We start from the raw sequence: 115343 nt of genomic DNA, 5'->3' as shown, positions 1-115343 counted from the left end.
CTTTCATGTCATCTTTAGATGATGTTGGCAAACCAAGTGCAACAACTTCATCGTACATTTTGTTAACTGTACCTGTACCAAAGATGATTTGGTATTGACCTGAGTTAAAGAAAGCACCTTGAACTTTTTCCAAGTTCTCAATCACTTCTTTATTGATTTTTCCTTCATCTTTGACCATGACACGAAGACGAGTCGCACAGTGGGCAACACTGTTGACATTTTCACGTCCGCCCAAGGCATCGATGACTTTTTTTGCAATTTCCTGATTGTTCATTTGCAAAAATCTCCTTATATAACATTTTGTTCTTGTTTGAAAGCGATTTTATCCGCCCTTACGACTATTATTTTATCATGTTTTAGAAATATGTCAAGCGTTTTGCAGAAAAATATTCTATCCACTTAGTGGACACGCTTTAGATTGATTGTTTTTGACTATTTTATCAGGAATTTCTTGAAAAAATAAGTTTAAAATCTTTGTTATCAGGATTTTATTTCATTATCTTTCATCTTTTCTTGAAAAGTTGATTGATTTTCTGGTTTTGATTTGTGATAAACGTTTGACAGTTTTTTCTCTTTTTTAACATAAAAGACTTGCTTTTTCAACCGAAAACGGTTACTATTAAAAGTGATAAGATTTTTGGAGGAATGAATGAATGGAATGGACAACTGAGCGTCGTTACAGACTCTATCAAGATTGGACGCAAGAAGAAATTCAAAATATTAAGAAAAATATGGCACAATCTCCATGGCATACTCATTACCATGTTGAGCCAAAAACAGGACTTCTCAACGATCCAAATGGCTTTTCCTACTTTGATGGGAAGTGGGTTGTTTTTTATCAAAACTTTCCTTTTGGTGCAGCCCACGGTTTGAAATCTTGGGTTCAATTGGAAAGCGAGGACTTAGTTCACTTTAGAGAAACTGGAGTCAAAGTTTTGCCTGATACTCCATTAGATAGCCACGGTGCCTACTCTGGTTCTGCCATGCAGTTTGGCGATGGCTTGTTCCTATTCTATACAGGAAATGTCCGTGATGAAAACTGGATCCGTCACCCATATCAGATTGGGGCCTTGATGGACAAGGATGGTAAGATTACGAAGATTGACAAGATCTTGATTGACCAGCCTGCTGACTCAACTGACCACTTCCGTGACCCACAAATTTTTAACTTCAAGGGTCAATATTATGCCATCGTCGGTGGACAGGACTTGGAGAAAAAAGGCTTCGTCCGTCTCTACAAAGCTATTGACAACGACTACACAAACTGGCAAGCCGTTGGTAACCTTGACTTTGCTAACGACCGCACCGCCTACATGATGGAATGTCCAAATCTGGTCTTTGTAGGCGAGCAACCTGTCCTTCTATACTGCCCACAGGGATTGGATAAGAAAGTTCTAGACTACGATAATATCTTTCCAAATATGTATAAGATTGGGGCTTCCTTTGACCCTGAAAATGCTAAAATGGTAGATGTGTCTCAACTTCAAAACATGGACTATGGTTTCGAAGCCTATGCAACTCAAGCCTTCAACGCTCCTGATGGACGTGCTCTAGCTGTTAGCTGGCTTGGCTTGCCTGATGTTTCATATCCATCTGACCGTTTTGACCACCAAGGAACCTTCTCTTTGGTCAAAGAACTGACTATCAAAGACGGTAAACTCTACCAATTCCCAGTCGCAGCTGTCAAGGACCTTCGTGCCTCTGAAGAAGCCTTCTCAAATCGTGCCCAAACTAAGAACACTTACGAACTTGAACTCAGCTTGGAAGCTAATAGCCAGAGCGAGATTGTCTTACTTGCTGATCAAGAGGGCAAGGGACTTTCCATCAACTTTGACCTTGTAAATGGTCGAGTGACAGTGGATCGTAGCCAGGCTGGTGAACAGTATGCCCAAGAATTTGGAACAACTCGCTCTTGCCCTATCGACAATCAAGCTACTACTGCTACGATTTTCATCGATAACTCTGTCTTTGAAATTTTCATCAATAAAGGAGAAAAAGTATTTTCCGGTCGTGTCTTCCCACATGCGGACCAAAATGGTATCCTGATTAAATCTGGAAACCCAACTGGAACTTACTATGAATTAGATTATGGTCGCAAAACTAACTGATGTCGCCAAACTTGCAGGCGTCAGCCCTACTACCGTTTCTCGGGTTATCAATAAAAAAGGCTATCTATCTGAAAAAACCATTCAAAAGGTAAATGAAGCCATGCGAGAATTGGGCTATAAACCCAACAATCTAGCTCGTAGTCTGCAAGGAAAATCAGCCAAGTTAATCGGTTTGATTTTCCCCAATATTTCCAATGTTTTCTATGCAGAATTGATTGATAAGCTGGAACACCAACTCTTCAAAAATGGGTACAAGACCATCATCTGCAACAGTAAGCACGATTCTGAAAAAGAACGTGAGTACATCGAAATGTTGGAAGCCAATCAGGTGGACGGCATCATTTCTGGTAGTCACAACTTGGGAATCGAAGACTACAATCGTGTGACAGCACCGATTATTTCCTTTGACCGAAACCTGTCTCCAGACATTCCTGTCGTTTCCTCTGACAACTACGCTGGTGGAGTTCTTGCTGCCCAGACCTTGGTCAAGACAGGCGCCCAATCTATCATCATGATTACAGGGAATGACAATTCTAATTCGCCAACTGGACTACGCCACGCTGGTTTTGCATCTGTACTCCCAAAAGCTCCTATTATCAATGTTTCCAGTGACTTTTCTCCCGTCAGAAAAGAAATGGAAATCAAGAATATCTTGACCCGGCAAAAGCCAGATGCCATTTTTGCTTCGGATGATTTGACAGCTATTCTGGTCATTAAAATTGCCCAAGAATTGGGCATTTCTGTCCCAGAAGAGCTCAAGGTCATCGGCTATGATGGGACCTACTTTATCGAAAATTACTACCCTCAACTGGCTGCTATCAAGCAACCCTTGGAAGAGATTGCCTGCCTCACTGTTGATCTTCTCTTGCAAAAGATCGAAGGCAAGGAAGTCGCCACAACTGGTTACTTCTTACCAGTTACACTATTACCAGGAAAAAGTATTTAATACTCTTCGAAAANNAGCAACCTGCGGCTAGCTTCCTAATTTGCTCTTTGATTTTCATTGAGTATAAGCACAAGAAAACTCAGACCAATTCGTCTGAGTTTTTATGATCTTAAATTTTCGAGATAGCGCTGGGCAGTCTCTAAGTTAAAGGTTTTATCTGCGATGAGGCGCTCGACCAGGGGAGCTACCTCGGATTCACTAGCACCTGCCAAAAGCGCTAGAGATTTTGCTTGAAGTTTCATGTGCCCCTGCTGAATCCCTGTACTCACCAAGGCTTTGAGGGCCGCAAAGTTTTGAGCAAGCCCGATAGACACGATAAGCTGGGCTAATTCTTTAGCAGAAGGATTTCCCAGTAGTTCATGACTGAGGGCTACACGAGGGTTGAGACCGATAGAGCCACCCTTGGTCGCCACAGGCATGGGCAGGGTCATCTCACCGACCAATTCTTCTCTTTCAAGGTCCAGCGTCCATTGACTAAGACCTTGGTAATGTCCATTTCGACTGGCAAAGGCATGAGCCCCGGCTTCGATGGCACGCCAGTCATTACCAGTGGCAATCAAAATGGCATCAATACCATTAAAAATCCCTTTATTGTGGGTAGTAGCTCGATAAGGATCAGCTTGTGCAAATTGACTAGCCAAAGCTATTTTCTCCGCAATCTCTCGCCCTTGATCCTTTTGGCGACTCAAGTAACGAAAGGCGATACGACAGCTTGCAGTCACTAGAGAATCGGTCGCGTAGTTGGACAGGATTCCCATGAGACTTTGTCCCTGACTGAGTTCTTCTAAGACTGGTTTCAAGGCTTCCAACATGGTGTTGAGCATATTGGCTCCCATGGCTTCCTGGGTATCGACATGAAGATAAACGACTAGAAAGTCTGTTTCGCTTTTGATCTGCTCTACATGCAAATCACGCGCTCCACCACCGCGTTTAACGATGGAAGGATAGGCTTGATTGGCAAATTCCAAGAGTTCTGCTTTCTTGCTGGCAATTTTCTCTTGCGCTTGTTCAGGATTAGCAACTTGATAAAGGGCTACCTGCCCAATCATCTGACGCTCATGAACCTGAGCAGTAAAACCACCTGCTCGCTTGATGATTTTACTGGCATAGCTGGCCGCAGCAACCACGGACGGTTCTTCTGTCACATAGGGAACTGTGTATTCCTGACCATTGACGAGGATCTCTGGAACCATCGAATAAGGTAAAGAAAAAGTTCCCACCACATTCTCACTCAGCTGGTCTGCCACAGTCACACTCATCTGTTCATCCTGCTCCAAACTCGCTTGTCTCTCAGGACTAAGGAGCGCCTGAGCTTTTAACAGCTCGAGGCGCTCTTGGTATGATTTTTTAGAAAATCCATTCCAACTTATCTTCATTATTTTTCAACCTTGCTATAACGGCGTTGGTGGTCAACAATTTCAATCAAGGCAAAATCTTGATTTTCATAGCCAGCAAACTGGGCAGAATTTGTCTCATCTAAGTCTACTTCCTCAAAGAAGACTTTTTCATAGTCAACAACAGACAGGGCAGTTCGTTGGTTGAGCTTATTCAAACGGTCTTTATCCAGATAAGCTTCGTATCCTTCAACCAATTCACCACTAAAGAACTCAGCTACAGCCCCGCTTCCATAACTATAAAGGGCGATTTTATCCCCAGCCTTCAAGCTATCTGTATTTTCCAAGAGAGACAAAAGTCCAAGGAAAAGTGAACCTGTGTAGATATTCCCCACTTTTTGACTGTAGAGAATAGACTGGTCAAAGTGCTTTTGCAAGAGGTCCTTTTTCTCTTGAGGCAGGCTCTTATCCATGATTTTTTTCAAGCCTTTGAGTGCTAATTTAGGATAAGGCAAGTGGAAGCAAACCGCCGCAAAATCATCCAAAGTAAGCTGGTAGCGTTTTTGATATTCAAGCCAAGTCGTTTTCAAACTATCCAAGTATTGCTGGGTAGAATAAACACCATTTACATAAGGAGTTGTCGAGTAATTTGGACGCCAGAAATCCATGATGTCACGAGTCTGAGCCACATTGTCATTATTAAAAGCCATCATGCGTGGATTTTGTGTAATCAACATGGCCACACTGCCAGCACCCTGAGTGGGTTCTCCTGGAGTTTCAATACCATACTTGGCAATATCACTGGCAATGACCAAGACCTTGGACTGTGGAGAATTTTCCACATGCAATTTGGCATAATGAAGGGCAGCTGTCGCTCCATAGCAGGCTTCTTTAATTTCGAAACTACGAGCAAAGGGCTGAATACCCAGCAAGCCATGCACAAAGACGGCCGCAGCCTTACTCTGATCAATTCCTGACTCGGTCGCCACAATGACCATGTCAATTTCTGATCTTTCTTGCTCAGTTAAAATAGAGTCACTTGCGCTGGCCGCCAAGGTCACAATGTCCTCAGTTAGGGGCGCAATACTCAATTCCTCGAGTAAGAGGCCTTTACTTAATTTTTCAGGGTCAATTCCCCTCGCTTCTGCTAAGTCTTGTAACTTCAAGACATATTGACTGGTCGCAAAACCAATCTTATCAATACCGATTGTCATATTTACCTCTGTTTTATCATTCATGTAAAAAATCGTTCAGTACTATTTTATCACAAATGGCAGTAAAAGAGAGAAAAAAGACTTGATTCACCAAATCAAGCCTCTTATTGGTCATAATTTTAAAGAATGATTAGTTGCTATAGAGTTCACCGATATAAGTAGCTTTATAAGCCCCATTCTCAGTTATCAGTTCCTGGAGGATTAAATCTCCTGAGTAAGTCCTTCCCATCTCATCTACAAATTCTTGATAAAACTGACTGGTCGGAATTTCTCTGACATCCTTATCAAATGTCTTGTCAAGTGTTTTACTAACCTTTTCGGCAATCAACTGATGCTCTTGCCATCCACTTTGAAATTCTGAGCCTGAACTAGACACCATGACTGGGATAACCAACAAGGTCAGTAGACTTACAGACAATAAGGAAAATAGTGATTTTTTCATGATTTTTCCTCCTTTCTATATATAGAATAGCATACATAGAAAGCCTTGTCACTATATTTATCTCATTTTTCAGAAAATTCTTTTATTTCTGCAAAGTTGTAAAGTCTACGATACTCGATGTGTTTTTATATAATGATACAGTCTGAGAATCACTGTTCCGCTAGCCATTCCAATGGAAATGACCAAAGCCAGCATGACAACCAAGGTCGCACTTGCCAGCGCTTTATTATAGTCCCCTGTCACAAAAAAGGCAGTTGTCCGATAAGAAAGGTATCCCGGAACCAGTGGTGCCAAGATGGCCAAGATAAAGACCACAGCAGGAGTCTTATAAAGAATACTTAAAATCTGGCTGACACATGAACCGATAATGGCCGCAATGAAGGTGGCTACAATGACATTGGTCGGTTCCTTGAGCAAGAGATAAATTAGCCAGACAGCCATGCCCAAAATCCCTCCAGGTAAGAGCATAGAGCGTTGCACATTGAGTACGATTAAAAAAGTGATAATGGCAAGAAGACTTGCTACTGCTTGTAATAAAAAGGTTGTTAGTGTCATATTAGTTCATCAATACCAAGGCGACAGAAGTTCCTGCCCCTAAAGCAAGGGTAATGAGCAGGGATTCAAACATCTTGCTCATACCAGAGTTTATGTGGTTGGTCATAATATCACGGACCGCATTGGTCAAGGCAATACCTGGTACAAAAGGCATGACTGCACCAGCTATAATCAAATCTGCTGTTGAAGGAAAACCTGTGTAGCGAGCCCAAAACTGGGCTATCATCCCAAAGACAAAGGCCCCAGCAAAGGCTGTTACAAAAGGAATTCGGATAAACTTCTCCACATAGAGGGAAAAGGCAAAACCAAATAAGGTAGCCACTCCTGCCCCAAGTGCGTCGTAGATATTTCCACTAAACATAATTGAAAAGAAAGGAGCACTAAAGGTCGCAGCCAAAGTTACCTGCAACTTAGTATAAGGAAGGGGCTGGGCTTGCAAAGCCGTCAATTGCTTGAAGGCTGTCTCTAAATCAATTTGCCCCCCAACCAGTTGACGAGAAATCTGGTTGACATCGCAGACTTTTTCGATGTTATAAGAAGAGGAGGTCACGCGCTTCATACGCGAAATATTGGTGTTTTCAATGGAGAAAAAGATAGCAGCAGGCATGGCAAGAACATTGCAATCCACAATCCCCTGCGAATGCGCGATCCGAATCATGGTATCTTCTACACGATGAATCTCTGAGCCACTTTTGAGAAGAATGGTTCCAGCTAACATAATCACATCGATGACGGCATTTAATTCTCTTGATTCTTCCATGCGTTCCTCCTTTTATCAACTCCTTCTATTCTATCACAAATCCGGACTCAAAAAAAATCTTTGCCATGAAAACATGACAAAGATTGATTACTCATTTTGATTATCCATCTGATTTTAAGGAGTAGCTGAACTTGTTTTAGGTTTGTAGATTGAAATCTTGACTCTAGTCTTATTGAGGTCTACCTTTTCACCTGCTCTAGGACTCTGTTCAACGACTGTACCTTCAGCAGTTCCAGCGGGAGCTGTCGACACTTCTACAACTTCAATATTGGCTTCCTTAATCCCAACAATTTGAATCAAATTATTCTTAGTAAACTCCAAGCTGGAACCAATGTAGCTCGGCATGGCAACACTTGTAACTTTTTTAGCTACTGTCAAGACGATTTGGGTAGGTTTATTCACATCATAAGTCGTTCCGGCACCTGGACTTTGTTTCATAATCGTTCCTGGTTCGCTTTCGCTGGACTCTTCTTCCTCTATCTTAATCAAATTATCTGGAACTTTTTTCTCTTTTAATTCCGCAATGACATCAGAGGATTTCCGTCCAATATAGTTCCCTAATTGAATCTTCGTAGCTTTTTTAGCTACTGTCAAGACAATTTGAGTTGCCTTGCTTAAGTCATAGGTCGTACCTTCTGGTAGACTTTGCTTCATGACCGTTCCAGCCTCACTCTCATTCGACTCTTCTTCCTCAATTTTAATCAAATTATCTGGAACTTTTTTCTCTTTTAATTCCGCAATGACATCAGAGGATTTCCGACCGACATAATTACTAATTTGGAAGGATTGTTTGCCTGATGAGACAACCAAATTGATTTTCGTTCCTTCTTTTCGACCAGTTCCAGCGCCAGGATCTGTACGGATAATCCGCCCTTCTTCCACCTTTTCACTAGCCTCTGACTTCTCCTCGCCAATCTCAAAATTGGCTTTTTTGAGGGTTTCCTTGGCTTCCGCCACTGTCTGACCTGCCACATTTGGAATGGCAATGGTTGCAGGAGTTCTGGATAGTATCCAAATAAGAGAAGCTGCCACCAATACAATGCTGGCCAAAAAAATCAGGTAACGCATCTTAAATCTACGTTTTTTCGGTGCCTGTGGGTGGTAAGTTTCCTCTGTCACAGCCTGGCTTGGTTTTTTGATTGGTTTGTGTTCTGTCTGCGCTTGAACCTTAGGAATCGAAGTCAAGGTGCTCTGGGATACTTTTGGTAGAGTCTTGGTGTCCGCCTTAGTCGCATCGTCAAAGACCAGCTTTGGTTCATTACGACGATTATAAGACAAACTACTAGACAAATCCACATACATTTCAGCAACTGATTTATAGCGATCTGTCAATTTCTTAGCAGTTGCCTTGATAACAACATTCTCCAAAGCCTGGGGCACAGATGGATTCTCAGCAATAACGGACGGCAGGGGCTTTTGGAAATGCTGGAGGGCGATGGTCACTGCACTATCCCCATCATAAGGGATATGACCTGTCAGCATCTCATAGAAAATAATCCCCATGGCATAGATATCACTTTGTACAGTCGCCTTCGAACCACGCGCCTGCTCTGGTGACAAGTAATGAACTGAACCCAGCATCGAGTTAGTCTGAGTCAGACTCGTCTCAGCAAAGGCTACGGCAATCCCAAAGTCTGTAACCTTGACAGTCCCATCTGGTGTCAAGAGGATATTTTGAGGTTTCAAGTCCCTATGGACAATTCCTCTGGTATGGGCCAAACGCATAGCCAATAGGATTTGTCCCATGATACGGACGGCTTCTTCATTAGAGAGAGGATAGTGTTCCTTGATATAGCGTTTGAGGTCAAGCCCAGCCACATACTCCATAGCTAGGTACTGTTGACCGTCTTCCTCGCCAATATCTGTTATCCGAACGATATGAGGATGGTCTAAATCTGCCATAGCTCTCGCTTCACGCTGAAAACGAGCTACAGCTATCGGGTCTGTCTGGTAGTTGGTTCTCAGAACCTTCACTGCCACTTCTTCCCCATCTAAGATTAAGTCTTTGGCTAGGTAGACATCCGCCATGCCTCCTCGACCAATCTGTTTGACAATCCGATAGCGTCCGGCAAAAATCTTGCCGATTTGGATCATTCTGCATCCTCCTCGTTCATAGAAACAAGGGCAACCGTAATGTTATCTAAACCTCCTGCATTGTTAGCAAAACGAACAAGTGTCTCCGTCTTATCTGCTAAAGGAATATCGCTGGTTACAATATCACGAATCTCACTGCCTGAAATCATGTTAGTCAAGCCGTCACTATTGAGCAAGAGATAGTCGCCTGACTCAAGGATAACTGTCCCAAAATCAGGCTGAATTTCATCTTTTTGACCAATAGACTGGGTGATAATATTTTTTTGCGGATGAGCTTCTGCCTCTTCTGGTGTCAATTGACCTGCCTTGAGCAATTCATTGACCAAGGAATGATCGCTCGTTAACTGGTGGTATTCTTCTCCACGAATCAAACCGATACGAGAATCTCCAATATGAGCATAGATAGCCTGATTGCCAATAATAGCAACAGCTTCTAGAGTTGTTCCCATTCCTTTATAGGCATCATCTTGTCCAAGTTGATGAATCTTTTGATTTTCAATTTCTAGGTAATTGGCGAACCATTCACGCACTTCATTGACTGTATCGATTTGGGTATCAACCCAAGCTATACCTAGGTCTGTTACCGCCATTTCACTAGCGATATTCCCTGCGCGATGACCTCCCATCCCATCAGCTAAAATAATCATAGTACGTCCAGCTCTATTGACATAGTGGTTGACATAGTCTTGGTTATTTGTTCGTTTCTGACCAACATCTGTTAATAATGAAATTTCCATGTGTCAGTTCCTTCCTAATCCGATATCTTGCGAAATTGACTGATGAAGAATCCATCACTTCCATACAATTCAGGTGTAATGAGGATACAGCCGTCTTTCATGATATCCTTACATTCATGTTCTAGTTTTACCTGCTCGAACTCAGGATGACTTTCTAAAAACGCCTCAACGACTTGAAAATTCTCCTCCGAAACAATGGTACAGGTACTATAAGTTATTATACCACCTTTGCCTAGTGTTTGACAAACACTACCTAATATTTCTAGCTGAATTTCCTGTAAGGACGCGAAATCTGCCGTTTCTTTATTGTATTTGATGTCTGGTTTTCGGCGCAAAAGACCGATTCCTGAACAGGGAGCATCCACCAAAATCTTATCAAATGAATCCTGCCCAAAAAACTCATGCACCTTTCTGGAATCTAATTTTTGCATTTGAACCCGATCTGCAACTCCCAGACGTTGAGCATTTTCTTGAATCAATTCCAACTTGTGGTCATACAAATCCAGAGCCGTAACCTGACCTGTCGTAAGATAAGAGGCTATATGGGCTGTTTTCCCACCTGGAGCCGCACAGGCATCAAGAACCTGCTCATCACCTTGTAAATCAAGCGTCGGAGCAACAAGCTGACTGGACTCGTCTTGGATGGTAATCGCTCCATCTGCAAACAAATCATGGCCTGCAAAATGCCCCTGCTCCTTAACCAGACCAGAAACGGACAAAGGTGAAGCATTAGCCTCCAACAAAGCTTGGATTTCCTCTTTTCGTCTTAGATCTGTTACACGAATGCTGGCCTTGTTACGCACCAAGAGACTTTCAAAAATAGCCTGCGCTCGCTCTTCGCCGTATTCTTCTTTGAGCTTGGAAACCAACCAAACTGGAAGAGAATAGGCAATGGAATCACGCTTGTTTTTTCGCTTGATGCTGGCAATATCTGGCCAGCCTTCACGTAGAATACGACGAAGGACGGCGTTGACCAATTTTTCACTGCCCTTTTTACGGACTTTGGCTAATTCCACCGCTTCATTAACCACAGCATGGTCTGGAATCTTGTTCAAATAGCGGAGCTGGTAGGCACTCATGAGAAGAAGGACATAAAGCCAACTGTCTAACCGGTCTCTGTCTTCGATAAAGTGGGATAGGTACCATTCTAGAGTCAGTTTACGGGCTACCGTTCCATAGACCAGCTCGGTCACCAAGCCCTTGTCTGCTGCCAAAAGTTGACTTCCCTTGAGATGCTTATTTAAGGCAATATTTGAGTATGCTTGATTGATAAAGACATCTTCTAATACTGCTAGGGCTAAACTTCTAGCCGTTTCTACTTTAGTCACCAAATCGTTCTCCTACAGTCAATGTACGTCCAACACCGTTGAGGAAGGAAGCAATATCCATCTTAGGTTTACCAGCTGGCTGCACTTGTTTGAGGGATAGAGCCCCTTCTGCCGTTGCGACAATCAATTCTTTCTTGCCCATAGAGAGAATTTCACCTGGATTTCCCTGACCTTCTACAGCTAGAGCTTCATAAATCTTAAAGCGGTCGCCCTTAAGGAAAGTATGGGCAACAGGCCACGGGTTCATGCCACGGATCTGGTTGAAAAGTTGACGATTGGTCTTAGTCCAATCTAGTTTTTCTTCCTCTGGCTTGATATTTGGCGAGAAAGTGACCTGACTTGGATCCTGCGGTTCAGGTTTGATGTCACCAGCAATATAGGCAGGTAAAGTGTCCAAAAGCAAATCACGACCAACTAGCGCCAATTTTTCAAACAAGGTACCAACATTGTCCTCATCAGTGATAGGAATACTGCGACGAGAAATCATATCTCCTGCATCCATTTCCTTAACCATTTCCATAATGGTCACACCAGCTTCCTCATCCCCTTGAATCAAGGCATAATGGATAGGCGCTCCACCACGGTGTTTTGGAAGGAGGGAAGCGTGAACATTGACCGCAAAATTCATGCTATCAAGGAGTCTACTTGGGAGAAACTGCCCAAAAGCAGCAGTCACAATTCCATCCGCTCCTAGCTTCATAAGATCTTCCATCTCTGGACTTCCAGATAATTTTTCAGGTTGGTAGATTGGAAGGCCCGCTTCCTTGGCAGCCTGCTTGACTGGGGTTTCTTGGATCACTTTTTTACGACCAACAGCACGGTCTGGCTGGGTCACAACGGCTAGAATTTCGTAACGGTCATCTGTCAAAAGTCCTTTTAAGACTGTTGCTGAAAAGTCGGGTGTCCCCATAAAGATTAGTTTTGTCATATCTTCTCCTTCTTATAAAAATTGCTGTGGCTCATGGTCAATGCTGAGACGGAGCTCACTATTTTCCCGTTCTTGAGTCAGAGCCAAGACCTGGTTGAGGGTCGGCCCCATCTCATCTTCTAAACGGTATTTAATTAAAATCTGGTAATGATAAAGGTTGTGGGTACGAGCAATGGGTTTGGGCGTTGGACCAAGAATGTGACTAGTTTCAGACAAACCTGACCGCAAAATGTTCATGACTTCATAGGCACGTTTGACTACCTCTTCTTCTTTCTTGTGAGAAAGGGTAATGCCAATGGTGAAATAGTAAGGCGGATAACCTAGTTGTCGTCTAATGCCCATTTCATAGGCATAAAAGCCTTCGTAGTCCTGATCCTTGGCAAATCGAATAGCATAGTGCTGCGGATTGTAGGACTGTATCAAGACCTGACCTGCTTTTTCAGCCCGACCTGCTCGACCTGCCACCTGAGTCAAGAGCTGGAAGGTTCTCTCAGAAGAACGGAAATCTGGTAGATTCAAGGCCGTATCCGCATTGAGCACTCCGACTAGGGTCACATTGGGAAAATCCAATCCCTTGGCAATCATCTGTGTACCAAGCAATATGTCCGCTTCACCTCGTCCAAACTGGTCAAGCAGGGCTTGGTGACTACCTTTCTTACGAGTCGTATCCACATCCATCCGCAGAATACGGGCCTGGGGGAAGAGTTCTGCCAGCTCGTCAAAAGCCTTCTGAGTCCCTGTCCCATAGTAACGAATACTGCGACTCTTACAGTTAGGGCAGTCCTGAGGAATGTCTTTCGAGAAACCACAATAATGGCAGTTCATGGTCTTGGTATCCATGTGCAAGGTCAGGGAAATGTCACAGTTAGGACAAGTATCCACCGTCCCACACTCCCGACACATGACAAAGCTAGAATAACCACGGCGATTGAGCATGAGAACCACCTGCTCTTTTTTAGCCAGACGGTCTTGAATGGCTTCTAGCAAAGGAGGCGTAAAGTTTGACGTCTCGTTTTGTCCGATATAGTCCCGAAAGTCAATCATTTGAACCTCAGGAATCGTTGCCAAAGGATTGGCACGCTGGGTTAGACGTAAGTGTTGATAGACGCCTTTGCCAGCACGCGCCCGGCTTTCCAGACTAGGAGTTGCTGAACCAAGTACCAGGGCTGCTTGATTATACTGAGCCCGTAAAATAGCTACCTCTCTGGCATGGTAACGGGGATTGCTGTCCTGCTTATAAGTCGCTTCATGCTCCTCATCGATAATCATAACACCTAGATTTTTCAGCGGAGCAAAGATGGCAGATCTAGCACCAACCACAACTTGGGCATCGCCGCGTTCCACCTTGCGCCATTCATCATACTTTTCACCATTAGACAAGCCTGAGTGAAGAATGGCCACTTTCTCACCAAATCGAGCAATAAAACGCTCCGTCATTTGTGGAGTCAAGGAAATCTCAGGCACTAGCAAAATAGCTGTCTTACCCTTGTCCAAGGCCCCTTGGATAATCTGCAAGTAAACCTCCGTCTTCCCACTTCCCGTAATCCCTTGAAGGAGGAAGGGAGGCCTATGACTGCCAATCGCACTCACAACCGCATCACGCGCCTGTCTTTGCTCTGGATTCAACTCCAAAGGTCGACTTGTCTCAATGCCTTCAAAATAAGCAGCTGAGCGTTGCACTTCTTTTTGGACTATGGTCACAGCACCTTGTTCCACAAAGAAGTTGACTTGCTCTCGCGAGTAGGACTCTAACAAACTAGCCAAGGAAGCACTCTCAGGATGAGACAGCAAGTAATATCTCAATTCCAACTTTTTCTTAGCACGTGTAGAAATCTCTACATCTTCTAATTGAGCAAGATTTACCTCATACCAAGACTGGGTCTTGACCTTCTTTTGATCAATCGCCTGATATTCTAGACCAAGCAAGCCTTTTCTAGTCAAACGCATCATTTCAGCTTGCTTAGCTAAATCTAGAGAAGAAAAGGCTAGCGAATCTTCTGAACCAAACAAGCGCTCTCGGTCTTCCTGACTTAGGCCTGCCAGAGGATAGAGAATCTTGTCATAGCTGGAGTTCAGAAATCCTGGTAACATAGCCTTTAGGATAGAGATTTTGTAGGAGAAGACAGATTTGCGTAACTCCTCAGCCAGCCAGAGTTGTTCTTGCGTGAGAACAGGAGAAAAATCCAGAACCTCCGCAATATCTTTTAAATCTTGATTAACCTCTTCTTCATCTGGTTGGGACTCCAAACCAAGCACAATCCCTTGAATCAGGCGATTGCCCTTACCAAAAGGCACATGAACCCGCATCCCAACTTCTAGCATTCCCTCAAATTCCTCAGGAATCCTATAACTATAGGGCTGGTCCGTCTGCATCAAGGGCACATCTACAATAATCTTGGCTATAGCCATCTTCTCACCTCCTCCTTGTCAGTACATTCTTGCAATAGAAAAAATAAGATTGAGTCCCCCCAACCTTAAATTTTTTCACCATCTTCTTTTTCTTTAGCAATTTGCTCTTTGATTTTCTTCTCTTCTTCTTCTTTGCGGCGTTTTTCTTCTTCGATACGGCGACGCACCGCTTCACGTTTTCCTTCTGGATCTGGGTGAATTGTAACGTTTCCTGATTCGATTTCTTCTAAAGCGCGAAGAGTTGATTTTTCAGATTTGAAACCTTGAGTAGCTGGCGCACCTGCTTCCAATTCGTGGGCACGTTTTGCTTCCAAGATTACGAGTGAATATTTTGAAGGAACCTTGTCGAGCAAGGTATCAATAGAGGGTTTTAACATCATTTGCTTGTACCTATTTTCTAAATTTTATCGGGTAGTTGGAGATTTCGGTAACATCTCCTGATAGTGACCAATGACACGATCCACACGGAAATGCTCTGCTTCGATCACACGTTTGACACGCTCAGCAGCTAGGGGCACCTGATCGTTGACAATCGCATAATCATACTCACGCATAAGCGCAATTTCTTCCTTGGCTTTTTCGATTCGTTGGGCAATCACTTCTGCACTATCTGTTCCACGACCTACCAAACGATCTTGCAATTCATCCAAATCGGGTGGTGTCAGGAAGATAAAGACAGCATCTGGAACCTTTTTCTTGACCTGAAGAGCGCCCTGAACTTCAATTTCAAGGAAAACATCGATTCCCTTGTCCAAGGTTTCATTGACATAGGTCAGAGGAGTTCCATAGTAGTTGCCGACATATTCTGCGTATTCCAACATCTGTCCTTGACGAATCAGCTCTTCAAACTCTTCGCGAGTACGGAAGAAATAGTCAACACCGTCCACTTCTCCAGGACGTTGTGCGCGTGTCGTCATCGATACAGAGTATTGAAATTGGTTTTCAGAACTCTCAAAAATCTCTCTTCTAACCGTTCCTTTTCCAACCCCTGAAGGACCAGAAAAAACGATTAGTAAGCCTCGGTCTGCCATTGTGTCTCCTTTTAGTCAGTCTGTAAAAATAAAATAAAATTTTCCTTCAGATAGTAGCATTTTACACAAACTATCCTTCTACAGTCTTTCTATCTAGTGTAACAAAAAAGCAGTAATTTTTCAACTGCTCTTTCTTATTTATTTAGCATAATCTACTGCACGCAGCTCGCGAATCACGGTTACCTTGATATTTCCTGGGTAATCGAGATTGTTTTCAATTTTCTCACGAACTTTGTGAGCCAAGATTGTGACTTTGTCGTCTTTGATTTTTCCTGGATTGACCATGATACGAATTTCACGTCCTGCTTGAAGGGCAAAGCTATTTTGTACCCCTTCAAAGCCGTTAGCAATTTCTTCCAAATCATGAAGACGCTTGATGTAGCTCTCAAGAGACTCACTACGAGCACCTGGACGGGCTGCGCTCAAGGCATCTGCTGCAGCAACGATCACTGCAATGACGCTTTCAGGTTCTACATCGCCGTGGTGACTAGCAATCGTATTCACTACAACTGGATGTTCCTTGTACTTACGTGCCAATTCCATACCGATTTCAACGTGGCTACCTTCAACCTCACGGTCAATGGCTTTCCCAATATCGTGAAGGAATCCAGCACGACGGGCAAGAGCCGCATTTTCACCAAGTTCGCTGGCCATGATACCAGCCAACTTAGCAACTTCAATCGAATGGCGCAAAACATTTTGTCCATAAGAAGTACGGAATTGCAAACGTCCCATAATCTTCATCAAGTCTGGATGAAGGTTTGGCGCACCAATCTCATAGGCAGCGGCCTCACCGTATTCACGGATCTTATTGTCAATCTCTTGACGGTTTTTCTCAACCAACTCTTCGATACGAGCTGGGTGGATACGACCATCCTTGAGCAACATTTCCATAGTCATACGGGCAATCTCACGACGAATCGGATCAAATCCTGACAAGGTCACCACTTCTGGTGTATCGTCGATAATCACATCAACCCCTGTCAAACTTTCAAAGGTACGAATGTTACGACCTTCACGACCAATAATGCGTCCCTTCATAGTATCGTCTGTAAGATGAACTGTTGAGTTTGTTGACTCCGCTACATATTCACCAGCGATACGTTGCATAGCTTGAACCAAGATATCCTTGGCCATTTTGTCAGAACGTTCCTTGACCTCTTGCTCAGCTTCGCGAATACGGCTGGCAATCTCCTTGGTCAAGTTTTCCTCTGTCTGAGCCAAGATAATATCTCGTGCTTCTGCCTGAGACAGGGCACCAATACGCTCTAGTTCTGCTTCTTTTTGTCTTTCGACTTCCTCTAATTGCTCTTCACGCGCATCAAGGTTTTTCGCTCTATCAGAAATACTTTGTTCTTTTTGTTCAAGTGTTTGTTCTTTACTCGTCAAATTGTCGTCCTTACGGTCAAGGCTAGCAGCTCTCTCTGTCAAACGACTTTCGATTTGTTTGAGTTCTTGACGTTCTGATTTGAATTCAGCGTCCACTTCTTCACGGTATTTTCTGGCTTCTTCTTTGGCCTCCAATAGTGCTTCTTTTTTAAGAGACTTGCTTTCACGCTTGGCTTCATTAACAAGTAAATCCGCTTCACGCTCAGCTTGTCCACGTAAATTAGTTGCTTCTTGTTCAGCATTTAAAAGCATCAACTCCGCAGCTTCCTGAGATGATTTCATCTTAGCTGAGATGCTGACATATCCAATGACTAAACCAATGATGACGGCAAAAACAGCAATCGCAAGCGACATGATTTCCATGTTTTTACCTCATTTTATTGTTATTCTGAATGACATACATTCTTTTACATTCTACCATAAAAAAGTGATTTTCACAAACCTAAAATAGAATATGTTTTGGGGAAATTGGAACACATTTGCTAAAATAAACTTGTTATTTAGAAATAGTAGTTTAGTAGAGACTTGAGAAAAAGCCTACTTTTCAGTAGACTTCCTAATAATCGTTAGAATGCAAGAAATTTGTTTCTAACAACAGCAAGATTTCACTCAGTATTCTCTGTAAATTAGACTAGTGTCCTGCGCGAATTTTATCCATTCCTCGCAAAACCTTGTCAGATAACTCCTTATTTTGGGCGATTCTCAGAGTTTCTTGAATACTATTCCACTCGCTCTTTGAAAGGACTACAATGTCCTCGTCTGGATTTTTATTGACCACCGTCAAAGGATCAAATTCATCATTTACCTTCTTCATATATTCCTTTATACCCACTCACCATTGGCATTGACCGTATAGCCATCTGGTGTAGTAGTATTCACTGCTAAAGCTCCTGAGTATAGGCATAGTACCATTTACCAGAAACTGTAAACCAGCCTGTTTTCATAGCTCCAGCGCTATCAAGATAATACCATGTATCATTATCTTTTACCCAACCAGTAGCCATTTTACCATTTTCTTTAAGATAGTACCATGTGCCATTGTCTTTGACCCAGCCAGTTTGCATCCAGCCTGTATTGTCAAAGTAATACCATGTACCCTCGATTTGTTCCCAACCGTTAGTAGTGTATGAACCATCTTCATGCTGATACCACCAGCGACCAGATGACTCAATCCAGTTACCAGCTTGAGAATCTTTTGTATTCTTAGTTTCCGTTTTTTGTTTGGCAACTACATCTACTTTGACTTTATCTTGGCCAGAAACCCCACCATTGTTATTCACAACAGGAACTTCAACACGTGGAGTTGTTGGAACAACAGGAGCTACAGGAACTACAGGTGTGCTAGGAACGCTAGGAGCAGATGGAGTTGTTGGAAGTACAAACTCTGGAAGAGCTGGACGAACTTCAGGGATACCCTTTTCTGTTACAGGATATTTCTTCAGTTCTTCTGCTTCATAACTTGCTTTTGCTGTCGCATAAGCCTTATTCGCTTCTTTGGCTACTTTTTCTTTTGCTTCAAGTGCTTCTTGCGCAGTTGCTTGGTTTGCTTTTGCTTCTTTCAACTCTGCCTTGCGAGTTTCAAGCTCTTTTACAGCAACTTTCAAATCTTGAACCAACTCTTTTGAAGAAACAACTTGTGCTTTGGCTTGGTTAAGTGCTTCTTTGGCAACTGATACCGCTTGGGTAGCTTCTTCTGCTTTCTCTTTAAGAGAAGAAAGAGTTTCTTTTTCTGCTTTTGTTTCTGCTTTCGCTTGGTTAAACTCTTTCTCTGCTTGTTTAGCAGTTTCCTTCAACTCTGCCAATTTCGCTTCTTTATCTGCCTTTGTAGCAGACAAGGTAGCAACCAAGGCATTGGCATTTGACAAGGCAACAACAGCTTGATTATGAGTTGTTGTAACAGATTGAAGAGTTTCTTTCAAGGCTACTGTATCTTTAAGTTGAGCTTCTTGAGATTTCAAGTTTGAGTTTGCAGTTTGCAATGCAGTTTCTGCTTCAGCTACAGTTTGGTTAGCAGTTTTAAGAGTTTCTTCTGCTTGTGCTTTTTCTGCTTTTTTAGCTTCTAGTTTAGCAGTAGCTGAGCTATCTTTGCGAGCTACTGTGTAAGGATTTGTGATTTCTGTTGTGTTGAACTTAGACCCTTTTGCTCGGCTTCCTGTGATACCTGTGATAAAATGATTATTGTAAAGATCATTAGTAACACTTTGTGCAAAACCACCAAAATATGAGATTTCTGTAGGATTATCAAACTTCAAAATACCGACTAGATGTGCATAATCTTGCTCATTACTTACTAAATCAGATAAAGAGGTAAATAATTCCTTACGCATCTCAGTTTTAGTCAATTTAACAGAACCTGATACAGTATGAGATTCTGAATTTTCATAGCCTTGAATACCTTTATTCATTTCAGCTTCAGTAGGATGGAAACCGTTCAAACCATAAGCATCTGCAACCGCATGGATACCCTTAGCATAGTGACCGAAACCACCACGCGCAATGAACTCTTCGCGACGTGCGATAGACCAACCACCTTTGATGTACTCTTTTGCGACTTTTTCTGCGAACTCAAAGGAGTCTTTTGCTACAACAACGTCTGTAAGACCCAACTGCTCACGCAAGTTTGAAATCAAGTCGGCAGCGAATAGTGTCAAATCATCACGGACTTCTTTTGGAAGATTATTGATATCATACTGTGTCTTATCTGCCTTATCCGCTTCGCTCAAGACAAGGTTTTTAGATTGGATGCTATCTCCAACCATGTCAGTGATCTCTTTTTTCAACTCTTTATTACGAGCTTCAAATTTATCAATATCCGCTTGAGTAAGTTTATTATCTGGAATTGCCCAATAATCCTTATTCAACTGGATTTTTTCTTTGATTTTAGAAACAAAGGCTTCTTTGAATTGGATAGACCCTTTTGCAAGTGGTTTTGATGACTCGATAAGAGCGTTAACTTCAGCAGTGACCGCTTTAAGAGCTTGTTCTGCTTGTTCTTTACGTGCCTTAGCATCCGATACCGCTTGAGTTTTTGTAGCAATATCTGCTTTTGCACCTTCAATTTGCGCTTGAGTAGCTTGATTTGCTGTCTCTGCATTTTTTAAGGCAGTTTCTGCATCTGTTTGCGCTTGTTTGCTTGTTTTTTCGGCTTCTGTCGCTTCTTTTTGTGCTTCCTTGGCATTTTCCAAGCCTTTGCCATTAACCGCGTCTGTGGCGATTTGAACCGCTTCTGTGGCACTTGTAAGTGCTTTTTCTTTTGTAGCTTGAGTAGCTTCTTTTTCTGCTACAACTGCTTCTTGTACAGATACCGCTTGGCTTGCTTTCTCAGCATTTGCTTCTGCATTTCTAAGAGCTTCTGCTTTTGCAGGAACAGCAGACTCAGCCTTAACAACTTCGTTTTCTGCTTCTGCAATAACTGCTGGGCTTGCCTTTTTCGCAAAATCCTCTGCTTTTTTTACAGCTTCTGTTTTCTCATTGACAAGAGAATCTGCTTCATTTGTAGCACGCTTGGCATCTTTTACCGCCTGTTTTGCTTCTACTACTTCTTGATCCGCTTTCTTAGCTTCTGCTTCTTTTGTAGCAACCTCTTCTTTTGTTGCCACCGCAGGAGCAGTTGTTTCCACAACCTCCGCCTTTGGCGCTTCCACATTCACTGGTTTTGGAGCGACTTCTTCTGCGCCTACTGTGTTAAATAGAGAAACTGTAGCAGCTGCGACTGCTGTCATTGCGATTGTTGATTTTTTCATATTGTTTCCTCTTTTTTCTTTATAAACTTATTATATCACAAAATAACTTTTAAAGGTTGTTTATGTGTAAAATAACTTTAAAAAGTCTAAAATTTGTACCATTTTGACTGTATCATGTAAGTAGCGAGGTACTACATGACAAATAACAAAAGCAATCTTCAAGATTACATCTCTAAAAGAATCCGTCTATTACGTTTAGAAAGAGGATATACTCAAGAACAACTAGAAGAGATGGCTGATTTGGGTACTAATTATATCTACAAATTAGAAAATCTTTCAACTAACTTAAAAATTCAAACGCTAGAGAAAGTAATGGAAGCATTAGAAGTAGATTTAGATACATTCTTTGACATACAGTTAAAAGAAGAAGACCCCAAAATTTCTCTACTTGTTGATGAATTAAAAACTCTTCCAACAGAACAACGTTCCCGAGTCTTAGATGCCTTGATACTCATTCTCAAAGAAGTCAAATAACAGATGTTCTGATTTGCTTCTTTATCATTTGCAATCATTAGATTTCCCATAATTTTTTAAGAAGGCGCAAAGCTTTCTTTTTTACTTTTATATAGAAAACTAGACGCAAATAGTTCAAAATGCTATTTGCGAGTGTCAATCAGACTAACAAATCCCTTACTTATAGCTGAATCAATTACGACTATGACTACTCTACCTTTTAACCTAGAATCAATCCTATCTAAATTCCGATTGTATGGTTTTCAATCTATTCATTATTTTTATACTACTTTACCATACTTTTCTTATTTTGTATAGTTTGCTGTACTTATTTTTAAAGAAAATACATAGTAAAATGATATATAGCATGAAACATGATAGATTACAAAAACATATAGCTTTTCGAATCCGTGAATGTCGAAAAGAACAGAGATTAAGTCAAGAGAAATTATCAGAATTAGCTGGCTTGGGTATCAAGGCAATTCAAAACATGGAAAATATGAAATATGATTTTAAGATAAAAACTCTTGAATCGGTAATCAAAGCATTAGGTATTACCGTAGAAGAATTCTTTAACCTACAAGCATACGATAGAGAAAGAAAAGACTTCCTTAAGCTACAAGCATATGACTCAGAAAGTGAAGACTCCCTAGAAATACTTTTCGACAACCTAACAAAGTTACCCAAAGAGAAACAAGGAAAAATTATATCCTCCTTTAATGAAATTGTAAAAAACATAAAATAAATATAGATGGTAAGGAAGCTTTCAACGAATAAACAAGGCTTCTAATAGAACAAATTTATAAGGTATTCAATACTTTATAACAGAGAACAAGAAAAGAACCAACTGAAAGCCATTTCCCAACTTTTAGTAGGTTCTTTTTATCCTATCCATATTCTAGTTCTTTTCTATTCTAATCGGCACTCTTCCAAAATTCTGCTCTGCTATACTTGTCTGTCTCAGTTGGTAAATCTGATCCGCCTTTTGGGTCATGGCATCCCAAGGTTCTTTGCCAATTCGGCTGACTAGAGAGACCTGCTCTTTCAGAGATTTGAGGTGTTGTCTGCCTTTTTCAGTAAAGCCAAGAACATGAATAGCTTCTGGTAAGTCACTTTCTCTAGCTTGCACCAAAATATAAGTCAAAAGGCGTCTGACACGCGCCTTGGTGTAACGTTTGGTCGCAACCGCCTCAACCAAGTCTTCCACAGACTGGGCTGTCTTGATGGCATCCTTGATGCGCACTGCCATTTCCTGATTGACCTGATAGATAGTGGTTAGGTCTGGATTGGACAAGATTTGATAGCGGAGCAAGGGAAAATAGTCTTCCCAGCTCACCTTACTGGCCTGCTCAAATAGGGCAACAGAAGGCATAAAGCGTTCTAAGAAATCTTGGTCTGACTGATGCTGACGCAGAGCTGTCGCCGAGGCGTAGTCTACATCCTTATCCACAGAATGATAACCCGCTCCCTGACGCTGAATCGGATGGAGCTTGATGTTTCGTCCAGCAACCGCCTTGGCATAAGCAAGAGCAAGGACATGATTGGGTGTATTGCCTGAAAAATCAAGATCTGCAAATTCTTTCCACATGGCTTGGGTTTTCTGGGGATAGGAAAGGGAATCAGGCAGATTTTCCACAAATTTCTCCATCTCAGTAGCTTGCTCTGTGTATAAGTCAGATATTTTTTGATAATCCAGAACTTCCTCTGTCCCGAAAGCTAGAATATCAATCCCCAAACGAGCCAAGATATCCACAGCTCCTTGGCCAAAGAAATCCGCCGCCTGAACACTGACTAAAAAGGGCAATTCTACTACCAGATCCGCTCCATTTTCCAGTGCCATCTGGGCCCTTGTCCACTTATCCACAATAGCAGGCTCGCCTCTCTGCATGAAATTCCCAGACATGGCAACAATTTTCAGCCCCTCAGCCTGATCCAGCAGGTATTTATGCCCATTATGAAAAGGATTGAACTCCGCGATAATACCTGTGATGGTCATGCTAATCTCCTACGTCTATATTTCCTTTTTGTTCTATAGGGGTATCGTTTAGCCTTCATTGACACATTATTACTTTTAACAACTATTAATCTAACAATTATCTTGGATGTGACAATACAACTAGCAATAAATATCGGTATAATCGTATATGGATCTAAATTAGAACTAGAATTTTTTATTTCGTCTAAAAGGAGAACATAAGATCCACCGATTAAAATAAATAGTAATGCAACTATAATAATTTTAATCCAGATCAAAAAATACTCAAACAATTCTTTAATAAAATCTGTATCGTTTTTTAATGACAATTTGATCACATAACATACAACTAAAATGGAAAACAAAGCGTTTGGAATAATTGAATATTCACTGATCAATTTTATAATTTTATCTCCAAAACAAATTATCATATTTACAGATGTATCACTTATATTCACAGTTTTGGAATACCCTATAAATAAATACGCCAAACTCATAGGAAGTATGACATATTTAAAAAATTCAAACTTATTATCAGTTTCATAAATTACAATCTTCTTCAAAAATAATAATGGTATTTTTAAAACTAATAGTAACAGATGTAACGTCAATACAAATACAACAATAACACTTGCTATTAAAATCCAGAAAATCGATTTTATTCCTTTTTCCCAACTTTTAAAAGATATATGTTCACGAAAGAAATCAATATCACTCTGAAACTCAGCTTTACTAACAGCAATTGATTTAAATCTAATACTATCTCTAAATTTTATACAATAAGCAGCAAAATAAATTAATATAAATACTAACAGCCAAACTAGTCCTTTTATCATGCTAATCTCCTACTTCTGCGCCACAAAAAACCAACGGGTACTGGTTTCTGTTGGCTCCTTGTCCTCAAAGTCTGCATAGAGTTTGAAAGACTTAAACCCAGCCTGCTCCAGCAAGATATCATAGGTCAAGACTTCGTATGTACGCTCCTCATGCACTTCATCGTGGCGACTAAAGGAACCGTCTGCCTCCTTGATAAAGAAAGTCAGCTCATGGACGATGGAGTGAGGTGCTGCATCCTCGTAGGTATCCCAGAGCATGGCGAAATCTTCCGCATTTTCATGATAGGAATAGGCAGGGAATACTTCATCTGTCTGGTAGGTCGAGTGCACATCAAAGATGAAAACTCCGTCTTCATTAAGCGCATTGTACACTTCCTTAAAGACGTCCCCTACTTCCACCTCATCCTGCATATAGCAGATAGAGTCCGAATAACAAGTGACAAAGTCGTATTGACCTGCCTTAGACAAATCCAGCATATTGCCTTCCATAAAATCAATCTTTTGTTTGGCTGAAGAAGCTCTCTTCTCCGCAATCCCCAGCATATCCGCGCTCAAATCAAGTCCAGTCACATCAAAACCAGCCTGAGAGAAGCGCACTGATTGAATTCCCGTCCCACAAGCCAATTCCAAGAGTTTCTTTCTCTCCTTAGTTTTTGGCAAATGACGCAGCGAAAAATCAGTCCATTTGTCATATAAACTGTCATCCATGACTGCATCATAGACCGCCGCAAAAGTTTCATAAGTTGCCATAATCATGATACTCAGAGCCTCCATGGCAAACACCACTAGCCCTCACCTTTCTATCAATTTCCTTCTAAAATAAGCAAAGAAACCCAGTTGACTACAACTGAGTTCATCTTCTAGGCAAGAGCTTCTGAAATATCTACTGAATCCGCCTCATGCCATAATTTTTCTAGGTTATAGTGGGCACGCATTTCTTCTGAAAAGACATGCACAACGACAGTGCCGAGGTCTAGTAGGACCCAGCCTCCAGCTGCATCACCTTCGATATGGCTACCTTTAAAGCCTGCATCAGCTACTTTTTCACGGATATTGTCAGCGATAGCGTCCAACTGACGGCTATTCATCGAGCTAATAATAACAAAATAGTCTGTCACACTGGTCAAATCTTGTACATCAAGTGCGAGGATATCCTCCGCACGTTTCTCATCAGCCGCTTTCACGACTAGTTCTAGTAATTCTTTTTCGTTCATTTAGTCCTCTTTCAAATAGTGCACAAAGGCGTTATAGGTTTCAAGGGTTTGGGGATAGATGGGGAATCCCTGATGAGCTAGATGCTCCACGGTACGAGCTGTTTCGTAGGCTACCGCCTTATTGAGCGATAGCTCAGCAATTTCACGCGCCACATCCACACCTGGAAAGGCACGATTGTGCTCTATGTAGTCTGCGACGTAGATGACTTTATCTAGGTCTGTCATCTGACCAGCACCGACTGTATGGATTTCAATGGCTCGCAGGATTTCTGAATCATGCAAATCCAAATCTTCCTGAATCTTGTAAATTCCAACCATGCCATGCCAGACATTATTGCCCCAGTTTTTGAGGTCAAGATCCAGCTGATAACGGTCAATCAAATTCAGAAATTCCTGATCTAACAACTTTTTAGCATAGTCATGAAGAAGGCCTGCTAGTCCTGCTTTCTCAGTATCGACTCCAAATCGCTGAGCCAGTTCTATGGCTGCACGCTCCACACCCAAGCAATGGGTTAAGCGTTTTTCGGGTAGAAGCTCTGCCATTTTTTCCAACAAAACCTCACGAGAGCAGTTGATATAGTCTTGATAGGCCATCAGTAAAGCCCCTCCTTCTCGATGTAGTCTAGTACAGGCTGAGGCAGGAGAAAGTTGGGTTTCCGACCTTGGGCAAGGAAGTCACGCACCATGCTGGACGAGATATCCATGAGAGGCACATCCACCCAGATAACTGGATAGGAAGTCCCTGCCTTGTAGCGTGGGCGCTGAACTCCCACAAACTGAACCATATCTACCAGTTCATCAATTCGGTACCACTTAGGCAGATAGTCCACCATATCTGCCCCGATAATGAAGTAGTAATCCGTGTCAGGATGTTGCTCTGTCAAGATTTTCATGGTGTCGTAGGTGTAGGAAATACCCTTACGCTCCAACTCGATGGTTTCAATGGCTAGGCCTTCAATCCCCTCAATCGCCAATTCAAGCATCTTGAGACGATGGTGCTCAGGGATGGTTTCTTTTTTATCTACGTGAGGGGGTTGGTATTCAGGCATGAGCAAGACTTGATCCAGTCCTAACTGCTGGCGTACTTGGTCAGCAACAATCAGATGGGCATTGTGAACAGGGTTAAAATTCCCACCTAAAATCCCGACTTGTTTGCGTTTTTTCTCCTTGATTTCTGGCTCCAACTCTACCTTGGTAAAGGGAGTCAATAATTCGATTGCCATAGGCTAGTCTCCTTTATTTCTCTGTAAAAACAGTTGTTTGGAGTATGGGGGTCAAATTTCTTTGACTTTTTTAGAAATCTTGCGATTCTCTTTCTTGCTGGATTGTTTAAACAAAATCAAGATGCGTCCGATTTTTTGGACAGTATCCACACCGATTTCTTCTTCCAAAATTTCAGCTACTTCGTGGATATTTTCATCTGTATTTTGCAAGAGCGTTACTTTAATCAATTCGCGGGCATCAAGAGCTTGACGGACGCTGGTTTTGATTTGGTCGTTCAGTCCATTTTTCCCGATTTGGATGATGGGTTTGAGGGTGTGTGCCTGACTGTTGAGGAAGGCACGTTGTTTTGATGTTAATGACATAATTTTCTTCCTTGTTTTTTGATAGTTATTTTAGGTGGTGAGGGACGGTCGGAACTAATTTTCCAAAGATCTCATCTTTGAAAAATGGATTTCCTGACCTCACAATTGAGCCTTGGTCTCAATTGCGCCCCTTGCCAATCTATCGATTGGCAAGACACCACAGCAATAACTATCTTTGTATGAGCTCACTTTGTTCGCTCAGTGATTTTATTTTAAATAATTGCTTTTCGTGTGACGACGGCGACGCCTTCTGGTGCCCAGACGGCGACTTTGGCTGTACCTGTTACGCGGATCCAGCCGAGTCCAGAGATGACTAAATCTGTCTTTTCCTTAATGTTAAATACATGCTGGACTAGCCTTGGGAAATCTTCTTTTTCCTTGCTATTTGGTGGTGTCAAAAGTGTTCCGAGATGCTTATCGTAGAAAGCACTAGCTCCTTCTAGCTTGGTACGATGCAATTTGAGTTCATTGTCAAAGAAGGCTGTGAAACCTTGCTTTTCACCCGCAATGAAGTCAAAGCGTCCTAGACCGCCTAGAAACAGGGTTTGTTCAGGATTGAGCTGATAGGTCTTAGGCTTGATTTCCTTTTTAGGGCTGACATACTTGAGGTTTTTGGCCGTCAAGTAGTGGGCCATCTGGTGACGGCGAATGATTCCCGGCGTATCATAAATATAAGATCCGTCGTCAAGCGGAATCTCAATCTTGTCCAAGGTTGTCCCTGGGAAGCGCGAAGTCGTAATGACATTTTGGTCACCCGTGATTTCTTGGATAATAGCATTGATAAGGGTTGATTTTCCAACGTTGGTCACACCGACCACATAGACATCACGGCCCTTACGGTAGTGTTCAATCTTGTCAATGACTTCCTTAATGGCATGTTTGTTTTGTGCTGAAGTTAGGACAACATCGACTGGACGAAGGCCTTCTTCGTGGGCACGCTCCATGAGCCACTGGCTAATCTTGCCTGGTTTAACAGACTTGGGCAAGATATCTTTTTTATTTCCCACCAAGAGGACATCATTACCCGAGACAAAACGTGGCAAGCCTGGGATAACAGAGCCATTAAAATCAAAGATATCAATGACATTGACCACTAAAGCATCACTGTCTCCCACCTCGTGCAAGAGCTTGAGGAAATCATCGTCCGTCAACTGGACATCCGTGATTTCATTGTAGTGGCGGAGACGGAAACAGCGTTGGCAATAGACTTCGCCAGTTTCCAAACCTTTTTCAAGTGCCGACTGGGGGGTAAAGCCAAGACCAGCCTTGTCTGTCGTCTGAATGGTTGCTCCACAACCAATACAGAGAATTTCTTCCATAGTTAAATTCCTTTTTTATATGTAATCGGTCCGTACTTTTCAGTGATTTTTCGCATCACACGGCGCTCACGAGCTCGGTTAATCTGCGTCTTGATAGAGTCGTGTTGAACCAGGGGCTTGACCAAGATTGAGCGAATACCTGCACGGTGGGCTGCTCGAATATCTGTCATGAGCTGGTCGCCAACCATGACCACTTCACTTTTCTCATAGTGGAATTCCTTCATGGCACGGTCAATTCCAAATGTGAAGGGCTTCAGAGCCCAATAAACGTAATCAATCCCAAATTTCTCAACTGCGCGTTGAACTCGTTTTTTGGTATTATTTGAGACCACGATAATGCGAATGCCCGCGTCCCGAAGATCATGTAGCCATTGCTTCATCTCTGGCGTCCCGTCAGGATTATTCCAAGCAATGAGGGTATTGTCCAAATCGACCAAAACAGCCTTGATTCCCTGCGCCTGCAGGCTTGGGACTGTCAGATCATAGACTGCTTCCACAGCAAAGTCTGGCATGTAGTTTTCAATCACCATTTTGGCTCCTTTTCTTTTATTTTCTAGTAATTTTCTTCAGCCATTGAGATAAGGCCACCCATAAAATCAAGCTAGTCATTAAGATATAAATCCAAGCATTTGGCTCTTCTGTAAATGGTAGAGGAACATTCATTCCGAAGAAACCTGTAATAACCGCAAGTACTGCTAGTAAGACGGAGATAATAGTCAAAATTGACAAACTATCATTCAAGTTATTGTTTAGGATGTTGTTGTAAGAAGCTGAGAGTTGTTGCAAGACTTGAGAAATCAAGTCTGTCATAGACACCAACTGATGGGCTTCAATCATGGCATCATCAAACTGCTCTCGTTCGACATCATTAAATCTCCGATAAAGAGCATGGCCCTGGATATGTTCCAAGAGGAGTCGATTTTGTTTTGCTGCTGCTGTCAAGTAAACCATACCAGTCTCCAAGTCAGAGAGGGCGAAGAGATTTTTCTTTGTTGTAGTTTGACGTAGCAAGGCACTAATTTCGTCCTTACTTTTATCCATCTCTTCAATGACAGGATAATAAGCGTTACTGATAATCTCTAAACCAGAAAAGAGAAACTTGTAAATAGAAAGCGACTCATGGCTATCCAGATAAGCTGACATCTGATCAATGACATAAGCATTCTTATGGTTGCTGATGGTAATCATTCGTTGTTTTTCAACGATAAAGGTCATCGGAATCGCTTCATAATATTCTTTGTCTTTTTCTAAATCAAGAACATTATAAATAAAGGTTACCGTCTCCGTTTCACGGTTATAATCCATATGAGCTCGTTCATTTCTATCCAGAGCATACTCAATGGTTTCCTTGTCCAATCCATAGATGTCAGAAAGATCTTCCATATTTTTAATCTTATCCACATCAAGGTCTATCCAGGTACAACCATTGCCCAACTGCTTTTCTAAAACCATCTTTTTTTCTCCTTTATTAAACTCTTTCTATTGTACCACAAATTACTTAAAATAACAGGTCTAGTCTGTGCGTGAGAAATTGCTAACAACCGTGATATTTCGGTTAGGGACAAAGTGAAGGGCTTGCTCCTCGCTACGAAGCTGGGTCGTACGAATTCCCACACTGACAACCTTGCCCGATACAGTAATAGGACCATTTGTCAGAACAACCTCATCTCCCACATCCAGTTGACGTTCAAAGAGGATGAAAAAGCCATTGATGACATCAGATAGAAAGCCTTGGGCTCCCATCCCAATGGCCACCCCAGCGATACCAGCACCTGCCAGCAAACTAGAAACTGGCAAACCTAAAATCGATAAAATACAGTAGAGTAAAAAGAAATATAGCGTATAATTAAACACATTTTCTAGTAAACGCGCAATAGTCTTTTGGCGTCCGACATCATGATGAGACATTTTTAGAGAAGGTTTAACAATTCTCTGCACCATGGTATGAAGCATTTTTTTAGCAATATAAAATACAATCAAAAGCAGTAAAAGAGAAATGATCTTGGTTAGAATATTCTCGATAATGGTTGTCACATCTAGCTTTTCAATATAAGCTTGAATAAATTTTTGCATATAAAACTCCTTCATTTCATTATACCATATTTTCATCAGTCTCATTCTCCATAAATATTCAAAAAATAGACAGAAAATTCTTGATTTTGTCTATCATTTATACTATAATCATAATCACTACACAAAAAGGAGATTATTATGAAAAGAATCATTCATGCTTGGAATAAGGCAAGCCTTGTCAAGCGTATCTTGATTGGTATGCTTTGTGGGGGAATCCTAGGACTGACCCTTCCTAATCTCTCAGGAATTGGGCTACTCGGGGATTTATTCGTCGGAGGTCTAAAAGCTATTGCTCCTATCCTAGTCTTTGCCCTCGTTGCCAATGCCCTTTCCCAACATCAAAAGGGGCAAGATAGCAATATGAAAACTGTTATTTTCTTGTATATCCTAGGGACTTTTGCTGCTGCTCTTGTAGCTGTACTAGCTAGTTTCATCGTCCCTATTGAAATTACCCTAAATAGTGCCAATACTGAAATTGCACCACCAGATGGGATTGGGCAGGTCCTCAGCAACCTCTTGCTCAAACTGGTTGACAACCCCGTCAATGCCCTCATTACTGCCAACTACATCGGTATCCTATCTTGGGCAGTTGTTTTCGGGATTGCCATGAGAGAAGCCAGCAAAAATAGTAAAGAATTACTAAAAACTATCGCTGACGTGACTTCTAAAATTGTCGAATGGATCATTAACCTAGCCCCATTTGGTATCCTTGGTCTTGTCTTCAAAACCATCTCTGACAAGGGAATCGGAAGCCTTGCCAACTACGGTATTTTATTGGTTCTATTAGTAACGACTATGCTTTTTGTTGCCCTTGTGGTCAACCCCTTGATTGCCTTCTTCTTTATGAGACGCAATCCTTACCCTCTAGTTTGGAACTGCCTCCGTGTCAGCGGTGTGACAGCCTTCTTCACTCGTAGTTCTGCGGCTAACATTCCTGTCAACATGAAACTCTGCCATGACCTTGGGCTAAACCCAGATACCTATTCTGTTTCTATCCCACTTGGTTCTACTATCAATATGGCTGGAGCAGCGATTACCATTAACGTTTTGACCCTTGCTGCAGTTAACACTCTTGGAATTCCTGTTGACTTTGCTACAGCCTTTGTCCTCAGTGTGGTAGCAGCTATCTCAGCCTGCGGTGCTTCAGGTATTGCCGGAGGTTCCCTCCTTCTTATCCCAGTTGCTTGTAGCCTTTTCGGTATTTCTAACGATATTGCCATGCAAGTTGTTGGGGTTGGATTTGTGATTGGTGTCATCCAAGACTCATGTGAAACAGCCCTTAACTCTTCTACAGATGTCCTCTTTACTGCCGTTGCCGAATACGCAGCAGCCCGTAAAAAATAACTCATAAAGACAAGCCTGCTCAGGTCTTGTCTTTTACGCTTTTATGCTAACTTATTAGGAAATTCTTATGTCTATTAGCCAACGTACGACCAAGCTCATCTTAGCTACCTGCCTTGCCTGCCTTCTTGCTTATTTTCTCAATCTTTCCTCAGCAGTTTCGGCTGGAATTATCGCCCTCTTGAGCCTATCTGATACGCGTAGAACTACTTTAAAACTGGCTCGCAATCGACTCTTTTCCATGCTTCTGGCTCTGGCTATCGGTGTTCTAGCTTTTCACTTGAGCGGATTTCATATCTGGAGCCTTGGCCTCTATCTTGCCTTCTATGTGCCTCTAGCCTACAAGATGGGCTGGGAAATTGGCATCACACCAAGCACTGTTTTGGTTAGCCATCTCTTGGTACAAGAGTCAACCTCTCCAGACCTTCTAGTCAATGAACTCCTTCTCTTTGCTATCGGTACAGGATTTGCCTTACTTGTTAATCTCTACATGCCTTCACTAGAAGAGGAAATCCAGCACTACCACACATTGGTAGAAGAAAAGTTAAAAGATATCCTCCAGCGCTTCAAATACTATTTATCCAGAGGGGACGGACGCAACCGAGCACAGCTGGTAGCAGAATTAGACACCCTTTTGGAAGAAGCCCTCAGACTGGTCTATTTGGATCACTCTGACCACCTCTTTCACCAAACCGACTACCATATCCACTACTTTGAGATGAGACAGCGACAAAGTCGTATCCTGCGAAATATGGCCCAACAAATCAACACCTGCCACCTAGCTGCCAGTGAGAGCCTGATTTTGGCCCAACTCTTTTCAAAAATTGCCGGTCAACTGAGTCAGACCAATCCTGCTTCTGATTTACTAGATGAAATTGAACGCTATCTAGAAGTCTTTCGCAACCGCAGTCTGCCCAAAACAAGAGACGAATTTGAAACCCGCGCCACCCTTCTTCAGCTTCTACGCGAAGCCAAAACTTTCATCCAAGTAAAAGTTGATTTTTACCAAAAATATGGACAGTAAAAAAGAAAACCACTAAAAAACAGAGCTTGCCAGCATTCTTGAAAAGTAGTATAATCATTGCATGCGCAATCATCTTGTGATGCAGAGACTGTCCGTAAATGGACTTTCTTCTATTTACAACTCTAAAAAGAAAGGAGATACTATGACCTATTTGGAAAAATGGTTTGACTTCAATCGGCGTCAGAAAGAAATTGAAAGTCTCTTGGAAGAGACCATTGCCCAGAAGAGCGAGCAAAGTCTGACCTTGAAAGAGTTTTACCTGCTCTACTATCTGGACTTGGCTGAAGAAAAATCTCTACGCCAGATTGACCTGCCAGATAAGCTTCATCTGAGCCCGAGCGCAGTTTCTCGGATGGTGGCTCGCTTGGAAGCTAAAAATTGCGGTCTACTCAGTCGCATGTGTTGCCATCAAGATAGACGCTCTAGTTTTATCTGCCTGACAAGTGATGGGCAAAAAACACTGGCCTCTCTACAAAAGGCTGTCGAAGCAAGCTTGGAAACTGGTTTGGATTTCTTGATTTGAGATGATTTTAGAAAAAAGTTGCGTGCGCAATCATTTTTATTGACATTCTCTTCTACAAGGAGTAAAATAAAGTCATCATCAAACAAAGGAGTTTTAAACATGATTGAAATCACCTATTTAGATGCCAGCAAGAATGAAAGAACTGTAACCTTCGATTCTTATGAAGACTTTGATCGTTCGCAACAAGCTTGCCTTATCGGCGTCGCAGACTACTACCCTGTCCAAAAATTAACCTATAACGGTCATGATTTGGACTACCATGGAACTTATGGAGATATCTTCTTCTATCTCAAGAAACAAGATTTAAGCCAATATAACTAAAAAAAGGAGAAATACAATGGCAAAAGCAATTACAGATACAACATTCGAACAAGAAACAAAAGACGGTTTGGTCTTGGTAGACTTCTGGGCAACTTGGTGTGGTCCATGTCGTATGCAAGGTCCAATCTTGGATAAATTGTCTGAAGAACTTTCAGAAGATGTCTTGAAAATCGTTAAAATGGACGTGGATGAAAATCCAAACACAGCTCGTGCTTTTGGAATCATGTCTATCCCAACTCTTCTCTTCAAAAAAGACGGCCAAGTTGTCAAACAAGTTGCTGGTGTTCACACAGCAGAACAAATCAAGGCCATCGTTGCTGAATTGAGCTAATCACATTAGAGACCAAGTACTTGCTTTGGTCTCTTTTTTCTTGCCCTTTGCCATTTTTCAAAAAATATGCTAGACTGTATGTAGAATATTACGATGTTTGGGACACGCCATCGCTAAAAAAAACCTTGACTTGGTATTTTTTAGCTCCCTCATGGGAGCTTTTTGCGTGCTCTGAACATTTCCCATTTTGGAAGGAGTACTATGAAACGTCAATCAGCCTTGGTCGTCTTTAGTAGCGGTCAAGATTCTACAACCTGCCTCTTTTGGGCTAAAGAACACTATGAAACTGTTGAAGCCGTTACCTTTGCCTACGGCCAACGCCATCATCTTGAAATTCAAGTTGCCCAAGAAATCGCCAAGGAACAAGGCATTCGTCATCACATCCTAGATATGTCTCTGCTGGGACAAATCACTGAAAATGCCTTGACCTCTGATCTGGAAATTGAGCAAAAAGAGGGAGAGGTTCCCAATACCTTCGTTGATGGTCGCAACCACCTCTTTCTATCCTTTGCGGCTGTTCTTGCTAAGCAACGTGGCATTAAAGACATCGTGACAGGTGTCTGCGAGACAGATTTTTCAGGCTACCCTGATTGTCGGGATGTCTTTGTCAAATCCCTTAATGTTACCCTCAACCTTGCCATGGATTACGACTTCGTTATCCAAACACCTCTCATGTGGCTGGACAAGGCTGAAACTTGGGAGTTAGCTGACCAACTCGGTGCCTTTGACTATGTTCGTGAAAAGACCTTAACCTGCTACAACGGGATTATCGGAAGTGGCTGTGGAGATTGCCCAGCCTGCCATCTACGTCAACATGGGTTAGATGTTTATCTCTCACAGAAAGGAGAAGCCTAATGTTTTTTGCACCCAAAGAAATCAAACAGGAAACCGGAGAGTCTCTTGTCTACAATCCTTATCGGACTCTAGTCTCCAAAGAATTTACCTTTGATGCTGCTCACCACCTCTTTCACTATGAGGGAAAATGCAAATCCCTGCATGGCCACACCTATCATCTGCAGATTGCTGTCAGTGGATTTTTAGATGAACGTGGCATGACCTACGATTTTGGAGACATCAAAGCCATCTACAAGAACTACTTAGAGCCCCACTTGGATCATCGCTATCTCAATGAAACTCTTCCCTATATGAACACAACTGCTGAAAATATGGTTTACTGGATTTTCCAAACCATGAACCAAGAGTTGCCAGATGAGCGCGGTCTCCGTTTGGAATATGTTCGCCTCTATGAAACTCCGACTGCCTTTGCAGAGTTTAGACGGGAGTGGTTAGATGACTAGGGAATGTGTCCTCAAACTACCAGTTCTGGAAATTTTCGGCCCAACTTTTCAAGGAGAAGGCCGTGCTATTGGGCAGAAAACCATGTTTGTTCGCACTGCAGGTTGCGACTATCATTGCGACTGGTGCGACTCTGCCTTCACTTGGGACGGCTCTGAAAAACCAACTCGCATGACAGCTGATGAGGTCATTGCTGCCTTAGATAAACTAGGAAGCTACGACTATGTAACCCTATCTGGGGGAAATCCTGCTATCCTAGCAGCCAACATGGCCGAGCTGGTCACCAAACTCAAGGAACGCGGTGTCACTCTGGCTGTTGAAACCCAGGGCTCTCGCTGGCAAAATTGGTTAAAAGACATCGACCAAGTCACCCTGAGTCCCAAACCTCCTTCATCCAAGATGGAAGTCAACTTTGAGACCTTGGACTTTATCGTTTCCCAACTCGATCCAGATAAGGTCACCTTTAAAATCCCTGTCTTTGATGATGCCGATTTAGCCTTTGCCAAAGGGATTCAAGAGCGCTATCAACCAGATGTCCTTTTCTTATCAGCTGGAAATCCTGAGCCCAAAGCTACAGGCAATATTGTCCAAGACCAACTGGACCGCCTCAAAGAACTTTGGGAACTCATCGCCGCTGATGATAGCTGGGGCAATGTCCGCGTCCTTCCTCAACTCCATACCCTCCTCTACGATAACCAACGTGGTGTTTAAGATTAGAAAGAAAAAATCATGTCACAACAAGAAGAAATGAAAAACCTCAGCCTACTAGGCAACAAAGAAACCAACTACATTTTCGAGTACCAACCAGAAGTCCTCGAATCCTTTGACAATCGTCATGTGGAAAATGACTATTTCATCAAATTTAACTGTCCTGAATTTACCTCACTTTGCCCAATCACTGCTCAGCCAGACTTTGCGACGATTTATATTTCCTACATTCCTGACAAGCTCTGTGTCGAGTCAAAATCCCTAAAACTCTACCTCTTTAGTTACCGAAATCACGGAGATTTCCACGAAAACTGTATCAACACCATCGGGAAGGACTTGGTCAACTTGCTAGACCCTCGCTATTTGGAGGTTTGGGGAAAATTCACTCCGCGCGGTGGTATCTCAATCGACCCCTACTACAACTACGGTAAGCCAGGAACTAAGTATGAAGGCTTGGCAGAACAACGCCTCTTCCAACACGACCTTTATCCAGAGAAAATTGACAACCGTTAAACTCATACTCAATGAAAATCAAAAAGCAAACTAGGAAGCTAGCCACAGGCTGCTCAAAGCACAGCTTTGAGGTTGCAGATAGAAGCTGACGTGGTTTGAAGAGATTTTCGAAGAGTATCATACGAAAAAGCCCTGTTCCTCAAGATGAGGAGCAAGGCTTTTTGAGTTTCAATTATTCTTCTGTTCCAAGGAAGTTTTTAGCAACAAGGGCTGCAAGAACTCCACCAACAATTGGTGCAAGGATGAAAATCCATACTTGTTGAAGGGCTGCGCCACCTACCAAGACAGCTGGTGCCAAGCTACGAGCTGGGTTTACTGAAAGCCCAGTAATGTTCAATCCCACAAGAATCATCGCCATCAAGGACAAACCGATTACCAAACCAGCAATCGCGCCATTTCCCTTGCTTTCTGAAGTCACAGTCATGATAACCAAGACAAACAAGAAAGTTGCGATAACTTCAAACAAGAAACCACCAAAGACAGTAACACCGTTTGCCAAGGCATTTTCACCAAGACTTGCAGTTGACATCCCTGAGTTAGCCAAGAGGAAGAAGACCGCAGCTGACGCAAGGAAAGCTCCAACTACTTGTCCAAAGATGTAGTTGACAAGCTCCGAAGATGACAAACGTTTATTGACAAACATAGCAATCGAAACAGCTGGGTTCAAGTGGGCACCTGAAACAGTTCCGATTGAGTAGGCTGCAACTACGATTGCCAGACCAAAGGCAAAGGCAATCCCTAGGTGACCAAGGCCATCAAGACCATTTCCAAAAACAACAGCTCCCGTCCCAACGAACACAAGCATGAACGTACCGATTAACTCAGCAACAATTTTTTTCATTTTCTTTCTCCTTTTTTCAAAAACTAGATATTAGTCTATCAAAAGAAAGAAAGGGTTTCAAGAAAATTGATTGGAAATTTTCAGGATAGAATTCTATAAAAACGGTAGCATTTATTTGAAACATTTTTTCCAAAGTTATATAATGTCAATATAGTTCTAATTAGTTATTCATTCCCTAATTTGAACTAATTTTTACAACTTTGCTGTTCTTTTATGAACGTTTGAATGGTATCGTGGATACCAAGGAGGAAGCATATGTCTAAAGTTGCTATTGTCACAGGTGCAGGTCAAGGAATCGGTTTTGCAATCGCAAAACGATTGGTTCAAGATGGCTTTAAGGTAGGAGTCTTAGACTACAATCCCGAAACAGCTGAAAAAGCTGTTGCCGAATTATCAGCTGAAAATGCCTTTGCTGTCGTGGCCGATGTTTCGAAACAGGCCGAAGTTGCACAAGCATTTCAAAAGGTTGTTGACCATTTTGGTGATTTGAATGTTGTCGTAAATAACGCTGGTGTTGCTCCAACTACTCCTCTTGATACAATTACTGAGGAACAATTTACACGCACTTTCGGTATCAACGTTGGTGGTGTCATTTGGGGTTCACAAGCTGCACAAGCGCAATTTAAAGCACTTGGCCACGGAGGTAAAATTATCAACGCAACCTCTCAAGCAGGTGTAGTCGGTAACCCAAATCTAACCGTTTATGGTGGAACCAAATTTGCTGTTCGTGGAATTACGCAAACATTAGCACGTGATCTAGCAGACTCAGGAATCACTGTTAACGCCTACGCACCAGGTATTGTGAAAACACCAATGATGTACGACATCGCTCATGAAGTTGGTAAAAATGCAGGAAAAGATGACGAGTGGGGTATGCAGACATTTGCAAAAGATATTACCCTAAAACGTCTATCTGAACCAGAAGATGTGGCTGCTGCTGTCAGCTTCCTTGCAGGACCAGATTCAAACTACATTACAGGACAAACCATTATCGTTGATGGTGGTATGCAATTCCATTAAGATACACAAAAAGAGGTTGGAAAATGATTCAACCTCTTTTATTAGTTTTCATTATTAGTTAGGAGGATACAATAGAAACTCTTTCAATAAATAATATTAGCTTATCCCTAGTATTGAAAAGACTGGATGGCTTCTTTCAAGTCATCTTGTAAACTATTTCTCTGGTCAAGTTGGACATAGACTTCCAACAGACAGGATCTGAAGTTGGAAAATTTATAAAAATCTTCCCTTTCTTCTATAGGAAAGTCAACAGCTTTTATCCAAGAAGCTACTTGCTCTTGCTCCAACTTCCCTTGTAAAATAGGTTCATAGATCACTCTTGCTAAACGCCAATCTTCATCATCTGTAAAACTAATGGGAATTCTTTTAAATAATGGACCAAGTATGTCAAATACTTCATGAACTCTGTTTTTAGGAAAGTCTGGATGACAAACCACCTCTGTCAGTAAATCGGCTCCATGTGCAAAAGTGTGAACCCAACCATACTGACTTGAAAAACCCCTTGTATCCTTTTCTTTTGAAAGATAATACAAACCTTGATTTAAAAGGACATTACGAATTCCTGCATTTAATTCCTGATAAAAAATCGATAGCTGGTTGGCATCTGCAGACAAGAGATTTGCATAAATAAGCGCCCTAAAAGAACGTTCAAGTGTTGACAGGCCTACCTTATCAATATCTTTATCTAACCCTCCATCAGATGAAATCCCTTCAGCAATGAAATGAAATTGTTCCTGTGTAAATAGCTCTTCCTGAATCCCCCTAGCAAAGCTTGTAAAAACAAGGTCATCGCGAATTTCTGGAGAAGGATCTCCCAAATGATCAAGCAACCATTGGATTTCTTCCTGGTCATAACTTGGTTTTTCTTCTGTTATTTTCCTAAGTAACTCTTGATACATGGTCAATACCTCTACATTTTTAGCAACTTGATATAATCCAGACCCCATTTCTCGACAGCATCTAAAACAACTCTGAATTCCTGCCCCATTTCAGTTAAGCTGTACTCAACTCGTGGGGGAACTTCGGCATAGACCTTTCGTTGAACAATCTTATCCTTTTCTAATTGACGGAGATGACGGGTCAAAATAGTTTGAGTAATCCCAGGCAACAATCTCTGTAATTCTTTAAATCGTTTGGTACCCGTACTCAACTGATAAATGATTACCAGTGCCCATTTCCCCGTTAAAACCCTCTGCGTTGTCGCAAATGGACAAATACCATACTCACTCACTTTATTTGTCATAAAATATCTTCTTTCTATTTTTTTAAAAAAATTTATCTTTTAGTATCAATAATAGTACTATTTTTGATACCAGCTATCGAAAAAGTGTCTACTTGTTTTTTGTTTGTAACTGTTACAATTATATCATAAAAAAGAAATGGAGAATAGATATGTCAACAAACTTAGAAATTTTCAACGCTTATAACCAAGCTTTAATTGCTGGTGACTTTCCTGGTGTCTTTGAAACGATGGCAGACGATATTATCTGGCATCAACCTGGTACTCATAGTATATCTGGTACAGTTGTTGGTAAGGACAAGCTAGGAACTCACCTGGCTACATTTGCTGAGAAAACTAATGGAACCTTTAAGGTGGTAACAAATTGGGTTTCTGACAATAAGGATTTAATCGCAGCCAATGTTACTTTTCTTGGAACACGGGCTGATGGTACTGAACTCAATATGAACGGAATTGACCTCTTCCGCATTGAAGACGGAAAAATCAAAGAAGTTTGGCTCTTCTCTTCAGATCAAGCTGAAGAAGATAGCTTTTGGGGATAATTTAAGAGGCTAGGACAAAAAACTTTGATTTTAGGAATTCTTTATTATAAATTTTTAAAATCGATAGATTAGAAAAAAGCGAATAAGACAGAATTCTGAGTATCAGATAACTCGTTTTGTTCGCTTTTTTTATTTAAGGTTAGACTTTTGTCCCAGACTCTTTTAATTTACTCTCCCAACTGGGCACTGTAGGCGATGATCTGATCAACTGTGTCAGACAAGAATTGGATGGTATCACGGAGTGGTTTATCTGTTGAAATATCAGCACCGATAATCATAGCTGACTCAAGTGGTGTCTTGCTACCACCTGATTTGAGAAGATTGAGCCAATCTTCAGCTCCAGTTTCTGAGTTTTTAAGATGGAGGTAACCTGCAGTCGAAATCACAAGTCCAGCTGAGTAAGTGTAACTATACAAGCCCATGTAATAATGAGCTTGGCGCATCCAAGTCAGAGCTGCATCATCATCAATCTCAATGGCATCCCCCCAGAACTCAGTCAAGACTTCCTTCATAATGCTGTTGAGTTTGCTTGCTCCGAAGGTCTCCCCTTCTTCAATCAGTGTATAAACCTTGCGCTGGAAGGCTGCTTCCAAAAGGTGAGTAATGAAATTATGGAAGTAGGTGTCTGTCAAACGGTGAGCAAGGGCGAAACGTTTTTGACGAGGGTCGTCAGACTGGTGCTCCAAGTAATCACTGAAAAGCAATTCATTGAAAGTTGACGGTGCTTCAACATAGTAGGTCGACATGTGGGCGTTGAAGTAGCTCTGGTGATTATCTGAAAAGATGAATTGACCAGAATGCCCGATTTCATGAATCAAAGTATAGACATCGCTCAAACGACCTGTCCAGCTCATGAGGACATAAGGGTGCACGCGATATGGGTCCGCCGCATATCCGCCAGAATCCTTGCCACTATTGGCAGCGAAGTCCACCCAGCGCTCTTCTTGATAGCGAGCAACTTCCTGACAATATTCTTGCCCCAAAGGTTCTACCGACTTCATGACCAAATCATAGGCATCGTCAATGGTCACTTGAGGATTCAGGGCGCTGTCCAAGTCCAATTTCCAGTCTGCAAAAGTCATCTTTTCAAGACCATTAACCTTGGCAACATGCTTGAGGTATCTCTGAGCAACTGGCGCAAAGTCCTGCATAATGAGGTCAATCTGGCGGTCAAACATGGCACGATCCACTTCCTGCTCAGCTAGAAGATAATCAAAGACTGAGTCGTAACCCTTCATATCTGCCAAGAGTTTTTCAGACTTGACTTGGGCTAAATAGGCTGCCGCAGCTGTATTTTGGTGCTTACGAAGTCCTTCTGAGAAGGAACGGAAAGATTTCTCACGAACCTCAGCGTCCTCGTGGTTTTGGTAGAAATTCTCATAGGTCACAAAGCTGTTTTTGTAGGTTTTGCCATGGGCTTCAAAGTCAGCCATTTCAAAATCCCCAGCTCGCATCTTAGTGTAAATGTCCTGTGGACTGTAGAAAACTTCGCCCAGATTGGTCAAGGCCTTCTCCACATCAGCCCCTAGATAGTGGGCTTTTTTGATTTTGGCCTGACGAATGGCTGCTGTTAAATGTGGCAACTCTCCCAAACGATCCAAAACTTCCTCGTCTGCTGCCACCAGAGCATCGTCAAAGAAGGTCAAGGCTACGCTGGCATCTGTTTCAAATTCCATCCCAGCTTGGGCAATATTGGCAAATTCGTCATTGCTATAGTCTGTCGTCTGAGGCATAAATCCATAGTTTCCAATATGGCTCATCTGAATGTAGATTTGCTCCAATTCCGCAAAAGCCTTCTCAAAATCCTCAAAAGTATGCAGATTACTCTTGTAATCACGGCTAAATTGGTTGATGTCTTCGCGAGCCTTTTCGATTGCACGCAAGAAATCCTCACGGTCTTGGTATAGGGCTGTTAAATCCCAAAGTTCCTTCTCTGGAAATTCTGAACGGTGTTTTTGTTCCATTTTCTTCCTCTTATTTCTCTAATTCTAATAAAACACTAAGGGCTGTTAAAGCGTAAAGTGGTGCTGTTTCTGCTCGCAAAATACGAGGACCAAGACCTGCCAAGACTGCTCCCTTAGCTTCAAAACTTTCGATTTCTGCAGGTGAAAGACCACCTTCTGGACCAAATATAAAGAGCAATTTGGCTCCCTTCTCGAGTCCAGTGACTGCTTGTAAAAGCGCAGCGCTTTCTCCTTCTTTGGCCGACTCTTCATAAGCCACTACGACGCGGTCAAATTGGTCAAGTTGGGCTAGAAAGTCTGATTTTTTCTCGAAAAGCTTGATACTTGGAACCATATTACGCTTGCTTTGCTCTGCTGCTCCAAGGGCGATTTTTTCTAGTTTTTCAACCTTTTTACCCAATTTCTTGCCATCCCATTTGGCGACCGACCAATCAGCAGGAAAGGCCCAGATTTGGCTGGCTCCGAGCTCGGTTACTTTTTGAGTAATAAACTCCAGCTTGTCCCCTTTGGGAAAGCCGGATGCGATGGTCACTTGGATTGGTAATTCCACATTGTCAGTTAATTCTTGAACCAACTCAAACTGACGGGCTTCCACATCCAGCACACGCGCCAAGCGCTTAATTCCATCATCAAAGACCAAGGTCACCTCATCATCTTCTTTCAAGCGCATAACCTGAAACATATGCTTGCTGGTTTCCTTGTCCTCGATGGTGACAGGAGAGATAGCACTGCCTTTGACAAAATACTGTTGCATGCTAGCCTCCAATCACACCGGAAATATCCTTGGTTTTCTTAAAGACACAGGCATTCCATTCCCCTTGAACCATGTGAGTTTCGAGGAAAAATCCAGCTGACTCAGCCGACTCGCGCACCATATCCCACTTGTCCTTGATAATGCCACTCATGATGAGGTAGCCTTCATCCTTGACCAAGCGATAAGCATCATCCGTCAGATGAATGAGAATATCCGCCAAGATATTAGCCACAATCACATCTGCCTCAATCTCAACTCCCTTAAGCAAGTCTCCAGCAGCAACATGGATATTTTCCATACCAGGGTTGAGCTCAATATTTTCCTGAGCAACACGAACCGCCACATCATCTAGGTCATAGGCGAAAATTTCCTTAGCTCCAAGTAGCGAGCTAGCAATGGAGAGGACGCCTGATCCAGTACCCACATCCAGCACCGTTTCGCCACCACGAAGGACCTGCTCCAAGGCAAAGAGGCTCATCTTAGTGGTTGGATGGGTTCCCGTTCCAAAGGCCATACCAGGGTCTAGCTTGATAATTTTTTCTCCCGCAGTCGCCTCATAGTCTGTCCAAGACGGCACGATGGTCAAGTCATGTGTAATACGAGCTGGCTCATAGTATTTCTTCCAGTTGTCTGCCCAGTCTTCCTCAGCCAAGGCAGTCGTCCCCATTTTGACCTCTCCCAAATCCATAAAATCTGTCAATTCTGCTAAGCGAGCCTGCAAATTTGCCTCAACCGTTGCTATATCAACCGTATCAGGGTAGTAGGCTGTCACTACGATTTCTTCTTGTTGTTCGACCTCTGGGAAAATTTCACCGAAGCGATCCACATTTCCCACATAATCCATACTGTCTTCAATCGCAACGCCTTGCGCTCCCAGCTCGATCAAGAGATTGGAAACCAACTCCTCTCCCTCACGCTTCACTGTAACTTTTAACTCTTGCCATGTTTCCATCATTAAGATACCAAGCCCGTAAAACACAAATCCAAAATAGGAAATTCTCTGAAGACGCTTGTGTCTAAGAGAAGTTTATCTTTTTGGCACAGTGTTTAGGGCGGGTTCAGTTTAGAAATGTAACCGAACCATCCTTTCTATTTGTCAATCAATTTTTTCATGTAAACCATATCCATACCTTCTTTTTCAGGCTCGATATGAGTTTGATGGTAGCCGTTCTTCTCATAGAAAGCAACCATACCTTCATCCTGTAATACCGTACACAAATTCCACTGTCTAACGGTTGGAAATTCCTCTCCTAGCAAGCGCAATCCCTCAGAGCCATAACCTTTTCCTTGATACTGGGGCAAAATCGCTGCCGTTCCCAACCAAGCCTCCGTCAACTCTTCATTGGTCTGAACTCGTAAAAATCCGATTTTTTCGTCCTTTTCTTTCACAAAGTAGTAATAGCTATTGGGACGCTCGACTAGTTTCCACTTAATTCGTTCACTGTCCTCCAGATAAGGATCGTATTCATCTTGGTATTTATCATAAACAGCCTTAAAACTAGCTCTTTGAATTGCAATTACGGTTTCTAAATCCTCTGCCCCTGCTCGTTCAAGTCTAATCATACTCTTCCTCCAAATAATCCCTCAATCTCTCCTGCAACTGAGGGACAACTTGACTGGATGTCAAAAATTCCTCAATGTTCATCAGTTTATAGGCTTGTCCTTCATCTCCAAAGGTGATATTGTCAAACTGTTCTTGACTTAGCTGACCAACCATAAAGACAGAGTGCCGACCATCATAGAGCATACTTGGGTAAACCTTGCTCCAAAGCAGACAATCCTCAGTCAGATAAACACCAAGTTCTTCATAAACTTCACGCGCCACGCACTCAAAAGGACTTTCATCACCTTCGCGTCCACCGCCTGGAAGTTCCCACATATTGGGCCAGGGAATGCTTGCCTTATCATCGCGTAAGATAGTCAAGAGCCTATCCCCACAAAACAAAGCAATCTTACAGCCTGTGAAATCAAAAATCTCTATTTCCATATTAGACTCCTTCGGTTAATTCCTTTTCCAGCTCGGCTAACCAATTTTGATAATAGCTTTTCTCATCCCGTAACATCCGGCTGCTATTCATTTTCTGTCTAGCAATCTTCATAGCCTTGTGAGTTTGAACTACATCTTTCCTTACCTTAAATTGATACCAAGCTTGAATGATCTGCATATCTGCTGTTTTTAGAGATAAAAAGGATTTAACCCCTCGAATACTTGCATATTCTTCCGCTTTCTTATTATCTCCTTCTATCAGAACAATTTGAAGAAGGTATAATTGAGAAATAGTTTTAGACATTGGATTATCTGTTTTCTCTAGCACAGACTGAAACTCTTGCTTTGCAAGCTCTATATTATCATCCAATATGAATACCAACCCCTGAAGAGTCTGAACACTTTCTGCAAAACTCCCTCTCACCTCCTCATCAACAGACATGACAAAGTCTTTTAAATCATATTCTTGAGGAGCTAGCAAGGTCTGGGCAGAATGCCTCAACATCAGGTAGGCATATTTCGTATTTTCAGGGTGTTGTAGCAATTCCCAAATTTTTGCGCCATCGGTGATGCCGACTGGCAAAATGTTATTTAGGAAGAAAGACAAATTAAGAAAAATCCAAGTCCCTGCAAAATACCAGCTTCTTGTCAAAAATACAAACAATATCGCCAATAATATCAAGCTGAGATGAACCATCAAGCCTCCTGAAAGCATCAAGATGATTCTTTGATCGCTTTCATCCTCTTTTAAACCAATGTATTGAGCACCAACATTTTTCAGAATGGCTGTTCTACTAAGATGAAACCTGCCTGACTTTTTGGTCAAAATAAAATGTCCTAATCCAAAAGCCACCAGCCGATAGCCTGTCAAGTAACCACAAAAAGCATGTCCCAGCTCATGAAGAATAAAGATTAAATATATACTTAGAAGAGCGAAGGCATAACCAAAAGTAAAGACTAAAACTGCGGAATACCCCAACTCTGCAAATGCGATTGTTCCACAAGCAAAAGCCAGCATAATACAGACAATAGCTAGCACATAAACCAAATAAATCCCAATTTTCTTCATAAAATCTCCATCCAACTCCTAGTATCTCGGATAAGGATAAAACTCTCCCTCTTCCAAGCCGACTTTTCCTTCTTCAAAGACTTCTTGGTTCCATTCCATGACAAATTCTTCTGCCTCTGGGTCTTCCAAAAAGTCCATAAGGGCATCTAGTCCAACCTCTGCAGTGTCTTTGAGGAATAGAGCAAAATAAGCTAGAAATTCGCGAGAAAAGCCTTTTTTAGGCAAGTAAGGGATGACCGTCAAATAGTCTTCCTCATTGACGGTTGATTTGGCAGGATTGTAGAAAAGAACTGCTTCTTCAAAGAGAATGTCATCTGACGAAACCTCTCCGTCTTCATCTACCATCTCCACACCTGCAGCATTTTGCGCTTCCAATAGAAAACTCACTTCAACTGCGTGGTTGCGTTTGTCCCAACTAATCTCAAAGTCAAAGGGAAAGTTCTTCTCCAACTCTTCCTCTAAAACATCTAAAAATCCATATGTTGCCATTTTGTCCTCTTTCTATCTATGCGACTCTTAAATCGCCCCGATTGCTCGGAAATATGCTAAAATAGATACTACCATCTTACCACATATACATCAGAAAATCCACGTTAGAAAGGACTGCTATGCCAGACAATCTCGCGCTTCGCATGCGCCCTAAAACCATCGACCAGGTAATCGGTCAGGAGCATCTGGTCGGACCTGGAAAAATCATCCGCCGCATGGTGGAAGCCAACCGCCTGTCCTCCATGATTCTATATGGCCCTCCGGGAATCGGCAAAACCAGTATTGCCTCTGCCATCGCTGGAACGACCAAGTATGCCTTTCGAACTTTCAATGCGACAGTTGATAGTAAAAAGCGACTGCAAGAAATTGCGGAAGAGGCGAAATTCTCTGGTGGTCTCGTCCTATTACTAGACGAGATTCATAGACTAGATAAAACCAAGCAAGACTTCCTCTTGCCTCTCTTGGAAAGTGGACTGGTCATCATGATTGGGGCTACGACTGAAAATCCTTTCTTTTCTGTCACTCCAGCCATTCGTAGCCGTGTTCAAATTTTTGAGTTGGAACCTCTGTCTAACCAAGACGTCAAAGAGGCTCTTCAGATAGCTCTAAGTAACCCTGAGCGTGGTTTTGATTTTCCAGTAGAACTAGATGAGGATGCGCTGGATTTCATCGCAACCTCTACAAACGGAGACCTGCGCTCTGCCTTTAACTCACTAGATTTGGCAGTTCTCTCTACCCCTGAAAATGACAAGGGCATTCGCCATATCACCCTAGACATCATGGAAAATAGCCTGCAGCGGAGCTACATCACTATGGATAAGGATGGAGATGGTCACTATGATGTTCTCTCAGCCCTGCAAAAGTCTATCCGTGGCTCAGATGTGGATGCCAGTCTCCACTATGCTGCCCGCTTGATTGAGGCTGGTGATTTGCCCAGTCTCGCTCGTCGCTTGACTGTTATCGCCTATGAAGATATCGGCTTAGCCAATCCTGAAGCCCAGATTCACACCGTGACTGCTCTGGATGCCGCTCAAAAGATTGGTTTCCCAGAAGCCCGCATTCTCATTGCCAATGTCGTCATTGATTTGTCACTTTCTCCAAAATCCAACTCAGCCTATGTAGCTATGGATAAGGCACTTGCTGACCTCAAAACATCAGGTCATTTGCCCATTCCACGACACCTGCGTGATGGGCACTACAGTGGAAGCAAGGAACTGGGGAATGCCCAAGACTATCTCTATCCACACAACTATCCTGGAAATTGGGTCAAGCAAGACTATCTGCCAGAAAAAATTCGTAATCATCACTATTTCCAAGCAGAAGATACTGGTAAATATGAACGGGCTTTGGCTCAAAGAAAGGAAGCTATCGACCATTTGCGAAAAATCTGAAATCCTTTTCAAAAAATTGCACTTTCCTCTTGATTTTTTTTGAAAAAGTGGTATCATATAAACATAGAAACGCTGTGGTGTACGACTTCACACTTAAGTGTTGACCGACTATTTTTTGTATTATTAGGGAAACAAAAGTCTTCTAACAGCATGTAGGCCGTCTCACACGGAAACAGCTTCAGTTAGAGCGAGTTGCCCACCTGCTTAATTGCGCGGGTTCAATACAAACCGTGAAGTTTCGGCACCAATACAGCTTTTTTATTTGCCTCCTTAGCTCAGCTGGCAGAGCAGCGGACTCTTAATCCGTGGGTCACAGGTTCGATCCCTGTAGGGGGCATCTAAATACAACAGGAAAAGCCTTGGAACCAAGGTTTTTTTGCTTAAATAAAATTTTTTTCAAATTCTTTAGAAAACTAGCTTAAATCATAATCCAACACCAATTTTACAAATACTATAAACTAAGCTTATATACCCAAAACACAAAAAGTTCTCTTTCCATTTTGCTAGAAAGAGAACTTTTTCTTTAGGAGAAATAACTTAATTTTTAATCGATTCGTGATAGCTTAGCTGGCACTGTTAAGTAATAAGTTGCAGTCAAGCTTGCTTCGCCTTGATTGACAAAAATCTCGATGGAATTTTTATCTAAAATAACATCCAATTCTTTAGCTTCAATATCTACATACCGTCGACTAGTGTCCTGTTCTTCTTCACCTAGAATTTTTTGAACAAGATGGCTACGATCAATGTAAACTTGCTGCGCATTACTGTCATAACCAAATTCAAGATAATCTGTATCATTTCCTAAGTGGTAATGACAATCTTTATCTATTTGGATTTGATATTGGCCTTTTTTAACAGGGAATTGTCTTAGTTTGCCATCTTCCAACCTTAGAATTCTAGGTAAAGTCATGGCACATGCCCACTTGTGTTCTTGGTCATGGGTTGGAAGGGTACGCCCCCATGTCTGCATCCAAGCAATCAGGATACGACGATTTTGATCGTCCAACAATGTTTGAGGCGCATAGAAGTCTTGCCCATGATCAATTTCTTGAACTGATTCTGGGATAAAACGTTTTTCTCCCCAATCTACCTTACCCGTAAACAAAACCGATGAGTTGATGTTATGATATGAGTCTCCCTCACGCTGATAACGCATGGGTGACATAATAAGGCAATCCTTCCCATCTAACTCAAAGTAATCTGGGCATTCCCACATAAAGCCTTGGTGTTCTACCCCTTTTAAAAAGATGGATTCGAACCGCCATTCTACTAGGTTATCGGATCCTAGTAGAACGATACAGCCCACATTATCCTTGTGTTTGGCAGCTACTACGGAGTAATAGCGTCCATCTTTTTCAAAGAGTTTTGGATCACGGAAATCAGCAGCAATCAACTCATCTGGCAAGTCTGCTCCAGTTGCAACTGGATTTTGTTCAATCTTTTCAAAGTGAATCCCATCGTCTGAAAATGCCATATTTTGCACTTGACGAACACCTGTTTCTTCTTCGATATGTCCAGTGTACATGAGCCAGAGGCGATCATCCTTGACAATGGCAGAACCTGAGAAACATCCATTGCGGTCATAATCTTGGTCAGGAGCAAGTGCCACTGGCAAGTGCTCCCAAGTCACCAAGTCCTTACTTTTAGCATGACCCCAGTGCATAGGTCCCCAAACACTATCATAAGGATAGAATTGATAAAAGAGATGGTATTCTCCACGAAAATAGACAAATCCATTTGGATCATTGATCCAACCAATCTCAGCTGAAAAATGTTCTTCAGGCTTATATTGAGTATTTACGAGACGTTTATTTTCTGCTATAAAACGATTGGCTTTTTCTACTGTAAATGTTTTATTTATCATAAGTACATCCTATTTTATTCCAGTTCCGGAACCACCCAGACCTTGAACAATATATTTCTGAGCGACTACATAGACCAAAATCAACGGAATCGTTGAAATAGTTAATACAGCCATTACCTGATTGATATAAACTGGTTGAGTTGTATTAATAGTTGTAATTGCAACCTGCATTGAAAATTTAGAAGAATCTGTCAAAACCATCAATGGCCAAATATAATCATTCCAGCTTGAAATAAATGATAAAACGCCAACTGTAGCAACTGCAGGTTTAGACATTGGAAGCATAATTCTAAAGAAAATTCTAACGATACTTGCTCCGTCCATCTTTGCAGACTCAAGAATCTCTTCTGGAATTGCAATAAAGAAATTCCTAAATAAGTAAATATTAAATACACTCGCCAATCCTGGAATAATAACTGCAAGACGATTATTGACCAAACCTAAGGAATTGATAATGGTAAATTGTGGAATTAACACAGTTTCTACTGGAATAATAAGTAAAGCAAGTAAGAAACCAAATAAAATTTTCTTACCTGAAAAATTGACTTTTGCAAAAGCGAAACCGGCCAGTGCATTGACAATAATAGAACCAATAGCAAACGTTCCAGCATAAAAAATGCTGTTCCCTAGATATGTAAAAATACTAAAGCGCTCAAATACTTCCTGATAAGGTTTAAACCAATCAGCGGGATTTAAACTTGGTAAGAAGGCTTGCCAACTAGTCAAATTTTTATAAACATCCGCTTCTGGCTTCATGGCTGAAACTACCATCCAAACCATAGGAAAAAGGAAGAGTCCTGCCAATAGCGTTAACAGAATATATTCTAAGATTGTTGTTGGTTTAAATCGTTTCATCTTAGTCATCCTCCTTCAGAACGCGACGTTGCACTAAGCTAATCATACCAATTAACGTTGTAAATACTAAAGCGATTGAGCTAGAATATCCTACAAGACGATCAGTAAAACCTTGTTGATAAATATAGTACACCATAGTAATTGTTGAGTTTAATGGCCCACCTTGCGTCATAACCATTGGTTGTACAATTAGCTTAAAAGCAGAAATTAAAGTTGTTAACAATACAAACAGGGCTGTTGGTTTTAGTAGGGGCATCGTGATATAACGAAACTGAGCCCATTTTGAGAATCCATCTAATTCAGCAGCTTCATAGACATCTTGTGGAATATTCTGCATTCCTCCTAAAAATAAAAGCATCTGATAACCTGCACCCTGCCAAGCAGAAACAAAAACAATTGCATACATAGCTTGTTTAGGACTAGTCAAGAAAGGTTGAGAAGCAATACCTACCTTATTTAAAATAGCATTTAATAAGCCACTATTTGGATTTAAAAGATAAAGCCAAAGAATAGAAATAACTACCAAGGACATGACAACTGGAGCAAAAAAAGCCACTTTAAAAAACATATTCACCCTTTGCGCTTTTTATTAACAATCAAAGCCATTCCTAAGGCTGCTCCCAATTGAACTGGAATAATCCAAACCACAAATTTCAAAGTATTCAAGAAGCTCTTTAAGAAAATCGGATCCTTTATTAATCGAATAAAATTCTCAAATCCAACAAATTTTCTTTCATCTGGTGTCAACAAATAATAATCTGTAAAAGCGTAATAAATGACCATTCCAACTGGAATTACCAAAAAGATACCTAATAAAATTAAAGCTGGAGCTAAAAAACTATAACCTAGTATGTTATCTTTTATTTTTTCACGTCTTTTTGTATCCACAATAGTTTCTTTACTCATATTCATCTCCTTTAGTCATATATATATCAAACTAATCTACTAACAAGAAAGGGGAAGGTAGTTCCAAACGTTTTCCTTCCTCCTTCCTTTTTACAGATTATTTGAGTGACTGATCAATAGCAGTTTGCATTTCTTTTGTACGAGTATCCAAGACTTTTTGCACATTTGGATTTTCTTCATAATAGCTAATATCTTGCATTGCTTGTTGAAAAGCTCGAGAAACCTGAGGATATGCTACGACAACTGGGCGAGCATGAGCTGTTTTTGAATTTTGTTCCATCAAGAAACGCATTGGTTCGGATACTTTATCTTTGATATTTTCAATTGTAGATTTACGAATTGGAAGGACCGAATTCCCCAAGCTAATAATTTCACTTGATTCTGTATTTGTAGCAAATTTAACAAATTCAGATGCTGCTTCTTTTTTATCAGATTTTGTCGTAACAGCTAATTGCCAACTACCTGAAGGGGATACTAATTTTTTCGTCTTACTAGATACTGGGTAAGGAAGGATACCAAAATCAATATCTTTGTAGTTTGTATTCATGTCAGCAATCGTCCAAGAACCACTCAAAAGCATTGGATACTCTCCTGTTTCAAAACCTTTTTCGACTGGACTAACAGTTGTATAACCTTCTTTTACAAGATTTTGAATGAATTGAACTGCTTCTACACTCTCTTTGGAGTTGAAGTATCCTTCTGCCTTTGTTCCATCTTCGTTTACGACAGAACCATTATTTGACCAAATCAACGGCATATAAGCATATGGCAACATTTCATCGTTTGAATTAATACGAAAATCAATTGCCGGTTTGTTATAATGATCTTTCAATTTTTTAGCAATCGTATTAAATTCGTCCCATGTCCATGGCTTTTCTAGCGTTGGAAGCTCTGATTCCGCAATTCCGGCCTCTTTGAACATTTTTTTGTTGTAATAAACACCAACATTCGATTCAGAAAATCCAAATGCATAGAATTTGCCATCATAAGTTCCTTGTTGTTTAATACTGTCCAAAACATCATCCATATTATTATCTTTTAGATAATCATCTAGCGGAGTAATCACTTTAGATTTTGCATAAGCTGCCGTATTTGGTCCATCAAGGGTAATAACATCTGGAAGACTATTAGTCGTGATAGCAGCATTAACCTTGTCTTCATATCCTCCACCACTACCACTACGAGGAATATACTCAGTTACAACTTTGTACTTACTTTTTCCTGATTGATTAAAGTTGTCAACAACTTTTTGCCAAGCTTTTCCTTCATTGGTTTCGTCAGAGAATTGTACCCAGACTTTAATATCATTTGAAGAACTAGCTTGTTTTGAGTTAGTTCCTCCACTACAACCTGCAAGTATAGCTAACGATAGCCCCGCAACAACAGATAACATTGTACCTTTACGCATTATTTTCCTCCTTTTTGAAACGTTTCATTTTTTATTTATTTTTTAAACAAGCTTCTAGCCTGTTTTTGAAACGTTTCATTTGATGATTATATTATAACAGCGCTTTCATTAATTGTCAAGCGCTTTTTAAATTTTTTTTGTTGTTTTATCTCCCCAAAAATATGTGGGAATTACGATTCGTTTTTCTAGAATCTCTTCCCGCTTAATCATTTTCAGTATCATTGCAACAGATTCTTTTGCCATCATACCAATATCTTGAACTATTGTAGACACTAGATAAGATTGATCGACAGAAGTTTTTAAACCATCAAACCCAATTATCTGGTAATCATCAGGTGCTATTTTCCCCAGTTCTTTCATAACACTAATAACTCTCAGAGCCATCATATCATTTATTGTAAATATACCATCAATTTCTTTATGAGATTGCAAAAAAACTCTTATCTGATCTTCAGGATTTATTAAAGGTTCTTTCATTTCAAAATTATAGACATCTACTCCTAATTCCTTAGCTTTTTCTCTGAATCCTTTACTTCTGAGTATAGTCTCATTCTCATACATATTAATTGAACCAATAAAAGCAAGGTGCTTATTATCCCTTCTAACCAGTTCCTCTGCTGCAGTTTGTCCTCCTTTGTAATTTGCTGAAGTAACATAGCATACATTTTCCGAAAAATGTCTATCTATACTTACAAACGGTAAATCAGATAAAATATATTTGTCAATATCAGAATATGTAATACCAATAATTCCATCCACTTTATTTTGTTTCAACATTTCGATATATTCGATTTCATTTTGTGAATCGCTATCAGCGTTACAAATAAATAATTTATAATTATATTTTAATAACTCTTTCTCAACATGATAGGCAAACTCCGAGAAAAACGGATGCCATATGCTCGGAATAATCAAAGCGATAGTTTCTGTTCTATTCTTTTTCATACCTCGAGCATAATTATCAGGGATATAGTCCAATGTTTTTATAGCCCTTTGAACTTTCCTTAAGGTTACTTCTTTAATGCCTTTTTCTTTATTAATCACACGTGAAACTGTTCCAACACTAACTCCTGCTTCTAAAGCAACATCTTTCATGGTAATTGATTTTCTTTGTTCTACCATCTTATCACCTCCTTTCAATATATAGTATCATGCAAACGCTTTTTTAGCAACTATTTCTCAATCATTTTTGTCCAGACCCTTTTTCCCATCATGAATAAAATCACTCCAATTAGCTTTTGAAAATACTTCAATTTTCATATGTAAACATCTACATAAAACAGGAAAAGACTTTTTTTGCTTTCTATCTCCTCTTTTTCATGATGTATTTTCGTACAGGTGTTTCAACCATTTGAACGATTTCAAATCCTTCTTTTTGATAAAGGTGCTGGGCTGCTTGATTTGCTTCGAAGACATTTAGAGAAATACTGTCTATGTCTCCATTTTCAAAGGCCAAACTAACAAATTTCCTGAAAACCTGGCTACCTAAGCCCTGCCCCTGTTTCTCGGGATTGATAAAAAATCTTCCAATATGAAGATTCCTGCCTTCTAGCCTGATTTTCTGGATAAGTCCCACAAACTCTTGTCCATCAAAGATTGAAAAGATTCCTTCCAACTCTTGCAAAACTTGAATTGTCAAGGGAAAAGGAATCATTGTTCCCATCCATTGTTCTTGAAAGGATTTGCCAAGAGAGTTGGACCATTTGCATACGAGCTGAGCGTTTTCTGTACTCACCTTTTCTTCAAAACGAATTATCATCTTTGCCTCACCATCTTATCTATGTTTCTCCATTATACTACTTCTCCCATTTTTTACGAATAGATAAGTATGATTGATTTTTATTTTTTTCTTGTTGGGAGCATTCTCGCTTCCTTTCTTGGTTTGGTCATTGACCGCTTTCCAGAGCAATCTATTATCTTTCCAGCTAGTCATTGTGATTCCTGTCAGACTCGCTTGCGGCCCTTAGATTTGATTCCGATTCTCTCGCAGGTTTTTAATCGCTTTCGCTGTCGCTACTGCAAGGCTACTTATCCTGTCTGGTATGCCCTTTTTGAACTAGGCTTAGGGCTCCTATTTCTGTCCTGGTCTTGGAGCTTTCTTTCCTTGGGTCAAGTCATCCTAATCACTGCTGGTTTGACCTTGGGCATCTACGACTTTCGCCATCAGGAATATCCCTTACTGGTCTGGATGACTTTTCATATAATCCTAATGGCCTGCTCTGGCTGGAATCTAGTCATGGTCTTCTTCCTTGTACTTGGAATTGTGGCTCATTTTATCGATATCCGCATGGGCGCAGGGGATTTTCTCTTTTTAGCTTCTTGTGCTATCGTCTTTAGCGCAACAGAATTACTGATCTTGATTCAGTTTGCTTCGGCGACGGGCATCCTAGCCTTTCTCCTGCAAAAGAAAAAGGAAAGACTTCCTTTTGTGCCTTTCCTCTTACTCGCTACTTGTGTGATTATTTTTGGTAAGCTACTGCTTGTTTGATAAAGTCCAATTTCTGCCATATGTCCTTCATGAAATTATTTCACAGTTAAATTATAAATTATTTCTTTTATACAAAGGAATGATGTTATCAAATCGATCCGTTCTTTTATCTTCTTGATACTGATCAAAAAATTTCATTTCGACTGAAAATATTTCGCTTATAAACTGTAAACGAATACTTTGTTTAGACATTATAGTCGCTAGACTGACTAGATGATTACTCAAAACGACGTCCAGAATACTCTTTACTTTGCTTGGTTTTTTAACAAAAATTTGATCATCCAGAGGTTCTATCATTTTGTAACCTTTTTGCGCAATTTGACGATAAAAGTAAGAATGTTGCTTTGGAGTCAATAATCCTAACTTAAAAGCTCGATACTCTAAAGCCTGTATCGAAACATTCAAATCCGACTTCAATAAAATATAACTATCAGGATTGCTGACACGCTTGCCAACCCTCTCTTCAAATTTGACTAAAAACTCTTCTTTTGGCAATAAAAAACATGATGCAAAATAATTTGCTTCTTGCTCCAAACGATCGCCATCTTCATTCATATCTTTATATTTGTGTAAAAGAATATGTCCTAGCTCATGAGCTAAGTCAAAATTTCGACGTACAGATGATTTATTCGTTCCCAACACAATATAAGGTCTTCCCAATTTTGACCATGCGCTATAAGCATCAGCTTGGCCATTAATTAATCGTTCCACGATATAGATGCCTGAACGTTCTAATTTATAAAGCAAATCATGATTATCTTTTGAAATACCTAATTTTTCCCTGGCATAAAGAGCCAATTCCTCAATGGATTCTCCCTTATGATAAGATTCACTCACTACATTACTTAGGTCATGAATTGTAATATTAGGTATAATTACAAAACTTTCAAAATAATCAATCAAACTATCTACCTTATGTAAATACATAGTTTGAATATCTATTGTTTTCCGTGTTGCTAGGTCTGCATTTCTAAAGGCAATTACAGAAGAATCAAATCGAATACTTTCTTCTTCTTGTTCAAAATAAGTTAAATCAACATGAAATTGGTTGGCCAAATGCATTTTGGTTGATAATTTAGGTTTCGTTTCGTTGGACTCAAACTGCCAAATGGCTTGTTCCGTTAAATCAATTCTCTGAGCTAATTCTGCTCTACTTAAACCATTTAACAGCCGTAATTCTTTCAATACCCGACCATTAAACATTTACATACTCCTTACTACTTTTGACCTTCTTGTTTTTCTATTCTTGGAATAATTTCAAAATCTTCTGTTTCCGATAATTCTGAAAAATTAGGAATATTTTGATATTTAGCTTCTTCGAAATGGTACGAACTTGATTGAATATACTCAGACAAATCTTGAATCAAGTGTAACTGACCAGTTCGTGCATCAGGCATAACAACATCTACAGATATAATATTGTTTTCTAAGTCCGCCTCATAAGTTAAAATCATAAATTTTTCGATATTCGAATTTTTAGTAGCTTGTTCAATTTCTTGAATCATTTCATCAGAAACTAACTCCATCTGAATTGGAAAAGAATGACTATCTTCATCATTTTTATAGGAAGAATGTTGATTAAGATAAAGTGTATTCATCTGAGCATATTCAAATAAGTAGCCACTCTTATTTTTTTGTACCAAAGGAAATTGGTTCGTAAGTCGCTTCTTACCCTTTATAATTAACAATACTTTCCCATATTTTTCTGTATTTGTTTCAAATTCTAAATATCCCCAAGTCTGTCCTGCTAATTTTAATTTATACTCAAACAAATCTGCTGATGCAAATGCAGTATCAATATGATTAGGTCGCGTCCATGCATAACCATTCGACACTATCATGGTCTCTCTTTTTTCTATACGTTCATCTACATAATCTTTTTGCCCTTTCATCAAAGTATCTACAATTTTTTGTGCCTCAAGCGAATCAAAGAGATCCTGATTCAACATAATTCTTCCTCCTTCAAATTCTTTTTAATGAATTATATCATTTTCTTAAAGAAATTACTACAATAATTAGCTTTTTCTTAAAGTTGCATATCAGAGTAATTTAGAAAATTATATCTTCTATAGTAAAATCAATTAAAAACTGAACAAATTTATTGGGAAATTCAAATCACTTTCTTAAAATATTTTAGGAATCATAATGTACTATTCCAGATTCAATTCATTATAAAACTAGCCTTTCTCCTACAAAAGAAAAAGGAAAGACTTCCTTTCGTGCCTTTCCTCTTGTTCGCTGCTTGTGTAATTATTTTTGGTAAGCTACTGCTTGTTTGATAAAGTCCTCAATTGGCTCTCCTTCATGGAGAGCTTTTACGATTTTTGAACCGACGATAACGCCATCTGACACCGCATTGAAGCGTTCTACATCGGCTTGACTAGATACGCCAAAACCTGTCAATACTGGGATATCAGCTACTTGATGCAGTTGAGTCAAGTGCTTGTCCAAGTCTGCACGGTAATTGCCAGATTTCCCTGTCACCCCATTGATGGCAACGGCATAGACAAATCCTTCTGCCCCTTCAATCAACTCTTTCTGGCGCTCAATTCCTGTCGTCAAACTAACTAGGGGAATCAAGGCCATGTCTGTATCTGCCAAAAATGGTTCTACAAAGTTGGCATGCTCATGAGGCAGGTCTGGAATAATCAAGCCCTTAACCGCTGTATCTTCCAAATCTTTGACAAAGTTCTCCACACCGTACTGAAAGAGGGGGTTGAAGTAGGTCATGATGACAAGTGGCACCTCTGTTTGAATGGTTTTCAAGGTTTCAACCAAAGCCTGGGTAGAGGTCCCGTGGGCTAAACTGCGCAAGCCAGCTTCTTCGATAACAGGTCCATCTGCAACAGGGTCTGAAAAGGGAATACCCACTTCAATAGCCGAAACACCCAAATCTTCTAAAAAGTGTATTGTTTCTCCTAGTCCATCCAAACCTTTTTCGTGGTCCCCAGCCATGATATAAGGAACGAAAATTCCTTTTCCAGTTGCTTTTATAGCGTTTAATTTTTCTGTTAGTGTCTTAGGCATGAGCTTCTCCCTTCTTTGCTGCATCTGCTTCCAAGCGGTCTTTGACTTGAACCACATCCTTATCCCCACGACCTGATAGACAGACAATCATAGACTTATCCGGTCCAAGTTCTTTGGCCAACTTCACCGCAAAAGCGATCGCATGGCTTGATTCCAAGGCTGGGATAATCCCTTCCACACGAGACAAGAGTTGGAATCCTTCCAAGGCTTCTTCGTCTGTCACAGGGACATAGCTGGCACGTTTAATATCGTGGTAGTGAGAATGTTCTGGACCGATACCAGGATAGTCCAAACCTGCTGAGATAGAGAAGGCTTCAAGAATTTGACCATGGGCATCTTGGAGCACATCCATGAGAGAACCGTGAAGGACACCCGGACGACCCTTGGTCAAGGTAGCTGCGTGGTGCTCTGTATCCACACCAAGTCCTGCTGCTTCAGCCCCATACATAGCTACAGACTCATCTTCTACAAAGGGATGGAAGAGCCCGATAGCATTAGAACCACCACCAACACAGGCTACTAGGGCATCTGGCAGATCTTGACCTGTCATATCGCGATACTGTTGTTTAGCTTCTCGACCAATGACACTTTGGAAGTCACGAACGATTTCTGGGAATGGATGAGGTCCCAAGGCAGAACCAAGGATATAGTGGGTATCATCGATATTAGCCACCCATGAACGAAGGGCTGCATTGACCGCATCCTTGAGCACGCGCGAACCATCTGTCACTGCCTCAACCTTGGCTCCCAAAAGCTCCATACGGAAGACATTGAGGGCTTGGCGTTTGACATCTTCCTCACCCATGTAGATAGTACATTCCATGTTAAAGAGGGCTGCAGCAGTTGCAGTTGCCACACCGTGCTGACCAGCACCTGTTTCAGCGATAATTTTCTTTTTGCCCATGCGTTTAGCCAGAAGAACTTGTCCCAAGGCATTGTTAATCTTGTGGGCCCCTGTATGGTTAAGGTCTTCACGTTTAAGATAAATCTTGGCTCCGCCGATATGCTGGGTCAAGTTTTTTGCGTAGTAAAGGGGAGTTTCACGTCCCACATACTGACGCAAAAGTTGGTTTAATTCCTCTTGGAAACTTGGGTCTGCCTGACTTTCACGGTAGGCCTTCTCCAATTCCAAAACTGCTGTCATCAATGTTTCTGGGACAAAACGTCCGCCGAATTTTCCGTAAAATCCATCTTTATTTGGTTCTTGATATGCCATTCTTTACCCTCTCTATAAATCTTCTAATCTTTTCATAATCTTTTTGTCCATCTGTCTCCACTCCGCTTGATACATCTACTGCATAGGGAGTAAAGTGTTGAATTGCTTTTACTACATTGCCTTCATTAAGCCCACCTGCGATAAAGAAAGGCTGAGTTAGTCCAATCGTATCCAGTTGAGCCCAGTCAAAGGTCTGGCCACTCCCAGCCACAGGGGCATCAAAGAGTAGATAGTCTGCCTGAGAATTGGGTACATGCCCCTCTCCATCCACCTGCACAGCCTGAATACTGGCACAAGGCAAATTCTCAAACAAATCATCTGCCACCTGACCGTGAACTTGAACCAAGTCCAAGCCAACTTTGTCAATGACTTCTAGCAGTTGAGCCCGACTTGGTAAAACAAATACACCAACCTTTTTGACATCCGCAGGAATATGCTTTGCCAGCTCAGCAGCCTGATCCAAGGTCACCTGTCTTTTACTAGGTGCGAAGACAAAACCGATATAGTCGGCTCCTGCTGACACGGCTGTCTCCACCGCTTCTTTGGTCGATAGTCCGCAAATTTTAACCTTTGTCAATCTGCAACTCCTTGATTCTCTGGGCCACATCTTCCGCCTGCATGAGAGCTGTCCCTACCAAAATTCCGTTAAAGTATGGCGCTACTCGTTCCGCATCCTGCCCTGTAAAAATAGCAGATTCAGAAATGTACAAGCAATCATCTTTGAAATGTTTAGCCAAGTCCACACTGGTCTGCAAGTCAACTTCAAAGGTGATCAAGTTGCGGTTATTGACCCCGATAATCTGGGCACCAAGTCTGTGAGCCACTTCTAGTTCAGCTAGATTATGAGTCTCCACTAAAACTTCCAGACCAAGCTCTGTCGCGTAGTCATACAGTTCCTTGAGGCGTTCTTCTGACAAGGCAGCCACAATGAGCAGGATGACTGTCGCACCTGCATTGCGAGCTCGAATGATTTGCTTTTCATCGATGATAAAGTCCTTGTTAAGCGTCGGAATGTTTACCTGACTGGAAATCTCCCGTAGATAATCCAAATGTCCTTTAAAGAAAACTTCATCTGTCAAAACAGAAATCATCACTGCTCCGTTTTCTTCATAAGTCTGGGCCTGTTGCACAATATCCACATCGAGATTGATATCTCCCAAACTAGGGCTAGCCTTCTTGACCTCAGCGATTACCTGCAAGCGGTCCTGATGATTCTTCAAAAATTCTGCCAAGCGATATGTCTGGCGCAGGGGCTGGATTTCCTCCAGCTCCATCTGCTCTACCTCACGCGCCTTCTGCTCCAAAATTCGTGCTAAAAATTCCTGACTCATTTTTGGTACTCCTGTAACAGTCTGAGTTTTTCAAGGGCCTTGCCACTAGCAATCACTTGGCGGGCCAAGGCAACTCCATCCTTGATATTATCTACCTTACCATTAGCATAGAAACCAAGACCAGCATTTAAAACTGTAGTTTCCAAGAATGGACTTGGTTCGTTTTTAAGAACGCTGAGCAAAATTTCTGCATTTTCCTGAGCATTGCCTCCACGAATATCTTCGATAGCGTAGCGCTCCATCCCAAAATCCTCTGGAGTAAAGCTTGACAAGGTGATTTCGCCATTTTCCAGAAGAGCAATCTTGGTTGTTCCGTTCAAGCCGGCTTCATCCAAACCTTCTGGTCCAGCAACCACGATGGCACGTTTGCGACCCATATTTTTCAATACCTGAGCTGTACTTTCTAGCAGTTCTGGACGACTAATTCCAAGAAGCTGCGTTTCCAAGGCCATTGGGTGAATCAGGGGACCAGTCAAGTTCATGATCGTTGGAATTCCCAATTCCAAACGGGCTGGCATGATGTATTTCATAGCTGGGTGCATATTTTTAGCAAAGAGAAAGACGATGCCAGTTTTATCAAAAACCTTACCTAGTTCAGCTGGTTTGAGGTCTAAGTTGATCCCCAAGGCTTCGAGGACATCTGCAGAACCAGATTTAGAAGAAATCGAGCGGTTACCGTGTTTTGCCATGTGAACACCACCACCAGCCAAGACAAAGGCTGCAGTTGTGGAAATATTAAAACTGAAAGACTTGTCCCCACCTGTACCACAGTTGTCCATGGCATCATGAATCTCAGTTGGAATATGTTGGGCATGCCCTCTCATGACTTGGGCAATGGCTGTGCGTTCTTCAGGTGTTTCCCCCTTCATCTTAAGAGCCAAAAGGAGAGAAGCAATCTGCGCCTCCGTTACACGCCCAGTTACGATACGCTCGATGACATCCGTCATTTCCACACCTGATAAATTTTCAAATTTTGCTAGTTTTTCAATAATCTCTTTCATCCTAGTTTCCTCACTTTACAACCTTCTCGATAAAATTCCGAATAGAAGACAAGCCATCTGGCGTTCCGATACTTTCTGGATGGTACTGGAAGCCATAAATTGGAAGTGTTTTGTGTTGAATTCCCATGATGGCTTGGTCATCAGTCGAACGAGCTGTCACTTCAAAGTTTTCTGGCATTTCTTCAATTAAAATACTGTGGTAACGCATGACCGCACGGCCATCCTCGATACCTTGATACAAAACAGATGGCGCTTCAAAGCTGATATTGCTCTGTTTCCCATGCATGACTTTTGGAGCCAAACCTAACTTACCACCAAAGACTTCTGCAATGGCTTGGTGGCCCAAACAAATCCCAAGAATCGGCTTCTTGCCAGCAAAATCACGAATCATGTCTTCCATCTTTCCAGCATCAACTGGCCAACCAGGACCAGGAGAAAAGACCAGTCCATCTGCTTTTTCAGCTTCTTCATACAGCTTGGGATCATCATTTCTCAAGACCTGAACTTCTGCAAAATTCCCAATGTATTGGGCCAAGTTATAGGTAAAAGAATCATAGTTGTCAATCAATAAAATCATGGTCTTAGTTCTCCAATTCTAGTCATAGATTTTGCTTTGTTAATGGTTTCTTGGTATTCGTTTTGGGCGATGGAGTCGTAGACAATCCCTGCCCCAGCCTGAACATAGGCTATTTGATTTTTGAGAATCATGGTTCGGATGGCAATGGCAAAATCCATATCACCTGTCGCAGACAAGTAGCCGATTGCTCCTGCGTATACGCCCCGTTTTTCCGTTTCCAGTTCATAGATGCGTCTCATCGCCCGAATCTTTGGTGCTCCAGAAACTGTTCCAGCAGGAAGTGTTGCTTTCAAGGCATCCATGGCAGTGAGTTCTGGAAGCAAACGCCCCTTGACCACACTGGTCAAATGCATAACATAACGGAAGAGCTCCACTTCCATATACTTAGTGACTTGGACACTGGCCGTTTCAGCGATTCGGCCGATATCATTACGCCCCAAGTCTACCAACATTCGATGCTCTGCTGTTTCCTTCTCATCCGAAAGCAGGTCTGTCGCCAAAGCCTTGTCTTCTTCATCCGTAGCGCCTCTTGGTCGTGTCCCTGCAATCGGATTGGTTGTCACGATGCCATTTTTGACAGAAACCAAACTTTCTGGACTAGCTCCGATGATTTGATAATCCCCAAAATCATAGAAATAAAGGTAATTAGAAGGATTAGTCACGCGGAGATTTCTATAGAAGTCAAATGGATTTCCAGTCACTTCTGCTGAGAAGCGTTGACTAAGTACACATTGGAACATATCCCCGTTACGAATCAAGTCACGAGCCGTTTCCACCATTTCCTCAAACTTCTGAGGAGCGATATGCGGTTTGAAGTCCAGCGGAGATAGATCCAAGTCTTCAAATTCATTTGGAGCAGGAATGCGTAATTCCTCAAGCACTTGGTTCAAGGCTTTTTCCAAGTTTTCTTGACTGCGCTTGCTATAAAGAGCATCCTCGATGACATGGATTTTTTCCTTCTTGTGGTCAAAGACCATGTAACTCTCATAGACGAAGAAATGCATGTCTGGCGTTCCAATTGTATCTTCAGGAATTTGACCAATTTCTTCATAAAGCGAAATCATATCGTAACCCACAAAGCCAATTGCCCCACCACCAAAAGGTAGGTCTGAATGGTGCTGGCTCTTATGAGTCACTTCATAAAGGAAATCCAAGGGATCCCGATCAATCACTTGACCATTTTGATAGAGAACTCCATTTTCAAACTTAATCTCAAAAACTGGATTATAAGCTAAGATAGAAAAACGAGCTGTTTCCTTGTCTCTCGGAATACTTTCTAAAATAACCTTGTGTTGCCCCTTTAGACGCATATAAGCCAAGATTGGTGATAAGACATCTCCATGAATGATTCGTTCCATTGTAATTTCCCTTTCAGTTCTACTTCTAGTCCGTGGCGACTGTATGAAAAATCCCCACGCAAAATAACTTGCGTGAGGACGAAATTCGCGGTGCCACCTCAATTATAGGATTTCTCCTATCTCTCATGCCTGTCTCAGAAACCTCCTGTAACAGGCTGTGCGATAAAGGGCACTCCCTTGAGAATTATGTTTTCTTCTCTCGTTTCAGATGGACCCAACCTTACAGCTTTCTCTGCTTGTTTCCAGCAACCACAAGCTCTCTGGGAAAGAAATAACTGTAATTTTTCCATCTATTATTTTTTAGCTTCTAGGTAGTCTGCAATCGCAGCTACGTCCTTGTCTCCACGACCAGAGACATTGATGAGGATAATGTCGTCTTTACTTAGTTTCGGTGCACGTTTAACTGCTTCTGCGATAGCATGCGAACTTTCAATCGCTGGGATAATTCCTTCAGTCTTGCTGAGAAGGAGGAGAGCCTGAACAGCTTCTTCGTCTGTCGCAGCCACATATTCCACGCGACCTGAATCTTTGAAGTAGGCGTGTTCTGGGCCAACCCCTGGATAGTCCAATCCAGCTGAGATAGAGTAAACTGGAGCTAGCTCTCCATCTTCCTTAAAGACTGCATAAGTCTTCATACCATCAACAATTCCGATACTACCTTTTGTCATAGTAGCTGCGTGCTTGTCTGTGTCAAGTCCGTGACCAGCAGCTTCAACCCCAACCAATTTGACTTCTTCATCAGCCACATACTGAGAAAAAGCACCGATGGCATTAGAGCCACCACCTACACAGGCAATAACGTAGTCTGGTAAACGACCTTCTTTTTCTAAGATTTGACGGCGAGATTCTTCACTGATGACCTTTTGGAACTCATGAACAATGGTTGGATATGGGTGAGGTCCCACAGCAGATCCCAGAACATAAAAGGCTTCAAGGTCATTCATCCATGCTCCAAAGGCTGCATCAACCGCATCCTTAAGAGTTCGTGTCCCTGTTTCAACTGCATGAACAGTTGCTCCCATCATCTCCATACGGAAAACATTGAGACGTTGACGCTCCACATCCTCTGCCCCCATGTAGACATCACAGGCCATACCAAACTTGGCTGCAGCCGCTGCTGTCGCAACACCGTGCTGACCAGCTCCTGTTTCCGCAATCACTCGTTTTTTGCCCATGCGTTTAGCAAGAAGAATTTGTCCTAAAACATTGTTGAGCTTGTGAGAACCAAGGTGGTTAAGGTCTTCACGCTTGAGATAAATCTTAGCGCCACCTAAGTGATCTGTCAAACTTTCCGCAAAATAGAGCGGTGTTTCGCGACCTGAATAGTCCTTCAAGTAATGACGAAATTCTGCCAAAAACTCTGGATCATCCTTGTACTTTTCAAATGTCACTTCCAACTCATCCAACAAAGCCTGAATCGGCGCCGGTACAAAACTACCACCAAATTGTCCAAAATAACCTTTAGTTGTCATAAAATTTTCCTCTTTCTGTATTGATTTCAAGATATGAAAAAGCCCACACACAGAAAACAATCTGTGTGAGGGCGTTGGTAACGCGGTGCCACCTCAATTGTAAAGGGACTATTCCCCTTTACATCTCTGCCTTGTCTAACAACAAGTTGCACTGTAAGGTGTGCGCACCGAATTTTCATTGTTTCAAATTCATTTTTAAAATCAGCCCACTTTCACTACTTTCAACCACCTGTTCACAATCACCACAGGCTCCCTGAAGATCAAAAATAGTTACTTTTCTGATTTGTTGAACTTATTTTAATACTTTGTTTTTTCTTTGTCAAGACTTTTTTACAATTTTTTTGAAAGATGTGTGATTCGAATGTGATAATGTCTTTAGTAAATCGAACGTGAAAATGTCCCACTTGTTAGAAATTGGATCCAACTCAATAGAAACTGAATAGATGCTAAACAGAACTTACTTTAGAACACTCCATCTTTTCCATTAGGATTTTCAAGAATTAAACAATACTAGAAACTCTGTCTCCTAACAAGTTTAGTAGAAACTTCAACAGATGTGACACTTTCCCCCTTTATAATTGCTAATACCCCTTCAATCATTTCTTGAGCTAATTTAACATAATTAGGAGAAATTGTAGATAAAGCAGGAGTGTAATACTGTGAAATTGGAATATTATCAAATCCAACAACGGATATATTATCCGGAATCGCTATTCCTTTTTCGTAACACGCACGAATTAGTCCCTGAACTTTTTCATCGCCTGAAACAAATATAATATCTGGATAATTTCCAAAAGACAAATCATTCACAGCAAAGGAATAAACTGACTCTATTGTAGTTAAACCATAAACTACCTTCAAATCCATAGAATAATTATTATCCTTTAAAAAAGTTCTCACTCCTCTCTCTCGATCCTTATTTACATAAGACTCACCTCCCATAAGTAACCACATATCTTTAAAATTCTTTTCCAAAACTACTTTCATCATATCATAAGTAGCTTGAAAGTTATTGTTAGATACGTAAACTACTCCAGGTGTTTGAGACTCTCCAAAGACAATGAAAGGCATATTATTTTTCTTTAAATATTGGATTCGAATATCATTCTCCCCCTCATAAAAGACAATCACTCCATCTACAAGGCTACCAATACTTGAAATAATTGAATTACTAATCGAATCTTCCTCTCCAAAATATTCAACAATAGCATTTACTCCAAATTGTCTACAAGTTTGTAAAACTTTATCTAAAAGTGTTTGAAACCAGATTAAAGGAAAAGAATCAATCTTCTTCACAGATATTAAAATATTCGTGGTTTCTTTCTTCGTTAAATTCTGAGCATAGGCATTTGGAATATAGGATAACTCATCGATGACTTTTTTTATGGCATTATAAGTCTCAGGTTTTACTCTATTCCCTCCATTTATTACACGTGAAACTGTCTTTGGAGAAAAACCAGACAAACGTGCAATATCATATATCGTTACCTTTTTCCCTTTTTCCATTAAAATACTCCTGTCATAAACCTTCACTATAACTATACAATATTTAAATTATTTTAACAAGAAAATTACATTCTAATCTTTTAATCTAGTTTACATCTGGAGGAAATACTTCACTAAATCTACATTAACTTTCAGTACTAGTAACATAAATTTTACAATTCAATTCACTGTTTTGTACTATTTTGTAAACTGCATTACAAATCACCGTATAAGAAAATACACTACCTGAAAATTCCAAGGAATCATTTTCAGTAAATCCTTCTGTATTTAGAAATGTATTCATTATCTGTTCAATATAACACTCTAATATGGGAACAGCTTTCTCCTTAACAATAACATTTCTAAGCATTTCTTCAAATGGTAAATGACAAGCGAACACCATCTCACAAACATCATAAAATGAATGGAAGTGGTATACCTGTATGAGATTATAGTCATCAAAATAAGTTATTTTTCCTGCATCAAAATCCACTTTATATACTCTCAAATTAGTTAAATCCTTTTCTTCAAAAATTATTATGGACACCTCTAAAAACTACCGATTTTCTATTTTTATTGCTCAGAAAACGTTGATACATCAATGTTTAAAAGTATTGAAATTGAGTTTTTAGATGTGCCCTTATATTTCTTATTATTTAAAGAAAACAAAAGGACTAGAATAATCCGTCCCTTTGTTTATCCCTAGATTAGCTGATTTCCTCAACATAAATCACACCAACAATATTAGCAATTTCTTCCATTAGTTTAAGGTGCTCAAATCTACCTGATAATTCCAGAGTAATAAATGACGCGATTTTTTTGTCTGGAACATCAAAATATTCAATTCTTTCTGAATTAACATCTCCAAATGCAGTTCTAGAATCAGTCATTCTAATGCCATTCTCAGCACAGTATACTAGTACCCGATTATATGCCTCTGTAGATCTAACAACGATATACAATTCGATTATCTTTGAACGACTTTGAAGATATTTTTTTAAAGGTTGGAACATAGTTATAACACTCCAAACAGACATTGCTCCTAGTATGGCTCCTTCATAAAAACCAACACCAATAGCTAGACCGATTCCAGCTGAAGCCCATATTCCGGCTGCAGTTGTTAAACCAGTTATTTTCTTTTTATCTGTAATAAGTATTGTTCCAGCCCCAAGAAAACCAACACCTGATATAACCTGCGCACCTAAGCGTGTAGGATCTCCTGTACCAAATTTATAAGATACATACTCATTAGTCATCATAATTAAACATGCAGCCAGACAAACAATACTATGTGTACGAATACCTGCTGGTTGAGATTTACTTCCTCTCTCTAAACCAATTACACCACCAATAACTAATGAAAGTACAATTCTTAATACAATTTCGATATATGATAGTCCTAAGCTTGTTGCTTGCATTATTATTTCCTTTTTCTACTAACTGGTCTCTGAGTAAAGTATAAAACAGAACCAGAAATTATCATTAATACAATAGTATAAACGAATACAAGTGCTTGAGCATTTGAAGTTGCTGTTTCATCACCTGCTGAACGAATAGTTATACCCAGTGGTTGAGCTAATGGATGGTAAAGAAATACAGATAAGTCGAAGTCAGTTAATAAAGAGTTAAAGTTTAAAGCAATAACAGAGAGAACAACCGGTAAAATAAATGGAATGATAACCTTCATCATAGTATAAAAAGGTGAAGCACCCATACTTCTTGCTGCATCTTCCATCTCATCATCAACACTAAATAAAATAGCACGTACCATTCTATAAGAAAATGGGATTTTTACAACTATATATGCAATAAGTAGAATTACCAAACTACCTACCAAAATCTGATTCAAGACAAGAAATTGTGGCTGATTAAAAGTAAATAATAAACTTACTGCTAAAAGTGTACTTGGTAGTAACCAAGGAAGTAGAGCACCATATTCAAATAAGAAATCAAACCGAGATTTATGTTTTCTGACAACACGAGCAAATACAACTGCGAGAATTGTTGCTGTTGTCGCAGCAATAATAGAATAAATAAAGCTGACCAAGAATGGAGAGAATGCCGCACTATTACTAAAGAATAAGCGATAATTTTCTAAAGTAAAGTTTGATAATGTTAAGTTACCTGTTTGAATTGCAACTGGATCTGTAAATGAGTATAATACTATAAAAATTAGTGGAAGCATGAAAACTGTGAACAATCCATATGCTACAATGTGAGCAATGATATTCCAAGGCTTAGACGCAATTTTTTGTTTTTTAAGAGGCGCTTTAGTCTTAGAGATAGAAATATAATTTCCACCTTTTTCTATCTTGTTCATGATAGTAAGCAAAATTGTAGTTGCAATACCTAAAATAATTGCAAGTAGAGCAGCTAAATCACGAGAATTCCCCATCCCTGCAAATGTAATAATCATTGGATTTATAGTTTGAAATTCTTTACCACCAACAATCATGGGTGCTGCTACTGCAGATAAACCACTAAGAAAAACCATGATAGTAAGTGCAAATAGAGTTGGAATTAAGGTTGGTAACACTACTTTTCGGAAAACAGTAAATGGTTTTGCTCCCATATTTCGAGCAGCCTCAATAGTGTGATAGTCAACGCTTCGAATTGTATTTGTTAAAAACAATGTATGATTAGCAGTTCCTGAAAATGTCATAATGAATAAGACTGCACCATACCCAATAAACCAGTTAGGGTCTAAAGAAGGGATAATATTTTGTAAAAATTTTGTAATCAATCCATAAGGACCATAGACAAATTTATATCCAGTCGCTAAAACCACTCCTCCATAAATTAAAGAGGTCATATAACCTAATTTTAAAATTTTAGCACCTTTAATATCAAAGTATTCTGTAAATAGAACACAAAGAATACCTACGATATTAACTGTAATAATGAGTGAAAATGCCAACTTAAAACTGTTCATAATACTCTGAAGTGCCCTTTGAGATTTTAGAACACGATGTACAGCATCAAGGGAAAATTCTCCTCCTTTTACAAATACATTCACTACTAGATCAAAGTTTGGATAAATAATAAATGTTACTAAGAACCAGATTAACCCTAAACGAATAAGCCAATCTTTTAAATTTAATTTATGACGCATACTGCACCTCCTTAAAATTGCAGAACGTCTGATGGTGTGATAAATAATTCCACACTTTCTCCGACAGATCTAATAGCAGCCTGACTATCAATACTTGTTACATTAAGAATCTGACTTTCAGAAACTTTTATTGTATAGTGAATTGTAACTCCAGAAAACTCAACATCAATAATTGTCCCTTTTAGAATGAAATCTTGTTCAGTTTCACGATTGAATCGAACTTTCTCTAATCGAATGTATCCTTTTTTATCTTCTAAGAAAACGCTTGCATTTTTCAGTAATACTTCGTGGACTGTTTCATCGGTCAAAACATTAATATCTCCAATAAAATCACATACAAATTCAGTTTGAGAATTATGATAAATTTCTACTGGTGTACCGACCTGTTCGATGTATCCATTGTTAAAGACTGCAATTCTATCAGATAAAGTCAAGGCTTCCTCTTGATCATGAGTAACATATAAAGTAGTAATACCTAACTCTTTTTGAAGTCTTTTCAACTCTTTTCTCAAATCTACACGTAATTTTGCGTCAAGGTTTGACAATGGTTCATCTAGACAAAGAATTTTAGGTTCAAGAACCAGAGCACGAGCCAATGCTACCCTTTGTTGTTGACCCCCAGATAATTCTGATACATTACGCTGTAACTGTTGATCAGAGATCTTAATTTTTGCTGCTACTGCTGATACTTTTGCTTTAATAACATCTGGAGCTACCTTCTTAACTTTTAAACCAAATGCAATATTATCAAAAACAGTCATAGTTGGAAATAGCGCATAAGATTGAAATACAATACCAATTCCACGCTTTTCAGGTTCCAAATGAGTGACATCTGTTCCATTAACTTCAATACTTCCTGATGATGGATCTAGAAAACCTACCAATGCTCTCAAAGTAGTTGATTTACCACATCCTGAAGGTCCAAGAAATGTAAAAAATTCCCCTTCATGTATATCTAAATTTAGATTATCAATTGCAACAAAATCACCATATTTAATTTGAATATTATCAAATTTAATCATCTCACTAACTCCCTCTATTACTAAACCAAAAGCCTCTCTTTATTTCTTCCTTAAATTTAGAAATAATAGAGAGACTTGGACATAAAAATTAACTCTTATTTCTTATTGTACGTATTCTAATTCAGCTTTTTCTACCCATTCATCCAAATGCTTTCCAACAGCTTCCCAGTCAATATTTTGTGGTTTCACTTGATCAACAAATTTTTTCGTATCTTCAGGTAACTCTGTTAGGGCATCTTTATTTGCAGGAATAGATCCAAAGTTCTTACTATATTCTACTTGAATTTCTGATTGACCAAACCAATCAATAAATTCTTTAGCTAACGCTTGTTTTTTACTAGTGCTTAAAACCATAGTTTGTTCAGTTACAAATGGTACACCAATCTCAGGAGTCATAACTTTGAAAACAACATTTTGTTCTTTTTGTCCAACTAATGCACCAGAACCCCACATCATTCCATATTGTATTGGATCTTCTTTGTCTAACATCTTAACAATTGAACTTTCTCCCTTTTGAAGAGTGTATGCATTTTTCAAATATTCTTTTGCTGCTTCCCAACCTTTTTCGGAAACACCTAATTCACCTTTATCATCAAGGTATCGAACTAAGATACTTGCTAGAATTGCCCGTCCTGTACCACCTTGAAGACCAGAAATTGAATATTTACCTTTATACTTACTACCTAATTCAGTCCAATCTTTAGGCATTTCTTTTACATCAGGCGCCCCAATTAAAACTAATGGTTGAACAATCACAGGATTATAATAATTATCTTTATCTGATAAAGATTGATCAATTTTATCTAACCATTTAGGCTTGTACTGGACTAGTAATTTTTGATCTCTAATTTTATTTGAATCAACAGCACCAATTCCAAATACCATATCTGCAACTGCATTATTCTTCTCGGCAATAACACGGTCTGCTAATTGAGCGCCAGGAATATCAACCATTTTTATATTAAAACCAGCTTCTTTTGCTTTAGCAGTTAACCAATCACCACGACCATTTGAAACTGAGTTCGAATAGATTACTAATTCTTGACTTTTATCAGCTTTTTCTTCAGATGAAGAAGCAGTCGTAGAATTTGAACCTCCAGAGCAAGCAGCAAGTGTAGTAAGAGCAACTCCCGTTGCAAGTACAGTAGACCAAACTTTCATTTTTTTCATGATAAGTTCTCCTTTTTTATTATTTTATTTAAATTTTTCGTGATATGGAACAAATTGTCTCATATCTTCAAATACAGTATAGTCAATACGGTTTACAGTAATAGTTGGAATCTTCTCTAATAAGATTTCAGTTAATTCTGCTCTGACTTTAGTAAACTCTTCTTCCTCCTCTTCGGTTAGAGGAATCCGAAGATATCCAATTGAAATATGGAATTGATATCTATCATGATTAGGGAAACGAACACCTGCTTTTTCTGAAACATAAGTACGAATTTCTTCTAATCTCTTTGCAGAAGCTTCATCTGCAGGTTCAACTAGTATGTTTTGTTTTCCCATTTCAGTCACACGCATATGAATTTCTTCATCCAACAATGGAAAAATTTCAAGTTGTTTAGCAAAGTAATCATGTATTTCCTGTAAAGGTGTATCAAGAGGAAGATTACTGCTCCAAAACTCCGTTTCACGATTTTCATGGCACAACAATTCAATTACAGTCATGTGAATAGAATTCCTTGGAGTTAAAGTAAACTTATCGATAAATGGTAATTCTCTATAACGTGATTGAATAATATCAACAACTTCCATCAAATCTTGTTTAGTATAAAGATTTGCTACAACAGTATTTCCTGGAAAATGATTAAATTCTCCATTTTCTTTGAACTTAATTTTTGTTAGGTTTTTCATATAAAGACCCTCTTTTTTATATTTGACACCGGTGTCATCTATGCTTATATTATATAACGAAACCGTTTACTTTGTCAAGCGCTTTCAAACATTTTTTAAAAAAATTTATCTTTCATTAAATATGCATTTCATTAAAAGTTTAAGTAATTTTTCCAAAATACAGCACTCATATAGACAGTATCATCAATTATAGCCATTGGGATTTTTTGATTGCCAATTCCATGTATCTCTACACATGTCTTCAATCGATTTTGTTGTCCTCCAATTTAATTCCTTATATGCTTTGTCTGCATTTGCATAACAAGTTGCAACGTCTCCTGAACGTCTTGGAACTATTTTATAAGGAATAGGGATCTTATTAACACTTTCAAATGTATTTACAAGCTGTAATACACTAGTGCCTTCTCCCGAGCCTAGGTTATAGATATAAACATCTGTTTTTTCAGATACTTTTTCTAAAGCTTTTATATGTCCTATTGCTAAATCTACTACATGGATATAATCACGCACACCAGTACCATCAAGCGTATCATAATCATTTCCGAACACACTTAGCTCTGACAACTTACCTACCGCTACTTGTGCAATATAAGGCATCAAGTTGTTAGGAATTCCTGAGGGATCTTCCCCAATCAAACCAGACTCATGAGCACCAATTGGATTGAAATAACGAAGCAACGCAATACTCCATTCTGAATCTGCCACATGAACATCTTTTAAAATTTGCTCAAGCATTACTTTCGTATACCCATAAGGATTTGTAGCACTTGTTTGCATTGTCTCAATTAGAGGTGACTGATTGTTAATTCCATATACAGTCGCACTTGAAGAAAAGACAATCTTTTTAACATTAAATTCTGACATCACTTCAACAAGTGCCAATGTACTCATAATATTATTTTTGTAGTACATCACAGGCTTTTGCACGGATTCTCCGACAGCTTTATAACCTGCAAAATGAATTGCAGCATCAATCGATTCTTGTTCAAATACCTTTCTCAATGCTTGTTTATCACAAACATCTAATTCGTAAAACACGGGACGTATTCCTGTAATTGCTTCAATACGGTCTAGCACCAAGATGCTAGAGTTCGAAAGGTTGTCGACAATGATAACTTCCTTTCCTAAATTTAGTAATTCTACTACGGTATGGCTACCAATATAACCAGCTCCGCCTGTTACCAATATTGCCATTTGGGTTTCCTCCTAATTAATTCCAACCGACTTAACAAATCTCATAAACGCTTCATGCCCAGACGGTGTATTCTTATAAACTCCTGCATCTTCCAGAACTCTCGCAAACACTTGTCCTACTTCGTGTTGAACTACGCTATTAACCTCTTCTTTATTAATGCGAGGATATTTTTCTTTCAATTGGTCGGCCCATTCTAAATGATAATCCGCAATTGCGTTATCTTTTCCTAAAAGATATTTCTCAACTTCTTCTAACTCTGTTTTCAAACGAGGTGGTAAAATCGCAAGTCCCATCACTTCGATTAACCCAATATTTTCCTTTTTAATATGTTGTACATCTTGATGGGGATGGAAAACACCATCTGGGTATTGTTCAGTAGTATGATTATCTCTTAGAACAATATCTAATTCATATCTTCCGTCCACTTTACGAGCAATAGGAGTCACCGTATGGTGTGGGACATCTGCAGTCATTGCAATGATGTCTACTTCTAAATCTGAATATTCTCTCCACTTGTTTAGAATTTTAGTAGCTAAATCTAACAAGCGATTTTTATTTTCACTTTGTAACCTAATTACTGACATTGGCCATTTTACAATACCAGCATTAACATCCTCAAAGTCTTTAAAACGAAATTCACTCTCAAATTTTGCTTTTTCCATTGGGAAAATATGTTTCCCTCCCTGGTAGTGGTTATGACTAAGAATGGAGCCTCCTGAGATAGGAAGATCAGAATTTGAACCAGCAAAATATCCTGGCAAAATATCAACAATCTCCAATAATTGTTCAAATGTTTTAGAGGTAATAGCCATTGGTACATGTTGACTATTTAAAAATATCGCATGCTCATTAAAGTATAAGTAGGGAGAATACTGGAATCCCCATACTTCGTCACCAAGTTTCAATCGAATAATTCTATGATTCGAACGTGCTGGATAATTTATTCGCCCCTGATATCCTTCATTTTCCATACATAGTAAACATTTGGGATAATTAGTGGCTTTTACTAATTTTTCAGCAGCAATTGTTTTTGGATCTTTTTCGGGTTTTGACAAATTTATCGTAATCTCTAGCTCTCCGTATTTAGTTGATGCTCGAAACTCAATATTCTTAGCAATAGCAGAAGTTTTAATATAATCACTATCTTTACTTAACTTATAAAACTCTTCAACTGCTTCTTGAGGTGATATATCATATGAACTCCAAAAAATATCATTTAATCGACTAGGTAAAGGAACTATGAAATTCATTAACTCTGCTCCTAAACATTCCTTTTCCTCGATTAAATCTTTAATTTTACCGTTTTTTAAGGCGATTTCCACTAAGTAATCTTTTATTTGTTTCAGGTCATTTTCATCGGAAATGCGATCAGTCCCCTCCTCACCTATTAACGCTAGTACTCTATTTTTCACATATATTTTGTCAATTTCATTATACATTCCGTATTCAATTACTCTATCAACAAAATTATCAATAATTGTTTTCATATATTTTTCTTTCTAATTTATGTTCCCATATTTTCTATACATTATCCATTTATAAATTGCTTGCGTAGTATGAGCAATTTTATCAAGGTGATGAATAATATCCAAAGTACCAATTACTTCAGAAACATTCCCATCATCTTCAAATATATAATTCATTATTTTCTTTTCAATATTTATACTAAGCTCTTCTATCTCATTCTGTTTTTGTATAACAACCATATCTAAACATCCAGATTGTTCCTCTCTATAACAAGATATAGCCCTATTCATATGCAGTCCGATAACTTCATGAAGTATTTTTATTTCTGAAATAATTTTCTTCAAAATTTCATTATTTTGAATAATCTGTAGATTTTTTAAAATTTCAACAATTCTATCCCCAATACGTTCAATGTCAGTTGATATTTTTATTACACTAATAATTCTTCTTAAGTCATATGAAACGGGATGTTGTAAACAAATTAACTCATATCCTTTTTTATCAACATTTAGAACTGACTCATTTATGATTAAATCTTCTTTAATCAATTCTATTCGTTCTTCATTTGATAAATATTCAAATAACTTCTCATATTTATCAAGCACAGATACCCAAATGGTCTCTAAATTATTTGATAATTCTATAATTTCATTTTCTAAATATAACCTTAACATTTAGGTACCTCTTCTTAACAAAGTTCAATAGTAACAATTAATATTTTAAACAATATATCAAACATCAATAACTAGAATACTTGCATCATCCTTCTTTCCATAGATTGGATCAATAGCAGAAGAATTAAATCTCATCTTAATTAACTCTTCAAAAGTCTTATTTTGATTATTTTGATAGAATTCATAAAAGCCATCGCTCATTAAAACAATTTGTTTACTAGTAACATCTATTTGATTAATAATAGCATGGTCTAAAAATCTCTCATCCAACGAACCTATCCAGTACCCACTCGGTTGATTAGATAATTTTCTGATTTTTTGTAAAATAATTTTTTTATTTAAAGCACTATTTGTACCAATTGAATCTTTTATCTCATTTTTTCCTTTTTCAAATAAGTTATCTACTCTATGATCAGTTATTTCCATTTCGTTTACTAACATGACGCAGTCACCTAGCATCATATACTCCAACTTTTTTTCTGAAAGTTTAGCAAATATAAAAGCAAATGTTGGTAAGCGATAATACTCTGTTAATTCATATGAGTTTAAACCGATTTCATCTTTAACCTCGAGTAAAGCAGTTTCAAATATTTGTTTAAGAGTTTTTGATTCTTTACAATTAACCGACAAACTTTCTGATAAAATATGTACAACTTCTGAGACTGAATAACCTATCTCCTCTTTAGAATTATATAAATCTGTAGCTCCATCGATAATCCAAAAATACTGATTTTGTGAACCTACAGTATCCTCATTTTCTACAGAACTTCCTTGTATCGAACAAATTTTATTTATCTTTACCATAATACTTCAACCCTTTTAGTGTCAAAAGTAAACCAATTCCTGTCACTGTTAAGAATAGTTCCATAATCTTGTTCGAACCAGTCTTTGGTAATTTTTGTTTTACATCTACTATTTCTTTAGATTTATTAATATGATTTTCAGTTTCTCTGCCATCTCCAACTATTTTATAGTTTACTTCTTCTGTCTTATTATCTTGTTTATTGTCGCTCTTGTCATTCATTTGTCTATTATCTTTACTTGAGTTAAACTCTCCGTTCTTCTGGTTACTATCAATTACATTATTTGAATTAGATTGTTTGAATTAGATTGTTTTTCCTCTTTGTTTTTTTCTTTTTCGTTTTTATCACTTAAATTATTTGTTACAATTTTGTAAAGCCCATTCTCCGTTACAATATTGAAATTACCATCGCTATCACGTATAACAGGTTCTTTCCCATTTGCATTAGATTTGATGAATGATATATACTTACCGGATAAATTATAAAATTGGTTATTTAAAACGGTTATTTTACCCTTTGAATCCTCAATAACAATTCCTTCTTTACCACCGAATATACTATTCTCTGACACTACTAAATTATCACTAACTCGTAATAATTCAATATTTGGTTGTTCTGTTTCCTTAGAATTATTATTAATTACATTTTTTGTTACAGTAATATCTGATACTTTTCCTAAATATTCTGCACTATCTTTTGCAACTCGTATCGCTTTTGTTTTAGGATCGGCAATATTAAATATATTTTCGGCGATAACCACCTGTTTATTTAAATCTAATAGGTCTTTAGTGTTTTTATAGCTATAAGCATTTACTAAAGCTGCTCCGCTTTCTCGATAATGTACACTCTCTCCTTTAACTTTCTTATCAAAGCGATTTCCTTTGATTAATACATCAGTGAATCCTGTAAAACGTACACCTGCATACATCATGTTATCAAAATGATTATTTAAAATTTTAATATTAGAGGGGTTCTGTGTCGACAATGTTTGATAGTGTGTGCCAATTGCTGTTACTAATTCCCCAGATTTATCACTTTTGCCAAAATAGGAATTTTGAATAGTCACATTTTCAGATTTTTTCCCATCATCATTCAAGGCATAAGGAAAACCTTTTCTAGTTAATGGTTCAATCTGAATGCTCTCCTTACTTATGATTTGCCCATCCTTCATCGTTTTGGGTAAGGTTTGCCCAAGAAAACGAGAATTATCAACTAATACATTTTTCGAACCTGCAATTTGAATAGCATGCCCTTGATAACTATCCTTGAATGTTACATTTTTTATAGTTACGTTATTTGAATTCCCAATAGCAAATGCACCTGAAGAATTTATAAGTGGTAGATTTTTTGCTTTAGTTCCTTCTTCATTCAAAGCACCGTTCATATCAATAGTACCACCAGAATAACTAATATCTTCTGTTGGGTCCCATTCTACTTGCGCACCATCATCCGTAAATAAACCTGTCATAAAAACAATAGAAGGGTGATTCTTAATATTTATACCATTTAGAATGGTAGCTTTCTCATTCAATTCTAAGTGTGTATGACTTTTTAAAAAAACAATTTCTTTTACTAAATAAGTTCCTTCCGGAAAATATACATTTCCTCCACCTAGCCCTTGAGCTGCAGCATCTATTGCATCTTGAATTGCTTGACGATCATCATTAACCCCGTCACCTATTGCTCCATAATCTTTAACATTCAAAGCTACGTGTTCCTTCAGATTAGTACTTAAAATAGTATTCACTTCCATCCCAGAGATGTTACCCATCATAGTATCATTTGTTATATCAGGTTTATTTTGATTAATACTCACTCCTCCATTATTATCAGTACTTAAACTTGAATTGTTATCAAGACTGAGAGTATCAGGATGGGGTTCCGCAGATAATGATGTAGATGTGCTACTCAACAAAGAGTTCAATTGCATATTATCTTTAGACGAAGAAGTTTCACCAACTACTTCATTAGCTAAAACACTTTGTGTTCCAATAAATAAAACCGCTAAGAGAACTGAGCAAACTCCCACCTTAGACTTACGAATAGAGAAAACCTCATTTTGTTGAAAAGATTTCATATTAGCCTCCAATTAAAAATATTATGTCCTAATTTAATATTCATATAAATTCCATACCAGAAAATGACACCGCTGTCATTTTCTTTATAATATATTTTTAAATCAAAATTGTCAAGGAATAACACAATAAAATATCAAAATTGTGAAAGCGTGACCATTTATATATCTAACCATACTTCTAATAATTCTTTAACCTTCCATTCAAAAGTGATTACTATCTTTCTTAGCTTGAACATAAAAATATCCTATTCACTGTATTTAAAGCATGTTGACATCTCGTAAAATACTAATTTATAAATACAAGAACAAATATCTTGTCATGCAAGCATTCGCCAGGTATATTTACATGAATATCGTTCATATAGCGGATTGAAATCAAAACAATACAATATATTTCTTAAATAGATTTTCTATAAAAGCTAGATTCAAGCTCTATAAAAATAGACGCAGTTCTTCTAAAATACTGGAATAGGACATATAAATCATTGTAGACACGTGTTTTATAGATTATTTCAAAAGAATGACTAGAACATGAAAAATAGTCTCAAAACTTTGAACAATATTCTGAAAACAAAAAAGAAAGACGCGAGTTTCCACAACCTCATCGTGGAAACTCGCGTCTTTCAAAAAATAGGGTGAATTGAAAACTAGAACAAGACACTACATTTTCTAAATGATGCCTAATAAAAATTCTAAATGCTACACCAAATTGCTCACATCTCATTTCAAACCATACAGTATATTGAAACTATAAGAGTACACCTTTGCTTCTAAAATATTGCTAGAAATTAATTTGACTATCCTGATTGATTTGTCCTGTTTTTATTTCATTTTACTATAGGACTTTCAATTGAAAACAACAGTTTTACACTCAATTAGACTTTTTAGAAACAGAATCACTATTACTTGACTGTAGTTTGTCATTTTTTTGATGAAGCTAGTACTTTTTCAGAAACTGTTTTGAAAGTCTCAATGATATAGTCCACTTCTTCATCGCTTAATTTAGTGTGAAGCGGAAGCGTAATTTCATTTTCAAAGAAGGCATAGGCCTTAGGATAATTCGCCATATCAAAGCCAAGATTCTTATAGGCTGTCAAGAGCGGAAGCGGTTTGTAGTGTACATTACTTGCAATTCCTGCTTTGGCCAATTCTTGGATGATGAGGTTGCGTTCTTCTAAGCTCGCTCCTTCTACATGGGTGATGTAGAGGTGGCGTGAAGATTCGACAGTATCAGTCTTATGTGCCAATGGATGGATACGAGAACCTGAAAAACCACGATCATAGCGGTCCACTATCTCCTTACGACGTTCTAGTAAACCAGGGTAACGATCCAATTGTACCAAACCAAGTGACGCCATGATATCAGTCATATTGCACTTGTAGGCTGGTGTGACGATATCATATTCCCATGAGCCCAGTTGCATCTTGGCAAGAGCATCCTTAGTTTGCCCGTGAAGGGAAAGGATTTGGAATTCCTTGTACATCTCTTCGTCGTCAATCGCTGGATTGGCTTTCCAAGTTGCACTTCCTCCCTCAGCAGTTGTAAAATTCTTAACGGCATGGAATGAGAAGGATGTAAAGTCAGCGATAGAACCAGCCGGTTGCCCTTTATAAGTTGATCCCAAAGCATGGGCACTATCAGAAACAATCACGATACGGTTAAAGGCCTTTTGCCACTTGCTTGAAGCGGTAAAGAGGTCACGTTTTTTCTCCACGACTTGGAACAAACGGTCATAGTCGCAAACAATCCCCGCAAGCTCAACCGGAATGATCACCTTAGTCTTTTCAGTAATGGCTTGCTCAAGCAAGTCATAGTCCATCTCAAACGTATCTGCTTGGATATCCACCATGACAGGGGTCGCTCCTACGTGAGTAATGACACTACATGAAGCTGTATAGGTCATGGCTGGAACGACAACTTCATCACCAGGTCCAACTTCCAAGACGCGCAAAATCAACTCAAGCGCGGCAGTCGCAGAGTTGAGGCAGACGGTCTTAGGCGTCTGTGTGTATTGGGACAAGCGACGCTCCAGTTCTTTTGTCTTAGGACCTGTTGTGATCCAACCAGAACGCAGGGTATCCGCTACTTCAGCAATTTCTGCTTCCGTAATATCGGGTGGTGAAAATGGACTATTGTAATTTGGCATTGATTTGCTCCTTTTATCTGTACTCATTTTCTCATGACTACTTTATTTTAGCACTTCAAACACGGTTTGAAACATGATTTTGATGTCTCCAAGAAAACTAAACTCTCGGAGATAGGCGAGATTATAACGCATCTTTTCAGGGAGGACATGCTCCACATAGGCTTGGTCAACTGACAGGCCTTTCTCCGTCATTTGACTGATGATAGTATCCTCATCCTTGTAGTTGATGCTGGCTGGAGAGGTAATTCCTGCTGGCAAAAGCAAGGTCGCCATCATTTCAGGGCTATACTGCTCTGTATAGCGCGGAACTTCAGGTCGTGTACCGACAAAGGACATCTCACCTTTAAGGACATTTACCAACTGAGGTAGTTCGTCCAAACGGACACGGCGGATGAAATTTCCCACTTTGGTAATGCGGCTATCGTTAGCAGAAGTCACCAGACTTCCTTTTTTGTCTGCATCCGTTACCATGGTACGGAACTTCCAAATCTTGAACCGACGGTTATACTGGGTCACGCGCTCTTGCTTGTAAATCACTGGCCCCTTGCTATCCAATTTGATCCAAATGCTCAAGATGAGAAAGATGGGAGAGGTCAGAACCAGCAAGACCAAGGCCAAAACCCAGTCCAAACAACGCTTGAAAATCAGCGAACCCTTCCTTTTAGAGACAAGCTGGTAGTAAGACTCAACCTCGCTTGATTTCATTTCCACGGGCAAGTCTTCCCATTTCAGCATGCTGTTTCTCCTTTGTTTTTATTATACTATTTGTCAACATTTTTCATTATACCACAAAATGGAAAAGGCGGTGAAAGAAATCTGTAATTTGAAGAATTTCCTTCTTATATTCAATGAAAATCAAAGATTATTAGGACATGGCTCCCGCTTGCAAACTATACATCTTGTGATAGGTTCCTCCCAGAGCCAAGAGTTCCTCATGAGTGCCACTCTCGATAATGCGCCCCTTGTCCAAAACATAGATACAGTTGGCATCTTGTATGGTCGAAAGGCGGTGAGCGATGGCAATGGTTGTTCGTCCCTGTCTCATCTTAGCCAGAGAAGCTTGAACCAAACTTTCTGTTTCAGAGTCAATATTGGCTGTCGCTTCATCCAAAATCAAGATTTTAGGCTGACTGGCGACTGTTCTAGCAAAGGCAAGAAGCTGGCGCTGTCCAGTTGAAAAACTCGAACCACGCTCGGAAACAGGGGAATCATATCCCTGAGGAAGTTCTTGAATAAAGGAATCTGCATCCACGAAGGCTGCCGCAGCCTGGATCTGCTCATCACTGATTTCTTGGTACATAGCGATATTGGACTTAATGGTCCCATGATAGAGGAAGGGATCCTGCAAGACCAGACCGATGTTTTTTCTCAACTCTTCCTGACTGTAATGCCTGATATCCACATCATCCAAGAGAACTCGCCCTGACTGGAATTCATAAAAGCGCATGAGAACATTGATAATAGACGATTTCCCAGAACCTGTGTGACCCACAAAAGCAATGGTCTCACCCTTGTTAACAGAGAAGGAAATATCATCCAGAATCGGATGTTTGCCATCATAAGAGAAACATGCATGTTCAAAACGGATATTGCCTTCTTTGACTTTAGTCTGCCCATCTTCTTGAAGGGGCTCATAGGTCCTCTCGTCTATCAGGGCAAAGACACGACCTGCAGAAACCATGGACGTTTGTAGAGTTGAAAAGTTTTGCGTTACTTCAATCAAGGGGTCAAAAAGGCGGTTGATGTACTGGATAAAGGCATACATAGTCCCGGCAGTTATTCCCAGATAAAGTCCACGATAGCCAAAATAGGCCATTAGAACTGCATAGCCTAGAAGTTTCAGCAAACTCATGGCAGGACGCAAAAAGAGGGCATCCAAGGCTACAGAACGGTTGGCATAGACCAAGTGTTCTTGGTTGATTTCATCAAATTCCACCTGCAGACGCTTCTCTTGATTAAAGTCCTGGATAATCCTGATTCCTTCGATATTTTCTGCCAGCTTACTATTGATATCTGACAAGAGACTTCTGGTTTTCTCAATGATTTTCACTGATTTTTTCCGATAGAGATTGACCAAAAGGAAAATCAAGGGGAGAAAGAGCAAGACTAATGCTGTCAAACGAAAATCCAGAACCAACATGGTATAAAGAGTTGTCAGAAAGATGAAAACTGCTGAGATAAAGCTAGATAAAATCCCCGAAAACATATCACTGATAGTCTCGGTGTCATTTGTCAAACGAGAGACGATAGAGCCTGCTGGCGTCTTGTCAAAATAAGACATGCCCAGCTTCTCCATATTGGCAAAGGCATCGCGACGAATATCTCTAACAATACTGTAAGACACGCGCGCAAAGAGAAGATTGCCGACATACTGGACCACAGTTTGTAGGATATAAAGGCCATAGTAGGCCAGCAAAACGGTCACAGCGAGTTGGTTGAGATTGCTGAGATACTGGTCGATAAAGTGGGAAGCCACAAGGGGAATGACACTTTTAATGACCGTCGTCGCTAGGAGAAAACCGAGTGCCAAAAAGGTCAGGAGTCCATAAGGCTTGAGATAGGACATCAAGCGCTTCAATACAGTCCATTGTTCTTTCTTATTCTGCATCTTCTTCTCCCTTCATTTCCAACTGCTGAGACTGGTAGGTTTGGGCATACCAGCCATCCAAAGCTAGCAAGTCTTCGTGCGTGCCTCGTTCGATAATTTGACCATTTTGCAGGACTAAAATCAAATCTGCATGGACAACCGCACTGAGGCGATGGGCAGTGATAATGGTTGTTTTGTCCTGACGCGTTTCCTTAAGATTGTCGATAATGGCATATTCTGTCTTGGCATCCACGGCTGACAAAGAATCATCCAAAATCAAGATATCAGGGTCTAAAATCATAGCCCGACTCATAGCCAGACGCTGCTTTTGACCTCCAGAAAGACTGACTCCCTTTTCACCAATCAACGTATCAAATCCCTGAGGCATGGCTACAATGTCTTGGTAGACTTGGGCTAGTTTAGTGGCTTCCTCGACTGCTGCAAGCGACAAATTAGGATTACCAAAACGGATATTGTCTAAGATCGAAGTCGCAAAGAGGAACTGGTCCTGAGGGACATAGCCCATGAGACTGCGAAGGTCTGTCAGACGATAGTCACGAATATCGTGACCGTTTAGATAAATGGCTCCCTTATCCACATCGTATTCACGCAAGAGCAGTTTGATTAGAGACGTTTTTCCAGAACCTGTCTGACCAACCAAGCCCAGAGTTTGCCCTTTTTCCAAACTAAAGTGAATATCCGTTAGTGTTTCCTCATTTTCAAAGGCAAAGCTGTCAATAGAGTACTCCAAACGCCCATTTTCAATACTGTCTAGAGGAAACTCAGGGTCTTGTACAGGTGATTCCTGAGACAAAAGATTTTCAATCCGCTGGTAAGAAACCTTCCCTCGCTGAGTAATATTAAAGAGGAAGCCGATGGCCATAAGAGGCCAAACTAGCATATCCAAGTAGCTGATAAAGGTAACTAGATTCCCAACCGTGATTTGCCCTTTCTGAACCATCAAGGAGCCGACCAAAAGCGTTAAGACATAGGATGAACCAACAAATAAGAGAACCATAGGGTCAAAGAGACTATCGTATTTCATGGTTTGCAGGTTCTTTTGGAAGGTCAATTCATTGACTGCCTGAAAGGACTTCAACTCGTCCGCCTGGTAACCGAAAGACTTGGTCACTTTAATACCTGATACGGACTCCTGCACCTTGTTATTGAGTTCAGAGAAAGCAGCTTGCGATTCGCCAAAGGCCTTGTGGGTCTTTCTCCCTAAACGACTGGTCGCATAAGCCATGAAAGGCAGGGGCAGAATGGCAACCAAGGTCATCTGCCATGAAATGCTAAAGAGCATGGTCAACAAGGTCACCAAGGCCGTGATAGAAGCATCAACAGCAGACATAACACCGCCTCCTGCCAGACGAGTCAAGGCATTGATATCGTTGGTTGCGTGTGCCATCAGGTCCCCCGTCCTATAGGTTTGATAAAAGGCTGGAGACATTTTTGTGAAATGCTCAAATAAGCGAGAGCGCATAATCTGTCCCAAACGGTAGGAAGTCCCAAGGATATACATGCGCCAAACATAGCGTAGATAGTACATACCCAAAGCTGCAAGAAGCAGATAAAGGAGGTTCAAAAGCAAGTCCTGCTGGCTTAATTGCCCCGAAGTGATGGCATCAATGACCCGCCCCATAACCATGGGGGGAATGAGATTGAGGACGGAAACCAAGACCAGGGCCACAATCCCGACTAAATAACGGCGTTTTTCTAACTTGAAAAACCACCAAAGTTTTTGAATAATGGACATAAAATCCCTTTCTGATTGCAAATGGAAACCTGAGGCCAAAACCCCAGGTTTTTCTTATTCATAGGTTACGACTGTAACAGCACCCTTGTCATACTCAGCGATAAAGATGTTGGCTACATTGCCATGCCCTTGCTTGCTGAGGTTATCAAGCAGCCACTCTTCGCTACGGCCAATCGATTCCAAAACATCAACTTGAATCACACCGTCAGTCACAACTGGATACTTAGGATTTTCATCTCCCATTTGGACCACGATGAGTTGACCATTTTGCTCCTGCACAGCTCGTTTAACCTGCTTCATTTGGAAAATTCCTTGGCTACGAAGTTTGAGGGCTACATCCGCTGCAGACAAGCCAACTGAACGACAGGCTTCTGGGTCAATCTTCCCATTTTTGATGAGGAGAGTCGGTTTCCCATCAATCAAGCGTTTGACAAAACGAACATTGTTATTGAGCCACTTGAGGGTCAAGACCAAAATCGTCCACATCATCAAAATCACTGCGTACTGCAGAATACTAATTGAACTATTGTAAATCACCCCACCGATGATACCACCAAGAACATAGTTCTGAATTTGGTCTGTCGCAGAGTTAGGTGCTAGGTTCCCCTTTCCTGTCACATTGATCACGAAAACCAGCGAGAAAAGACCCAAGGCCAGTTTGATTAAAATTTCCATATAATTGAGTGTCATTTGTTTACCTCCACCAATTCAATAGCATCTATTTGATGCAATTCTAATTTCTCTAAAAGATACTTGTCTGGTTGGCTCCCGTTCATAGCGCGGTAGAAATTTGGACCTACCTTGACAAGCGCTCCATCAGTGGCAGCTGAAGTATTGACGTAAACTTCTGATTTATCCACTCCCAAGTCTTTGGAAACAACCTCTATGAAATGAAGGGAGGTTTGAAATTGATTGTTAGAGGCTTGATTGGTCTGGTATTTTGAAATTGTCACCAAAAGCATGGCCACTAAAGTCAGGGCTAAAATCATGACCAATTCCCGAAACTTAGTCCCCTTTTTATCACGATAGGCCTTAAAAGCAAAAAATCCTGTGATAGCTAGGAGAACAATCCCAAAGCCAATCATGATGCCATTTTGCTGACTGATTTGGCTAAGCACATAGTCATATGAGTAAAATTTCATTTATTTTCACTCCCTTTCATAAAATCATTCTTTATTATAAACGAAAGAGGGTGATTTTTCAAACCATACGTTGGGGAAATAGACCTTTTTCTGGTATAATAAAATCTATAATCTGAATGAAAAAGGTAACTTTATGAAACTTATCTCATGGAATATTGATTCCCTCAATGCTGCCCTAACGAGTGACTCAGCTCGTGCCAAATTGTCCCAAGAAGTCCTACAAACCTTGGTCGCTGAAAATGCTGATATTATCGCTATCCAAGAAACCAAGCTTTCTGCCAAGGGCCCTACAAAGAAACACCTAGAAATTTTAGAAGAACTCTTCCCAGGCTACGAAAACACGTGGCGCTCTTCCCAAGAACCTGCCCGTAAAGGCTATGCTGGAACCATGTTCCTTTATAAGAAAGAACTTACGCCTACTATCAGCTTCCCAGAAATCGGTGCTCCGTCTACCATGGACTTGGAAGGCCGTATCATCACTCTAGAATTTGATGAATTTTTCGTAACCCAAGTTTACACACCAAATGCTGGCGATGGCCTCAAACGCTTGGAAGAACGTCAAGTCTGGGATGTCAAATATGCGGAATACTTGGCTGAACTAGACAAAGAAAAACCAGTCCTTGCGACCGGTGACTACAACGTAGCCCACAATGAAATCGACCTTGCAAATCCTGCCAGCAACCGCCGTTCACCAGGATTTACCGACGAGGAACGTGCTGGATTTACCAACCTTTTGGCAACAGGATTTACCGATACTTTCCGTCATGTTCACGGCGATGTTCCAGAACGCTACACTTGGTGGGCACAACGCAGCAAGACTTCTAAAATCAACAATACAGGCTGGAGAATCGACTACTGGCTGACAAGTAACCGCATCTCTGACAAGGTGACAAAGTCTGACATGATTGACTCAGGAGCTCGTCAAGACCATACACCCATTGTCTTGGAGATTGAACTCTAAGGAGAAAACGAATGGACTATCAAGCTGTCATTCCTGAATTTGTAGTATCTGACATCGAAAAATCACGCCACTTCTACTGCGACCTGCTAGGATTCTCTGTCGAATACGATCGTCCAGAGGAGAAATTTCTCTTCCTCTCGCTTGAAGACTGCCAACTTATGCTAGAAGAAGGCAGCGCAGAAGAATTAGCTCAGCTGACCTATCCTTTCGGGCGCGGTGTCAATATTTCCTTTGGCATTGCAGATGTTCCTCAGCTCCACCAAAAACTGCTGGAAGCTGACTATCCTATCCATCGTCCCCTGACAAAAAGAGAATTTCGAGTAGGAGATAGCTTTATATATCCCCATGAATTTGCGATTTTGGATCCAGATGGCTATTTTTTAAGATTTAGCGAGTAGAATAATAAAGATTGGGAAAACGTCTTTAAAGTTAGAAAAAGGCATATTGGCAGATCTTGAAAAATCTTGATAATATGCCTTTTATGATGGAAAAACCTTCTAAAGGTTAGCTAATAAGTTAACTTTTGCCCATTTTTATTATATTCGTTCGCTTTTTAAACCAAAACACTAACAAAACAGTTGATTTCTAAAGTTATTTAGTGTAAAATAAAAACATTGGCACAAGCCTATTTTAAATTAAATATCATTTTACTTGTTTATGTCGTGAATTGGCACGACGTTTCTACAAGGTGCCGGAACACCTAACAATAAGTAAGTCAGAGTGAGGTATGGCGTTTTTGCCATGCCTATTTTGGGGATTTGCTTAGAGATTAAGTAGGTCTTTTTTGAATATTTTTAATATTTCCCTTAATTAGTGCGGACGGGAGCAACTTCCTTCGGAATTTCATCCCTAATTTTTGAGCCAAAAGTCTCAAAAATCCCGTCATAGACAATAACAAGATTATTGTCTATGATACCACTACAACGGGAAATATTTGATAAGACTCGCTTCGCTCGTAATAGTTTTATCAAATATATAGTACTAGCAAAAGGGATCACTATAGAAACATTTAAACAACAAGTAAATTGTCTTTTAGACTTTAGGAGGTCTTATGAAATTATTAGAAGAGCGCATCCTCAAGGATGGGCATATCTTGGGTGATAACATCCTCAAGGTGGATTCCTTTTTAACCCACCAAGTTGACTTTAGCTTGATGCGAGAGATTGGTAAGGTTTTTGCGGAAAAATTTGCTTCTGCTGGTATTACCAAAGTCGTGACCATTGAAGCGTCGGGTATTGCCCCAGCCATTTTTACAGCTGAAGCCTTAAACGTTCCCATGATTTTCGCTAAAAAAGCTAAAAACATCACTATGAACGAAGGAATCTTAACTGCCGAAGTTTACTCCTTTACCAAGCAGGTAACCAGCACCGTTTCTATCGCTGGAAAATTCCTCTCACCAGAGGACAAGGTCTTGATTATCGACGATTTCCTTGCTAATGGCCAAGCTGCCAAAGGCTTGATTCAAATCATCGAACAAGCTGGTGCCACAGTCGAAGCTATCGGTATTGTGATTGAAAAATCCTTCCAAGATGGCCGTGATTTGCTTGAAAAAGCAGGCTACCCTGTTCTATCACTCGCTCGTTTGGATCGTTTTGAAAATGGTCAAGTCGTATTTAAGGAGGCAGATCTCTAATGCAAACTCAAGAAAAACATTCACAAGCAGCCGTTCTTGGCTTGCAGCACTTACTAGCCATGTACTCAGGATCTATCCTGGTTCCCATCATGATTGCGACAGCCCTTGGCTATTCAACTGAGCAATTGACCTACCTGATTTCTACAGATATCTTCATGTGTGGGGTGGCAACTTTCCTCCAACTCCAACTCAACAAATACTTTGGTATTGGACTCCCAGTCGTTCTCGGAGTTGCCTTCCAATCAGTCGCTCCCTTGATTATGATTGGACAAAGCCATGGTAGTGGCGCTATGTTTGGTGCCCTTATCGCATCAGGGATTTACGTTGTTCTTGTTTCAGGCATCTTCTCAAAAGTGGCCAATCTCTTCCCATCTATCGTAACAGGATCTGTTATTACTACGATTGGTTTAACCTTGATTCCTGTCGCTATTGGAAATATGGGAAATAACGTTCCAGAGCCAACTGGTCAAAGTCTCTTGCTTGCAGCTATTACTGTTTTGATTATCCTCTTGATTAACATCTTTACCAAAGGATTTATCAAGTCTATCTCTATTTTGATTGGTCTGGTTGTTGGAACTGCCATTGCTGCTACCATGGGCTTGGTTGACTTCTCTCCTGTTGCGGCAGCACCACTTGTCCATGTCCCAACTCCACTCTACTTTGGGATGCCAACCTTTGAAATCTCATCGATTGTCATGATGTGTATCATCGCAACGGTGTCTATGGTTGAATCGACTGGTGTTTACCTAGCCTTGTCTGATATCACGAAAGACCCAATCGACAGCACCCGCCTTCGCAACGGTTACCGCGCAGAAGGTTTGGCCGTACTTCTCGGAGGAATCTTTAACACCTTCCCTTACACAGGATTTTCACAAAACGTTGGTTTGGTAAAATTATCAGGCATTAAGACTCGCCTGCCAATCTACTACGCAGCTGGTTTCCTGGTTCTCCTTGGACTCCTTCCTAAGTTTGGTGCCCTTGCCCAAATAATTCCAAGCCCTGTCCTTGGTGGTGCCATGCTGGTGATGTTTGGTTTTGTATCGATTCAAGGGATGCAAATCCTCGCCCGTGTTGACTTTGCTAACAATGAACACAACTTCCTTATCGCAGCAGTCTCCATCGCTGCAGGTGTCGGACTCAACAATAGTAATCTCTTTGTCAGCATGCCGACAGCCTTCCAAATGTTCTTCTCAAACGGAATCGTCGTAGCTAGCCTACTCGCCATTGTCCTCAATGCCGTATTAAATCATAAAAAGAAATAAGAAAAAGAGGTGCGAGCCTCTTTTTTAGTTATCTATATTCGTACCTGTCTGTCTTCTGACCGCTGGCCTGTGACAAACATGGTAAAGGTTGCTTTGCAGACATTTCTGCCCTCTTGATTGGTGATATCGACATCCACGACACAGGTTGTGCGACCTTGATGGACACATTCTCCTTTAATGGTCAATACATCGTCAAGTTTTCCTGCCTTAAGGTAGTTGATAGAGGATTGGAGTGTCACCCCATCAATCCCCAGAGATATGACCACCAAACCGCTGATCTGGTCACAAAGGGTAAAGAGATAGCCACCATGGGCATTGCCATAGTAGTTGAGCGACGAGTCCACTACTTTGGTCGTCACCACAACGTGACCATCTCTCATTTGTTCAATTTCGTAATTTTCAAAGGCAGATATAGCGTCAAAATGAAAATCTTTCATCGTTTCCTCCTGATATTTCAAACGACACTATGATACTACTTTTTATAGGACTGTGCAAGGAGAAAACTCCTAGTCTGGCAAAATTCCGACCTGTTCTACAAAGCACATAAAGGCTGCCTGTCCCTGCTCCGTCTGCTTGTAAACTCCAGCGTCCTCCAGAACACGCGCAAAGATAGCACCAACAGAGTCCTTGACGATTTTAAGGGTTTTTTCTTTATCTGTTAGGTCTGGATATTGAGCTCTAAGTTGGTCTGCCCATTCCTGATGATAATCAGCAACTGTAACAGCTTCTCCTACAAGATAGCTAGCGACTTGCTCCACTTCTTCTTTCAGACGTGGTGGCAAGATTGCCAAGCCCATGACCTCAATCAAGCCGATATTTTCCTTCTTGATATGTTGGACATCCTTGTGGGGATGATAAATACCATCAGGATGTTCTGCAGAAGTCTGATTGTCCCGCAAGACCAAGTCCAACTCAAACTGTCCATCGCGTTTGCGGGCAATGGGTGTAATGGTATGATGCGGTATCCCGTCTGTCTCTGCCAAAATCTGCACTGCAGAATCTGAATACTGACGCCATTCTCGCAAAATCTTATCAGCCAAGTTGATCAATTCCTCTTTGGAAGCCGAAGTCAAACGCAACACTGACATGGGCCACTTGACAATCCCAGCCTTGACCTGTTCAAAACCAGTAAAAGAGAAAGTCTTGTGCAAGGGAGCCAATTCCATAGGAAAAACATGTCTCCCCCCCTGATAGTGGTCATGAGTCAGAATAGAGCCACCCACAATCGGCAGGTCGGCATTAGAGCCAGCAAAATATCCTGGAAACTGCTCTACGATAGCCAACAAACGCTCAAAACTCTGACGACTAATGACCATGGGACGATGCTGGCTATCTAAAAAGATACAGTGCTCATTAAAATAAGCATAGGGCGAATACTGGAAACCCCACTCCTGATCCGCAATTTCAAAGCGGATAATACGGTGGTTGCTACGGGCTGGGTGGTTGACCCGACCATGGTATCCCTCATTCTCTAGACAAAGCTGACACTGAGGATAATTACTAGCTCGCACCAACTTGGCTGCCGCAATCTCTTTCGGATCCTTTTCAGGCTTAGAGAGGTTGATGGTAATTTCAAGTTCACCGTAATCAGATGGAACACGATAAGCAATATTTTTAGCAATGGCCTTGAGTTTGATGTAGTCATTTTTCTGGCTAAGTTGGTAAAAATCCTCTATCGCTTGCTCAGGAGAGTGGGCATAGGTTTCCCAGAAGTCACTATTGACCTGACTTGGACAAGGGGTCACCAAATCCATCAGTTCAGCACCAAGGATTTCACGCGCAGTCTGACTATCTTCAATCGTCTCTAATCGAACGGCTTCCTCAACCAGCTGGTCCTTGAGGTCAATCAATTTATCCAGATTGGTCTCAACTTCCAAAACACCGTCTCCCACTCGTGCCAAGACACGATTGGTCAGGTAGATTCGATCCATTTCCTCAAATGAACTTTCAGAAATGACATGTGTTACAAATTTATCTACTAAGGTCACTATAGAGCCTCCTTTTGACTAGTCAAGGACGCGAGTGCCACCTGCAACTTCAGCGATATAGAAGCTTGGAGCGTAGCCAACTACTTCCTCGTAGTGTTTGCCTACAGTTTCCTTAAAGGCCTCAACAGCATCTTTTTGCACCAAGGCAATGGCACATCCGCCAAAACCTGCTCCTGTCATACGAGCACCGAGAACACCTTCTTGTGTCCAAGCTGTGTGAACAAGAGTATCCAATTCCAAACCAGTTACTTCATAGTCATGCTCTAGGGAAACGTGTGACGCATTCATCAAGCGACCAAATCTTTCCAAATCACCTGCTTGAAGGGCTGATTGAGCTTTAAGAGTACGTTGGTTTTCAAGCACAGCATGACGAGCACGTTTCAAACGATTTTCATCTTTAATCAGATAGCTATACTGGTCAAAGGCCCACTCGTCCAATTCACCCAAGGTCTGAATATCTAAGGCAACTTGCAATTCTTCCACTGCTTTTTCACACTCAGCACGACGTTCATTGTATTTAGAGTCCGCCAATTCACGGCGTTTATTGGTGTTCATAATAACAACAACATTGTCCTTCAAATCAAGTGGCACCAAGTCATACTCTAAAGTGTTAGTATCTAAGTAAATAGCACGTTGATCAGCCCCCATACCGATAGCAAATTGGTCCATAATGCCAGAGTTGACTCCGATAAAGTTGTTTTCTGTTTGTTTTCCGATTTTAACCAAATCGAGACGCTCTAATTTTAAATCAAAGAGATGCTCTGCCACTACCCCTGTCAAAAGTTCCAAGGATGCTGAAGAAGACAAACCAGCACCATTTGGGATATTCCCATAAACATAAAAATCAAAACCTTTGTCAATCACGTGCCCAGCTTCTTGCAAGAAATGAAGAACTCCTTTTGGATAATTGGTCCAATTATGCTCTTTTTCAAACTTGAGGTCAGCGAGAGGCACTTCGATAATGCCCTTGTCCTCAAAGTTAGCTGAGTAGAAACGCAAGACTTGGTCATCACGTTTGCGAGCAGCCCCATAAGTTCCTAAGGAAATGGCAGCAGGAAAAACGTGCCCACCGTTGTAGTCTGTGTGCTCACCAATCAAATTGATACGGCCTGGTGAAAAGAATGTTTGGTCTGCTTCTTGACCAAAAACAGCAAGAAAATCTTTACGAAGTGCTTCTGCAGTAAGATCTTGTGTCATATGATTTCTCCTTTTACTGTCCGTTAAGTTACCTTAACGTGTAATCGTTTTCTTCTATTGTATCCAAGGGATTTCCCAAGGTCAATCCTTTTTACTAAACTTTTACTAAACTATCAGTAAAATACAGAAAAATATGATATACTAATCTAATCAAGGAGGATTTATGGCTACCTTAAAAGATATTGCACAACTAGCTTCTGTCTCTATCGCGACCGTATCCCGTGTCCTAAACCGCGACCAGAGCCTATCTGTTACAGAAGAAACCAGACACCGTATTTTAACTGTTGCTGAAGAGTTGGGCTACACCAAGCACCTCAAGACAGGCGAGTCCCACAAGCCCAAGCAAAAGATTGCCATTATCCAATGGGTCAGCGAACAAGGGGAACTGGACGACCTCTACTACTACCAGATTCGCCTGGGTATTGAAAAAAGAGCCCAAGAGTTGGACTATGATATCTTACGCTATTTTAATGACCATCCTTTTACCCTGAGCGAAGAAGTGATTGGGATTCTTTGCATCGGAAAATTTAGCCGAGCTCAGATTTCTGCCTTTGAAGAATACCAAAAAACTCTTGTATTTTTAGACAGTGATACACTTTCCTTGGGGCATACCTGTATTATCACGGATTTTTACACTGCCATGAAACAGGTTGTCGATTATTTTCTCAGCCAAGGGTTGAATCGCATTGGGATTCTAACAGGTCTTGAAGAAACAACAGACCAAGAAGAAATCATTCAGGACAAGCGTCTGGAAAACTTTAAGAACTACAGTCAAACAAAAGGAATCTATCATGATGAACTGGTCTTTCAAGGAAGCTTTACTGCCCAGTCTGGCTATGACTTAATGAAAGAGGCCATTCAAAACTTGGGAGACCAACTCCCACCAGCATTTTTTGCAGCTAGCGATAGTTTAGCTATCGGTGCCCTCCGTGCCCTCCAAGAAGCTGGAATCAGCCTGCCAGACCGCGTCAGTCTTATTTCCTTTAACGATACTAGCCTGACCAAACAGGTCTATCCTCCCCTATCTAGCATCACGGTTTATACTGAAGAAATGGGCCGAGCAGGTATGGATATTCTTAACAAAGAAGTACTCCACGGTCGCAAAATTCCTAGCCTAACCATGCTGGGAACCAGACTGACATTGAGAGAGAGTACAAAGAATGATTAGGATTACAAAACGACCTCTAGCAAGGCTGTTTCTCTAATAATCTCTATGATTCCGCTCCAACTCACACCTTTCGCTTATGTGCTTGGTGACTTTCTAGGTCTGCATCAACTTCAATGGTAATATTTTGAAAGCCACAATCTTTGAGGAAAATTCGAATAGATTCTTTACAAGTTTCCATATGCTCCATCTCTTTTAAACAAACATGGACAATGGCATTTTTTTCCAAACCATCCATAGTCCAGAGATTAAGCTGATTGATACTAGCGACATGGTCCAATTCTGCTAAATCCGTCTTGATCTTCTGGATATCTACTCCTTCTGGCACTGCATCGAGGAATATCTTGAGCGTTCTCCAAAAACGTGGAAGGGCTTTTGACAGAATAAAGAAGGAAATAACAAGAGACAAGAGCGGATCCAAGATATACCAATCGGTAAATCGAAGAACAATGGCCATCAGGATGACAGTCACCCAACCCAAGGTATCTTCCAGAAAGTGCAGGCTGAGAATGGATTCGTTCTTGGTTTGTCCTTTGCGAATGACGAGACTCGCTAGCACATTGATAGTAATCGCAATAATTCCTAACCAGAGAATCCCCTCATCATTGACCGGTTGTGGATGAAAGATTTTCGCTATATTTTCCAAAATGACCAAAACGGACCCTGTCATAAGAATCACAGCCGTTACCATGGCCCCTAAAAGGCTAAAACGCTTGTAGCCCAAGGTATAGTGGCTGTCTTCTTCACGATTAGAGATTGTTTCTAAAAAGGCCGATATGCCAATGGCTATAGCATCTCCCAAGTCATGGACAGAATCAGCAAGAACAGCACTCGAACCAAAGATTCCTCCTGCGATAAACTCAACAATGGCATAGCTTAAATTTAAGAAAAAAGCTACCCAAACAGTATATTTTGCCTTCATCTTTCTCATTCCTTTGTTATAATAAATTTATGAACACCTTGTTCATTATCATTATCCACTAAAATTCAAAGAAAGGATAGAAGCAAAACGTCAGCTTTATTCAGTTCTGAACAATTTGCCTCAAGTGTCCATATGACTAACATTGACCGCCGTATCAGCAAAACCAAAAAAGCCATCTATCAAGCTTTTCTACAACTTTTGAACGATAAGGGGTACGAAGCCACTACAGTTCAGGATATCATTGATCTCGCAGATGTAGGACGTTCCACCTTTTACTGTCACTATGAGAGTAAGGAACTACTTCTGGACGAGCTTTGCCGCCACCTCTTCCATCACCTCTTTGAAAGAAAGCAATCCGTTTCTACCGTGGACTATCTCGCCCACCTCTTTCTGCATTTTCAGAAAAACCAAGACCATATCACCAGTCTGCTATTTTCCAAAAATGACTACTTCCTCCGTCAACTCCATAAAGAGCTAGAACACCATGTCTATTCCGTGATGGCTGATGATTTAAAAGAATCTCACCCGAGTCTGCCTACTTCTTACCTCCAACACTTAATCGTATCCAACTTTATCGAGACATTGACCTGGTGGCTCAAAAAAGGGCAAGATTTCACAGAACAGGAAGTTGTCCAATTTTATCTAGACCTTCTCATTCCTAAAAATTGAATACAGATTAAAGCTCGGTTGCCTTATTTCTAGGCTACTGAGTTTCTTATCTTTTCAATAATCAAAAAGCCCAGACGAAATTGTCTGAGCATTCTTTTATCTAGTCGTTTAAGGAAGTTGAGTTCAGTATGTTTAAAGTCTCTGCCCCATCATTTCTTCAACAAACCTTGTTCTTGTAGAAATTCCTTGGCTACTTGTTCTGCTGACTTGCCTTCAACACCGACTTGGTAGTTGAGCTGGCTCATCTGGTTTTCTGTAATTTTACCAGCCAATTTATTGAGAACTCTTTCCAACTCAGGATGTTTCTTGAGAAGAGCTTCTTTCATGAGTGGAGCCCCTTGATAAGGTGGGAAGAGTTGCTTGTCATCTTCCAAGACCTGTAAATCATAACGCGCCAATTCCGCATCAGTCGAATAGGCATCCGTAATTTGAATATCGCCTGACTGAATTGCCTGATAGCGAAGAGCTGGCTCCATGGTCGCTACATTGAGATTGAGACCATACATTGACTGCAAGCCCTTATTTCCATCTTCACGGTCATTAAACTCAAGGGTAAATCCAGCCTTCAACTGCCCTTCCACTTTTTTCAAGTCCGAAATGGTCTTCAAGCCATATTCTTGAGCAATCTTTTTTGGAACAGCTACAGCATAGGTATTTTGATAAGACATGGGTTTGAGATAGGCTAGATGATCCTGTTTGGCAATACCATCACGCGCCACATTATAAACCTGCTCTGGCTCATGACTCACTTTAGGTGATGGCTGAAGTAAACTTTCAGTCACCGTACCGGTAAATTCAGGATAGATGTCAATATCACCTTTTTTCAAAGCTTCATAGAGGAAACTTGTTTTCCCAAAATTCGGTTTAACAGTCGCAGTCATGCTGGTATTTTCTTCAATGAGGAGTTTATACATATTGGCCAAAATTTCTGGTTCTGGACCCAATTTCCCAGCAATGACCAAGTTTTCTTTCTCTTTTTGAGCCAAAAGAGCTGGACTATAAGACAGACCTAGCAATAAGGTCACCAAGGCAAAACCAGAAAAAATCGTCCGCAATTTTGCTTTTTCCATCACTTTTAGTAGGAAGTTAAAGGCAATGGCAAGCACTGCAGAAGAAAGTGCCCCAATCAAAATTAGACTGGCATTATTACGGTCAATTCCCAAAAGGATAAAGGAACCCAGTCCCCCTGCACCAATCAAGGCCGCCAAGGTTGCCGTACCGATAATCAAAACAGCTGCCGTCCGAATCCCAGACATGATAACCGGCATAGCAAGTGGAATTTCAAACTTCTTGAGACGCTCCCACCTGGTCATCCCAAAGGCAATCCCAGCCTCTTGTAGACTTGGATCAATTCCCTTGAGTCCAGTGATAGTATTTTGCAAAATCGGAAAGATCGCATAAATCACTAGAGCTGTCAAAGCCGGCAAGGTTCCAATTCCCATCAAGGGGATAAAGAGCCCCAGCAAGGCCAGAGACGGGATGGTCTGGAAAATCCCTGCAATCTGCAAGACCCAGTCGGCCAACTTCTCATGATAGCGAAGAGAAACAGCCAAGGGAATCGCGATAAAAATAGCTAGTAACAGGGTCAAAAGTGACAACTGCAAATGTTGAGATAGAGCTGTCAACCAATCACTAAAACGATCCTGAAAAGTTGTAATTAAATTAGTCATGAACACTACCTCCAAACAAGTCTGCTACAAAGTCTGTTGCAGGCGCTTTTAAAATTGTCTCGGGATTCGCCACCTGACGAATCTCTCCATCCTGCAAGACAGCAATACGGTCCGCCAATTTCAAGGCTTCATCCGTATCATGGGTTACAAAAATCGTTGTCATCCCAAACTCTTTATGCAATTCTTTAGTCAGAACCTGCAACTGTTTTCTCGAAATAGCATCCAAGGCTGAAAAAGGCTCATCCATGAGGAGAATCTTAGGCTGACCAATCATAGCTCGGACAATACCGACCCGTTGCTGTTCTCCACCAGATAATTCACTAGGTAAACGATGCCCATACTCGGCTACTGGTAAACCAACCTTAGCCAAAAGCTCTTCAGTTTTCTGAGCAATTTCTTCCTTAGTCCAGCCCTTCATTTCAGGAATCAGGGCAATATTTTCTGCAACCGTTAGATTGGGAAAGAGAGCAATGGCCTGTAAAACATAACCAGTAGACAGACGAAGTTCACGCTCATCATAATCTTTGATGCGCTTGCCATCCATGTAAATATTTCCATCAGTTGGTTCCAAGAGACGGTTAATCATCTTAATCATGGTCGTCTTACCTGAGCCAGATGGCCCTACTAAAACCATAAATTCCCCATTCTCAATCCGTAAATTAACATCTCTCAAGACATCTTTTTCTGTGTAACGTAAAGCTACATTTTTGTATTCAATCATTCTGTATCCTCATTTAAAACTTCCCTCGATTGGTCAAGTCTTCTACCTTAGGCATGACTTCCTTATTGTCCCAATGCTCCACAATTTTCCCGTTCTCTAAACGGAAGATATCGTACTGGGCATAAGCAAGGCCATCAATCTGAGTCTGACCATAGCTAGCCACATAGTTTCCTTATCCTAAGAGTTGGAAAACAAAGTCGAAAGTGACACCATGTTCAGCCACATAGTTTTTATACGCAGCACTTCCTTGTCCAATTTCATGATTATGCTGAATCAAATCGTCTGCCACATAATCACTCCACTGCTCTAGCTCCCCATTTTGGAAAATTTCTGTCAAGAAACGGCGAACCAGCTTTTTATTTTCTGCTTTCTTATCCAAATCCTTGATTTCAAAATCTCCAAAAATTTGATCTAGTTGGTCATTTTCAGGTGTTCGATAGTAGTCAATGACATCCCAATGCTCAACAATACGACCATTCTCATCCGCACGGAAAGTATCCGTCGTCACCCATTGAGCTTCTCCACCATTCAGATATTGATGAACATGAACAAAGACCAGATTGCCATCCTCAATGGTGCGGACAATCTTAATCTGACGCTCTGGATGACGCTCAAAGAAATCTGCAAAGAAGGCTGCAAATCCTTCTTTCCCGTCAGGAACACCTGTCGAATGTTGGATATAGGTATCCCCTACAGACTGGGCTTGAGCCTCAGCAACTCGTCCGTCTTGAATGGCATGGATGTATAGGTTGTGAGCATTTTTCACTTGTTGTGACATATTTTAATCCTCTTTTGCCTTCACTTTCAGATTTGCCAAAATTCTTTCTTGAAAGGCTTCAAATTGCCGAATTTCTTCCTCTGAAAATCCTTTGTAAAAAATCGTATCCAATTTCTGACTGACACGATGTCCCACTTCTTTCTGGGACTTGCCTAACTCCGTTAAAACTAAATACTTCTTACGCTTGTCTTTTCCACACGGACTAACAATTACAAGCTTTTGTTCCTCTAGCTTTTTTATCATAGTCGTCAGCGTATTATTCGCAAGCCCAGTCGCAAGCGCGATATCTGTCGCAGTTGCGCAGCCAGTTTCACTATTCCATAAAACCGCTAAAATCTTGCCCTGTTCACCCCTATAAAGAGCCTCAGGATCTTGACTCAGTAACTTCTGAAAAATCCGTCCATTCAACAAACGAATATGATGGGCTAGCAAATGACTATTTTTCATAACACCTCCAATTTATTTCGATATCGAAACGAATAAAATAATTGTAACACTTGTCCTTCCAACTGTCAACTATTTCGATTTAGAAATAATTTTTGATAATAATTTACATCACCATACTCCAGTTCAACTAACTTTTAACGAGAGTTTCTAAACTCCTTCGTCCTCCAGTCTACAAAAGTCTTCCATCCGTACTGTCCTATATTTTATTAGGGGATACGTTTTTCCTATCAGACCATTTATTTTAAAGATAGAAGTCAATCTTAATTGCTTCCATCTGTTCTTTTATAGTATATTGAAGTTGGACTAGGGCACTGTATCTTCTAAAACATTGATAGAAAGCGATTTGAATTTCCCAATCAATTTGTTCGTATTTAATTTTACCTTACCCTATCTTTCTCATAGCACCCTTCAAACAGCCTATCCCCTACCGTTTGACGATTCCTCACTTCTCTCCACTTCCATTACAGAAGTTTCTTCACTACTATGGTCTCGGCTAACTTCTCATGATTCCTTGTTACTACTATTTGAACGCTCACGAGATAGGTCTTACAAAAAAATACTTTGATCCACAATGGAATCAAAGCATTTTAAAAATCTCCCCATACATAAGCGCAGAAGCTGCGGTTCCTCTGTACTTGGCTTCTTCTCTCTTGATAAAACGAGCCAAATTGAGCAACTCAGGTGCCGGATATTTGGGATTCTTGAGCAATTCACGATTGACCAGTCCTGAGAGACGAACTGCCAGCAATTGCTCATTTGTAGTAGGCAGTTTTTTAGCAGTCTCTAGGAGAGCAGCAACTAAATCTTCACTCAAATCATGTCGAGCATGATTGTAAAGATCTGTTACAAGGCTTTCTAGGTTTGGTTCTACCATCCCTACCACCTCCTTAAGTTTAATAATTTTTAATCAAATCAACCGTTGAACGATCCAATTTCTTCACCAAGGCTTGCAAGAAAGCTTGAGCTTCTAAGAAGTCATCCATAGCGTAGAGGGTTTGGTGAGAATGGATATAACGAGCGCAAACACCGATTGTTGTAGATGGGACCCCACCATTTTTCAGATGGGCTGCGCCAGCGTCTGTTCCGCCTTTACCACAGTAGTATTGGTACTTGATACCAGCTTCTTCAGCAGTTGTCAAAAGGAAATCCTTCATACCTGGGAGAAGCAAGTGACCTGGATCGTAGAAACGAATCAAGGTTCCATCTCCAATCTTGCCTTGACCGCCATAAACATCACCTGCTGGTGAGCAATCAACTGCTAGGAAAACTTCTGGGTCAAACTTGGTTGTGGAAGTATGGGCACCACGAAGACCAACTTCTTCTTGGACGTTAGAACCCAGATAGAGTTCATTTCCGAGTTTTTGACCTGAAAGAGCTTCTGCCAACTCACTAACCATAAGCACTCCATAGCGATTGTCCCAAGCTTTTGAGATGATATTTTTTTCATTGGCTGTCAAGATTGCAGAACTATCTGGTACGACGGTGTCGCCAGGACGGATGCCAAAGCTTTCTGCCTCAGCCTTGTCTGCAAAACCACCATCAAAGACGATATATGCGATAGCTGGCATAGTTGGACCGCCCTTACCACGAGTCAAATGTGGAGGGACAGAACCCGAAATCACAGGAATTTCACGACCGTCACGAGTCAGAAGTTTGAAACGTTGGCTGCTGACCACCATAGGATTCCAACCGCCGATTTCTACAACACGGAAGGTACCATCTGGCTTAATCTCGCTGACCATAAAACCAACTTCATCCATGTGAGAAGCGACCAAGACGCGCGGTGCATCTGCAGCTTCTGAATGTTTAATCCCGAAAATACCACCCAAGCCATCTGTCACCACTTCATCCACGTGCGGTGTCAACTTTTCACGAAGATAAGCACGGACAGGCGCTTCATGACCTGAGATCGCAGCAAGTTCTGTTACTTCTTTGATTTTTGAAAATAATGTTGTCATTTCAGTTCCTTCTTTCTTTCATCCATTTTACCACTTTTTATAGGAGAAGGATAGCAGGAAGGTTGATAGTTTTTTACTCAGTTTTCCTATAAAAAAGAGAGACAGATGTTCTTTCAGGAATTTTTCTTTCTTTTTACATTAAATTGTCAGAAAATTTATTGACAGATTAAAGAAATCGTGTTACAGTAATATCCGCAGGTATCTTTCGGTACCAAATCAACATGAAAGGATGGGGTATGAAACTTTCTCATTATTTAATTGGCTTACTTCTACTCCTGGTCTTTCTATCTATTAGCATTGGGACCAGTGATTTTTCATGGGGAAAACTCTTTGCACTGGATCATGAAACTTGGCTTCTCTTTCAAGAGTCCCGTCTTCCAAGAACCATTAGCATTCTCCTGACTGCCTCTAGTATGAGTATGGCAGGGCTCCTCATGCAGACTATCACTCAAAATCAGTTTGCTGCTCCGAGTACAGTTGGAACCACTGAAGCCGCCAAACTGGGAATGGTATTGAGCCTCTTTGTCTTTCCGTCGGCTAGTCTGACCCAAAAGATGCTCTTTGCTTTTGTTTCATCCATCGTATTCACCCTCTTCTTCCTAGCCTTTATGACTATTTTCACCGTAAAGGAAAGGTGGATGTTGCCTCTGATTGGGATCATCTATAGTGGGATTATCGGTTCTGTGACAGAAGTTATCGCCTATCGTTTCAATCTAGTTCAGAGTATGACTGCCTGGACCCAGGGCTCCTTCTCTATGATTCAGACCCATCAGTATGAGTGGCTCTTCTTAGGCCTCATCATCCTGATAGCCGTTTGGAAATTATCCCAAACCTTCACCATCATGAATCTAGGAAAAGAAACTAGCGAAAGTTTGGGGATTTCCTACTCCCTACTTGAAAAACTGGCCCTCTTTCTGGTGGCATTAACGACTAGTGTCACCATGATTACCGTGGGGGGCTTACCATTTCTCGGAGTTATTGTTCCAAATCTTGTTCGCAAGCGCTATGGAGATAATCTAAGCCAGACCAAACTCATCGTCGCTCTGGTCGGTGCTAATCTAGTTCTGGCCTGCGATATCCTATCCCGAGTTCTAATTCGGCCCTATGAGCTGTCTGTCAGTCTTCTACTAGGAATCATTGGTAGCCTCGTCTTTATCCTACTTCTCTGGAGAGGGGGACGACAAGATGCAGTCTAAAAGCAAACATACCAAGCTCTTCTGGCTTCTCATTATTCTTGCCGTCGGAGCTTGTCTTCTCTACTTTTGGCCCATCACTCACTTGTCAGCCTTTGCTTGGAAGCTACGTTCCCAAAAAATCATCGTTTATCTCTTGGTAGCTATCGCGACAGGGGTTTCGACCATTAGTTTTCAAACCCTAACGGAAAATCGCTTCCTGACGCCAAGTATTTTGGGAATCGAATCCTTCTACGTCCTACTACAAACCCTACTACTGGTTTTTGAAAGTAAGTTTCTTCAACTTGGCAAGTCTCCTATCTTAGAATTCCTAGTTTTGCTTCTACTTCAATCCCTCTTCTTTCTTGCCTTACAAGGCTACTTAAAGACACTGATGAAACAAGACCTGGTCTTCATCCTGCTAATCTGTCTAGCCCTCGGAAGTCTCTTTCGAAATATCAGTACCTTCCTTCAGGTCCTGATGGATCCAAACGAATACGATAAACTGCAAAACAGTCTCTTTGCCTCCTTTCAACATCTCAACACTTCCATCCTAGCCATCGGCTCTCTGATTATCCTTGCTTTGACAATCTTTTTCTTTCGGAAAGCAGTCATTCTGGATGTCTTGCACCTACAAAGAGAAACGGCTCAGATATTGGGACTCGATGTTGAAAAAGAACAGAAAGAACTCCTCTGGGGCATCGTACTTTTGACCTCAACGGCCACTGCCTTGGTAGGTCCTATGGCCTTCTTCGGCTTTATGCTAGCCAATCTCACCTACCTAATCGTCAAAGACTATCGACACAAGTTGCTCTTTATCGTGGCTATTCTGGTCGGATTTATCAGTTTGACCTTGGGGCAGGCCCTGATTGAACGAGTATTTGCTCTGGAAATTCGCATCAGTATGATCATCGAGAGTGTGGGTGGCTTCTTATTCTTTATCTTACTTTATAGGAGGGCGCGTCGGTGAAACTGAAAAACATTGACAAATCCATTCAAAAACAGGATATTTTGCAAGGCATTTCGCTTGAAGTCAGTCCTCAGAAACTGACAGCCTTCATTGGTCCAAATGGTGCTGGAAAATCGACTCTCCTCTCCATCATGAGCAGACTGACCAAGAAAGATCAGGGAATTCTCAGTATCAAAGGCCGTGAAATCGAGAGTTGGAATTCGCAAGAACTGGCTCAAGAACTAACCATCCTAAAGCAGAAAATCAATTACCAAGCCAAATTGACGGTGGAAGAACTGGTCAGTTTTGGACGTTTTCCCTACAGCCGAGGTCGACTGAGACCAGAAGATTGGGAAAAAATCCGAGAAACTCTGGACTATCTGGAACTAACCAACTTAAAAGACCGCTACATCGACAGCCTGTCTGGGGGACAACTCCAGCGAGTCTTTATCGCTATGGTACTGGCCCAGGATACAGACTTTATCTTGCTGGATGAACCACTCAACAATCTCGACATCAAACAAAGCGTTAGCATGATGCAGATTCTTCGGAGACTGGTGGAAGAACTCGGAAAGACCATTATCATCGTCCTCCACGATATTAACATGGCCAGCCAGTATGCGGATGAAATTGTCGCCTTCAAGGACGGCCGAGTCTTTCGCAAGGGAACAACAGATCAAATCATGCAAGCTGATCTGCTCAGTCAACTATATGAAATTCCTATCACGCTAGCTGATATCAATGGCAAAAAGATTTGTATCTATAGCTAGTAACATAGAAGCTCAAGTTAGAGAACTTTCAGTCTCTTAGTCAATAAAACCTAGAGACTCCCTAAATCGTTATCACATTTTAAAAAGGAGAAATTATGAAAACATCCCTTAAACTTTATCTCACTGCCCTAGCGGCCAGCTTCTTGCTCCTACTTGGTGCATGTAGTACAAACTCAAGCACTAGTAAGACGGAGTCAAGTAGCTCTGCTCCAACAGAGGTAACCATTAAAAGTTCACTAGGTATAGTCACACTTTCAAAAGTCCCTGAAAAGATTGTGACCTTTGACCTCGGTGCTGCGGATACTATTCGCGCTTTAGGTTTTGAAAAGAATATCGTCGGAATGCCTACAAAAACTGTTCCGACTTATCTAAAAGACCTAGCTGGAAAAGTTAAAAATGTTGGTTCTATGGTTGAGCCAGACCTAGAAGCCCTTGCTGCTCTTGAACCAGACCTAATTATCGCTTCACCACGTACCCAAAAATTCGTAGATAAGTTCAACGAAATCGCTCCGACTGTTCTCTTCCAAGCAGGCAAAGATGACTACTGGACTTCTACCAAGACTAATATCGAATCCCTAGCAAGCGCCTTTGGTGAAACTGGTACACAGAAAGCCAAGGAAGAATTGGACAAGCTAGACAAGAGCATCCAAGAAGTCGCAACTAAAAACGAAAGTTCTGACAAAAAAGCCCTTGCTATCCTCCTCAATGAAGGAAAAATGGCTGCCTTTGGTGCCCAATCTCGTTTCTCTTTCTTGTATCAAACCTTGAAATTCAAGCCAACTGACACTAAATTCGAAGACTCACGCCACGGACAAGAAGTCAGCTTTGAAAGTGTCAAAGAAATCAACCCTGACATCCTCTTTGTCATCAACCGTACCCTTGCCATCGGTGGTGACAACTCAAGCAACGATGGCGTCCTAGAAAATGCCCTCATCGCTGAAACACCTGCCGCTAAAAATGGAAAGATCATCCAACTAACACCAGATCTCTGGTATCTAAGCGGAGGCGGACTTGAATCAACAAAACTCATGATTGAAGATGCACAAAAAGCCTTGAAATAAGCTGCTTTAAACTCAATCACATCTTTACATGATAAAACGCATCCTATCAAGCTCACTCAAACCTGATAGGATGCGTTTTTATCATTTTATTAAAACCTTTTGCCCAACCTCATTCCCCTTCTTGATTCCGTTTAAGGGAAAAATGGTCTGGGACGGGGTCCTTACCTGTTTTCGACCATGGATGGCAACGTAAAATTCGAGCCAAACCCATCAAAACACCCTTGAAGCCATGTTTTTCAATAGCCTGAATCATGTAGTTGGAACAAGTCGGCTCAAAGCGACAAGAGGGTGGAAAGGCTGGTGAGATAAACCGTTGGTAAAAGCGCACAGGCGCTATTAAGATTCGTTTCATTATTTCTTGGTTACAGCCATGGTGTGTAGTTGGCTGATTTCTTTTTTATTAAGACGACGAGATTCTCCTGGACGGAGTCCTGTCAAGTCTAGGTGTCCAAAACGAGTCCGTGACAACTTGTCCACTTGAAGACCAACAGCTTCAAACATCTTTTTAACCTGATGGTTACGTCCTTCATGAATGGTCAACTGTACCACAGAGCGATTTTTAACTGGGTCCACTTTGAGAATTTCATAAACAGCTGGCTTGGTTTTCTTGCCATCAATCTCCAGTCCACGGGTCAAGGGGCGGAGATTATCCTTATTGGCCACACCTTTAACACGCGCGACATAAACCTTGTCAATCTCATTACGAGGGTGAATCATCTCATCCGTAAAATCCCCATCATTGGTCAAAATCAAGACACCTGATGTATCCCAGTCCAAACGACCTACAGGATAGATGCGCTCTTTCACGTTGGGCAAGAGGTCGACAACCGTCTTGCGACCCTTGTCATCTGTCACACTGGAAATGACACCGCGTGGTTTGTTAAGCAGATAATAGACCTTTTCTTCGTTGTAGATAGGCTGGCCTTCAACTTCGACCTTGTCGCCTGACTTGATGGTCGTTGCTAGTTCACGTACCACCTGGCCGTTAACCGTCACCAAGCCTTGCTTGATCAGCTCTTCTGCTTTTCTCCTACTGGCCACACCTGCGTGGGCAATATACTTATTGATTCTCATCTTCTTCTATCCTTTCACCAAATAATTGGCTTTCTTGGGCTTGAATCTCAAGCTCATCAATCACTGGTAATTCTTCTAAATGATTTATCCCCATGTAATCTAGGAAATAATCTGTAGTCACATAGAGGTTGGGGCGACCCAACACTTCTTTTTTCCCGTCTTCTCGTATCAAGTCAAAGGCCTGCAACTTTGCCAAGGCCCCACTCGAGTTGACCCCACGGATGGCATCAATCTCTATCCGTGTGATGGGTTGCTTGTAGGCAATGATGGACAAGGTCTCAAGGGCAGCTCGAGATAAACTCTGGTTGATAGGTGCCTTAGAGTATTCCTTCAAAACCGCTGCAAATTGAGGCTTGGTCACCAATCTATAAGCGCCCCCTGTCTCAATCAGAGCCAAACTGGAATCTGGGTCCTTTTCATACTTCTGGACTAATTTTTCTAAACTCTGTTGGATGCCTGTCGGTGGCAGAGAGAGGAGTTCAGCTAACTGGCGGACTCTAATCCCATCTTCACCCGCTACAAACAAGAGCGCTTCTATTTTTGCTAAAGTACTCATCTTTCCTCTCTATCAAGTCTAGTTTTGGACCACTTGACTTTCTTCCTTCTTTTCCATGAGATAAATATCTCCAAAACTTTCCTCTTGCACAAGGATCAGCTCCTGGGTTTTGATTAACTCTAGGGTTGCCAAAAAGAGGGTAATAACCTCTTGGACATTCTGGGCTTCCTTAAACAAATCCTGCAAGCGCAATTGATCTCGTCCAGTCAAGGACTCTTTCACGATAACCATCATGTCCTCAATCTTATACTCATCCCGCAAGATAGTCGTGTGATTCTGTGCAAACTCCTCTTTTTTCTTGGCTAGGATATTTGAAAAAGCCAAAAAGAGGTCAATGGTCGTCTTGTCATGCACAAGCTCCGCATCTTCGTAAATCAACTCTGTCGGCGCTTTGGAATAGTACTGGGCCCGTTCTTGGTGCTTGGCTTCCAAGTGCTCACCCAAGAGCTTAAACTTACGGTATTCTTCGATTTGAGAGAGAAGATCCTGCTCCAGGTCATCCTCCAAATCTGTCACTTCCGCTACCTTTGGAAGAAGCTTGCGGCTCTTGATCAACATGAGCTGACTGGCCATGACCATGTACTCGCCCGTCACTTCCAGACGCATGGCCTGCAGGGTTGAGACATAGGCTAGATACTGCTCGATGACTTCCGTGATGGGCACATCGTAGATATCCATCTGGTACTTAGAAACCAGGTGCAAAAGCAAGTCCAGGGGCCCTTCAAAATCTTTTAATTTAATATCCATTATCTATATTTTTCTAAGGTCAGGACTGTTTTTAATCCTAATTTTTTTGCAATTTCGTACAAATCGACCTTGTTTTCTATTTGTCTTAGAATAAACTGTTCTCGCAAGGCTTGGGCTGATAAGGCTGGAAAACCTCTCTCCTTGACAAAAGCTTCTAACTGACGAAAGGCCCACTGACGAGAATAGGCTTTCCCTCCCCTTTCAAACAGATAGGTCTGGCCCATCAAGGGTTCTAGCTCTGAAAGCAAGGTCGTGGGAATGGTGACAATCCTCTGTTGGGAAGCCTTCTGGATTCGCAACACCTGAAAATCCAGATTGATATCCGCAACCTTTAGAGCTAAAATCTCACTCGGCAAGAGTCCCATTTCTAGGATTAAGAGTGCTAGCAAGCGACCCTCTGGATAGTCGCTTTCTTGCCAAAAAGAGTCTAGGTCTAACAGTTCTGGCTTTGCGGTCTTCTTTTCAGCTTGTTTAGCTAATTCTAAGCGGTAAAAGCTATCCACTTCTCCTTTTTGATAGAGAAAGTAGAGAAATTGATTACAAGCCGAAATTTTCCGCTTCTGGGCGCTGATTTTCAGACTGGCTAGCTGGACTTGGTAAATCTTGAGACTGGTCTCCGAAATCCGCTCACCCACAATGTCTAAAAATTGCTCCAAATCATACTTATAGGACTGCTTGGAATTGGCAGACAAGCCCTGCTTTTCCTCTAAAAAGGCTGAAATCCTATCTCTCATTTGCATCGAATCTCGTATTCCTTACTAAAGTCATGCAAGAGAGCATTGACTGCCTTGAGGATAGACTTGCGCGTAATAATCCCTTGGAAAATACCTTCTGCGTCCACAACCGGCAAGAAGGACTCATCTACCAGCTTGTGCAAGACCTCCGTAATGGTAAAATCAGGCGAAACAACCGCTACGTCCGTTTTAGTCATATGAACAATATCCGTATCTGCCATGATTTCTTGACTCAAGTCATGCTCCATCTGATAAGCCATAATATCTCTGAGCCCAATCGTCCCAACAAACTGTTTTTCATCTGTCACAACAGGAACACGGGTATAGGTCATCTGACTGAGCAAGAGTGTCGCGTGATCTGCATTGTGAGTATCAATCAACACAGCTAGATTTTCAGCAGGAGTTAAAAAAGTTTCCTCCTGCCCCAACAAGAAAGTCTCAAACTCCTTGGCAATCATCGGCTAAACTCCTTGGACAAGCCCGGATACACCTCATGGTCTCGTGTCAAAAAGTCCACTTTGAAATAACTATCATCAATCTCCACACGAGCATAAAGACATTCTCTGATGGTCCCACGTGGTTGACTGATGGAACCTGGATTTAGAAAGAGGGTCTTGCCTTCCATCCAAGCGCTTGGCACATGCAAGTGACCATAAAGGCAGATATCGGCCTCTTCTTCCTGAGCCCAGTAGTCCAGCTTTTGAAAGTTGAAATTGATGTCAAACAAGTGACCATGGGTTTGGATAATCTTGATCGAACCAAGCTCAGTCACCAAACGTTCTGGGTAGCCGGCGTAGAAGTCCATGTTCCCTTTAACAACACGGATGCCCTCCCAAAGTGGAGAATCAGGACGCAGTTCAGAATCGCCATTATGAAAAACGGCATCGACTTTGCCCACATAGCGATCACGGATTTCTTCCACAATCAAGCTATCGCCATGAGAATCGCTCATTACAATGATGGTTTGCTTTGCCATGATGGAAATACCTCCAAAAGTTTCTTAACGGCTAAGGCACGGTGAGATTGACTATTTTTTTCTTCGAGGGTTAATTCAGCTGATGACTTGCCTGTCTCTCCTACAAGGAAGAGAGGATCATAGCCGAAGCCATTTTCACCCTTAGGTTCAAAGTTAATGTAGCCAGGCCAGTCTGCTTCAACAACCAAACTTTCCTTGTTTGGACTGGCTACGACTAGGGTTGTATGGAATTGAGCCGAGCGGTCCTTGAGTTCAAAGACCATGGCCAATTCGTGCAAGAGTTTGGCATTGTTTTCACGGTCAGTAGCTCCCACTCCTGCGAAACGAGCTGACCAGACACCTGGCAAGCCACCAAGGACATCGACTTTGAGACCTGAGTCATCTGCCAAAACCATCTTGCCCGTTAATTGAGAAATAGTTTCTGCCTTGAGACGGGCATTTTCTTCAAAGGTCATGCCTGTTTCAGCTACTTCAGGTAAGTCAGGATAGTCATTAAGATTTTCCACATCGTAGCCTAGCTTGTCAAAGATAGCTCGGAATTCCTTGGTCTTGCCCTCGTTTCGAGTCGCAATCAATAAGGTTTCTCTGACCTTGTTTGTCTCAAAGAAAGCTTCTACATCAACACCTTCTTTAGGCAATTCTACATGCAGGAGTTGCCCATTTTCAACTAAGAGAAAAGCCCCCTGACGTTGGATGACTTCCACATTTCGTCCCATTTCTTGGTTGAGGATATCTACCACAAAAGACAATAAACGGTAGAGAGAACCATAGCGTAAAACAGTAACAGAAACAGGAAAACCTCGATCCTCATCTCGAAATCTTTGGGCAAACTCCAATAGAGGAAAATCCAAGTCATCATCCGTCAACGTCCGGACGCCACCAAAAATACCATAGGACCCGACATACCAGTCCTGTTCATCCTTATATTCATAAATTTTATTTGTCATAATTCTACATGCTCCACATGAATCTCTTTTTCCAGCCATTCTTCACCAATTTGTGCAAAACTTTGGCTGCTGGCTGTTGTGTAAAAACGGTGATGGAGTGATCCGGCATCACGACCACGATTGATTTCAAAATAATTGAGTAGGACTGAGATGTCCCGTACACACTCTGCCCCACTATCGATGAGCTGAACCTTGGGCCCCATGACATTTTGAATAATAGGTCTGAGCAGTGGATAATGGGTACAACCCAAAATCAGGCTATCCACCTTGCCAACCAAGGGACGCAGGGTTTCATAGACCACTTTCTTGGTGACACTGGTTGACAGGGCACCAGACTCCACCAAGGGAGCAAACTTGGGACAGGCCAAGCTCTCCACCTGTAAGTCCGGATCCAGATCATGGATTTTCTGGCGATAAATGTCAGATTGGACCGTCATGGGTGTTCCAATCACTCCGATTTTCCCACCTTGGCTGGACTTGATGGCTGCTGAAGCTCCTGGCAAAATCACACCCAAGACAGGAATATCTAGTTGAGCCTTGATTTCTTCCCAGACGACCGCAGTCGCAGTGTTACAAGCAATGACAATCATCTTGACATCCTTGGTCAAAAGAAAGTTGACCAACTGCCAAGTATATTCACGAATTTGCTCAGCAGGACGGGGACCATAGGGCGCCCGTGCCGAATCTCCAATATAGACGATTTCTTCATGGGGAAGCTGGCGCATGAGCTCGCGCACAACGGTCAAGCCCCCGACACCCGAATCCAAAAAACCAATTGGTCGATTATCCATACAGTCTTCTTTCTAGTCTTTTTTCTGATTGATAGTTCATTATGATTATTTATCCTTATGAACTGAATGACAGTCTAATCAATAACTATCTCTCTTAATCATAATCAAATATCAATAGAATGCAAGGAAAAAGTCTCATCCCTAAACATAACCAACATAGTGAGAAGTCTGGAACTTTCATCCCAGACTTTTCCTTATTTATTTTTTCTTTTTATTGTTGGCAAGGGCTGCTTTTTGTTGGCGAATGATTTGGTGGTAAACTTGTTGCACCTTGGCTTCGCTTGGTTTTTGACCATTTGCACTCAAAAGAGTACGAACTGCTTCAGCATTCAAACGTGGGTTGTCAGCGAATTCTTTTTCAATTTGCTTACGAACCAAGTACATTCCTCCAAGAGCTCCTCCTAGAAAAGCTAGCACAATCAATACAATTGCTAATAGTAAATCCATTATATTTCTCCTGTTTCTTTTTGAGTCTCTTTCATTATACCACAAACTAGCCACCCTGACTAGTTTGTTTTACGCTTTCAGGGAGGGAATAGACGGCAAAAAGAACCCTGCTTTTCTGCGAAAGAGGGTTCCTTACTGAGTTTATACTCAATGAAAATCAAAGAGCAAACTAGGAAGCTAGCCACAGGCTGCTCAAAACACTGTTTTGAGGTTGCAGATAGAGCTGACACGGTTTGAAGAGATTTTGCAAAACGCAAGAAATAAAAGACTGAGACACTAGATCTCAGCCTTTTTCTTTATCCCAAAACCAATTCATCACTGACCAAACTTTGGCCACTATTTTTCTGGAAGAGATGCATGAGGTCTTCAACTGTCAGATGCTTTTTCTCTTCTCCTTTTACATCCACCACTATCTTGCCTTGATAGAGCATAATGAGACGATTTCCGTACTCAATCGCATGGTTCATATCGTGGGTAATCATCAAAGTCGTCAACTGATGATGTTCCACAATTTTTTGTGTCAAATCCATCACCATTTGACTCGTTTTCGGGTCAAGTGCCGCAGTATGTTCATCCAAAAGCAAGAGTTTAGGTTTCACTAGAGCTGCCATGACTAGAGTCAAGGCCTGTCTTTGTCCTCCTGAGAGATATTGAGTATCCACTTTCAAGCGGTTTTCAAGACCAATATTCAACTCCTTCAAGGCCTCTTGGAACTGGATTCTATCCTTCTCCTTCACGCCCCAACCAAGCCCTCTCTTCTGCCCGCGTCTCAAGGCAATAGCCATATTTTCCTCAATCGTCAAACGAGAAGCTGTCCCCATCTTAGGGTCTTGAAAAACACGGGCAATATCCTTGGCTCTCTTTCTTACACTCAGATTTTTAATGGATTTACCTGCCAATAAAAGGTCCCCTTCGTCCACCGATAGATTGCCTGCCAAGATATTCATCAAAGTGGATTTACCTGCTCCATTTCCACCAATCACAGAGATAAAATCTCCCTCTTCAACCTCTAAATCTAATCCTTTGAGGACATGGTTCTCATTGACCGTCCCTGCTTCAAATGTTTTGTGAATATTTTCAAGTGTTAACAAACTTGCCATAACTTTCTCCTCCTATTCATTTCTCAATTTCAGACCACGAATCTTTAATCTCTTTTGCAATTCTGGTGCAAATAAAACTAAAGCGAGCAAGATTGCATTAAAGAGACGAACCAGGTTTTGATCTAGATTTGGAATTTCATAGATATTTAAAATAATCAAACGGTAAACAATAGCACCGATTCCGATGGATAACAAGCGACCTCCAATGGTCAAGTCGTGAATCAAGACTTCCGCAATAATGACTGCACTCAAACCAACAACAATGGTTCCTGTCCCAGAAGTCACATCTGAAAATCCATCATTTTGGGCAAACAAGGAACCACATAGGGCAATCAAGCCGTTTGAAATCATGTAACCAACAATCTTCATGGTGTCTACATTGACCCCATTTGCCTCACTCATCGGGATATTGTCACCAGTCGAACGCAAAACCAAGCCAATCTCTGTTTTCATCAAAAGAGTCAAGACCAAACAAACAAGTAAGAGACAGGCCAAACTGAATGAGAAAACAGCTTCTTCAGTTGTCAGCCCTAAGCTCGCCAATTGTTTAAAGACAGTTGAAGAATCTCCCAAGGAAAGATTGGGCACACTTCCCATGATTTTAATATTGATGGAATAAAGCCCTGTCAAGGTCACAATCCCTGTCAAGAGAGCTGGAATTTTCATCTTGGTATGGAGCATTCCTGATACTAGACCTGCTACCATACCTGCAAACAAAGCAAGTAAAGTCGCAATCCAAGGATTTGTCCCTGCCTGTATCTGCGATACAACAACAGCTGCACCCAGAGGAAAGGCTCCTTCAGCAGTCATATCCGCAATATCCAAAATACGAAAAGTCAAGTAAACCCCAATGGCCATAATCGACCACAACAAACCTTCTGATAAACTAGATAATACAAAACTCATCTTAAACCTCCCTATTCCTTGCTTTCTAACTTACTAATATCAATTCCTAGTGCATCTGCCATTTCTTGGTTGGTATGCAATTCCAGCTTTTCAGGCAACTCAACTGCTATATTTTCTGGCTTCTCACCTTTTAAGACACGAACCAGCATTCTTGCTGTCTGACGTCCCAATTCTTCATAATTGGTTCCGTAGTTATACAAGCCACCAACCGCAATCATTTCTGTTGAACCACCAAATACTGGAACCTTGTGTTTAATAGAAACCTGCTTAACTGTTTCCATGGTTGACGAAATGGTATTATCCGTTGGGACAAAAACCATATCCACCTCTGCCATCAAGCTTTCTGCAGCAGCCTTGACGTTGTTACTGTCCAAGATTGTTTTTTCAACAACGCTAAAGCCTTTTTCTTCCAGAAGGCGCTTAGCTTCATCCTTTTGGACAACCGAATTTGGCTCGCTCTGAGTATAAAGAATTCCAATTGTTTTAGCTTTTGGCAACACTTTCTTTATCAAATTGATTTGGGTTGAAATGGCATCTGATGACTGATCGCTTGTCCCAGTTACATTGCCCCCAGGATGTTCTCTTGACTCAACCAACTTGGCACTGACAGGATCTGTTACCGCTGAAAAGATAACCGGTGTCGTTTGTGTTGTATTAGCCAAGCTCTGAGCAGAAGGCGTTGCGATAGCTAGAACGACATCACTAGATTCTGCTAGTTGCTGGGAAATCGTTTTTAGATTTCTTTGTTCTCCCTGTGCATTTTGCAAATCAATCTCGATATTTTTCCCTTCAATATAACCTTGCTTGCCCAGCTCATCCACAAAACCTTCTCTAGTAGCGTCTAGAGACTGGTGGGTAATAAATTGTGAAATACCGATACGAAATACATCTTTTTTCTTATCTGCCTTCAACTGATGCAAACTGATCAGAGAGGTTAAGAGGATCCCCACTACCAAGAGGGGTGCTAGCAATTTTCGAACAACTTTCATAATGAAACTCCTTCTCAGAAAAGATAATACTCAATGAAAATCAAAGAGCAAACTAGGAAACTAGCCGCAGGCTGTACTTGAGTACGGCAAGGCGACGTTGA

Annotated in this window: 118 protein-coding genes, 1 tRNA gene, 6 pseudogenes, 1 riboswitch and 1 other annotated feature (1 of these 127 running past the window's edge); of the genes and pseudogenes, 29 read left to right on the top strand and 96 right to left on the bottom strand. The window is 40.8% G+C overall.

Translation table 11 applies throughout. From position 1 onward, the window contains the following. Nucleotides 1–274, bottom strand: partial view of a sucrose-specific PTS transporter subunit IIBC gene (locus HT721_RS02330; RefSeq protein ID WP_173228795.1) — the start only. It extends 1613 nt beyond the left edge of the window; only the first 274 of its 1887 coding nucleotides appear in the window; its start codon is at nt 272–274; its stop codon lies beyond the left edge, outside the window. Between the two features lie 379 nt (nt 275–653). Between HT721_RS02330 and HT721_RS02325 the strand changes: the two genes are divergently transcribed. Together HT721_RS02325 and HT721_RS02320 are read left to right on the top strand one after the other, a co-directional pair. Next, entirely contained in the window at nt 654–2108 is a 1455-nt protein-coding gene (locus HT721_RS02325; protein ID WP_173228793.1) for a glycoside hydrolase family 32 protein, read from the top strand. Continuing rightward, a complete protein-coding gene (locus HT721_RS02320; RefSeq protein ID WP_173228791.1) occupies nt 2089–3054 on the top strand; it encodes a LacI family DNA-binding transcriptional regulator in 966 nt (321 codons plus the stop codon). The genes HT721_RS02325 and HT721_RS02320 overlap by 20 nt, the downstream gene beginning before the upstream one ends. A gap of 101 nt (nt 3055–3155) precedes the next feature. Here HT721_RS02320 and HT721_RS02315 read toward each other — a convergent pair whose 3' ends face one another. The 16 genes and pseudogenes from HT721_RS02315 to HT721_RS11075 form a co-directional block, all read right to left on the bottom strand. Then, nucleotides 3156–4430: a hydroxymethylglutaryl-CoA reductase, degradative gene (locus tag HT721_RS02315; protein ID WP_172931827.1), complete on the bottom strand. Its 1275-nt coding sequence runs from the start codon at nt 4428–4430 to the stop codon at nt 3156–3158. Next, complete coding sequence (locus HT721_RS02310) at nt 4430–5602, bottom strand: hydroxymethylglutaryl-CoA synthase (RefSeq protein WP_172931828.1); 1173 nt, start codon at nt 5600–5602, stop codon at nt 4430–4432. The genes HT721_RS02315 and HT721_RS02310 overlap by 1 nt, the downstream gene beginning before the upstream one ends. Nucleotides 5603–5732: 130 nt before the next feature. Then, nucleotides 5733–5981, bottom strand: a complete 249-nt coding sequence (locus tag HT721_RS02305) for a hypothetical protein (RefSeq protein WP_172931835.1) — start codon at nt 5979–5981, stop codon at nt 5733–5735. Between the two features lie 168 nt (nt 5982–6149). Beyond that, on the bottom strand, nt 6150–6599 hold the full coding sequence (locus HT721_RS02300) for a threonine/serine exporter family protein (RefSeq protein ID WP_057487161.1): 450 nt from the start codon (nt 6597–6599) through the stop codon (nt 6150–6152). A 1-nt stretch (nt 6600) separates the two neighbouring features. Continuing rightward, nucleotides 6601–7359 (bottom strand): threonine/serine exporter family protein, encoded by a 759-nt coding sequence (locus HT721_RS02295; RefSeq protein WP_023946522.1) that lies wholly within the window; start codon nt 7357–7359, stop codon nt 6601–6603. 114 nt (nt 7360–7473) lie between these two features. Next, nucleotides 7474–9453, bottom strand: coding sequence for a serine/threonine-protein kinase StkP (gene stkP, locus HT721_RS02290; protein ID WP_172931829.1), 1980 nt, complete (start codon nt 9451–9453; stop codon nt 7474–7476). After that, on the bottom strand, nt 9450–10190 hold the full coding sequence (locus tag HT721_RS02285; protein WP_173213045.1) for a Stp1/IreP family PP2C-type Ser/Thr phosphatase: 741 nt from the start codon (nt 10188–10190) through the stop codon (nt 9450–9452). Before HT721_RS02285 ends, stkP begins: the two co-directional genes overlap by 4 nt. 14 nt (nt 10191–10204) lie before the next feature. Beyond that, nucleotides 10205–11518: a 16S rRNA (cytosine(967)-C(5))-methyltransferase RsmB gene (rsmB, locus tag HT721_RS02280; protein WP_173213047.1), complete on the bottom strand. Its 1314-nt coding sequence runs from the start codon at nt 11516–11518 to the stop codon at nt 10205–10207. Next, the gene (gene fmt, locus HT721_RS02275; protein ID WP_173213049.1) at nt 11511–12446 is read right to left on the bottom strand and encodes a methionyl-tRNA formyltransferase; all 936 of its coding nucleotides are present in this window, start codon (nt 12444–12446) and stop codon (nt 11511–11513) included. Before fmt ends, rsmB begins: the two co-directional genes overlap by 8 nt. Nucleotides 12447–12458: 12 nt before the next feature. Next, entirely contained in the window at nt 12459–14855 is a 2397-nt protein-coding gene (locus HT721_RS02270) for a primosomal protein N' (RefSeq protein ID WP_173213051.1), read from the bottom strand. A gap of 65 nt (nt 14856–14920) precedes the next feature. Beyond that, on the bottom strand, nt 14921–15235 hold the full coding sequence (gene rpoZ, locus HT721_RS02265) for a DNA-directed RNA polymerase subunit omega (RefSeq protein ID WP_000979235.1): 315 nt from the start codon (nt 15233–15235) through the stop codon (nt 14921–14923). A 24-nt stretch (nt 15236–15259) separates the two neighbouring features. Beyond that, complete coding sequence (gene gmk, locus HT721_RS02260; protein ID WP_000775041.1) at nt 15260–15886, bottom strand: guanylate kinase; 627 nt, start codon at nt 15884–15886, stop codon at nt 15260–15262. A 138-nt stretch (nt 15887–16024) separates the two neighbouring features. Continuing rightward, on the bottom strand, nt 16025–17638 hold the full coding sequence (locus tag HT721_RS02255) for a ribonuclease Y (RefSeq protein WP_173228789.1): 1614 nt from the start codon (nt 17636–17638) through the stop codon (nt 16025–16027). A 268-nt stretch (nt 17639–17906) separates the two neighbouring features. Continuing rightward, nucleotides 17907–18089, bottom strand: a complete 183-nt coding sequence (locus HT721_RS02250; protein WP_173213055.1) for a type II toxin-antitoxin system Phd/YefM family antitoxin — start codon at nt 18087–18089, stop codon at nt 17907–17909. Between the two features lie 8 nt (nt 18090–18097). Beyond that, nucleotides 18098–18450, bottom strand: a pseudogene (locus HT721_RS11080) (N-acetylmuramoyl-L-alanine amidase family protein); the annotation flags it as partial. 621 nt (nt 18451–19071) lie between these two features. Next, nucleotides 19072–20997, bottom strand: a pseudogene (locus HT721_RS11075) (SEC10/PgrA surface exclusion domain-containing protein); the annotation flags it as partial. A gap of 156 nt (nt 20998–21153) precedes the next feature. Between HT721_RS11075 and HT721_RS02235 the strand changes: the two are divergent. Continuing rightward, complete coding sequence (locus HT721_RS02235; protein ID WP_173213057.1) at nt 21154–21492, top strand: helix-turn-helix transcriptional regulator; 339 nt, start codon at nt 21154–21156, stop codon at nt 21490–21492. 346 nt (nt 21493–21838) lie between these two features. Further along, entirely contained in the window at nt 21839–22216 is a 378-nt protein-coding gene (locus HT721_RS02230; protein ID WP_173213059.1) for a helix-turn-helix transcriptional regulator, read from the top strand. 153 nt (nt 22217–22369) lie between these two features. On the opposite strand, the gene HT721_RS02225 is transcribed toward HT721_RS02230, so the two are convergent. From HT721_RS02225 to HT721_RS02175, 11 genes are all read right to left on the bottom strand, one after another. Then, the gene (locus HT721_RS02225; RefSeq protein ID WP_173213062.1) at nt 22370–23467 is read right to left on the bottom strand and encodes a nucleotidyltransferase; all 1098 of its coding nucleotides are present in this window, start codon (nt 23465–23467) and stop codon (nt 22370–22372) included. Next, nucleotides 23464–24282, bottom strand: coding sequence for a hypothetical protein (locus HT721_RS02220; protein ID WP_117306509.1), 819 nt, complete (start codon nt 24280–24282; stop codon nt 23464–23466). Before HT721_RS02220 ends, HT721_RS02225 begins: the two co-directional genes overlap by 4 nt. A gap of 9 nt (nt 24283–24291) precedes the next feature. Then, nucleotides 24292–25032, bottom strand: coding sequence for a class I SAM-dependent methyltransferase (locus HT721_RS02215; protein WP_345890090.1), 741 nt, complete (start codon nt 25030–25032; stop codon nt 24292–24294). 110 nt (nt 25033–25142) lie between these two features. Next, entirely contained in the window at nt 25143–25496 is a 354-nt protein-coding gene (gene rsfS / locus HT721_RS02210; protein WP_173228787.1) for a ribosome silencing factor, read from the bottom strand. Continuing rightward, on the bottom strand, nt 25497–26090 hold the full coding sequence (yqeK, locus tag HT721_RS02205) for a bis(5'-nucleosyl)-tetraphosphatase (symmetrical) YqeK (RefSeq protein ID WP_173213066.1): 594 nt from the start codon (nt 26088–26090) through the stop codon (nt 25497–25499). It lies immediately after the preceding gene. Next, nucleotides 26090–26719, bottom strand: coding sequence for a nicotinate-nucleotide adenylyltransferase (locus HT721_RS02200; protein WP_007517837.1), 630 nt, complete (start codon nt 26717–26719; stop codon nt 26090–26092). The genes yqeK and HT721_RS02200 overlap by 1 nt, the downstream gene beginning before the upstream one ends. 51 nt (nt 26720–26770) lie before the next feature. Further along, nucleotides 26771–27082 (bottom strand): ribosome assembly RNA-binding protein YhbY, encoded by a 312-nt coding sequence (gene yhbY / locus HT721_RS02195; protein ID WP_000060169.1) that lies wholly within the window; start codon nt 27080–27082, stop codon nt 26771–26773. Nucleotides 27083–27294: 212 nt separating this feature from the next. Continuing rightward, the gene (gene yqeH / locus HT721_RS02190; protein ID WP_173213068.1) at nt 27295–28401 is read right to left on the bottom strand and encodes a ribosome biogenesis GTPase YqeH; all 1107 of its coding nucleotides are present in this window, start codon (nt 28399–28401) and stop codon (nt 27295–27297) included. A 2-nt stretch (nt 28402–28403) separates the two neighbouring features. Continuing rightward, nucleotides 28404–28931, bottom strand: a complete 528-nt coding sequence (locus HT721_RS02185) for a YqeG family HAD IIIA-type phosphatase (protein WP_000234220.1) — start codon at nt 28929–28931, stop codon at nt 28404–28406. A 16-nt stretch (nt 28932–28947) separates the two neighbouring features. Then, nucleotides 28948–29853: a magnesium transporter CorA family protein gene (locus tag HT721_RS02180; protein ID WP_000242264.1), complete on the bottom strand. Its 906-nt coding sequence runs from the start codon at nt 29851–29853 to the stop codon at nt 28948–28950. A 60-nt stretch (nt 29854–29913) separates the two neighbouring features. Beyond that, nucleotides 29914–30474, bottom strand: coding sequence for a mechanosensitive ion channel domain-containing protein (locus HT721_RS02175; protein WP_001168881.1), 561 nt, complete (start codon nt 30472–30474; stop codon nt 29914–29916). Nucleotides 30475–30612: 138 nt separating this feature from the next. Between HT721_RS02175 and sstT the strand changes: the two genes are divergently transcribed. The 9 genes from sstT (at nt 30613) to queF (ending at nt 36531) form a co-directional block, all read left to right on the top strand. Next, nucleotides 30613–31818 (top strand): serine/threonine transporter SstT, encoded by a 1206-nt coding sequence (gene sstT, locus HT721_RS02170; protein WP_173213070.1) that lies wholly within the window; start codon nt 30613–30615, stop codon nt 31816–31818. 67 nt (nt 31819–31885) lie between these two features. Continuing rightward, on the top strand, nt 31886–32839 hold the full coding sequence (locus HT721_RS02165; protein WP_173228785.1) for an aromatic acid exporter family protein: 954 nt from the start codon (nt 31886–31888) through the stop codon (nt 32837–32839). Nucleotides 32840–32981: 142 nt separating this feature from the next. Continuing rightward, on the top strand, nt 32982–33362 hold the full coding sequence (locus tag HT721_RS02160; protein ID WP_173213074.1) for a MarR family transcriptional regulator: 381 nt from the start codon (nt 32982–32984) through the stop codon (nt 33360–33362). 99 nt (nt 33363–33461) lie between these two features. After that, complete coding sequence (locus HT721_RS02155; protein ID WP_000570249.1) at nt 33462–33683, top strand: DUF4649 family protein; 222 nt, start codon at nt 33462–33464, stop codon at nt 33681–33683. Nucleotides 33684–33699: 16 nt separating this feature from the next. After that, the gene (gene trxA, locus HT721_RS02150; RefSeq protein ID WP_173213076.1) at nt 33700–34014 is read left to right on the top strand and encodes a thioredoxin; all 315 of its coding nucleotides are present in this window, start codon (nt 33700–33702) and stop codon (nt 34012–34014) included. A 201-nt stretch (nt 34015–34215) separates the two neighbouring features. Continuing rightward, a complete protein-coding gene (gene queC, locus HT721_RS02145; protein ID WP_173228783.1) occupies nt 34216–34869 on the top strand; it encodes a 7-cyano-7-deazaguanine synthase QueC in 654 nt (217 codons plus the stop codon). Beyond that, nucleotides 34869–35312: a 6-carboxytetrahydropterin synthase QueD gene (gene queD, locus HT721_RS02140; RefSeq protein ID WP_033681471.1), complete on the top strand. Its 444-nt coding sequence runs from the start codon at nt 34869–34871 to the stop codon at nt 35310–35312. Before queC ends, queD begins: the two co-directional genes overlap by 1 nt. Further along, nucleotides 35305–36021 (top strand): 7-carboxy-7-deazaguanine synthase QueE, encoded by a 717-nt coding sequence (gene queE / locus HT721_RS02135; RefSeq protein WP_173213080.1) that lies wholly within the window; start codon nt 35305–35307, stop codon nt 36019–36021. Before queD ends, queE begins: the two co-directional genes overlap by 8 nt. Nucleotides 36022–36039: 18 nt before the next feature. Next, a complete protein-coding gene (queF, locus tag HT721_RS02130; RefSeq protein WP_000082587.1) occupies nt 36040–36531 on the top strand; it encodes a preQ(1) synthase in 492 nt (163 codons plus the stop codon). A 172-nt stretch (nt 36532–36703) separates the two neighbouring features. Here the strand turns inward: queF and HT721_RS02125 are convergent, their stop codons facing one another. Beyond that, on the bottom strand, nt 36704–37372 hold the full coding sequence (locus HT721_RS02125; protein ID WP_173213082.1) for an aquaporin: 669 nt from the start codon (nt 37370–37372) through the stop codon (nt 36704–36706). Nucleotides 37373–37627: 255 nt separating this feature from the next. Here HT721_RS02125 and HT721_RS02120 point away from each other — a divergent pair, with 255 nt between their 5' ends. Further along, the gene (locus HT721_RS02120; RefSeq protein WP_000048147.1) at nt 37628–38392 is read left to right on the top strand and encodes a (S)-acetoin forming diacetyl reductase; all 765 of its coding nucleotides are present in this window, start codon (nt 37628–37630) and stop codon (nt 38390–38392) included. A 107-nt stretch (nt 38393–38499) separates the two neighbouring features. On the opposite strand, the gene HT721_RS02115 is transcribed toward HT721_RS02120, so the two are convergent. Further along, nucleotides 38500–39291, bottom strand: a complete 792-nt coding sequence (locus HT721_RS02115; RefSeq protein ID WP_173213185.1) for a DUF2785 domain-containing protein — start codon at nt 39289–39291, stop codon at nt 38500–38502. An 11-nt stretch (nt 39292–39302) separates the two neighbouring features. Continuing rightward, nucleotides 39303–39635 (bottom strand): helix-turn-helix domain-containing protein, encoded by a 333-nt coding sequence (locus HT721_RS02110; RefSeq protein ID WP_173213084.1) that lies wholly within the window; start codon nt 39633–39635, stop codon nt 39303–39305. A gap of 149 nt (nt 39636–39784) precedes the next feature. On the opposite strand from HT721_RS02110, the gene HT721_RS02105 reads away from it, so the two are divergent. Beyond that, nucleotides 39785–40174 carry a nuclear transport factor 2 family protein gene (locus HT721_RS02105; protein ID WP_005591134.1) on the top strand — a complete coding sequence of 130 codons (390 nt, stop codon included), beginning with the start codon at nt 39785–39787 and terminating at the stop codon, nt 40172–40174. Between the two features lie 167 nt (nt 40175–40341). On the opposite strand, the gene pepF is transcribed toward HT721_RS02105, so the two are convergent. The 7 genes from pepF to HT721_RS02070 all read right to left on the bottom strand — a co-directional run bounded on the left by pepF (nt 40342) and on the right by HT721_RS02070 (nt 46437). After that, on the bottom strand, nt 40342–42138 hold the full coding sequence (pepF, locus tag HT721_RS02100; RefSeq protein WP_173213086.1) for an oligoendopeptidase F: 1797 nt from the start codon (nt 42136–42138) through the stop codon (nt 40342–40344). A 10-nt stretch (nt 42139–42148) separates the two neighbouring features. After that, entirely contained in the window at nt 42149–42892 is a 744-nt protein-coding gene (locus HT721_RS02095; protein ID WP_173213088.1) for a 16S rRNA (uracil(1498)-N(3))-methyltransferase, read from the bottom strand. Between the two features lies 1 nt (nt 42893). Beyond that, the gene (gene prmA, locus HT721_RS02090; protein WP_173213187.1) at nt 42894–43844 is read right to left on the bottom strand and encodes a 50S ribosomal protein L11 methyltransferase; all 951 of its coding nucleotides are present in this window, start codon (nt 43842–43844) and stop codon (nt 42894–42896) included. Between the two features lie 137 nt (nt 43845–43981). Continuing rightward, nucleotides 43982–44455 carry a GNAT family N-acetyltransferase gene (locus HT721_RS02085; protein ID WP_173213089.1) on the bottom strand — a complete coding sequence of 158 codons (474 nt, stop codon included), beginning with the start codon at nt 44453–44455 and terminating at the stop codon, nt 43982–43984. After that, nucleotides 44448–44879, bottom strand: a complete 432-nt coding sequence (locus tag HT721_RS02080) for an NUDIX hydrolase (protein WP_173213090.1) — start codon at nt 44877–44879, stop codon at nt 44448–44450. Before HT721_RS02080 ends, HT721_RS02085 begins: the two co-directional genes overlap by 8 nt. Before the next feature lies 1 nt (nt 44880). Beyond that, nucleotides 44881–45948: a M50 family metallopeptidase gene (locus HT721_RS02075; RefSeq protein ID WP_173213091.1), complete on the bottom strand. Its 1068-nt coding sequence runs from the start codon at nt 45946–45948 to the stop codon at nt 44881–44883. Nucleotides 45949–45966: 18 nt separating this feature from the next. Further along, a complete protein-coding gene (locus tag HT721_RS02070) occupies nt 45967–46437 on the bottom strand; it encodes a DUF3013 family protein (protein ID WP_000257122.1) in 471 nt (156 codons plus the stop codon). Between the two features lie 119 nt (nt 46438–46556). Between HT721_RS02070 and HT721_RS02065 the strand changes: the two genes are divergently transcribed. Both HT721_RS02065 and HT721_RS02060 read left to right on the top strand, forming a co-directional pair. Next, nucleotides 46557–47828: a replication-associated recombination protein A gene (locus tag HT721_RS02065; protein WP_173213092.1), complete on the top strand. Its 1272-nt coding sequence runs from the start codon at nt 46557–46559 to the stop codon at nt 47826–47828. Between the two features lie 264 nt (nt 47829–48092). Further along, nucleotides 48093–48165 (top strand) — tRNA-Lys (locus HT721_RS02060). 207 nt (nt 48166–48372) lie between these two features. On the opposite strand, the gene HT721_RS02055 is transcribed toward HT721_RS02060, so the two are convergent. The 6 genes and pseudogenes from HT721_RS02055 to HT721_RS02030 form a co-directional block, all read right to left on the bottom strand. Beyond that, nucleotides 48373–49692 carry a glycoside hydrolase family 32 protein gene (locus tag HT721_RS02055; protein ID WP_173213093.1) on the bottom strand — a complete coding sequence of 440 codons (1320 nt, stop codon included), beginning with the start codon at nt 49690–49692 and terminating at the stop codon, nt 48373–48375. A gap of 9 nt (nt 49693–49701) precedes the next feature. Further along, entirely contained in the window at nt 49702–50547 is an 846-nt protein-coding gene (locus HT721_RS02050) for a carbohydrate ABC transporter permease (protein WP_000819520.1), read from the bottom strand. A 1-nt stretch (nt 50548) separates the two neighbouring features. Further along, nucleotides 50549–51453, bottom strand: a pseudogene (locus HT721_RS02045) (sugar ABC transporter permease). A gap of 97 nt (nt 51454–51550) precedes the next feature. Further along, nucleotides 51551–52861: a sugar ABC transporter substrate-binding protein gene (locus tag HT721_RS02040; protein ID WP_060628702.1), complete on the bottom strand. Its 1311-nt coding sequence runs from the start codon at nt 52859–52861 to the stop codon at nt 51551–51553. 126 nt (nt 52862–52987) lie between these two features. Continuing rightward, nucleotides 52988–53983 carry a LacI family DNA-binding transcriptional regulator gene (locus HT721_RS02035; protein ID WP_173213096.1) on the bottom strand — a complete coding sequence of 332 codons (996 nt, stop codon included), beginning with the start codon at nt 53981–53983 and terminating at the stop codon, nt 52988–52990. A gap of 181 nt (nt 53984–54164) precedes the next feature. Next, a complete protein-coding gene (locus HT721_RS02030) occupies nt 54165–54620 on the bottom strand; it encodes a GNAT family N-acetyltransferase (RefSeq protein WP_173213098.1) in 456 nt (151 codons plus the stop codon). A 69-nt stretch (nt 54621–54689) separates the two neighbouring features. Between HT721_RS02030 and HT721_RS02025 the strand changes: the two genes are divergently transcribed. Beyond that, nucleotides 54690–55349: an A24 family peptidase gene (locus tag HT721_RS02025; protein ID WP_173213100.1), complete on the top strand. Its 660-nt coding sequence runs from the start codon at nt 54690–54692 to the stop codon at nt 55347–55349. 51 nt (nt 55350–55400) lie between these two features. Here HT721_RS02025 and HT721_RS02020 read toward each other — a convergent pair whose 3' ends face one another. After that, nucleotides 55401–56552: an XRE family transcriptional regulator gene (locus HT721_RS02020; RefSeq protein WP_130886591.1), complete on the bottom strand. Its 1152-nt coding sequence runs from the start codon at nt 56550–56552 to the stop codon at nt 55401–55403. Nucleotides 56553–56566: 14 nt separating this feature from the next. After that, entirely contained in the window at nt 56567–57298 is a 732-nt protein-coding gene (locus HT721_RS02015) for a hypothetical protein (RefSeq protein WP_173213102.1), read from the bottom strand. Nucleotides 57299–57526: 228 nt separating this feature from the next. On the opposite strand from HT721_RS02015, the pseudogene HT721_RS02010 reads away from it, so the two are divergent. Next, nucleotides 57527–57628: pseudogene (locus HT721_RS02010) on the top strand (prepilin peptidase); the annotation flags it as partial. On the opposite strand, the gene trpA reads toward HT721_RS02010, so the two are convergent. From trpA to HT721_RS01875, 27 genes and pseudogenes are all read right to left on the bottom strand, one after another. Further along, nucleotides 57600–58376, bottom strand: a complete 777-nt coding sequence (trpA, locus tag HT721_RS02005; protein WP_112443832.1) for a tryptophan synthase subunit alpha — start codon at nt 58374–58376, stop codon at nt 57600–57602. The pseudogene HT721_RS02010 and the gene trpA sit on opposite strands and share 29 nt — an antisense overlap. Next, nucleotides 58369–59592 (bottom strand): tryptophan synthase subunit beta, encoded by a 1224-nt coding sequence (gene trpB / locus HT721_RS02000; protein ID WP_049491302.1) that lies wholly within the window; start codon nt 59590–59592, stop codon nt 58369–58371. Before trpB (HT721_RS02000) ends, trpA begins: the two co-directional genes overlap by 8 nt. After that, nucleotides 59570–60169, bottom strand: coding sequence for a phosphoribosylanthranilate isomerase (locus tag HT721_RS01995; protein WP_173213104.1), 600 nt, complete (start codon nt 60167–60169; stop codon nt 59570–59572). Before HT721_RS01995 ends, trpB (HT721_RS02000) begins: the two co-directional genes overlap by 23 nt. After that, complete coding sequence (gene trpC / locus HT721_RS01990; protein ID WP_173213106.1) at nt 60156–60923, bottom strand: indole-3-glycerol phosphate synthase TrpC; 768 nt, start codon at nt 60921–60923, stop codon at nt 60156–60158. The genes HT721_RS01995 and trpC overlap by 14 nt, the downstream gene beginning before the upstream one ends. Beyond that, entirely contained in the window at nt 60920–61924 is a 1005-nt protein-coding gene (trpD, locus tag HT721_RS01985) for an anthranilate phosphoribosyltransferase (RefSeq protein ID WP_173213109.1), read from the bottom strand. Before trpD ends, trpC begins: the two co-directional genes overlap by 4 nt. A 10-nt stretch (nt 61925–61934) precedes the next feature. Next, nucleotides 61935–62501: an aminodeoxychorismate/anthranilate synthase component II gene (locus HT721_RS01980; protein WP_125386827.1), complete on the bottom strand. Its 567-nt coding sequence runs from the start codon at nt 62499–62501 to the stop codon at nt 61935–61937. Next, nucleotides 62498–63859 carry an anthranilate synthase component I gene (gene trpE, locus HT721_RS01975; protein WP_173213111.1) on the bottom strand — a complete coding sequence of 454 codons (1362 nt, stop codon included), beginning with the start codon at nt 63857–63859 and terminating at the stop codon, nt 62498–62500. Before trpE ends, HT721_RS01980 begins: the two co-directional genes overlap by 4 nt. Nucleotides 63860–63993: 134 nt before the next feature. After that, nucleotides 63994–64149 (bottom strand): hypothetical protein, encoded by a 156-nt coding sequence (locus tag HT721_RS01970; protein ID WP_173228781.1) that lies wholly within the window; start codon nt 64147–64149, stop codon nt 63994–63996. A 3-nt stretch (nt 64150–64152) separates the two neighbouring features. Beyond that, nucleotides 64153–65331, bottom strand: a complete 1179-nt coding sequence (gene trpB, locus HT721_RS01965) for a tryptophan synthase subunit beta (RefSeq protein WP_173213112.1) — start codon at nt 65329–65331, stop codon at nt 64153–64155. A 64-nt stretch (nt 65332–65395) separates the two neighbouring features. Next, nucleotides 65396–65627, bottom strand: a binding site (T-box leader). Nucleotides 65628–65841: 214 nt separating this feature from the next. Then, entirely contained in the window at nt 65842–66837 is a 996-nt protein-coding gene (locus tag HT721_RS01960) for a LacI family DNA-binding transcriptional regulator (protein WP_000410752.1), read from the bottom strand. 124 nt (nt 66838–66961) lie between these two features. Then, nucleotides 66962–67363: a hypothetical protein gene (locus tag HT721_RS01955; RefSeq protein WP_345890557.1), complete on the bottom strand. Its 402-nt coding sequence runs from the start codon at nt 67361–67363 to the stop codon at nt 66962–66964. Between the two features lie 160 nt (nt 67364–67523). Beyond that, complete coding sequence (locus HT721_RS01950) at nt 67524–68234, bottom strand: MgtC/SapB family protein (RefSeq protein ID WP_001149044.1); 711 nt, start codon at nt 68232–68234, stop codon at nt 67524–67526. 2 nt (nt 68235–68236) lie between these two features. After that, the gene (locus HT721_RS01945; protein WP_138707339.1) at nt 68237–69928 is read right to left on the bottom strand and encodes an iron ABC transporter permease; all 1692 of its coding nucleotides are present in this window, start codon (nt 69926–69928) and stop codon (nt 68237–68239) included. A gap of 11 nt (nt 69929–69939) precedes the next feature. Continuing rightward, a complete protein-coding gene (locus tag HT721_RS01940; RefSeq protein WP_033679773.1) occupies nt 69940–70950 on the bottom strand; it encodes an ABC transporter ATP-binding protein in 1011 nt (336 codons plus the stop codon). A 102-nt stretch (nt 70951–71052) separates the two neighbouring features. Continuing rightward, complete coding sequence (locus HT721_RS01935; protein WP_000738376.1) at nt 71053–72120, bottom strand: extracellular solute-binding protein; 1068 nt, start codon at nt 72118–72120, stop codon at nt 71053–71055. Nucleotides 72121–72144: 24 nt separating this feature from the next. Further along, complete coding sequence (locus HT721_RS01930) at nt 72145–72804, bottom strand: DUF1868 domain-containing protein (RefSeq protein ID WP_000793811.1); 660 nt, start codon at nt 72802–72804, stop codon at nt 72145–72147. 183 nt (nt 72805–72987) lie between these two features. Continuing rightward, on the bottom strand, nt 72988–73998 hold the full coding sequence (gene galE, locus HT721_RS01925; RefSeq protein ID WP_000996560.1) for a UDP-glucose 4-epimerase GalE: 1011 nt from the start codon (nt 73996–73998) through the stop codon (nt 72988–72990). A 12-nt stretch (nt 73999–74010) separates the two neighbouring features. After that, nucleotides 74011–75486: a UDP-glucose--hexose-1-phosphate uridylyltransferase gene (gene galT / locus HT721_RS01920; protein WP_173213115.1), complete on the bottom strand. Its 1476-nt coding sequence runs from the start codon at nt 75484–75486 to the stop codon at nt 74011–74013. 12 nt (nt 75487–75498) lie between these two features. Then, nucleotides 75499–76140 carry a phosphate uptake regulator PhoU gene (locus HT721_RS01915; protein WP_173213117.1) on the bottom strand — a complete coding sequence of 214 codons (642 nt, stop codon included), beginning with the start codon at nt 76138–76140 and terminating at the stop codon, nt 75499–75501. A gap of 57 nt (nt 76141–76197) precedes the next feature. Then, nucleotides 76198–76944: a protein phosphatase 2C domain-containing protein gene (locus HT721_RS01910; protein WP_173213119.1), complete on the bottom strand. Its 747-nt coding sequence runs from the start codon at nt 76942–76944 to the stop codon at nt 76198–76200. Then, a pseudogene (locus tag HT721_RS01905) lies at nt 76928–79020 on the bottom strand (glycosyl hydrolase family 28-related protein). Before HT721_RS01905 ends, HT721_RS01910 begins: the two are co-directional and overlap by 17 nt. A 920-nt stretch (nt 79021–79940) precedes the next feature. After that, nucleotides 79941–81167: a DegT/DnrJ/EryC1/StrS aminotransferase family protein gene (locus tag HT721_RS01900; protein WP_173228779.1), complete on the bottom strand. Its 1227-nt coding sequence runs from the start codon at nt 81165–81167 to the stop codon at nt 79941–79943. A 42-nt stretch (nt 81168–81209) separates the two neighbouring features. Next, the gene (locus HT721_RS01895; protein ID WP_061087659.1) at nt 81210–81902 is read right to left on the bottom strand and encodes a sugar transferase; all 693 of its coding nucleotides are present in this window, start codon (nt 81900–81902) and stop codon (nt 81210–81212) included. 130 nt (nt 81903–82032) lie between these two features. After that, nucleotides 82033–83775, bottom strand: a complete 1743-nt coding sequence (locus tag HT721_RS01890) for an ABC transporter ATP-binding protein (protein WP_173213123.1) — start codon at nt 83773–83775, stop codon at nt 82033–82035. After that, the gene (locus tag HT721_RS01885) at nt 83765–85510 is read right to left on the bottom strand and encodes an ABC transporter transmembrane domain-containing protein (protein ID WP_173213125.1); all 1746 of its coding nucleotides are present in this window, start codon (nt 85508–85510) and stop codon (nt 83765–83767) included. Before HT721_RS01885 ends, HT721_RS01890 begins: the two co-directional genes overlap by 11 nt. A gap of 54 nt (nt 85511–85564) precedes the next feature. Beyond that, nucleotides 85565–86200 carry a DUF421 domain-containing protein gene (locus tag HT721_RS01880; protein WP_173213127.1) on the bottom strand — a complete coding sequence of 212 codons (636 nt, stop codon included), beginning with the start codon at nt 86198–86200 and terminating at the stop codon, nt 85565–85567. Then, nucleotides 86197–86652, bottom strand: a complete 456-nt coding sequence (locus tag HT721_RS01875; RefSeq protein ID WP_173213129.1) for a DUF3290 family protein — start codon at nt 86650–86652, stop codon at nt 86197–86199. The genes HT721_RS01880 and HT721_RS01875 overlap by 4 nt, the downstream gene beginning before the upstream one ends. A 133-nt stretch (nt 86653–86785) precedes the next feature. Here HT721_RS01875 and HT721_RS01870 point away from each other — a divergent pair, with 133 nt between their 5' ends. The 4 genes from HT721_RS01870 (at nt 86786) to HT721_RS01855 (ending at nt 90508) form a co-directional block, all read left to right on the top strand. Beyond that, the gene (locus HT721_RS01870; protein ID WP_173213131.1) at nt 86786–87613 is read left to right on the top strand and encodes an exodeoxyribonuclease III; all 828 of its coding nucleotides are present in this window, start codon (nt 86786–86788) and stop codon (nt 87611–87613) included. Between the two features lie 11 nt (nt 87614–87624). Further along, on the top strand, nt 87625–88011 hold the full coding sequence (locus HT721_RS01865) for a VOC family protein (protein WP_173213133.1): 387 nt from the start codon (nt 87625–87627) through the stop codon (nt 88009–88011). A 233-nt stretch (nt 88012–88244) separates the two neighbouring features. Next, nucleotides 88245–88340: riboswitch (purine riboswitch) on the top strand. Between the two features lie 324 nt (nt 88341–88664). Next, a complete protein-coding gene (locus HT721_RS01860) occupies nt 88665–89246 on the top strand; it encodes a xanthine phosphoribosyltransferase (RefSeq protein ID WP_000770411.1) in 582 nt (193 codons plus the stop codon). Then, nucleotides 89246–90508, top strand: a complete 1263-nt coding sequence (locus tag HT721_RS01855) for a nucleobase:cation symporter-2 family protein (protein ID WP_173213135.1) — start codon at nt 89246–89248, stop codon at nt 90506–90508. Before HT721_RS01860 ends, HT721_RS01855 begins: the two co-directional genes overlap by 1 nt. 32 nt (nt 90509–90540) lie before the next feature. Here the strand turns inward: HT721_RS01855 and HT721_RS01850 are convergent, their stop codons facing one another. The 3 genes from HT721_RS01850 to HT721_RS01840 all read right to left on the bottom strand — a co-directional run bounded on the left by HT721_RS01850 (nt 90541) and on the right by HT721_RS01840 (nt 93693). Next, entirely contained in the window at nt 90541–90945 is a 405-nt protein-coding gene (locus tag HT721_RS01850) for a PaaI family thioesterase (RefSeq protein ID WP_173213137.1), read from the bottom strand. A 69-nt stretch (nt 90946–91014) separates the two neighbouring features. Further along, nucleotides 91015–92496, bottom strand: a complete 1482-nt coding sequence (locus HT721_RS01845; protein ID WP_173213139.1) for a UDP-glucose--hexose-1-phosphate uridylyltransferase — start codon at nt 92494–92496, stop codon at nt 91015–91017. Between the two features lie 18 nt (nt 92497–92514). Further along, nucleotides 92515–93693 (bottom strand): galactokinase, encoded by a 1179-nt coding sequence (locus HT721_RS01840; RefSeq protein ID WP_173228777.1) that lies wholly within the window; start codon nt 93691–93693, stop codon nt 92515–92517. 163 nt (nt 93694–93856) lie between these two features. Here HT721_RS01840 and galR point away from each other — a divergent pair, with 163 nt between their 5' ends. Then, nucleotides 93857–94861, top strand: coding sequence for a DNA-binding transcriptional regulator GalR (gene galR / locus HT721_RS01835; RefSeq protein WP_173213143.1), 1005 nt, complete (start codon nt 93857–93859; stop codon nt 94859–94861). A gap of 61 nt (nt 94862–94922) precedes the next feature. Here galR and HT721_RS01830 read toward each other — a convergent pair whose 3' ends face one another. Next, nucleotides 94923–95780 carry a cation diffusion facilitator family transporter gene (locus tag HT721_RS01830; protein WP_173228775.1) on the bottom strand — a complete coding sequence of 286 codons (858 nt, stop codon included), beginning with the start codon at nt 95778–95780 and terminating at the stop codon, nt 94923–94925. A 132-nt stretch (nt 95781–95912) separates the two neighbouring features. Here HT721_RS01830 and HT721_RS01825 point away from each other — a divergent pair, with 132 nt between their 5' ends. After that, nucleotides 95913–96449, top strand: coding sequence for a TetR/AcrR family transcriptional regulator (locus tag HT721_RS01825; RefSeq protein ID WP_173213147.1), 537 nt, complete (start codon nt 95913–95915; stop codon nt 96447–96449). 149 nt (nt 96450–96598) lie between these two features. On the opposite strand, the gene HT721_RS01820 is transcribed toward HT721_RS01825, so the two are convergent. The 6 genes and pseudogenes from HT721_RS01820 to pepA all read right to left on the bottom strand — a co-directional run bounded on the left by HT721_RS01820 (nt 96599) and on the right by pepA (nt 102023). Further along, nucleotides 96599–98119, bottom strand: coding sequence for an ABC transporter permease/substrate-binding protein (locus HT721_RS01820; protein WP_173213149.1), 1521 nt, complete (start codon nt 98117–98119; stop codon nt 96599–96601). Continuing rightward, a complete protein-coding gene (locus HT721_RS01815; RefSeq protein WP_049484633.1) occupies nt 98112–98840 on the bottom strand; it encodes an ABC transporter ATP-binding protein in 729 nt (242 codons plus the stop codon). Before HT721_RS01815 ends, HT721_RS01820 begins: the two co-directional genes overlap by 8 nt. A gap of 13 nt (nt 98841–98853) precedes the next feature. Next, nucleotides 98854–99618 (bottom strand): annotated as a pseudogene (locus HT721_RS01810) (nuclear transport factor 2 family protein). 3 nt (nt 99619–99621) lie between these two features. Continuing rightward, the gene (locus HT721_RS01805; protein WP_173213151.1) at nt 99622–100065 is read right to left on the bottom strand and encodes a MarR family transcriptional regulator; all 444 of its coding nucleotides are present in this window, start codon (nt 100063–100065) and stop codon (nt 99622–99624) included. 577 nt (nt 100066–100642) lie between these two features. Continuing rightward, nucleotides 100643–100939 carry a hypothetical protein gene (locus tag HT721_RS01800; RefSeq protein WP_000230160.1) on the bottom strand — a complete coding sequence of 99 codons (297 nt, stop codon included), beginning with the start codon at nt 100937–100939 and terminating at the stop codon, nt 100643–100645. Between the two features lie 19 nt (nt 100940–100958). Further along, nucleotides 100959–102023 (bottom strand): glutamyl aminopeptidase, encoded by a 1065-nt coding sequence (pepA, locus tag HT721_RS01795; protein ID WP_173213153.1) that lies wholly within the window; start codon nt 102021–102023, stop codon nt 100959–100961. 236 nt (nt 102024–102259) lie between these two features. Here pepA and HT721_RS01790 point away from each other — a divergent pair, with 236 nt between their 5' ends. From HT721_RS01790 to HT721_RS01775, 4 genes are all read left to right on the top strand, one after another. Further along, nucleotides 102260–103219 carry an ABC transporter permease gene (locus HT721_RS01790; RefSeq protein WP_173213155.1) on the top strand — a complete coding sequence of 320 codons (960 nt, stop codon included), beginning with the start codon at nt 102260–102262 and terminating at the stop codon, nt 103217–103219. Continuing rightward, nucleotides 103209–104165, top strand: a complete 957-nt coding sequence (locus HT721_RS01785) for an iron chelate uptake ABC transporter family permease subunit (protein ID WP_173213157.1) — start codon at nt 103209–103211, stop codon at nt 104163–104165. Before HT721_RS01790 ends, HT721_RS01785 begins: the two co-directional genes overlap by 11 nt. Beyond that, on the top strand, nt 104162–104914 hold the full coding sequence (locus tag HT721_RS01780; protein WP_173213159.1) for an ATP-binding cassette domain-containing protein: 753 nt from the start codon (nt 104162–104164) through the stop codon (nt 104912–104914). Before HT721_RS01785 ends, HT721_RS01780 begins: the two co-directional genes overlap by 4 nt. A gap of 95 nt (nt 104915–105009) precedes the next feature. Continuing rightward, nucleotides 105010–105975 (top strand): siderophore ABC transporter substrate-binding protein, encoded by a 966-nt coding sequence (locus HT721_RS01775; RefSeq protein WP_112443799.1) that lies wholly within the window; start codon nt 105010–105012, stop codon nt 105973–105975. A gap of 109 nt (nt 105976–106084) precedes the next feature. On the opposite strand, the gene yidD is transcribed toward HT721_RS01775, so the two are convergent. The 13 genes from yidD to HT721_RS01710 form a co-directional block, all read right to left on the bottom strand. Then, complete coding sequence (yidD, locus tag HT721_RS01770; protein ID WP_050230852.1) at nt 106085–106327, bottom strand: membrane protein insertion efficiency factor YidD; 243 nt, start codon at nt 106325–106327, stop codon at nt 106085–106087. After that, nucleotides 106327–107049, bottom strand: coding sequence for a pseudouridine synthase (locus HT721_RS01765; RefSeq protein ID WP_001222228.1), 723 nt, complete (start codon nt 107047–107049; stop codon nt 106327–106329). The genes yidD and HT721_RS01765 overlap by 1 nt, the downstream gene beginning before the upstream one ends. Beyond that, nucleotides 107036–107605: an SMC-Scp complex subunit ScpB gene (gene scpB / locus HT721_RS01760; protein WP_164226036.1), complete on the bottom strand. Its 570-nt coding sequence runs from the start codon at nt 107603–107605 to the stop codon at nt 107036–107038. The genes HT721_RS01765 and scpB overlap by 14 nt, the downstream gene beginning before the upstream one ends. An 18-nt stretch (nt 107606–107623) precedes the next feature. After that, nucleotides 107624–108352, bottom strand: a complete 729-nt coding sequence (locus HT721_RS01755) for a segregation/condensation protein A (protein ID WP_164226035.1) — start codon at nt 108350–108352, stop codon at nt 107624–107626. Next, nucleotides 108352–109086: a site-specific tyrosine recombinase XerD gene (gene xerD / locus HT721_RS01750; RefSeq protein ID WP_318968716.1), complete on the bottom strand. Its 735-nt coding sequence runs from the start codon at nt 109084–109086 to the stop codon at nt 108352–108354. The genes HT721_RS01755 and xerD overlap by 1 nt, the downstream gene beginning before the upstream one ends. Then, nucleotides 109083–109544 (bottom strand): cyclic-di-AMP-binding protein CbpB, encoded by a 462-nt coding sequence (gene cbpB, locus HT721_RS01745; protein ID WP_125451503.1) that lies wholly within the window; start codon nt 109542–109544, stop codon nt 109083–109085. Before cbpB ends, xerD begins: the two co-directional genes overlap by 4 nt. Continuing rightward, a complete protein-coding gene (locus tag HT721_RS01740) occupies nt 109541–110062 on the bottom strand; it encodes a metallophosphoesterase (RefSeq protein WP_173213161.1) in 522 nt (173 codons plus the stop codon). The genes cbpB and HT721_RS01740 overlap by 4 nt, the downstream gene beginning before the upstream one ends. Then, nucleotides 110038–111009, bottom strand: coding sequence for a nucleoside-triphosphate diphosphatase (locus tag HT721_RS01735; RefSeq protein WP_050972308.1), 972 nt, complete (start codon nt 111007–111009; stop codon nt 110038–110040). Before HT721_RS01735 ends, HT721_RS01740 begins: the two co-directional genes overlap by 25 nt. Continuing rightward, on the bottom strand, nt 111006–111800 hold the full coding sequence (gene racE, locus HT721_RS01730; protein ID WP_173213163.1) for a glutamate racemase: 795 nt from the start codon (nt 111798–111800) through the stop codon (nt 111006–111008). The genes HT721_RS01735 and racE overlap by 4 nt, the downstream gene beginning before the upstream one ends. Before the next feature lie 198 nt (nt 111801–111998). Then, nucleotides 111999–112247, bottom strand: coding sequence for a YneF family protein (locus HT721_RS01725; protein WP_000364990.1), 249 nt, complete (start codon nt 112245–112247; stop codon nt 111999–112001). A gap of 296 nt (nt 112248–112543) precedes the next feature. Continuing rightward, nucleotides 112544–113347 (bottom strand): ATP-binding cassette domain-containing protein, encoded by an 804-nt coding sequence (locus HT721_RS01720; RefSeq protein ID WP_000157661.1) that lies wholly within the window; start codon nt 113345–113347, stop codon nt 112544–112546. A 12-nt stretch (nt 113348–113359) separates the two neighbouring features. Further along, the gene (locus HT721_RS01715) at nt 113360–114253 is read right to left on the bottom strand and encodes an ABC transporter permease (RefSeq protein ID WP_173213164.1); all 894 of its coding nucleotides are present in this window, start codon (nt 114251–114253) and stop codon (nt 113360–113362) included. 11 nt (nt 114254–114264) lie between these two features. Beyond that, on the bottom strand, nt 114265–115242 hold the full coding sequence (locus tag HT721_RS01710) for an ABC transporter substrate-binding protein (RefSeq protein WP_173213165.1): 978 nt from the start codon (nt 115240–115242) through the stop codon (nt 114265–114267). Between the last annotated feature and the right edge of the window lie 101 nt (nt 115243–115343).

Source organism: Streptococcus sp. 4094 (genome assembly GCF_013277125.1).
Lineage (GTDB): Bacteria > Bacillota > Bacilli > Lactobacillales > Streptococcaceae > Streptococcus.
This window is presented reverse-complemented; position numbering and strand designations above follow the sequence as displayed.

Excerpts from the sequence above, each read along its gene's own strand:
- HT721_RS02325 (WP_173228793.1), top strand. The coding sequence starts at position 654 with ATGGAATGGACAACTGAGCGTCGTTACAGACTCTATCAAGATTGGACG.
- HT721_RS02320 (WP_173228791.1), top strand. The coding sequence starts at position 2,089 with ATGGTCGCAAAACTAACTGATGTCGCCAAACTTGCAGGCGTCAGCCCT.
- HT721_RS02315 (WP_172931827.1), bottom strand. The coding sequence starts at position 4,430 with ATGAAGATAAGTTGGAATGGATTTTCTAAAAAATCATACCAAGAGCGC.
- HT721_RS02310 (WP_172931828.1), bottom strand. The coding sequence starts at position 5,602 with ATGACAATCGGTATTGATAAGATTGGTTTTGCGACCAGTCAATATGTC.
- HT721_RS02305 (WP_172931835.1), bottom strand. The coding sequence starts at position 5,981 with ATGGTGTCTAGTTCAGGCTCAGAATTTCAAAGTGGATGGCAAGAGCAT.
- HT721_RS02300 (WP_057487161.1), bottom strand. The coding sequence starts at position 6,599 with ATGACACTAACAACCTTTTTATTACAAGCAGTAGCAAGTCTTCTTGCC.
- HT721_RS02295 (WP_023946522.1), bottom strand. The coding sequence starts at position 7,359 with ATGGAAGAATCAAGAGAATTAAATGCCGTCATCGATGTGATTATGTTA.
- stkP (WP_172931829.1), bottom strand. The coding sequence starts at position 9,453 with ATGATCCAAATCGGCAAGATTTTTGCCGGACGCTATCGGATTGTCAAA.
- HT721_RS02285 (WP_173213045.1), bottom strand. The coding sequence starts at position 10,190 with ATGGAAATTTCATTATTAACAGATGTTGGTCAGAAACGAACAAATAAC.
- fmt (WP_173213049.1), bottom strand. The coding sequence starts at position 12,446 with ATGACAAAACTAATCTTTATGGGGACACCCGACTTTTCAGCAACAGTC.
- HT721_RS02270 (WP_173213051.1), bottom strand. The coding sequence starts at position 14,855 with ATGGCTATAGCCAAGATTATTGTAGATGTGCCCTTGATGCAGACGGAC.
- rpoZ (WP_000979235.1), bottom strand. The coding sequence starts at position 15,235 with ATGATGTTAAAACCCTCTATTGATACCTTGCTCGACAAGGTTCCTTCA.
- gmk (WP_000775041.1), bottom strand. The coding sequence starts at position 15,886 with ATGGCAGACCGAGGCTTACTAATCGTTTTTTCTGGTCCTTCAGGGGTT.
- HT721_RS02255 (WP_173228789.1), bottom strand. The coding sequence starts at position 17,638 with ATGGAAATCATGTCGCTTGCGATTGCTGTTTTTGCCGTCATCATTGGT.
- HT721_RS02250 (WP_173213055.1), bottom strand. The coding sequence starts at position 18,089 with ATGAAGAAGGTAAATGATGAATTTGATCCTTTGACGGTGGTCAATAAA.
- HT721_RS02235 (WP_173213057.1), top strand. The coding sequence starts at position 21,154 with ATGACAAATAACAAAAGCAATCTTCAAGATTACATCTCTAAAAGAATC.
- HT721_RS02230 (WP_173213059.1), top strand. The coding sequence starts at position 21,839 with ATGAAACATGATAGATTACAAAAACATATAGCTTTTCGAATCCGTGAA.
- HT721_RS02225 (WP_173213062.1), bottom strand. The coding sequence starts at position 23,467 with ATGACCATCACAGGTATTATCGCGGAGTTCAATCCTTTTCATAATGGG.
- HT721_RS02220 (WP_117306509.1), bottom strand. The coding sequence starts at position 24,282 with ATGATAAAAGGACTAGTTTGGCTGTTAGTATTTATATTAATTTATTTT.
- HT721_RS02215 (WP_345890090.1), bottom strand. The coding sequence starts at position 25,032 with ATGGCAACTTATGAAACTTTTGCGGCGGTCTATGATGCAGTCATGGAT.
- rsfS (WP_173228787.1), bottom strand. The coding sequence starts at position 25,496 with ATGAACGAAAAAGAATTACTAGAACTAGTCGTGAAAGCGGCTGATGAG.
- yqeK (WP_173213066.1), bottom strand. The coding sequence starts at position 26,090 with ATGGCCTATCAAGACTATATCAACTGCTCTCGTGAGGTTTTGTTGGAA.
- HT721_RS02200 (WP_007517837.1), bottom strand. The coding sequence starts at position 26,719 with ATGGCAATCGAATTATTGACTCCCTTTACCAAGGTAGAGTTGGAGCCA.
- yhbY (WP_000060169.1), bottom strand. The coding sequence starts at position 27,082 with ATGTCATTAACATCAAAACAACGTGCCTTCCTCAACAGTCAGGCACAC.
- yqeH (WP_173213068.1), bottom strand. The coding sequence starts at position 28,401 with ATGGAAGAAATTCTCTGTATTGGTTGTGGAGCAACCATTCAGACGACA.
- HT721_RS02185 (WP_000234220.1), bottom strand. The coding sequence starts at position 28,931 with ATGGTGATTGAAAACTACATGCCAGACTTTGCTGTGGAAGCAGTCTAT.
- HT721_RS02180 (WP_000242264.1), bottom strand. The coding sequence starts at position 29,853 with ATGGTTTTAGAAAAGCAGTTGGGCAATGGTTGTACCTGGATAGACCTT.
- HT721_RS02175 (WP_001168881.1), bottom strand. The coding sequence starts at position 30,474 with ATGCAAAAATTTATTCAAGCTTATATTGAAAAGCTAGATGTGACAACC.
- sstT (WP_173213070.1), top strand. The coding sequence starts at position 30,613 with ATGAAAAGAATCATTCATGCTTGGAATAAGGCAAGCCTTGTCAAGCGT.
- HT721_RS02165 (WP_173228785.1), top strand. The coding sequence starts at position 31,886 with ATGTCTATTAGCCAACGTACGACCAAGCTCATCTTAGCTACCTGCCTT.
- HT721_RS02160 (WP_173213074.1), top strand. The coding sequence starts at position 32,982 with ATGACCTATTTGGAAAAATGGTTTGACTTCAATCGGCGTCAGAAAGAA.
- HT721_RS02155 (WP_000570249.1), top strand. The coding sequence starts at position 33,462 with ATGATTGAAATCACCTATTTAGATGCCAGCAAGAATGAAAGAACTGTA.
- trxA (WP_173213076.1), top strand. The coding sequence starts at position 33,700 with ATGGCAAAAGCAATTACAGATACAACATTCGAACAAGAAACAAAAGAC.
- queC (WP_173228783.1), top strand. The coding sequence starts at position 34,216 with ATGAAACGTCAATCAGCCTTGGTCGTCTTTAGTAGCGGTCAAGATTCT.
- queD (WP_033681471.1), top strand. The coding sequence starts at position 34,869 with ATGTTTTTTGCACCCAAAGAAATCAAACAGGAAACCGGAGAGTCTCTT.
- queE (WP_173213080.1), top strand. The coding sequence starts at position 35,305 with ATGACTAGGGAATGTGTCCTCAAACTACCAGTTCTGGAAATTTTCGGC.
- queF (WP_000082587.1), top strand. The coding sequence starts at position 36,040 with ATGTCACAACAAGAAGAAATGAAAAACCTCAGCCTACTAGGCAACAAA.
- HT721_RS02125 (WP_173213082.1), bottom strand. The coding sequence starts at position 37,372 with ATGAAAAAAATTGTTGCTGAGTTAATCGGTACGTTCATGCTTGTGTTC.
- HT721_RS02120 (WP_000048147.1), top strand. The coding sequence starts at position 37,628 with ATGTCTAAAGTTGCTATTGTCACAGGTGCAGGTCAAGGAATCGGTTTT.
- HT721_RS02115 (WP_173213185.1), bottom strand. The coding sequence starts at position 39,291 with ATGTATCAAGAGTTACTTAGGAAAATAACAGAAGAAAAACCAAGTTAT.
- HT721_RS02110 (WP_173213084.1), bottom strand. The coding sequence starts at position 39,635 with ATGACAAATAAAGTGAGTGAGTATGGTATTTGTCCATTTGCGACAACG.
- HT721_RS02105 (WP_005591134.1), top strand. The coding sequence starts at position 39,785 with ATGTCAACAAACTTAGAAATTTTCAACGCTTATAACCAAGCTTTAATT.
- pepF (WP_173213086.1), bottom strand. The coding sequence starts at position 42,138 with ATGGAACAAAAACACCGTTCAGAATTTCCAGAGAAGGAACTTTGGGAT.
- HT721_RS02095 (WP_173213088.1), bottom strand. The coding sequence starts at position 42,892 with ATGCAACAGTATTTTGTCAAAGGCAGTGCTATCTCTCCTGTCACCATC.
- prmA (WP_173213187.1), bottom strand. The coding sequence starts at position 43,844 with ATGGAAACATGGCAAGAGTTAAAAGTTACAGTGAAGCGTGAGGGAGAG.
- HT721_RS02085 (WP_173213089.1), bottom strand. The coding sequence starts at position 44,455 with ATGATTAGACTTGAACGAGCAGGGGCAGAGGATTTAGAAACCGTAATT.
- HT721_RS02080 (WP_173213090.1), bottom strand. The coding sequence starts at position 44,879 with ATGGAAATAGAGATTTTTGATTTCACAGGCTGTAAGATTGCTTTGTTT.
- HT721_RS02075 (WP_173213091.1), bottom strand. The coding sequence starts at position 45,948 with ATGAAGAAAATTGGGATTTATTTGGTTTATGTGCTAGCTATTGTCTGT.
- HT721_RS02070 (WP_000257122.1), bottom strand. The coding sequence starts at position 46,437 with ATGGCAACATATGGATTTTTAGATGTTTTAGAGGAAGAGTTGGAGAAG.
- HT721_RS02065 (WP_173213092.1), top strand. The coding sequence starts at position 46,557 with ATGCCAGACAATCTCGCGCTTCGCATGCGCCCTAAAACCATCGACCAG.
- HT721_RS02055 (WP_173213093.1), bottom strand. The coding sequence starts at position 49,692 with ATGATAAATAAAACATTTACAGTAGAAAAAGCCAATCGTTTTATAGCA.
- HT721_RS02050 (WP_000819520.1), bottom strand. The coding sequence starts at position 50,547 with ATGAAACGATTTAAACCAACAACAATCTTAGAATATATTCTGTTAACG.
- HT721_RS02040 (WP_060628702.1), bottom strand. The coding sequence starts at position 52,861 with ATGCGTAAAGGTACAATGTTATCTGTTGTTGCGGGGCTATCGTTAGCT.
- HT721_RS02035 (WP_173213096.1), bottom strand. The coding sequence starts at position 53,983 with ATGGTAGAACAAAGAAAATCAATTACCATGAAAGATGTTGCTTTAGAA.
- HT721_RS02030 (WP_173213098.1), bottom strand. The coding sequence starts at position 54,620 with ATGATAATTCGTTTTGAAGAAAAGGTGAGTACAGAAAACGCTCAGCTC.
- HT721_RS02025 (WP_173213100.1), top strand. The coding sequence starts at position 54,690 with ATGATTGATTTTTATTTTTTTCTTGTTGGGAGCATTCTCGCTTCCTTT.
- HT721_RS02020 (WP_130886591.1), bottom strand. The coding sequence starts at position 56,552 with ATGTTTAATGGTCGGGTATTGAAAGAATTACGGCTGTTAAATGGTTTA.
- HT721_RS02015 (WP_173213102.1), bottom strand. The coding sequence starts at position 57,298 with ATGTTGAATCAGGATCTCTTTGATTCGCTTGAGGCACAAAAAATTGTA.
- trpA (WP_112443832.1), bottom strand. The coding sequence starts at position 58,376 with ATGCCTAAGACACTAACAGAAAAATTAAACGCTATAAAAGCAACTGGA.
- trpB (WP_049491302.1), bottom strand. The coding sequence starts at position 59,592 with ATGGCATATCAAGAACCAAATAAAGATGGATTTTACGGAAAATTCGGC.
- trpC (WP_173213106.1), bottom strand. The coding sequence starts at position 60,923 with ATGAGTCAGGAATTTTTAGCACGAATTTTGGAGCAGAAGGCGCGTGAG.
- trpD (WP_173213109.1), bottom strand. The coding sequence starts at position 61,924 with ATGAAAGAGATTATTGAAAAACTAGCAAAATTTGAAAATTTATCAGGT.
- HT721_RS01980 (WP_125386827.1), bottom strand. The coding sequence starts at position 62,501 with ATGATTTTATTGATTGACAACTATGATTCTTTTACCTATAACTTGGCC.
- trpE (WP_173213111.1), bottom strand. The coding sequence starts at position 63,859 with ATGGAACGAATCATTCATGGAGATGTCTTATCACCAATCTTGGCTTAT.
- HT721_RS01970 (WP_173228781.1), bottom strand. The coding sequence starts at position 64,149 with ATGGAAAAATTACAGTTATTTCTTTCCCAGAGAGCTTGTGGTTGCTGG.
- trpB (WP_173213112.1), bottom strand. The coding sequence starts at position 65,331 with ATGACAACTAAAGGTTATTTTGGACAATTTGGTGGTAGTTTTGTACCG.
- HT721_RS01960 (WP_000410752.1), bottom strand. The coding sequence starts at position 66,837 with ATGGAAAAAGGGAAAAAGGTAACGATATATGATATTGCACGTTTGTCT.
- HT721_RS01950 (WP_001149044.1), bottom strand. The coding sequence starts at position 68,234 with ATGCAAGCAACAAGCTTAGGACTATCATATATCGAAATTGTATTAAGA.
- HT721_RS01945 (WP_138707339.1), bottom strand. The coding sequence starts at position 69,928 with ATGCGTCATAAATTAAATTTAAAAGATTGGCTTATTCGTTTAGGGTTA.
- HT721_RS01940 (WP_033679773.1), bottom strand. The coding sequence starts at position 70,950 with ATGATTAAATTTGATAATATTCAAATTAAATATGGTGATTTTGTTGCA.
- HT721_RS01935 (WP_000738376.1), bottom strand. The coding sequence starts at position 72,120 with ATGAAAAAAATGAAAGTTTGGTCTACTGTACTTGCAACGGGAGTTGCT.
- HT721_RS01930 (WP_000793811.1), bottom strand. The coding sequence starts at position 72,804 with ATGAAAAACCTAACAAAAATTAAGTTCAAAGAAAATGGAGAATTTAAT.
- galE (WP_000996560.1), bottom strand. The coding sequence starts at position 73,998 with ATGGCAATATTGGTAACAGGCGGAGCTGGTTATATTGGTAGCCATACC.
- galT (WP_173213115.1), bottom strand. The coding sequence starts at position 75,486 with ATGAAAACAATTATTGATAATTTTGTTGATAGAGTAATTGAATACGGA.
- HT721_RS01915 (WP_173213117.1), bottom strand. The coding sequence starts at position 76,140 with ATGTTAAGGTTATATTTAGAAAATGAAATTATAGAATTATCAAATAAT.
- HT721_RS01910 (WP_173213119.1), bottom strand. The coding sequence starts at position 76,944 with ATGGTAAAGATAAATAAAATTTGTTCGATACAAGGAAGTTCTGTAGAA.
- HT721_RS01900 (WP_173228779.1), bottom strand. The coding sequence starts at position 81,167 with ATGCCAAATTACAATAGTCCATTTTCACCACCCGATATTACGGAAGCA.
- HT721_RS01895 (WP_061087659.1), bottom strand. The coding sequence starts at position 81,902 with ATGCTGAAATGGGAAGACTTGCCCGTGGAAATGAAATCAAGCGAGGTT.
- HT721_RS01890 (WP_173213123.1), bottom strand. The coding sequence starts at position 83,775 with ATGCAGAATAAGAAAGAACAATGGACTGTATTGAAGCGCTTGATGTCC.
- HT721_RS01885 (WP_173213125.1), bottom strand. The coding sequence starts at position 85,510 with ATGTCCATTATTCAAAAACTTTGGTGGTTTTTCAAGTTAGAAAAACGC.
- HT721_RS01880 (WP_173213127.1), bottom strand. The coding sequence starts at position 86,200 with ATGACACTCAATTATATGGAAATTTTAATCAAACTGGCCTTGGGTCTT.
- HT721_RS01875 (WP_173213129.1), bottom strand. The coding sequence starts at position 86,652 with ATGAAATTTTACTCATATGACTATGTGCTTAGCCAAATCAGTCAGCAA.
- HT721_RS01870 (WP_173213131.1), top strand. The coding sequence starts at position 86,786 with ATGAAACTTATCTCATGGAATATTGATTCCCTCAATGCTGCCCTAACG.
- HT721_RS01865 (WP_173213133.1), top strand. The coding sequence starts at position 87,625 with ATGGACTATCAAGCTGTCATTCCTGAATTTGTAGTATCTGACATCGAA.
- HT721_RS01860 (WP_000770411.1), top strand. The coding sequence starts at position 88,665 with ATGAAATTATTAGAAGAGCGCATCCTCAAGGATGGGCATATCTTGGGT.
- HT721_RS01855 (WP_173213135.1), top strand. The coding sequence starts at position 89,246 with ATGCAAACTCAAGAAAAACATTCACAAGCAGCCGTTCTTGGCTTGCAG.
- HT721_RS01850 (WP_173213137.1), bottom strand. The coding sequence starts at position 90,945 with ATGAAAGATTTTCATTTTGACGCTATATCTGCCTTTGAAAATTACGAA.
- HT721_RS01840 (WP_173228777.1), bottom strand. The coding sequence starts at position 93,693 with ATGACACAAGATCTTACTGCAGAAGCACTTCGTAAAGATTTTCTTGCT.
- galR (WP_173213143.1), top strand. The coding sequence starts at position 93,857 with ATGGCTACCTTAAAAGATATTGCACAACTAGCTTCTGTCTCTATCGCG.
- HT721_RS01830 (WP_173228775.1), bottom strand. The coding sequence starts at position 95,780 with ATGAAGGCAAAATATACTGTTTGGGTAGCTTTTTTCTTAAATTTAAGC.
- HT721_RS01825 (WP_173213147.1), top strand. The coding sequence starts at position 95,913 with ATGACTAACATTGACCGCCGTATCAGCAAAACCAAAAAAGCCATCTAT.
- HT721_RS01820 (WP_173213149.1), bottom strand. The coding sequence starts at position 98,119 with ATGACTAATTTAATTACAACTTTTCAGGATCGTTTTAGTGATTGGTTG.
- HT721_RS01815 (WP_049484633.1), bottom strand. The coding sequence starts at position 98,840 with ATGATTGAATACAAAAATGTAGCTTTACGTTACACAGAAAAAGATGTC.
- HT721_RS01805 (WP_173213151.1), bottom strand. The coding sequence starts at position 100,065 with ATGAAAAATAGTCATTTGCTAGCCCATCATATTCGTTTGTTGAATGGA.
- HT721_RS01800 (WP_000230160.1), bottom strand. The coding sequence starts at position 100,939 with ATGGTAGAACCAAACCTAGAAAGCCTTGTAACAGATCTTTACAATCAT.
- pepA (WP_173213153.1), bottom strand. The coding sequence starts at position 102,023 with ATGACAACATTATTTTCAAAAATCAAAGAAGTAACAGAACTTGCTGCG.
- HT721_RS01790 (WP_173213155.1), top strand. The coding sequence starts at position 102,260 with ATGAAACTTTCTCATTATTTAATTGGCTTACTTCTACTCCTGGTCTTT.
- HT721_RS01785 (WP_173213157.1), top strand. The coding sequence starts at position 103,209 with ATGCAGTCTAAAAGCAAACATACCAAGCTCTTCTGGCTTCTCATTATT.
- HT721_RS01775 (WP_112443799.1), top strand. The coding sequence starts at position 105,010 with ATGAAAACATCCCTTAAACTTTATCTCACTGCCCTAGCGGCCAGCTTC.
- yidD (WP_050230852.1), bottom strand. The coding sequence starts at position 106,327 with ATGAAACGAATCTTAATAGCGCCTGTGCGCTTTTACCAACGGTTTATC.
- HT721_RS01765 (WP_001222228.1), bottom strand. The coding sequence starts at position 107,049 with ATGAGAATCAATAAGTATATTGCCCACGCAGGTGTGGCCAGTAGGAGA.
- scpB (WP_164226036.1), bottom strand. The coding sequence starts at position 107,605 with ATGAGTACTTTAGCAAAAATAGAAGCGCTCTTGTTTGTAGCGGGTGAA.
- HT721_RS01755 (WP_164226035.1), bottom strand. The coding sequence starts at position 108,352 with ATGGATATTAAATTAAAAGATTTTGAAGGGCCCCTGGACTTGCTTTTG.
- xerD (WP_318968716.1), bottom strand. The coding sequence starts at position 109,086 with ATGAGAGATAGGATTTCAGCCTTTTTAGAGGAAAAGCAGGGCTTGTCT.
- cbpB (WP_125451503.1), bottom strand. The coding sequence starts at position 109,544 with ATGATTGCCAAGGAGTTTGAGACTTTCTTGTTGGGGCAGGAGGAAACT.
- HT721_RS01740 (WP_173213161.1), bottom strand. The coding sequence starts at position 110,062 with ATGGCAAAGCAAACCATCATTGTAATGAGCGATTCTCATGGCGATAGC.
- HT721_RS01735 (WP_050972308.1), bottom strand. The coding sequence starts at position 111,009 with ATGACAAATAAAATTTATGAATATAAGGATGAACAGGACTGGTATGTC.
- racE (WP_173213163.1), bottom strand. The coding sequence starts at position 111,800 with ATGGATAATCGACCAATTGGTTTTTTGGATTCGGGTGTCGGGGGCTTG.
- HT721_RS01725 (WP_000364990.1), bottom strand. The coding sequence starts at position 112,247 with ATGGATTTACTATTAGCAATTGTATTGATTGTGCTAGCTTTTCTAGGA.
- HT721_RS01720 (WP_000157661.1), bottom strand. The coding sequence starts at position 113,347 with ATGGCAAGTTTGTTAACACTTGAAAATATTCACAAAACATTTGAAGCA.
- HT721_RS01715 (WP_173213164.1), bottom strand. The coding sequence starts at position 114,253 with ATGAGTTTTGTATTATCTAGTTTATCAGAAGGTTTGTTGTGGTCGATT.
- HT721_RS01710 (WP_173213165.1), bottom strand. The coding sequence starts at position 115,242 with ATGAAAGTTGTTCGAAAATTGCTAGCACCCCTCTTGGTAGTGGGGATC.